Source organism: Nitrobacter vulgaris, from assembly GCF_031453995.1.
Classification (GTDB): Bacteria; Pseudomonadota; Alphaproteobacteria; order Rhizobiales; family Xanthobacteraceae; genus Nitrobacter; species Nitrobacter vulgaris.
On the sequence record NZ_JAVDPZ010000006.1, the window covers coordinates 1 to 113,771 of the forward strand.

A 113,771-nucleotide genomic window follows, 5' to 3' on the forward strand; every position below is an offset into this window, starting at 1 on the left:
TGCGGGATCCATCCAAAAATGAAGCTGACGGTGAAGGTGAACTGAGTTTGTTTGCTGGCCCGCCCGGGGTTACAAAACCGTCGTATTGAACAGCGTCGCGTGGCCGACGTAGTAGGCAAACAGCGTTGCGGCAAGTGCAGCGCAGAACCCGGCCGGAGCGGCGAGTGGAACACGCCGGTCGTTCTCTACTCGGCGGTCATCGGCAAGCACTGCGAACAGCACCGCAATGATGCCCGAATGCCCGATGGTGTCTATCTTTCCAAATTCCAGGCAAGCAGCGATGAACATACCCGCTAGAATTGCCGCTGCGCAGCGCCGGACCAGTGGCGTCCAGAGCAATGCAAATGCCAATACGAACTCAACGGCGCCAGCAGCACGCATATAGAACGCGGGATCAAACCCGAAAGTAATGCTCGGGTGCGTGATGAAGATCGGGTAACTCCACTGAGGATAGGCCCATTTTTCGACGGACGCCCACATCAGAGTCACCGCCGTCGCATAACGCATGATATCAATCGGCTCGATCCCGAAGAATTTCTTCTGAAGCCCCCTCAAAGCAAGATACGCTGCGATGCCCAGAAAGATTGGGTAGTCCGCCAAATGGAACATTCCGTAGTCGTGTATCGCCATGCCGAACAAGATGACGATGCCGAGCGCGGAGATCGGCAAAGTCCGCCTCCACAATAGGCAAATCGCGATTGTGAACTGCAGGGGAGGGAGGAGCAGCGATTTGCTGGTCAATTCTGGCGTTAACAGGATGCCACCCAGCGTCCAAACACCGATGAAGAAAAAGAAGCAGAACGCACGCACCATTTCCTCAGTATGGAGGCGTATTCCAATGGTGACGCGATCCATTGACCGTAACATCGCTTCACCGAGAGGCGTCTTCTCGAGAAAGCAACCGGCAAGAAGTCCGACCGCGGCAATGAAGATTAGGATTTCGAAGTCCTGGCACAGCACGTTGGAGAGTTCCAGTGGCTGGCCCGCGACATCGTAAGCGCAGAACCATTTCACATGGGCGCTGGCACTGGCAGTGCTCGTCACAGCGAACAGCAAGGCGAGGAGACACCGGGCGAGGACAAGAGATGAGTTTCTCAGGACGGGGATGCTCCGCTGAAGGTAGCCGTTCATCGCGCAATCCAGGCAATTAACCAGAACGTGTTGGGAATTTATTTACTATACTGCAAATTGAATAGTTTGGAAGGCATGCCATTTAGCATGGTTAAAATTGGACAAAACCCGCGCGGAACTCGGGTTAGGGACCTACTAATTTGTAGGAGTTTCGAGGAGTCTGCGATTGGGGAACTCTGATGGCCAATCTATTCGTGTGATGAGTATGCTGTCTGCGACGCAAACTGAGCGAAGGTCGGATGAGTACCACAAGGGCGCGGGCCACAAGTCTGATCGCCGACCGAAGATCGTCTCTATCGTCAACGACATGGGATCGACTCGGCCGTCTCAAAGATTGGCGCATCATCCGGGTTGCCATCCGCTACGACGCATTCCGCGCGCATCGTCTTCTCAGCAATCTGTACTGCAGCTACAGTCGCCTTTATTTCAATCAATGAGTCCCCATTCAGCGGCGCTTCTCTTTCAAATTTTAGGTATTGGAACCACGAGATATCAATTTTTTTGACCTATCGTTTATGTAAGCGAGAGGCGGAGATTGGGATGTTTGTCCTATTGAGTGTCGCGGCTATTTTGGCCGGGGTTGTACTGGCGTGGGCTGCGGATAGACACACCGTCCATTTGGAAACACTCGAGACCTGCGCGGGTATATCGCTTTTTGCCGGCTTCGGTCTATTAGGTGCTTTGCTATCGCATTTGGCCGCGTGATCGAACGAGGCAGATTTTTCGCGATGGATTTATTGAGTGGGTCCAGATAGCCGCGCACTAGGCGAGTCGGCGGTCAATGTTTGTAGAAATTCAATGAGCGCCTTCTTATCGGCTTCCGTCAGCGAGAGTGGTTCAATGGAAGGCGAGCGGCTAGGTCGATCGATGCCGCCTCTATTGTATAACTCGATCACGCCTTCCAAAGTCGGAATCGAGCCATCGTGCATGTAGGGTGCACGCTTCGCGACGTTGCGTAACGTCGGAGTCTTGAAGGCGTAGCGCAGCATCTCTGATTTCGGAAAAATTCGGCCCCTTCCAATATCGGCGCCGGTCGCAGTACCAATGTCCTGAAAGGATCCATCAGTGAACGATGGGCCGCTGTGGCAGTGCGAGCAATGGGCTTTGCCGTTGAACAGCGCAAACCCGCGCTTGGCTTCGGTAGAAATGGCCGTCTCGTCGCCCGCAATCCAGCGATCGAACGGTGCTTCACCGGCGACGATGGTGCGTTGGTAGATTCCCAACGCCTTCTCAATTCTGGTTCGTGTGATAGCGCCTTTCCCGAAGGCGGCGTTAAAGGCGGCAACATATCTCGGCGCGTGGCGCAGGCGTCGCACCAGTTCACGTTCTGTGATGTCCATGATCTGCGGACTCACCAATGGCTTGAAGGCCACCGACTCGAGATCCGGAAATTTTCCATCCCAGCCAAGAATATCAACGAACGCGATGTCAATTAATGTGGGCGTACGAATCTTAAGTCCCGCCGGGTCTTCGCCGACCGCCTGCGGCAAGCCGTCTGCCCATGATTTCGACGGGTCATGACATGACGCACAGGAGATCTTGCGCGATCCTGAAAGGATGGGATCGAAGAACAGCATCCTGCCAAGATCAGCCTTGGCGGGAGTGTAGGGATTGCTGTCCGGAAATGGGATCTTTGCCGGGCGTTGATAGTCGGACTTGACCTTATCAGAGATGAGGCCAGAACTATCCGTTTCTTCGGCCGCTGAAAAATTAAGCGGAACGCAGGCAAGCAACGCTGCGATAAGAAGCCCAGTCCGTCGTGTCATGTAGCACCAAGTTTGACGATAGCCTGATATACTTTCCTAATGCTTAAAGATTGATGGCAGGGTTCGGGGAAGCTAGGGCGCACGCAAGTCACATTTGAAAATCAGCTCCGCGATCCGCGAAATGTCGAGCAAGCGTCGCAGGATTTCCCCACGACTCGGCTTTGTCGCCCAGCTCGTTACCATGTTTCCCTGAGGACTTACGGCAACCGTTGCGTCATTCCCAACGTATCTGAACGTAGGAATGCGCAAGGTCCCGGCCAAACACGTTCGGAGAATTATCCTCTATCGCTCATCTCGCGATTGCTAAAAACGGGCTACTTGGTCCTAAGTTTCGACGAAACCGTATTTCTGGCGCGCTTCTTCGGGCGATATCACTCGCAAACGAGGTGGTCCTCCCCTGTGACGTTCGCTCTGAGGGTAATCGAGTTCCCAGAGCCTTCCATCATTGGGATCGCGATAGAGAGTGAGCCACCCGCTTGCATCGCGCCCGATCTCAACAAGATGCGATTTGGTAAGCGCCACGATCAGCATGTTGACATCATCAGCGACGAGGCGGCCATCCTTCAACACCCACTGACCAATCAGCATCGTTTCATCAGGTTCGATGTTCATCATGGCACCGCCATCGCTAGACCGACCGCCGATCCCCGACTACGACCATCTGCGCCGACTCCAATCAGGCGGGTCAACGCTCACTCTGCCGAGTCGCTATATCCGATATGATTAGTGCCCTGTCACAAGGCCGCTGCGGTCAGGGCGTGCAATGAGCCAGAAGAACAAGGCAGCCACTGCCCCGCAGATCATCACCAGCGGAATTTGGACCGCCGCAGTGTTCAAAAATTTCGTCGGTAATCCCCACGAACCATTTGATGAGTATTCGGGGAGCAGCACGTATACTACATAAATCACGAGTCCCAGAAGCGCTCCGGCGGCCACGTAAACCGGCAAACCATTCCAGCCGCGCGACCTAAGAAAGATGAATAAAGGCACCCCAAAAACAACGGTGACCGGATATCCAAGCACTGCGGAGAGGCCGATTATCCACGCCGCTTCAGACAATTCTCGTAGACCAAAGCCGATTGCTTCGATGCGAAACGGTGCCGCGAGAATCGCTGCCAGCAGACCTGGCGTTATCGGGGCAACGAGGAAGCCAAGAACCGCTCTGAGCCACATCGAATTGGTCATCGCAGATCGTTTCCTACTTGGAAGAAAAAACCTGGTCGGCCCAACTCTCGTTGATGTTTGTGCTCGTCATTGCACCATTCGAGCACTCTACTAGCACCCATATCGTACGCAGCGACGGTACATCACCACGATGGGCGATACGGCCAGTTCGAACTCATTGATTTTCTTTGATGAAATGGTGCCCAGGGGCGGGATGCTTCAAGTGAACGATTTCAGCTACTTAGAGCAAGGTGGGACACTTCGATCTTCCCGCATTTTATTGGGTTTTTCGCTCTGAGTGTCCCACCGGTTCGATTCCCGATAGCGGCATCGAACCGCAGCCGTGCCGGCTCTAGGCGGCCTGGTCGAGCGACCACTGAACGCGCTCGGCGATAAATGCCGCGAAGGGTTTGATGTCGTTCTCGGTGCTCGCGCTTTCGAGCGCCTTTAGATATTTCTCGCGGTCCTCAACACGGATGACCGTCCAGCGATAGCCGCCGGACGCGAGCATTGCGTTCATAAGGAAGCGCGCCATGCGCCCGTTACCGTCGGGATAGGGATGGATGTAGCCGAAGAGCCAGTGACCCAGGACAGCGCGCACAGAAGGCTCGGTCTCGGCCTCAAGCAGGTCGAAGAGCGTGCGCATCGCGTCCGGCACAGATTCCCAACGCACCGGAACGTGGCGTGAGCCGCGCAGATACACAGGATGCTGCCGATAGCCCGCCAGAGCACCGGCCCGTAACAAGCCGGCCGCGACGGACGGCTGGAACAGCTCGCGATACCAGTCCCGATGAGCGGTGCGCACAAGCGGTCCGGCAGGTGCCCCCTTGATGATTTCCGCGATAGACTCTTTGACCTTCTGAAAGGCCTGCCAATAGCCCCTCGCCGCCAGCGCATCGCGGTTCTTCCGGTCGGCTTCGTCTTCTTCGGGATTCCAGTTTCCCGCTTTCACCTTATCGATAAGCTCAGGCGTGACGCTGTACCCTTCAATGGATAGCGAATGGTAGGCATCGCTTTGATAGATGTCCTCGACAAACTTCAGAAAGGCTGCCGTATCCTGCGGCAAGCCGGGAGCCTGCGGAAAAGACGCAGCCACGGTCTCGCGGGCGGATTCCCAAAGGGCCCGCACACGCCCAACGATGGGCGGAGTTCCGGGAGATAGGTGGCCGAAGGGCTGCGCTGCGTTGAGGGGATCAGTCTCGCGCACATCGTAACCGGCGCCCTTCATGGTCTTGACGATTTCGTCGGCGGCATCGGTCCTGCCTATACGGCGGAATGCGCCCGCCAGCCGTCCAGCAACGACGGAATGCCCGCCATCCAGCAACCGGCTGAGAATTTCGGAAGTGTCTCTCACCGCCGAGAGGATGACCTGTGCTTCGATCGGGTATCGCGCATAGAATCCTTCCGGGACCCGGATCAGCGCGGCGGCCTGCGTGTAGAGCCGTAAGCCGTCCTTCTCCGTGAGGTCGCTATCGGCGGGCATGTCCTTCTGCTTGAGATCGTATAGCGACGTGCCAAATAGCAGGTTGATGGTGTTGTTTGTTCCCTTAGGAGTGTAGGTCACTACCTGGGTCGGGATAACGGTGTGCTCGGCATGCAGCAGCAGGGATTGTTCCGGCGAAAGATGCCAGTCTCTGCCGAAGCGTTCGTCGCAATAGCGCGCACAGAATTCCCAGAAGGAGGCGTACCAGGGGGTCGTATCGGCAGGCTTGGTGCCGGGGCTCGTCGACATGAGCCAGCCCTTGATCACCTCCCGCAGGAAGCCCTGCTCAAGCAGCCGCTCCCGATCGGCGCGTTTGAGCTCGCTCGACTGGAACACGCGGCGGCCATCCTTTTGCAGCTCCTTGAGGCTGCTCAGGGAAGCCGCAAGCTTCTCGTTCGGCGTCGCCATGGTCATTCTCCCGGGCGGGGCAATTCAAGTTTTTTCCGCCGCATTGATACAAGTATATTATGACGAACGATGACAAGTCAATTATGCTGTGTGAGCTCAAGCTTTTAATGCTAAAACTTCAAAAAATACAACCATGTCAATTGCTTGCATCGACAATCCTGCGGCTCCGCTTCCCCTCTTAGAGCCGTGCGGCTGACTCTCGCAGACGCGCAGGTTCCATTCAACCTTGCCGCTTATGTGTCCTTTCCGATAACTTCATTTTATCGCCCCTAACGCATAATCTCGGAATATGCGCCAAATCCGATATTGCTTTTTTATCGGAATTGGCGCATAATGAGGGCGGAGTGAAGAAATGGCCGACCTCGCCCGTACACCGAACCAGATCGGAAACCTGATCCGCCGCGCCCGGAAGAAGCGCGGCCTCAGCCAGTCGCAACTCGGCGAACTGGCGGGCCTGCGCCAGGAGACGATCTCGCTAATCGAGACCGGCAACCCGGCAGCGAAGCTGGAGACCATCCTCGCCGTCCTGACCGCTCTCGACCTTGAATTCCGGATCGTCCCGCGCAGCAAGGGCACTGCCGCCGAGCTTGAGGACATTTTCTGATGCCCCGGCGTCCCCGCCACGCACAAGAAGTTCCGCCACCTCCCGGATCGTCAGGATTTCGTCGGCCACGCGTTCGCCTCAGATCGACTCCGTCGAATTATAGGGAAGATCGGAGAGAATCCGAGAAAAAAGTTCCGTTGCGAGACTGATGACGTCAGCCTTGCGACCCCTTGTGCAACGGTCAAAGGATCGGGAGCGACCATGGGGGATCGCTAGATTTCCATAATCAATTCCGGCCGCGAGTTGCCACACCTGCCACAAGTGAATCGCGCTTGCCACAAGCTCGCCACAAGGCGAGACGGGCGGAAACGGACAATGGCGGATTTCCGCGGGTTTCCGAGGGCAGGCCATTTGTGGCAGAAACGGCCCTTGAAGGGCCGTTTCTTTCCGTAACTTTCAGCTAAGTCATTGATTTTAAAATGGTGGGCGGTACAAGGATTGAACTTGTGACCCCTTGCGTGTCGAGCAGATAAAAAGTCAATTGGATCAGTAGCTAAGGTTCTGTTGCCACAAATTTGCCACAAGAGGCGTCGGCTGATTGCCGTTTCATGCACGAGAGAACGCTCACGCGGTTCTCCTGTGCAGCCTCCGCGCGCTCGATAAGATGGCCGTAAACGTTCAGCGTGGTCTGGATGTTGCGGTGGCCCATCAGCGTCTGGATACGCTTCAGGTTCACCCGCTGATCGATCAGCATCGATGCATAGAAGTGCCGCAGATCATAGGGTTTGTATTTCGGCCTTGATCTTCTTCCGACCTTCAGTCCCTGTCACCATCAGCCCGGCTTCTTCGCAAACTGCCGCAAATCCGCGACTGCGCCAGTTTCTGACGCTTTGCCATTGCCCGGTGCTTGTCGGGAAGACGAGATCATGAGGATTGGCGATGGCGTGGTGCTCGGCGTAGTGACGGACCATCTCCAGCGTATCCTGGCTTAAATCAATGAACCGTCGGCCGGCACGCGTTTTAGTCACAGAAATCCGTGTGCCTCCGCCGTCAAGCGCGCGTTGCACTTCCACGCCGGTCGCTTTGATGCTGCTCTTTCCGAGCACGAGATATTCTTGGGGCCGCATACCGGAATCGACGGCGAGATAGAGCATAGGGCGATATTTCGTCCACGCCTTCTGAATGGTGAGGTTCGGGGAATTCGCAAGCCGATCGGCGGCGGCAAGCAGTTGCTGAATTTCGTGCTCGGTGGGGATAACGACCGGCTCGTCATAACGCGACGATGCCGTAACGGTGACGCCTTCCGCCATGTCGGAGGCCAGAACACCCCGCCCCATGAGTTCTTTGATCATGGAATGGAACGACGTTAGAACCTTATTCGCGACATCGCGGCTGTGATGCTCAAGCAGCCACGAGCGAAACTGGATGATGTCAGGCTTCGTGAGTTCGTGAAGCTCCTTGTTCCAGGCGTAGCTATTGATAATCGCGGCGCGATACTCGTAGTTCGAAAGCGTATACCTAGTGACGGGCTCGCGCCCGTTGCGTCCCTCGCGCTCACATACGTCCAGCCATTTCTGAACACCTTGCGATACGGTTCGTATCTCTGAGCTTAGCGGCGTTGCGATTGTGCGCGCGGCTGAATCATCTCTAAAAGCAAGCGCTTCCTTGCGCGTCGCGAAAGACTTATAGGCATAGCCTGTTTTTGACGATTTGCTTGGGTAACGTACTTGGTAAGTCGTGCCGTTCCTGCCTACCCGTTTTCTTATATCTGACATTAATCCTAGTGAGTCATATCCGACCCAACAAAAGCAAGAATAAAATCAATACCTGGCGTTGTTCTCCGCCTCCGCTTGCGCGTCCATGTAGATTTTAACAAGCGTGCCCCTCTCAATCCGCAGCTTGCCGTCAATCGGGTCTATGAAAAACGGAAGCTTCCTTGCGCCGGTAGCATCCTTGTCGGCTGCTCGCTTCATCTGACGCTCGTTCAACTCCACACCCATGTCGGCAAGAACCTGCCGGGCCTGATTGAGATCGATGTAGCAAGGCGGCTTCACAGCTCGTAGTCCTTGCAGGCTGGGCGGTAATGATGCGTATCCATGTAGTAGACGCAGCCGCCTCCGGGCCTGCGCACCCTGATCTTTTCGCCATACTCGTTGGTGACAAAGATTTTGAGGCGGGGCGCGTTTACGTACTGGACGTTGTAAATATCCTTGAGCGCCGCGAGGTCTGCCAGTATCGCCTGCTTGAGCTCGTCGAGACTGATGGTTCCGAGCTCCTTGTAACTGATAGTCAGCCCGTCGGGGTCAAACGGGCCACCCTTGTAGTTCTTCATCTAAAATCACGTTCTCAAATCAACTGCGTATATATTTTCATATTACAACTTTTGGTCGGCGCTTGGAAATTGCATACGCGCGTATTCGTCCAACCGGCCTCGCTTTCCATGAGCTGACCAGGGCCTGACCAACGCCGTCGATTTAAAGGGCCGCGCCGCAATCCAACATTTGGTGCAGGCCGCCTGACTCAATTGACGGCTGGTTGGCAGGCTCCCATGCCCGTGAAGCAGCAGCTCCTACCTCTCGCGCCGCGCGGCCTCTCCCGCGTCCAGGCGGCAATGTATGTCGGCATATCGCCCGCCCTGTTCGATGAGCTGGTGAAGGACGGTCGCATGCCCAAGCCCCTGCGGATCAATAGCCGCACGATCTGGGACCGGATCAGGCTTGACGAGGCCTTCGAGGCGATTCTTGATGAAGAGTCCCGCACAGCAAACCCATGGGATGAGGACTGAACGCAGCAACGATTGGTGACGCCAATGGCGAAAATTCGGATGCGCGACGGGCTTGGCGACATGCGCCTCAAGTTTCTGATCGAGGATACCGATCGCCATGGCAATGTGCGGCTCTACGTCCGCAAGCGCGGCACACCGAAAGTCCGGCTGCTGCAAGCGCCCGGCACCCGCGAATTCCTCGAAGAGTATTGGTCTGCGGTGAAGGGCAACGCGCCCGCCACCGAAGACCGGCCCGTTCTGACCGCGCCTGTCAAAGGCACGCTGCACTGGCTCTGCACGCAGTATTTTGCCTCCGCGGACTTCAAGGGCCTGACAGACCGGACGCGCTATGTGCGCCGCCGCATCCTCGATGCGATCTGTAAGCGCGACGGCGACAGCCGTTCGCGCAACTGGAGCCGCGCCATGTACGCAAGCGCCGCGACGAACGCTCCGACAAGCCCGAAGCTGCGAACGGATTGGTGAAGGCGCTGCGACAATTATTCAATTTCGCAGTCGAATACGAGCTGACACAGCGCAATCCGGCGAAAGATGTGCCCTATCTCAAGTCCGGCTCCGAAGGCTTCCATAGCTGGACGCTTGAAGAGGTCCGCAAGTTCGAGAAGCGGCACAAGCCGGGCAGCAAGGCGCGGCTGGCGCTTGCGCTGCTGCTTTACACCGGCCAGCGCCGCTCCGATGTTGTTGCGCTCGGCCCCCAGCATGTGAAGGACGGCTGGATCACCCTCACGCAGGTCAAGAACCGCAAGCGCAAGCCGGTGACGCTCTCGATCCCTCTGCTACCCGAGCTGGCCGCCGAGCTTGCGGCCGAGCAGGTCGGCAATCTTGCCTTCCTCGTCACCGAGTTCGGCAAGCCGTTCACATCCAACGGCTTCGGCAACTGGTTCCGCAAACGCTGCGACGAAGCGGGCCTGCCCCACTGCACGGCGCACGGTCTGCGCAAGGCCGGAGCCGCGATCGCTGCCGAGAACGGCGCGACCGAGCGCCAGCTCATGGCGATCTTCGGCTGGTCGACGATGAAGGAAGCGGCGCGCTACACGAAGGCGGCGCGGCAGAAGGTGCTGGCAGCGTCCGGCATGAAGCTGCTCACGCTGGATCAAACACCGAACAAAAGTGTCCCACTTTTTCCCGTGCCGGAAGACGGTGGGACACTTTCTGCAGCTAAGCCTTTGAAAGATCGAGCCTGAAACTCAAGGATGGTGCCCAGGGGCGGGATCGAACCACCGACACTGCGATTTTCAGTCGCATGCTCTACCAACTGAGCTACCTGGGCGTCGTCCGGCTACAGCCGGGCGCGCCGGTTTATAGTCAGGCCCGATGGCCGTGTCCACCCGTCCGCCGAATTAGCGTCGCCAGGCGTTCAAGGCTTTGACCCGAGCTCAACCCCGAAAGCCGCCGGACCCGGCGTTCACTCTCACAGAAGCGCACGGAAGCCGGCAAAACCAATCCGTCTCGCTGAGACCGGACACCTATTCCTCATCCTCGCCGTCCGACTTGTTGACCGGAATAACGTAAGAACCGGACAGCCAGCGGTTCAGATCCACGTCGCGGCAGCGTTCCGAGCAAAACGGACGCGAAGCCTCGACTGATGGCTTGCCGCAGATCGGGCACGGCTTCTCCGGCCGCGCGCCGGCCGGTTTCCTAACCGGCATTCAACCAGCCGGCGCGGATCGGAAATTCCTCGCCGCCGAGTAGCGCAATCGACTCGTTGAGTGGCAATCCGACCACATTGGTATAGGAGCCCACGAGCTTGACCACGAACGAACCGGCGATGCCCTGAACCGCGTAGCCGCCTGCCTTGCCTCGCCATTCGCCGGAGCCGATGTAGGCTCGAATGTCTTCCTCGGTCAGTCGTTTGAAGCGAACACGCGTTTCGACCAGCCGCTGACGAAAGTTTTCCTTCGGCGTCACGAGGCATACCGCGGTGTAGACGCGATGATTGCGACCCGAGAGCAGCCGCAGGCACTGGGAGGCCTCATCGACCAGGTCGGCCTTGGGCAGGATGCGGCGGCCGACTGCGACAACGGTATCGGCAGCCAGAATGAACGAGCCGCGCAGTTCGTCGTCGAGCTGCAACGCTCTCAAGGCTGCATCAGCCTTGGCGCGAGCAAGGCGATTGGCGCAGGCGCGCGGAAGCTCCCCTTTCGTCGGCGTCTCGTCAATATCGACAGGCCGCAGCGCGTCGGGTTCGATGCCTGCCTGGTTGAGGAGGCTAAGCCGTCGCGGCGAACCGGAGGCGAGTACGAGTTTGGGGCGGCCTGACATGCGGTTTCGTGTCTATAGCGTTTTCGAGCGAAGTGGAATCCTGTTCGCGTGAAGAAAACGCGTCAAATCCGGTTTTCGGACAAGATCATGTTCGGTTGAAGAAAATATAGCAGAGCTTGATTCAACGCAGTTGAATTCGGACTCTTAAGGGCAGGGATCGAGTGCGCGGAAGCTATCGGAACGCGCCCGGTTCCACAACCGTGACTGCAACGATGTTCCGCTCTCCAAGCCCTTAAGAGCGTTCCGGTGGCGGGGGATGACCGATTGGCGGCTGACATCTGTCGAGGGGTTGCTACACAGGAGCGATGCGGAGCCGAGTGATTCGCCGTTGTCACCAAATCGTCGTGGGCGCATTGCTGCTTGCGCCGCTCGTTGACGTTTCCGAGGGCGCGGCCGCTCCCGCGACGCCAGCCGACGCGATGGCGCAGGCTGCGGCCCCGGCCGCAATTGCGGATTACCGCCGCAAGCTGAACGCGTATCAGGAGGCCCGCGCTGCTTTCGAGCAGGAGGCGGGCGCCTATTGGAACGCGATTGCTGACAAGAGGCGTATTCGCAGTGCCAAGCGACGCAGCCACCAGTCGATCACGCTTGACGACTACGTGCTGGCCCGGCCTCCGCTCTACGAGGGACCGCACCGCCCGATCAACCCGGAGCCGGAAGAGGGGCCTGCGCCGCGGCAGCGCAAACACATTCCCGTTGTCGCCGATTTCCTGAAGGCTGCGGCGGAGCAGTTCCAGTTCGCGCCGCAGCGGCCTAGAACCGAAATCGATTTCAAGCGCGCCTATGCGCGGGTGGCGCAAGCCTACGGCCTGACGAAGGAGCAGGCGGTTCGGGTCTATTCGTTCGAGACCGGCGGCAACGGCAATCACGACATGCAATCGGGTCTCAGCACGTCCCGACCGGGATCCCGCGCGATCTCCACCGCGATTGGCTATAACCAGTTGCTCACCACCAACAGCGTCGAACTTCTCGCCGAGCAAGGCGATGACATCCTGCGCGCGCTTGGGGAGAAAGCGGCGCGATTGTCAGGACCGCAGCGCGCCGCGATGGAGCGCAAGATCGCGGCGATCAAGCGGATGGTCGCCTACGCACACTCGGTGCCCGATACCTGGAGCGCGCACGAGAGGCTTGCCGATACGCCGAAAGGCTGGGCGATCCATGCGCTGGTGCTGGATATCGATGTCGGTCCGCTGTTGCAGACCCACAAGCTCCTGACCTCGATCATCTTCGCACGCAACAAGGGCTACGCTCGTCCGCTGACCGCCGCCGAACTGGAGATGATGAATCTCACCGGTGACGGCACCGGCCTCGACATGGTGACGATGCCGCCGGCGATGCGAGAACGCGTCCCGACAGCGAATTTTTTCCAGCGTCAGGGCTACGAACGCAATCCGGTGGCGATCCGTCACGACACGGTGGCGAAGCTGCTCGCGGTCACCGACGCCCGGATGGACAGCAACAGCGCGAAGCCGGGTGCGCGGGATCTGGCGGCGGCGTTCTGACGGGAGTCTCCGAACGCAGAATGTCCCCGGGATTGATCTGAGGATGGATTCTAGTTCGCGTTGAAGAAAACGAGAGATCAAATGACCCAAATTTTGTCAGGAGGTCGCCGATGACCGAAGCCGTGATCGTCTCCACCGCCCGCACGCCGATCGGAAAGGCCTATAGGGGCGCTCTCAACGCCACTGAAGGCGCGACCCTGCTCGGCCATGCCATCGGAGAAGCCGTTATTCGCGCCAAAGTTGATCCCATGGAGATCGAGGACGTGGTGATGGGTGTCGCCATGCAGCAGGGTACCACAGGCGGCAACATCGCCCGCAAGGCGCTGCTTCGTGCCGGGCTCCCCGTAACCGTGGCCGGCACCACCATCGACCGTCAATGCGCCTCGGGCCTTCAGGCGATCGCTCTCGCCGCGCGCTCGGTCCTGTTCGACGGCGTCGGAATCGCGGTCGGCGGCGGCGGCGAATCAATCAGTCTGGTGCAGAACGAACACGCCAACACCTTCCACGCGAAAGATCCCGCGCTCCTCGAGATCAAAAGCGAAGTCTACATGCCCATGATCGACACCGCGGAAGTGGTGGCGAAGCGCTACGGCATCTCGCGCGAGGCGCAGGATGAATACGCGCTGGAAAGCCAGCGTCGCACCGCGGCCGCGCAGCAGGTCGGCAGATTCAAGGACGAGCTGGCGCCGATCTCCACAAGAATGGCGATCGTCGACAAGCAGACCAAAGAGGTCACGTTCAAGGACGTGACGCTGTCGCAGGACGAAGGTCCGCGTCCTGATACGACCGCTGAAGGTCTCGCCGGGCTTAAGCCGGTCCGTGGCGAAGGCTTCACGATCACAGCCGGCAACGCCAGCCAGTTATCGGATGGCGCCAGCGCTAGCGTGATCATGAGCGACAAGGAGGCGTCGAGGCGCGGCCTGAAGCCGCTCGGTATCTTCCGCGGCTTCGTCGCCGCGGGCTGTGAGCCCGATGAAATGGGCATCGGGCCGGTGTTCGCGGTGCCGCGCCTGCTCAAGCGTCACGGCCTCACGGTGGAAGACATTGATCTCTGGGAGTTGAACGAGGCATTCGCGGTGCAGGTGATCTATTGCCGCGACAAGCTCGGCATCGATCCGGAGAAACTCAACGTCGACGGCGGCGCCATCGCGGTCGGCCATCCCTATGGCATGTCGGGCGCGCGCCTCGCCGGCCATGCTCTGATCGAAGGACGCCGGCGCAAGGCCAGGTACGCCGTGGTTACCATGTGCGTTGGCGGCGGCATGGGCGCGGCAGGCCTGTTCGAGGTGCTCCCGTAAGCTTCCTTGGCGAACCTGAAGCGCGGAATCCACACAAGTGCATGGATTCCGCATCGCATTCTTTCGATCGAGCATGATCTTGTCCGAAAACCGGTTTCCATTTTTCGGGATCATGCTCCAAGGGCAATCGGCTCCCCGCTAATCCACCTCGATTTTGGTGATGGTCTTTTCGGTATTTTTGGGATCGCCGCCGTCCCTGACGGAAAACTTCACCTTGTCGCCGGCGTGAACCGACTCTGACAGCTTGTGGTCGATCTTGAACTGCGTGGCCGCGTCTTCGACGTCAGCCTTATCCTTCTCTTTTTCCTTAGCCTTATTCTCTTTCTCTTTATCTCCCTCCTTGCCCTTGTCGTCCTGCTCCTCCCGGATCGCAATCGTGCCGTTGAGCCGGTTGACGACCGTCACCAGACCCTTCCGGGTCTCCGCCGATGGCGTCTGCTGGGTCGGAGGCGTTGCTTGAGCGGAGGCCGTTGCGCCGACGATCGCGAACAAGGAGCCGGCCAGAATTATCTTTGCCAGTATCATCTAGGGTCTTTCGGTTGCTGAAGAGTCATGGACAAACGAATGTAATTTGCTTTCGGTCGGGCACTTCTGCCCGGCGAGACGGACGGTCGGATGGAAGCCGTGCCGGCATCTTATCCTTTCGTCGGGGGGAAGCGTGAATCAAAACGAAGGCACAAACTTGACCTTGGTCAGGCAATCCGCTTGCCTCGACCCTCCGCTTGCTTGGCGCAGCCGGGGAGCAAGCCCGCAAGTTTGAGAAGAAATTCATGGAAACTCACATTCTCGCCATCGATCAGGGCACCACATCGTCGCGCGCCATCGTGTTTCGCGCTGACATCTCCATCGCCGCGATCGCACAGCAGGAATTCCCGCAGCACTTTCCAGCGTCGGGCTGGGTCGAGCACGAGCCGGAAGACATCTGGACCTCGACCGTTGCGACCTGCCGGCAGGCGATGAAGAAAGCGGACGTCACGCCGAAGGACATCGCCGCCATCGGCATCACCAACCAGCGGGAAACCACTGTGGTTTGGGATCGCGCCACCGGAAAGGCGGTGCATCGCGCGATCGTGTGGCAGGACCGGCGCACGGCGGATATTTGCGCGCGGCTGAAGGCCGAGGGCCATGAGCCCGCGATATCGGCGAAAACCGGCCTGATCATCGATCCCTATTTTTCCGGCACCAAGGTCGCCTGGATCCTCGACTCGGTGCCCGGCGCGCGTGCGCGAGCGATGCGCGGAGAGCTGATGTTCGGTACCGTGGATTGTTATCTCTTGTGGCGGCTGACCGGCGGCAAGGTACACGCAACCGACGCCACCAATGCGTCACGCACGCTGCTGTTCAACATTCACACCGGGCAGTGGGACGACGAACTCCTGGATATGCTCCAGGTGCCGCGCGCGATGCTGCCGGAGGTGAAGGATTCGTCCGTGCATTTCGGCGACAGCGCCCCCGAACTGTTTGGCGCGCCGATCTCGATCCGGGGCATCGCCGGCGACCAGCAGGCCGCGGTGGTGGGTCAGGCGTGTTTCGCCCCCGGTATGATCAAGTCGACCTATGGCACCGGCTGCTTTGCGCTGCTCAACACCGGCACGACGCCGGTCGCATCGAACAACAAGCTGCTCACGACGATCGCCTATCAGCTGAACGGCCAACGCACCTACGCGCTGGAGGGCTCGATCTTTGTCGCAGGCTCCGCGGTGCAGTGGCTGCGGGATGGCCTTGGTCTCATCAAACAGGCTTCGGAGACCGGGCCGCTGGCCGAACAGTCCGATCCCACCCAATCCGTGTATCTTGTGCCGGCTTTCGTCGGCATGGGAGCGCCGTACTGGAAACCGAATGTGCGCGGCGCGCTGTTCGGACTGACCCGCAACACCGGGCCGGCGGAACTCGCTCATGCGGCGCTGGAAAGCGTCTGCTACCAGACGTTTGATCTTTGGGACGCAATGCGCGCCGATTGGCCGGGCGCCGACGCCGCGCACACCGTGCTCCGTGTCGACGGCGGCATGACGGCATCTAGCTGGACCATGCAGCGTCTTGCGGACCTGCTCGAGGCACCGGTCGATCGGCCGGTCATTCAGGAGACCACCGCGCTGGGCGCGGCCTACCTCGCGGGGCTCTCCGCAGGCGTTTATCCGGAGCCGTCGAGATTTGCCGACAACTGGCGGCTCGAGCGCCGCTTCAGGCCGGCGATGAGCGCCGCGACGCGGACGCGAAAGCTCAAGGGTTGGGCGGCCGCAGTGCGTGGCGTGCTGGCGAGCGACGAGCAATAGGCTTTTCGTATGTGGGGAATGCGGCATGCCGGCCGCGCACGCGCGGCAGGACCAGTCGCTCAGACTTTCGCCGCCGCTTTGTGGCGCAGTTGACGGATTTCCGCGAAACGGGCGGTGACATCGCGCAGCACCGACACCAGCCCGGTGATGCGGCCGGCGACGTCCGTCAGCGGCACGATGGTGAATTCGAGTGAGATGCGCCGGCCGTCCCTGTGAAGCGCGGGAACGGCAAGCACGTCGCCACCGCTGTAGCGGCTCTGCCCGGTCAGCATCACCTCGCGGTATCCGGCCCAGTGCCGGGCGCGCTGGTTTTCCGGAATGATGAGGTCGAGCGACTGGCCGATTGCCTCGCTGGTGCTATGGCCAAAAATCCTGACCGCGCCTGGGCTCCAGAACGTGATCGTGCCGTTGCGATCGGTGGCGATGATCGCGTCCGCGGATGAATCCAGCAGTGCGGCGGCGATCGCGGATGTGTCCACGGTCAGCCCGCCCGCGCAGCGGTCTTGCGCAATTTCAGATGCACCGCGCATTGGCAGCCTGGCGGATGACCGGCGACGTCGGCGGAGGCGTCGTTGGCGGGTGCGGGCACCGGCGTCGCGGTGGGCTTTCCGCCCTGGCCGGAAACATCCTGACCGGGAATGTAGTTGAGGATCGACGCCAGCCAGCGTTCGATCTCGGTGACCTCCATCCCCTTGCGGGTGGCATAGTCCTCGACCTGATCGCGCTCGATCTTGCCGACGCCGAAATATTGGCTTTCGGGATGGCTGTAATAGAGACCGGAGACCGAGGAGCCGGGCCACATCGCAAAGCTCTCCGTCAGCTCGACGCCGGTCGCGCGAGTCGCATCCAGCAGGCGGAACAGCGTGGCCTTCTCGGTATGGTCGGGCTGCGCCGGATAGCCGGGCGCGGGGCGGATGCCGACATATTCTTCCCGGATGAGCTGATCGTTGGTCAGCGCCTCATCCGGCGCGTAGCCCCAGAATTCCGTTCGCACGCGCTGATGCATCCGTTCGGCGAAGGCTTCCGCGAGGCGGTCGGCCAGCGCCTTCACCAGAATGGACGAGTAGTCGTCATTGGCGTTCTTGAAGCGAGCTGCGATTTCGTCCTCGCCTAGGCCTGCGGTGACGGCGAAGCCGCCGATATAGTCGGCGATGCCGGTCTCCTTCGGTGCGATGAAGTCCGCCAGCGCGGCGTTATGACGGCCCTCGCGTTTTTCGAGTTGCTGGCGCAGGGTGTGATAGGTCGCGATCTGCGTGGTGCGGCTCTCGTCGCTGTAAACTGCGATATCGTCGCCGACACGGTTGGCGGGCCAAAAGCCGATCACGCTGGAGGCCTTGAACCACTTTTCTTTAACGATGCGGTCCAGCATCTTGCGTGCGTCGTCATAAAGGGCGCGCGCGGTCTCGCCGACCACCTTGTCGTCTAGGATCGCTGGAAAGCGCCCGGCCAGTTCCCACACCTGGAAGAACGGCGTCCAGTCGATCACCTCCACCAGTTCTTCCAGCGGATAGTCGGTGAAGGCTTTGGTTCCGAGGAAGGTCGGCTTGACCGGGCGGTAGCTGCTCCAGTCAATCGGCACTGCGTTGGCGCGGGCGGCCGCGAGCGGCAGCCGTTTCTTGTCTTGCTGGGCGCGGAAATGCGCCGCGGAAATCTTGGCGTATTCGGCGCGCACTCCGGCCGCGTAGGCCTCCCGCCGCTCCGGCGACATCAGCGAGGCAACGACGCCGACGGCGCGGCTGGCGTCGTTGACGTGGATCACCGGGCCGTTGCGATAGTTGGGGTCGATCTTCACGGCGGTATGGACGCGGCTGGTGGTCGCACCGCCGATCAGGAGCGGCAGGTTGAGACCCTGACGCTCAAGCTCCGCCGCAAAATAGCCCATCTCGTCCAGCGATGGCGTGATGAGGCCGGAGAGGCCGACGATATCGGCCTTCTCGGCCTTTGCCGTCTCGATGATCTTGGCGGCCGGCACCATCACGCCGAGGTCGATCACCTCGTAGTTGTTGCACTGAAGCACGATGCCGACGATGTTCTTCCCGATATCGTGGACGTCGCCCTTGACGGTGGCGAGTAGGATCTTGCCGGCGGAGGTGCTGCCCGCGCCCTCGATGCCGGCGGCCTGATTGCGTGCCTTCTCCTCCTCCATGAACGGCATCAGATAGGCGACCGCCTGCTTCATCACCCGCGCCGACTTCACCACCTGCGGCAGGAACATCTTGCCGTCGCCGAACAGGTCGCCGACCACGTTCATACCGGCCATCAGCGGCCCTTCGATCACGTTGAGCGGGCGCTCGACCGTCAAGCGCGCGGCTTCGGTGTCTTCCTCGATATATTCGGTGATGCCGTTGACCAGCGCGTGGCTCAGCCGCTTCTCCACCGGCCATTCGCGCCAGGAGAGATCCTTCTCCTTCACTTCCTTGCCAGCGCCGCGGAATTTCTCCGCCAGTTGCAGCAGCCGTTCCGATGCTCCGGGATCGCGGTTCAGAATCACGTCTTCGCAGGTCTGTCGCAGCTCGGGGTCGATGTCGTCGTAGATGATCATCTGCCCGGCATTGACGATGCCCATATCCATGCCGGCCTTGATGGCGTGATACAGGAACACCGAGTGCATGGCCTCGCGCACCGGCTCGTTGCCGCGGAACGAGAACGACAGGTTGGAGACGCCGCCTGAGATATGCGCGTGCGGCAGGTTTTGGCGGATCCAGCGCGTCCCCTCAATGAAGTCGACGCCGTAGTTGTTGTGCTCCTCGAGGCCGGTGGCGATGGCGAAGATGTTCGGATCGAAGATGATGTCTTCCGGGGGAAAGCCGACCTCCTCGGTCAGGATGTCGTAAGCGCGCTTGCAGATTTCGGTTTTGCGTTGATAGGTGTCGGCCTGCCCGGTCTCGTCAAAGGCCATTACCACCACGGCCGCGCCGTGCCGGCGCGCGATCCTCGCCTCGTGCAAGAATTTCTCCTCGCCTTCCTTGAGCGAGATTGAGTTCACTACCGGCTTGCCCTGGATGCATTTCAGCCCAGCCTCGATCACCGAGAACTTGGAGGAATCGACCATCACCGGCACGCGGGCGATGTCGGGCTCGGACGCGATCAGGTTGAGGAAGGTGACCATCGCCGCTTCCGAGTCGAGCAGGCCTTCGTCCATGTTGACGTCGATGATCTGGGCGCCGTTCTCGACCTGGTTGCGCGCCACATCGAGCGCAGCGGTGTAATCGCCGGCCTTGATCAGGTTACGGAATTTGGCCGAGCCGGTGACGTTGGTGCGCTCGCCGACGTTGACGAAGGGGATGTCGGAGGTCAGCGAGAACGGCTCCAGCCCCGACAGCCGCAGCCGCGGCGCAACGACCGGCACCACGCGCGGCTTGTGTGGGGCGACCACGGCCGCGATGGCCGCGATATGATCCGGCGTGGTGCCGCAGCAGCCGCCGACGATGTTGACGAGGCCGGCTTGTGCGAACTCGCCGATCAGCCGCGCCATGTAGTCCGGGCTCTCGTCGTACTCGCCGAACTCGTTGGGCAGGCCCGCGTTCGGATAGGCGCAAACCAGCGTGTCGGCGACGCGTCCGATCTCGGCGACATGCGCGCGCAGGTCTTCCGCGCCGAGCGCGCAATTGAAACCGATGGTGAGCGGACTGGCGTGCCGTACCGAGTGCCAGAACGCTTCGGGCAATTGGCCCGACAGCAAGCGGCCGGACTTGTCGGTGATGGTGCCGGAGACCATCACCGGAATCTCGATGCCGCGCTCCTCGCCGATTTCGGCGACGGCGTAAAGCGCAGCCTTGGCGTTCAGCGTGTCGAAGATGGTTTCAACCAGCAGCAGATCCGCGCCGCCGTCGAGCAGGCCATTGATCTGTTCGCCATAGGCCTTGCGCAGGTCGTCGAAGGTGACCGCCCGGTAGCCAGGATTGGCGACGTCTGGTGAGATCGACGCGGTGCGATTGGTCGGGCCGATAGCGCCGACGACGAAGCGCGGCTTGCCGTCCTCGCCACTGACACGGGCGGCGGCGGCGCGCGCGAGCTTCGCGCCCTCGCGGTTGAGTTCGTAGACGAGATCCGACATGTCATAGTCGGCCTGCGCGATCGATGTCGATGAAAACGTGTTGGTGGCGACGAGGTCGGCGCCGGCGCGCAGATACTGCGCGTGAATGTCCTCGATCGCTTGCGGTTGGGTGAGGATAAGGAGATCGTTGTTGCCGCGCACGTCGCGGTGAAAATCCTTGAATCGCTTGCCACGAAACGCGGCTTCATCGAACCCTCGCGCCTGGATCATGGTGCCCATGGCGCCGTCGAGCACCAGAATGCGCTCGCGCGCGAGGTTCCGGAGTTTCTCGGCAGTGGGATTCGAACTTTTTGTCACGCTTGTTATCCTGTGATCGTTATGCCCGCGCTTATCGCGGACATCCACGTCTTTGGGCGGAAGATGGGATCACGCCGCCTTCTGGGCAGCATCGGGCCGGATGCCGAGCAGATGGCAAATCGCGAACACCAGGTCGGCGCGGTTCATGGTGTAGAAGTGGAACGTATCGACGCCGCGCTTGGCGAGCTTCTGGACCTGACCGGCCGCGACCGTCGCCGCGATCAGCTTGCGCGTTTCCGGATCCTCATCGAGCCCTTCGAATTTTTCGGCGAGCCAGGTTGGAACCGTGGTGCCCGCCTTGGTCACAAAGGCTCTGGCCTGCTTGAAGTTGTGCATCGGCATGATGCCCGGCACAATCGGAATATCAATGCCGCGCGCGCGGACGCGATCGAGATAGCGAAGGTAAAGGTCGTTGTCGAAAAAGACCTGGGTGATGGCGCGGGTCGCGCCGGCATCGACCTTTGCCTTAAGGACGTCGATGTCGGTCTCGATGTCGGGACTCTCGGGGTGCTTTTCGGGATAGGCCGACACAGAAATTTCGATGTCGCCATGCCGCCGCTTGATGCCGGCGACGAGGTCGGTCGAACTGCGATAACCTTCGGGATGGGTGCTGTAGGCCGTGCCGATGCCGCCCGGGGGGTCTCCGCGAAGGGCGACGATATGGCGGACGCCGATGTCGCGATAGCGGCTGACAATCTCATCGACCTCCCCGCGCGGAGCGCCGACACAGGTGAGATGCGCCGCCGGACGAAGCTGGGTCTCCGACAGGATGCGCGCGATGGTCGAATGGGTGCGCTCGCGAGTCGAGCCGCCGGCGCCGTATGTCACAGAGACAAAGCTCGGATCAAGGGGCGCGAGGCGGGTAATGGTGCCCCAAAGATTGTGCTCCATCTCCTCGGTTTTGGGCGGAAAGAACTCGAACGAGATCGTGGGTCGTTTTTGCGCGCCAAGGTCATTATGAACCGCGGCGGAAGCGTCTGTCATGACTCGTGAACTCCACTGCATCTGCCTCACCGTGCCTTCAGCGCCGATAGTTTCCGGAAAACGCCTAGGCCTCATGGCCGTGCCATCACAGATTGGCGTTCCCACTAGGATAGCCCATAATTAGACGTCCCCGTGATGGGAAGTAGCCCACCTCCCCCATATATGTAAGGCAAATAGATCAGTCATGCGATATAATGGGCAGACTGAAAAATTGTATTATATTGAATTCGTTGATGATATCAAATATCACCTGTTTGGGAACATGCACATATATCGACATAAACTGAAAATTGCCCAACTCAGGGGGCGGACAATGCACGAAACTTGGTCAATCCGCTCGTTCGCGGAAAGTCGCGCGGAACGGATGAGCCGGATAGACGCCCACGATGCGAAGCTCCTTTGAAAAGAACCTCAACTCCTCCAGCGCGAATGCGAGGCCGCGATCGTCCGGGTGGCCTTCGACATCCGCATAGAATTGTGTAGCGAAGAAGTTGCCATCGACCATGTAGCTTTCAAGCTTGGTCATGTTGACGCTGTTGGTGGCAAATCCCCCCATTGCTTTATAGAGCGCGGCCGGCAGGTTGCGCACTCGAAAGACGAAACTGGTGACCAGCGGCCCAGATCCTTGCTTGGCCCAGTTGGCCTCTCGTGCCAGCACCACGAAACGCGTGGTGTTGTGGTCCTCGTCCTCGACATCCTCGGCGAGAATGTCGAGATGATGGAGTTGCGCAGCGAGACGCGAAGCGATCGCCGCACAACTGGTATCGCGGCGTTCGGCGACAAGGCGGGCAGCGCCGGCGGTATCGCCCGAGACGATCGGCCGGATGCCAAGTTTGCGGATGATACGGCGGCATTGCCCGAGGGCGTGAACGTGACTTTCGACGGTCTTGATATCCGCGAGCGTTGCTCCGCGCGGCGCCACCAGTTGATGGCGGACCGGCAGGAAGTATTCGCCGACGATGAATAACCCCGACTGCGGAAGCAGGTGGTGAATGTCGGCGACGCGGCCGGCCACCGAATTCTCGATCGGGATCATGCCGAGGTCGGCTTCGCCGGACGCGATGGCGGCGAGCGCGTCCTCGAAGGTCGCGCAAGACAACGGTTCGGCATCGGGATAGGCGTCCGCGATGGCAATATGGGAATTCGCGCCGGGCTCGCCTTGGAATACGATTTTCATCATCTTGGTCATCAGTTGTTCTATCAGCGGGCCGGGTATTCGCCAGAGGCTGAATTGGCGAGGAGCCGGCGGGCGGTTTCGAGGTCGGCCGCGGTATCGACGCCCCGCGGCACGTCGTCCACAATCATGATGTCTATCCGCATTCCGCCTTCCAGCGCCCGCAACTGCTCGAGCCGTTCCTGTCGCTCGAGAGGCGAGGGCGGCAGTTCGACAAAGCGCTGCAAGGCCTCGCGGCGATACGCGTAAAGCCCGACATGATGGTAGCGCGGGCCCTCGCCATACGGGGCGGTAGCGCGGGTGAAATAAAGCGCGCGCAGTCGCCGCGAGTCGACCGGAGATCCGATGGCCTTGACCACATTCGGGTTGGTGGCCTCCTCATCGGAGTGAATTTCGGCGGCCAGCGTGGCGATATCGACCGAGGGGTCGGCCAGCGGCTTGAGCACGTCGCGAATCGTGCCCGGACGGATGGTCGGGAAGTCGCCCTGGAGGTTAACGATTGTATCGATGCTGCCTTCGGGATCCAGCCTGCCCAGCGCCTCGAAAACGCGGTCGGACCCAGACGGATGATCGGCGCGCGTCATGATCGCTTCGCCGCCATGGGCCGTCACCGCGGCCGCGATGTCGGGAGTGTCGGTGGCGACGGCGACGCGCCCGATGCCGGCGGCCTCAGCCCGCCGCAGGACATGGACGACCATCGGCAGACCGCCGATATCCAGCAATGGTTTGCCTGGAAGTCGGGTCGCGGCCATGCGGGCAGGTATCAGCACGAGGGTGCGGGTCTGGGTCATAGGTTGGGAGAGAGCGGAAAATTGGCGCAGCTTCTTAAGATCTGCGGCATTTATACGGGTTGTCAGAACGCCGGCAAACCGTTATCTCGTCCTGCCGCCTCCGCGAGGCCGGTCCGCGGCATCTCCGTCGTCGTTCAGCCGGCCGTGCGGCCGACTTTCGAGCGTGGAGCCTTGCCGCAGATGGACTTCCTCAATGATCAATAAATTTCTTGGCGCGGTTCTGGGCACCTGCCTCGTTCTGCTGGTCATGAATTTCGTTGCCAAGACGATTTTCGCGTCGCATGCGCCTGCGAAGCCTGGTTATAAAATTGAGGTCAAGGAAGCGCCAGAGGCAGCTCACAAGGAAGCAGTTCACAAGGACGACAAGCCGGCGGCTTCGAGCAAGGAAGCCGAGGTCGCGTCGGCGGTGTCGCTGGGGAAGAGGCTGCAAGCCGCGTCGGTCGAGAACGGCGCCATCGTGGCCAAGAAATGCGCCGCCTGCCATACCCTTGAGAAGGGCGGACCGAACCGCGTCGGTCCTAACCTTTATGGCATCGTCGGCGAGCCGCGCGGCAAGGGCCATGACTTCAATTTCTCGGCTGCCATGAAGGCCAAGGGCGGCACCTGGACGCTTGATGAACTGGACAAGTTCCTGGCCGGTCCGAAGGAATACATCCCCGGCACGGCGATGTCGTTCGCCGGCATTCCGAAGGACACCGACCGAGCCGACCTCATTGCCTATCTGCGCAAGAATTCCGACAAGCCCTAGCCGCTGACGGATGCCGCAAGGTTACGCTGTATAGCCTTGCCAACCGGCGGCAGGAGTTTTCAAAGTCGCTCACCGTGCCGGTCGCCCACACTTAACCGGCTGGTTTCACCGCACAAGTTCGAGAGGTGGGTGGCATCATCCCCGAAAACCGACATAATCGGCCGAGACAGTGCGCTTCGAGTTGCACCGCCAGGCATGATGCCGAAAAGTGGAAACCGGTTTTCAAACAAGATCATGCTCAATCGAAAAAATAGAACAGAGGTCGGTTCAACACAGTTGAATCGGACTCTGGAGCGCGACCAGCAATTCTGGGTCGATTGCGCTCCAGGAGTGAGAACGCGCATGATCATCGCCAGCCCGTCGCACTTTGGCGCATCATGCGCTAGCTCGCCCCGATAACTCGTAGGGATATTCGCATTGGCCTTCACACGACGACGTCTCCTTCACGGCGGTGCCCTGATCGCAGCCGCTCCCGCGATCAAAGTCCTGACCGGCGCTTCGACAATCGAAGCGGCGCATGCGCAGGCGGGGTCGGCCGGCCTCAAATGGCGGCACGCGCTTTCGCTGTTCGGCGAGGTGAAATATCCGGAAGGCTTCAAGCATTTCGACTATGTCAATCCGGACGCGCCCAAAGGCGGGATGGCGCGGCAGATCGCGCTCGGCACTTTCGATAATTTCAACCCTGCCGTGGCGGGCGTGAAGGGTTTGATCGCGTCAGGAGTCGCGCTGATCTATGAATCGCTGACGACTCAATCGCTGGACGAGGTTTCAACGGAGTATGGCGCGCTGGCCGAGTCGGTTGGTTATCCCGACGATTTCTCGTTCGTGACCCACCGGCTACGGGCCGAGGCGAAGTGGCACGACGGCAAGCCGGTCACGCCCGATGACGTGATTTTTTCGTTCAACGCGCTGAAGAAGCATCGTCCGTTCTATGCAGCTTATTACCGCCATGTTGTGAAAGCCGAAAAGACCGGGGAGCGCGAGGTGACCTTCACCTTCGATGCGCCGGGCAACCGCGAACTGCCGCAGATCGTCGGACAGTTGATGGTGTTACCGAAGCACTGGTGGGAAGGCACCAACGAGGCGGGCGTCAAACGGGACATTTCCGCGACCACGCTGGAGCCGCCGCTCGGCAGCGGGGCCTACAGGATCAAGAGTTTTGAAGCAGCGCGCTCGGTGACGCTGGAGCGGGTCAAGGATTACTGGGGTCGCGATCTCAATATCAACGTTGGCCAAAATAATTTCGACGAGCTGCGCTATGAATATTTCCGCGACGGCACGGTTGCGCTCGAAGCCTTTAAGGCCGATCAGGTCGACTGGCGCACCGAAAACAGCGCCAAGAACTGGGCCACGGCTTACAATTTTCCGGCGGTGAAGGACGGCCGCGTTGTTCTGGAAGAATTTCCCATTCGCAATGCGGGCGTGATGCAGGCGTTCGCCCTCAACATCCGCCGCGACAAGTTCAGGGATCCTCGCGTGCGGTGGGCGCTGAATTTCGCGTTCGATTTCGAGGAAATGAACAAGCAACTATTCTACGGCCAGTACAAGCGCATCAATAGCTATTTCTATGGCACAGAACTGGCATCAAGCGGCCTGCCCGAGGGCAGGGAGCTTGAAATCCTTGAAACCGTTCGCGCTGAAGTTCCGGCCGAAGTGTTCACCACGCCTTACAGCAATCCAGTCGGCGGCAATCCCGAAGCGGTTCGCAGCAACCTGCGCGAAGGCATGAAGCTCTTCAAGGAGGCGGGATATGAGGTGCGTGACCACAAGCTGGTGGACAGCAAGACCGGCGCGCCATTCGAACTGGAATTAATGTCGGAAGATCCGAGCGCTGAGCGGATCATGCTGTTCTTCAAGCCGTCGCTGGAGCGCATGGGCATCACTGCAACCGTTCGGACCGTCGATACGACGCAGTACGAGAACCGGATGCGCAGCTGGGACTTCGATGTGGTTGTCAATAACTGGATTGAATCGCTGTCGCCGGGCAATGAGCAGCGAGAGTTCTGGGGTTCGCACGCGGCGGATATGCCGGGCTCGCGCAATGTCCTCGGCATCAAGAATCCCGCCGTCGACAAGCTGATCGAGCGGGTGATCTTCGCTAAAGACCGCGCCGACCTTGTCGCAGCCACCAAGGCACTCGACCGCGTGCTGTTGTGGAACCACTATGTGGTGCCGCAATTCAGCTATCCTTTTCATCGCACCGCCCGTTGGGACCGCTTTGGGCGGCCTGCCGAGATGCCGAAGTACGGTGTCGACGCCTTTCCGGCGCTGTGGTGGTACGATGCCGACAAGGCGGCCAAGGTCGGCAAGCGATCTTGAGGAGGGTCGCGCGGATGAGGCAGCCCAGCCGCCGGCAGGTGATCGCTCTCGGGATCGGCGCGGTAGGGTCGGCATGGCTACGGCCGGCTGCCGCGAACGACGCGAAGACCGAATCCCATGGTGAATCCCACGGCATGTCGGCATTCGGCGACCTGAAATACCCTGCTGATTTTCACCACTTCGATTACGTCAATCCCGACGCGCCGAAAGGCGGCCTGTTCTCGACCATTCCGTCCAGCCGCGCCTTCAACCAGTCGTTCCAGACCTTCAATTCGCTCAACGCCTTCATTCTGAAAGGGGACGGCGCGCAGGGCATGGGGATGACGTTCACCTCGCTGATGGCGCGTGCCGGCGACGAACCCGATGCGATGTACGGTCTGGCGGCGAAGACCGTGCGTATCTCGGCCGACGGATTGACCTATCAATTCAAGATGCGACCGGAGGCCCGGTTTCATGACGGGCAAAAACTCACCGCGCGCGATGCCGCCTTTTCGCTGACGATTTTGAAGACCAAAGGCCACCCCCTGATCACGCAGCAGATGCGTGACATGGTGAAGGCCGAAGCGATCGACGATGCGACGCTCGTCGTCACCTTCGCTGCGAAGCGCGGCCGTGACGTGCCGCCGTTCGTAGCAAGCATGCCGATCTTCTCGCAAGCCTATTACACCGCGCATCCGTTCGCGGAATCGACGATGGATGTCCCGCTCGGCAGCGGGCCGTACAAGGTCGGCCGGTTCGAATCCAATCGCTTCATCGAGTTCGACCGGGTCAAGGACTGGTGGGGCGCCGATCTTCCGGTCTGCCGCGGCAGTTATAATTTCGATACGGTGCGGTTCGACTTCTATCGCGATCGCGACGTGGCTTTTGAAGGCTTCACCGGCCGCAGCTACCTGTACCGCGAGGAATTCACCTCGCGCATCTGGAATACGCGCTACGATTTCCCGGCGATGACCGAGGGCCGCGTCAAGCGCGAGCAGTTGCCCGACGAGACGCCGTCCGGCGCGCAAGGCTGGTTCATCAATACGCGCCGCGACAAGTTCAGGGACCTGCGCGTTCGCGAGGCGCTCGACTGCGCCTTCGATTTCGAGTGGACCAACAAGAGCATCATGTACGGCGCCTATGTGCGGACGGTGTCGCCGTTTCAGAACTCCGATCTGATGGCGAGCGGCTTGCCGTCGCCGGAGGAAGCGGCGTTGCTGGAGCCGTTCCGCGGCAAGGTTCCGGACGAGGTGTTCGGCATGCCGTTCGTGCCGCCGGTGTCCGACGGCTCGGGACAGGATCGTAAGCTGTTGCGCAGAGCCGCGCAACTGCTCAACGACGCGGGCTTTCACATCAAGGACGGCAAGCGGATGACGCCACAGGGCGAGGCATTCCGCGTTGAGTTCCTGCTCGACGAGCCGTCATTCCAGGCCCACCACATGCCCTACATCAAGAACCTCGGGACGCTCGGTATTGAGGCGACGCTGCGGCTGGTAGATTCCGTGCAGGCGAGGGCGCGGCGCGACGACTTCGATTTCGACATGGTGATCGAGCGCTTCAGCTTCTCGACCGTGCCGGGTGACTCGCTGCGGCCGTTCTTTTCGTCGCAGGCGGCAGCAACCAAGGGATCGAACAACCTCGCCGGCATCGCTGACCCCGCGGTCGATTCTCTGATGGAGCAGGTGATCGCCGCAGATACCCGCGCGAAACTGGTGTTCGCCGCGCGCGCGCTGGACCGCGTCATTCGCGCCGGCCGCTACTGGGTGCCGCAATGGTATTCGAACGCGCACCGGCTGGCCTATTGGGATGTGTTCGGACATCCGCCGAGCCTGCCGAAGTATCTCGGCGTGATGGCTCCTGACATCTGGTGGTCGACGCTGGCCAAACCGGCGTCGTCCGGTCAGGCGAAATAAGCATGGCCGCCTATATCGCCCGCCGCATTCTGTTGATGATCCCCACGCTGCTGGGCATCCTGTTCGTGTCGTTCGTCGTGGTGCAGTTCGCGCCCGGCGGTCCGGTCGAGCGGGTGATCGCGCAATTGAGCGGTTCGGACACCAGCGGGATGTCGCGCATTTCCGGCTCGTCCGGCGGCGACTTCGGCGCGCGCGCCCAGGTGGGAGCATCCTCCGACGCTGTCAGCTCGAAATACCGTGGCGCGCAGGGGCTCGACCCCGCTTTCATCAAGAGCCTTGAGAAGCAGTTCGGCTTCGACAAGCCCGCGCCCGAACGCTTTCTGCTAATGCTGTGGAATTTCTCCCGCTTCGATTTCGGAAAGAGCTATTTCCGCGACACCACCGTGATCCAGCTCATCAAGGAGAAGCTGCCGGTTTCGATGTCGCTCGGCATCTGGATGACGCTTTTGACCTATCTGATTTCGATCCCGCTCGGAATCCGCAAGGCGGTAAGAGACGGATCGCGCTTCGATACCTGGACTTCGGCGGTCATCATCGTCGGGTTTGCGATTCCGGGATTCCTGTTCGCGATTCTTCTCATCATTCTGTTCGCTGGCGGATCGTTCTTCAGCATCTTCCCTTTGCGCGGATTGACGTCGGACGGCTGGAGCCAGTTTCCCTGGTACTGGAAGATTCTCGATTATTTCTGGCATCTCACGCTGCCCATCATCTCGATGGCGCTCGGCGCCTTCGCCACCATGACATTGCTGACCAAGAATTCGTTCCTTGACGAAATCCGCAAGCAGTATGTGATGACGGCGCGCGCCAAGGGCTGCAGCGAGCGGCAGGTGCTCTACAATCACGTATTCCGCAACGCCATGCTGATCGTTATCGCCGGATTTCCCGGCGCGTTCGTTCACGCTTTCTTTTCAGGTTCGCTTTTGATCGAAACCATCTTTTCGCTCGACGGCCTCGGCCTTCTCGGTTTTGAGAGCGTGCTCAATCGCGATTATCCGGTGGTGTTTGGCACGTTGTTCATCTTTTCGCTGGTTGGGCTTGTGATCAACCTGATCTCCGATCTGACCTACATGTGGATCGACCCGCGGATCGACTTCGAGGCGCGGGAGGTCTGATGGCGGTGACGTTGCCAAAGCCCGTTGAAGCCGATTCCGTGGCGCCGCTCGGGGAGGCTGTGCCGCCGGCGCGCCATCCGCTGCGCCTGTCGCCGCTCAATCGCCGCCGCTGGCAGAACTTCAAATCCAACCGGCGCGGCTACTGGTCGCTCTGGATATTCCTGATCCTTTTCTTCATCTCGCTGTTCGCGGAATTAATCGCCAACGACCGGCCATTCCTGATCCGGTTTGATGGGCACCTTTATTTCCCGGCATTCGTGACCTATCCGGAAACCGCATTTGGAGGCGATTTCGAGACCGCCGCCGATTATCGCGATCCCTATTTGCAGAAGCTGATCGCGGCCAAGGGTGGCACCATCATCTGGCCGCCGATCCGCTATTCCTACGACACCCACAATCTCGATTTGCCGACGCCGGCGCCTTCAAAACCAACCTGGCTTTTGACCGAGGCCGAATGCAAGGAGGTGGTGCAGCGAAAGAACCTCACAAGCTGCCGCGACCTCGAATACAACTGGCTCGGCACCGACGATCAGGGCCGCGACGTCGTGGCGCGGCTGATCTACGGATTCCGGATTTCGGTCCTGTTCGGGCTTTGCCTGACCATTGTCTCGTCGGTCATCGGTATCGCGGCTGGCGGGGTGCAGGGTTATTTCGGCGGCTGGGTTGATCTCGGCTTTCAGCGCTTCATCGAAGTCTGGACCGCGATCCCCTCGCTCTATCTGCTCTTGATCCTGTCGTCGATCCTGGTGCCCGGATTCTTCGTCCTGCTCGGAATCCTGCTGCTGTTCTCGTGGGTCTCGCTGGTCGGTCTTGTGCGCGCCGAATTCCTGCGTGGCCGTAACTTCGAATACATCACGGCGGCGCGGGCGCTCGGCGTATCGAATGCGACCATCATGTTCCGCCATCTTCTGCCGAACGCCATGGTCGCGACCATGACGTTCCTGCCGTTCATCGTATCGTCGTCGGTCATGACTCTCACTGCATTGGATTTTCTCGGCTTCGGATTGCCGCCGGGCTCGCCTTCGCTCGGCGAAATGCTGGCGCAGGGCAAGGCTAACGTGCAGGCGCCGTGGCTCGGCTTCACAGGGTTCTTCGCGCTCGCGATCATGCTGTCGCTACTGATCTTCATCGGCGAAGCCGTGCGTGACGCCTTCGATCCGCGCAAGACGTTCAGGTAAGGCCCCGGATGGACACCATCGATCAGCCGCTGCTCGACGTTTGCGACCTGTCCGTTGCATTTCACCATGCCGGCGGACCGTCGATTGCCGTTGATCGCATTTCATTCGAGATCAAGCGCGGCGAGTGCGTGGCATTGGTCGGCGAGTCCGGTTCTGGAAAGTCTGTCAGCGCGCTCTCGGTCCTGAAGCTGTTGCCTTATCCGGCCGCATCGCATCCCTCCGGGAACATCCGCTTTAACGGACGCGAGCTGCTCAGCCTGTCCGAGCGCGAAATCAGGAGCGTTCGCGGCAACGACATCTCGATTATCTTTCAGGAGCCGATGACCTCGCTCAATCCGCTGCACACCATCGAGGAGCAGATCGGCGAGATATTGCTGCTGCACGGTGGAATTCGCGGCGCGGCGGCGCGGAAGCGGACGCTGGAACTGCTGAGCCAGGTCGGCATTCTTGATCCGGAAACCCGCCTTGCCAGCTATCCGCATCAGTTGTCCGGCGGCCAACGTCAGCGCGTGATGATCGCGATGGCGCTTGCCAACGAACCCGACCTTCTGATCGCGGACGAGCCGACCACCGCGCTCGATGTTACGGTGCAGGCGCAGATCCTGGCCCTGTTGGCGGATATCCGCGCCCGGCTCGGTATGAGCCTTCTCTTCATCACGCACGATCTCGGCATCGTCCGCCGCATCGCCGATCGCGTCTGCGTCATGAACGGCGGCAAGATCGTCGAGAAGGGACCGGTCGAGGAGGTTTTTGAGTCGCCGCGGCATCCCTACACGCGCGAACTGCTAGCCGCGGAGCCGAAGCCCGACCCGGCGCCGCCGCGGCCGGAATCGCCCGTCGTGATCGCGGCCGACGACCTCAAGGTCTGGTTTCCAGTCCGCCGCGGTCTGTTACGCAGGACGGTCGGCCACATCAAGGCGGTGGACGGTGTGACGCTGAAGGTGCGCAAGGGCGAAACGCTCGGCGTCGTCGGCGAATCCGGGTCCGGCAAGACCACACTCGGACTGGCGCTGTTGCGGCTGATCTCGTCGGATGGCCCGATCGTGTTCCTCGGCAAAAATATCCAGGGTTTGCGCTTCAAGGAGATGCGGCCGTTCCGTCGCGATATGCAGATCGTTTTTCAGGATCCGTTCGGAGCGTTAAGTCCGCGGATGTCGGTCGGCGATATCGTGGCCGAGGGCTTGAGCGTGCATCAGCGTGCACTGACGGACGCCGAGCGCGAGACACGGGTGGTCAAGGCTCTGAAAGATGTCGGGCTCGATCCTGCGACGCGCTTCCGCTATCCGCACGAATTTTCTGGCGGCCAGCGCCAGCGTATCAGTATCGCGCGCGCCGTGGTGCTGGAGCCGAATTTCGTCGTGCTCGACGAACCGACCAGCGCACTCGACATGCTGTTTCAGGCGCAGATGGTCGATCTCTTGCGAGAGCTTCAGCGCAAGCGCGACCTGACCTACATGTTCATCTCCCACGATCTGCGCGTGGTCGCTTCCCTTGCCAGTCATCTCATCGTGATGCGGCACGGCAAGGTCGTCGAGGAAGGGCCGGCGTCGGAGCTGTTCAAGAGTCCGAAATCAGATTACACGCGCGCGCTGTTTGCCGCCGCCTTCCGGCTGGAGACTGCGTCGGGGGAATCGAACGCAGACTAGAGCCTTCGCGCTTCTGATGGAATCAGAAGCGGGGCTTTGGATCCTCGTCGCTCGAAAACGCTATAATCAATCCAGCCGCTTGACACAGGTGACGGTGCTGCCTCCTGTCTGGATGCGGGCGAGCGCCACTTCGATTGTCTCGATCGCCGTTGCCATGTGATAGGCGTTGGCGTGGACGAGCGTGGTTGCGTCGCGGATGATGGCGACGTGTCCTTTCCAGAACATCAGATCACCGCGCCGCAGCTCTTGCGATTCCGCCGAAGACAACGTGCGACCCATGGCTTGCTCCTGCATATCGCTGTCGCGCGGACATGCGATGCCGGATGCGTTGAGTGCGACCTGCACGAGGCCAGAGCAGTCGATGCCGAGGCTGGTCTTGCCACCCCACAGATACGGCGTTCCGACGAACATTTCGGCGACCGCGACGAAATCCGCCACAATATGATCGAGCGGCGCGATATGGATGGCGGGTATGTAGAGATGACCATTGGCAACGGCAAAATCGCCGTCATGACGCTGGACGGTTAGTCTGGCGCCGATCGATAGCGTCTCAACCGGCGGCAGTTTGATCGACGATCCGGGAAACGCAAACGTCCGCAAGGCAACGACCTTGTGCGTCGGTGCTGCGCCGGGCCTTGCAAGCGCGCGGTCCGGGAGCCAGCCGACATAGCCGTCGCCTTCCAACTGGCCCCAGGCCCAGCCTTCGGCACTGTGGTCGTAGATCATGACGCGCTCGCCGCGCAGCGCCTGGGTCTCGAGCATTGCATCCGGCGCAGGCTCGCGCTGTAGGGGAGCTACCGCTTCGACGACTTCGTGTTCCTCGCCGTCGGTGAAGCGCGCCGCATTGATCTTGCCCTCGAGATAGCGGGCGGCGACCTCCGGCCGGGCCGGTGTGAGACGCGGATCATCCATAGCGTTCGCTCAGCAGTCTGTAGATCGCGCGCGCGGCCTGGCATTCGCCACCTTCCGGACGCGCCGGTTTGGCCGACGGCGTCCAGCCGTAGATGTCGACGTGAAGCCAGCTCGTCGCCGCCTCGACAAAGCGTTGCAGGAACAGCGCGCATACGATCGATCCGGCAAAGCCGCCCGACGGCGCATTATTGATGTCGGCGACCTTGGAATCGAGCCAGGCACCGTAGGCCGGCCACAGCGGCATCCGCCACAGCGGATCGTTCTCGGTCTGCGCGCAGCGCGCGATGTCGAGCGCCAATGGGTCGTCGTTTGTATAGAACGGCGGTACGTCCGGCCCCAGCGCCACGCGGGCCGCGCCGGTGAGCGTTCCGAGATCGATCAGTAGCTCAGGTGCTTCTTCGTCGGCCAGCGCCAGCGCGTCGGCAAGGACCAGTCGGCCTTCGGCATCGGTGTTGCCGATTTCCACCGTCGGTCCCTTACGCGACGGAAAGATGTCGAGCGGCCGGAATGCGTTCCCGGCCACGGCGTTCTCAACGGCCGGGATCAGCACGCGCAACCTGACTTTCAGCTTCGCATCCATCACCATCAGCGCCAAAGCGAGCACATTGGCGGCGCCGCCCATGTCCTTCTTCATGATCTGCATGCCGCTGGCGGGTTTGAGATCGACGCCACCGGTATCGAAGCAGACGCCCTTGCCGACCAGCGTGACCTTCGGGTGCGTGGGATCGCCCCAGGCAATATCGATCAGGCGCGGCGCGCGCGGCGAGGCCATGCCGACCGCATGGATCAGCGGAAAATTCCGCTGCTTCAGATCGTCGCCGACGATGCAACTGAATTCCCCGCCGAAACGCTGGGCGAGATGTTGAGCCGCTGCCGCAAGTTCTTCGGGTCCCATGTCGTTGGCGGGCGTATTGATCAGGTCGCGGGCAAGTGATGCCGCTTCCCCCATCCGCGAGATGGCCGCGATGTCGACGCCCTCGGGCGGCACCAGACGCGCTTTGGGTGCGTCGGCCTTGCGATAGCGGTCGAAGCGATAGTTGCCGAGCGCGAAGGCCAGTGTTGCGAGATGGATATCGCGCGGCGCATTGGCAAAGCGGTAGGTGCCGGGCGGCAACAGACCCGGCAGCTTGCCAGCGAGAAAGGGATCGCGCGTTTGGTCTGATTCCTCGCCAAGACCGAAGAGAATGTGTGAGATGTCGCCGTTCGCCGCGGGTAGCGCGAGGTACTGTCCCGACTTGGCCAGAAAGCCGCTCGCCTCGGCAAAACGGCGAGCAGGACCGTCGGGCGTTGCGTCAGCCGCTTGCCAAGCTGCCTTCGACACAAAAATGATCGGAATAGCCGCCTCGGCTGACGAAGTCGCAAACGCGGGATTCATGGTGGGTGATCTCATTCCGTTAGAAGAGGGAGAGTTAAACCGGAAGCGACGCTGGCGCCAGTCGGAGTAGTTAACCAGACGTTAGGGTTAACAGTCTATTGCTGAAGTGGCCCAACTTTCGATCAGCCGCAATTGCGAGTGAAAGTGCCATGCGTCAGCAGTCGTGCCTTGCTAGGCTTCTCGCATCCGCTACCGTAACGACAATGCTGGCGTCCGGTCTTGCCGGCTGTCAGACCGCGGGCATGCGTGATGTCACCGGCTCGCTAGGCACGAAATCCGCGACAAATTCCGAAACCGATCCTCATCAAGCGGCCGAACTTTATGGCGAGAAGTTTCGTGCCAACCCCAAGGATGTCGACGCGGCCTTGAAATATGGAGCGGCATTGCGCGCCATCGGGCAGCGCGCTCAGGCGGCCGCGGTGTTGGAACGCGCCGCGATCCTCAATCCTGGAAACAAGTTGGTGCTTGCCAGTTGGGGCCGGGCATTGGCGGACAACGGGCAGTCGCAGCAAGCCTTCGATGTTCTCGGCCGGGCGCACACGCCGGCGAATCCGGACTGGCGGATTCTTTCCGTCCAGGGGACGACGCTCGACAAGCTCGGTCGTCACGAGGATGCGCGCCGCTATTACGCGAGCGCGCTCAGAATCGTGCCCGACGAGCCCTCGGTGCTGTCCAATCTCGGAATGTCGTATGTCCTGACCAAGGAGTTGCCAAAAGCAGAGGAGACCTTGCGTCGTGCTTACGCCGGCGCTCCGGTCGATGGCCGGATCCGGCAGAACCTGGCGCTGGTCGTCGGCTTGCAGGGCCGGTTCGACGAAGCCGAGGGTATCGTGAAGGCCGATCTGCCCGTCGATGAAGCAGCGGCGAACGTGGCCTATCTGAAGCAGATGCTCGGGCGCGGCGCCAACGCGCGGGTCGGTGCGGCTGATGCGGTCAGGCAAGACTCCCGCAGATCACGGGCGGAAAGTTATCCACGGTCGGACGGGCCGGTCTCTTAAACCGCCGTTTTGCAAAGCCTCAGTGCATTTGCGCTGCGATCTTGATGCCGCTCGGTCCGAGAATGACCACGAACAGAACGGGCAGGAAGAACACGATCATCGGGACCGTCAGCTTGGGCGGCAGAGCGGCGGCCTTCTTCTCGGCCTCGGTCATGCGCATATCACGATTTTCCTGCGCCATTACGCGAAGGCTTTGCGCGAGCGGGGTGCCGTATCGTTCTGACTGCTGGAGCGCGAGACACACCGATTTAACTCCTTCGACACCGGTGCGGTTCGCCAGATTTTCGTAGGCGATCTTGCGATCCTGAAGGTACGACAGTTCTGCTGTGGTCAGAGTAAATTCTTCCGCCAGCGCGACCGACTGGTTGCCGATCTCCGTGCTGACCTTGCGGAACGCGACTTCGATGGACATGCCGGATTCAATGCAGATCAGCAGCAGATCGAGCGAGTCCGGGAAAGCTCGCTTGATCGAGAGCTGACGCTTGGTAATGGCGTTTTTCAGAAACAACATTGGCGCCTGCAAGCCCAAAAACGCGGCGCCGATGCAGATGCCGATCTTGATAGGGGTGGATTGCTGCGTGTGCGATATCAGAAAAACGTAGGTGATCGCTCCGATCAGCATCACGATCGGGGTGACCATGCGGAAGAATAGAAAGGTGACGTAAGGAGCCTGACCGCGATATCCCGCCATGACGAGTTTTTCGCGTGCGGCCTCCTGAGCCACCCACTTCCCAAGATTGAGATCGTCCACGATCTTCGAGACGAACTGCTTCGGTGCTTGACGAAGAGAGACCTTTTCGGATTTCGCGAGCCGCTCGCGCTCCCGCTGCCGAATGCGCTCGCGCTCGCTGGCGACGGCCTTCATCCGCTTGGTAAAGCCATCCGTCACAAGAAAAGGCGTGACCAGCGTGTAGACGGTCGCGCTGGCGGCGATGGCGGCGAGGACCATCGTCATGAACCGCGGGTCGTGGAATTTCTCGATCAGGAACTCGAGCATGTTGCACCGTCAGAAATCGAAATTGATCATTTTTTTCATCACGTAGATGCCGGCCGACATCCACAGCACGGAGCCGGCCAGCATCAGCCGCCCGGTGGGATGGGTCCACAGCATCGCGATGTAGTCAGGCGTGGATAGATAGACCAGCAGCATGACGATCGGAGGCAGCGAGCCGATGATCGCGGCGGACGCCTTGGCCTCCATCGACATGGCCTGGATTTTCTCGGCCATCTTCTTGCGGTCGCGCAGCACCTTGGACAGGTTGCCGAGTGCTTCCGACAGATTGCCGCCGGATTTCTGCTGGATCGAGATCACGATCCCGAAAAAGTTCGCTTCCGGCACCGGCATGCGTTCGAACAATCGCGAACAGGCCTCGCCGAGTGGCATGCCGATCGCCTGTGTTTCGATGATGGCCCGGAATTCGCTTTTTAACGGCTCCGGCGAGTCGGCGGCGACGACCTTGAGCGATTCAAACAGCGGCAAGCCGGCCTTGATGCCGCGGACGATCACGTCCACCGCATCGGGAAGAGCCCGCAGAAACGCAGTCTCCCGACGTTTCTTGAGAAATCCGAGGAGCCAGCGCGGCACACCAAAGCCTGCCGCGAATGCCAGACCGACCGCCGCGATCGGTCCGGCTCCCCAAATCATTGGAACGGCGAAACAGATCAGGGCGAAAATGCCGGAAGCGATCAGAAACTTCTCCTTCGACCATGACAGGCCTGCCTGTGTGATGCGATGGTTGAGGGTGACTTTTCTGTCGCGTTTCTGGCGTTGCTCGATTTCCCGTAGCGATCCCTCGATCTGCTCGCGGCGCGAGCGCTGGGTTCTATCGACTTGTCGGATATCCGGACTGGTTCGCGCGAACGCGGCCCGGCGCTTTTCCGCCTTCACCTCGCCCGACAACGTCGGATACAGGAAAACCCATGCGACGCCGCCCACTGCGGTTGCAGCCATGAATGCCAAGGCCAGTATTTGCAAGTTCATGAGCGCGCGTCCTCAGATCTCGACCTTGACTTCCGACGCATCGAGCGCGGCTGCGAGCCGCTTCTCCTCGTTATAGTACCGCGCGCGTTCCCAAAATCGCGGCCGGCCGATTCCCGTCGAACGGTGCCGGCCGATCACGTTGCCGTTGGCATCCTCGCCAAGCAGGTCGTAGACGAAGATATCCTGGGTGATGATGGTTTCGCCCTCCATCCCCATCAACTCGGTAATGTGAGTGATGCGCCGCGAGCCGTCGCGCAGCCGTGCGGCCTGGATGATGATATCGATCGAGGCGCAGATCATCTCGCGGATTGTACGCGAAGGCAGCGCAAAGCCGCCCATTGTGATCATCGACTCGCAGCGAGATAGCGCTTCGCGCGGATTGTTCGCGTGCAGCGTGCCCATCGAGCCGTCATGGCCTGTGTTCATTGCCTGTAGCAGGTCAAACGCTTCCGGTCCGCGAACCTCGCCGACGATGATGCGTTCGGGGCGCATGCGCAGGCAGTTGCGGACCAGGTCGCGCATCATGACCTGACCCTCGCCCTCAATGTTCGGCGGACGGGTTTCGAGCCGAACGACGTGCGGTTGCTGCAACTGAAGCTCGGCCGCGTCCTCGCAGGTGATGATGCGTTCGTCGTGGTCGATATAGTTGGTGAGGCAGTTTAGCAGCGTGGTCTTGCCGGAGCCGGTGCCGCCCGAGATCAGCACATTGGCACGGCACCGACCGATGATTTGAAGGATCGTGCTGCCTTCCTGGGTGATGGCGCCGAACTTCACCAAATGGTCGAGGGTCAGCTTGTCCTTCTTGAACTTGCGGATCGTCAGCGCGGGTCCGTCAATCGCGAGTGGCGGAACGATGGCGTTGACGCGGGATCCGTCGGCAAGACGCGCATCGCATATCGGCGAGGATTCGTCGACCCGCCGGCCAACCTGGCTGACGATGCGCTGACAGATGTTCAATAGTTGCTGGTTGTCGCGAAACCGGATTCCGGTTCGCTGGATTTTTCCTGCGACTTCGATGAAGACCGTGCCGGCGCCATTGACCATGATGTCTGCGATATCGTCGCGGGACAGGAGCGGTTCGAGCGGGCCATAACCGAGAACGTCGTTGCAGATGTCGTCAAGCAGTTCTTCCTGCTCGGCAATAGACATCACGATATTCTTGATCGCGATGATCTCGTTGACGATGTCGCGAATTTCCTCGCGCGCGGATTCGCCGTCGAGCTTGGCGAGCTGAGCGAGATCGATGGCCTCGATCAGCGCGCCGAAAATGGTGGCCTTGACCTGGTAATAGGTGTCTGACCGGCGGGTATCGATGGTCGGCGTTTGGGTCGCCGGGCGTGTTGGCGCGAGCTGCGGTGAGGAGACTTTGGGCGGAGCGATTTCCGTGGACGTTTGCGCAAGCGGGGCGGGCGGTGTGATCTCCGTCAGGCCCGCCAGCTTCCGGGCGTTATCCTCTGGTCCGCTACGCTTGCCAAACACGACGGTACTCCACGCAATGACTTATTTTGCCCGCAACTTCTCGATGAATGGCGGCAGGAACGATTTTCTCGGCTTTTTCGCTTCGCCGCGGCCGGTCAGGCGTTGGGCGATCTGCAGGAACATTTCGGTAGTGCGATGGCTCGGCGCGATTTCCGCGATCATCTGGCCGTTGTTCGCGGCCGACCCGAACATCTGTGGGTCGAACGGGATGCTGACGATCGGCTGGCTTTCAATGGCCTTGGCGAATTCACTGGCGTTGATTTCCGGCCGCTTTGGAACCCCGACCTGGTTGAGGCAATACAGCGGAGGTCGATCATTCGGCCGCGCGGCCTTCAGCAGGTCGAACAGGTTTTTTGTGTTGCGAAGGCTGGCGAGATCGGGTGTCGCGACGATGAGGATATCGTCTGCTCCGATCAGGGCTCGCTTGGTCCAGCCCGACCATTGATGCGGAATATCGAGCACGATGCAGGGCATCGTCGCCCGCAGCGTATCAAGGGTCGAATCGAATGCTTCCGTCCCGAAGTCATAGACGCGGTCCAGCGTCGCCGGCGCGGCGAGCAGACTCAGATGATCGGTGCATTTCGACAACAGGCGATCGACGAAAGCGGTGTCGATACGGTCCGGCGAAAAGACGGCATCGGCGATTCCTTGAGATGGGTCCTGATTAAAGTCCAGCCCAGCGGTACCGAAAGCGAGGTCGAGGTCGGCGACGACGGAATCGAGCGCCAGATCGCGTGCAATGGCCCAGGCGACATTGTGGGCGATCGCCGAGGCGCCGACGCCGCCCTTGGCACCGGCAATTGCGATGACCCGGCCGACCGCCTTCGCTTCCGGGGCTGAAAACAAGCCGCAAACGGAGCGTACGATGTCGATGGGAGCGGTGGGCGCGATGACATAATCGCTGACGCCGCGCTTGACCAACTCGCGATACAGCGTCACGTCGTTGACGCGGCCGATCACGATAACGCGCGTGCCTGCGTCGCACACGGTCGCAAGGTGGTCGAGTGCTGCCAGAATGTCGCCGCGCTCTTCGGTCTCGAGAATGATGACGTTCGGTGTCGGCGCCGACCGATAGGCTTCCACCGCAGCGGCCATGCCGCCCATCTGGATCTTGAGGTGAGCCTTGGCCAGCCGGCGATCCTCGCCGGCGGCTTGAACGGCCGTCGCTGTTTCCATCGTCTCGCAAAAGACCTGCACCGATACACGCGGCGCCGGTGCAATATGATCCTCCGCGCCCGGCGAAGGGGATGCGGTCGAGTCTGCGTCCTGGCGAGCGTAACTGATCATTTGCCTGTGTCGCTGAGTTTGGCTTTTTCGGCTTCGGGATAGTCCGTCGCGGTGGTCATGCCCTTGCGATACTTTTCGAAACCTTCGGTGCGGCGAGCCGTGTAGGGCGGGGTTTCGGGCCGCGGCTGGACGAGGTCCGATGGATTGTCGATCATCGATGCAAGGTTACGCTGAGTGGCGCACCCAAAATTCCAGTAAGGCTTGTTGTCGAGATAGCCCCTGTTCTTGATCGAAGGGCCGAGATCGTCAGGCCAGACACCGCACGGGCCTGCCACGGCGCCGATTCGCGGATAGGTCAGGCGAATGGTTGCGAACAGGCGCGGATCGGAGGGGTGGTATTGCCGGACGATGATTCCGCGCGGCGGCACCCCGGCTGCGTTCAATAGCGAACGCACCTCCTTGAATGAATCTGCCGCCGCCCGGGCATTGCTGGTGCCCGTGGGTACCTCAGCGATAATGGCGCCGGTTCCCTCGCGGAGCCAGACGCTCGCAAGCCCGATGACATCGGCGCGCTGCTGAGCCGTCAGGCCGCCTCGTGTGTTGCCGACGAAGATATTGACGGTTTGGTCGGTTTCCTGGATCGCGATAGGATGCCGCAAGCGATAATCGTTCGGAATGCTCGCGGTGGTTTCCACCGGACCCGTATGAGTGCAGGCGCCAAGCGCGGCGGTAAGGCCGGCGACGAGGACGGCCATGCGAAGGTTGCGGCGTTCGGCGGAATCTGCGGATGTCATCGTTTCGTTCCTTGCCAGCCTCAGTCGGTGATGAAGCCGTAGGTGCCGCGATAGTTACGCGCGGGTTCGGCACGACCCGGAGCGCCGTAGATGCGGTTGATGCTTCCCAGGAGGTCGGACTGCGGGTCGGATGCGTCGGCGAAACCGTCATCGGGCCGTGACAGATCCTTTTGTGCGACGGCGCGCACCACATAGGGAGTTACGAGGACCACCAGTTCGGTCTGTCCGTTGACATAGTCGCGACTGCGGAACAGCGATCCGAGGACCGGCAGCTGGGTGAGTCCGGGCAAGCCGTTGATGGCCTGCTTGGTCTGCTCCTGGATCAGGCCGGCCATGGCCATCGAGCCGCCGGACGGAATCTCCAGTGTCGTTTCCGCGCGCCGGGTTCTTATCGATGGGACGGTGAGTGAGTTGCCGATTGTCTGGGTTATCGTCATCGAATTCTCGCTCGACAGTTCCGAAACCTCGGTCATCACCCGCAGGCTGATCCGGCCTTCGGTCAGTACCACCGGCGTGAAATTCAGCGAGATGCCGAACTTCTTGAATCTGATCTGCGTCAGGCAGACCCGGGTTGCGGGATCGCATGAATAGCCCGCTGGAATGGGAAACTCGCCTCCCGAGACGAACGTTGCCGACTCACCGGATATCGCGGTGAGGTTCGGCTCGGCGAGCGTCCGGATCACACCTGCGCTTTCCATCGCCCGAAGCGTAGCTTGTACGCTCGGGACCACCCCCGGATAGCCGGCCTGCCCAGGCAGGAGATTTGTCAGGCCGGAGGATCCGCTAAGACCATTTCCAGTTACAAGCGGCCTACCGAGAGCGGTGAACGGATTCGAATTGCTGAAGTTCACGACCGCGGTGCCGTAGTTCATGTTGGCGGTGAGGTCGATGCCCATCTGCTTGATGATGGTGCGAGCGACTTCGGCGACCGTGACCTTGAGCATGACCTGGTCGCGACCCCGTACGGCGATATTGTTGACGACTTTTTGTGCGCCGTCGGCGAGGCGTGCGGCGAGATCGCCAGCCTGTTGCGCCTCGATCGGGCTCGACACCCATCCTGAGAGCATGACTCCGTCACCCAAGCCATCGACCTTGATAGCGGCATTCGGCAAAAGCTGCTTGAGCGCGGTGCGCAAGCCGTTTAGGTCGCGCGTGACCGCGATATCGTAAGCCGAAATCTGCTGGCCGCTGCTGTCAAAGAATATGATGTTGGTTTGACCGACTGCCGCGCCGATGATGTAGGCGCGTTGCGCTGACCTCACCACGGCATTTGCGATCTTCGGGTCGGCGACCAGAACGTCCTTCACGTCGCGGGGCAAATCCACGACCACCGACTTACCGATACCGAGCGAGAGAGATTGCGCGGACATCTTTGCGCCGGCCGTTGCGGCGGACACGCGGTAATCGCTCGCGAACACTGGCGTCAACGCCGGGTTCAGCGTGAAAGCGCCAATGGCCGCGAAGGCGAATGACCGTGACACAAAGGCCCGTACTGATGTGGGTTTTGTCGTCCATTCCATGACGGGCGTCCTCATTACCTCTGCACGGTGGTTTGAGACGGAACGCCGTAACGGACGACATTGATGCTGTCGCGCCTCCGATCATCGGTGTCGCTTTCCGGGGCATTGGCGTCGGCGAGGCTGCGCAGCGCGAGCGACAGCGTTCCCATCTGGCGCGACCGCGCCAGCGTCTCCGCCTGCTCCGGTTTCAATTCGAGCGTCGCGGTCCTGCCGACCACGACCTTTTGCCCGTTCTTCTCCTCGATGGTCTGATCGACCGCGAGAACGCGTACGTTGCCGAGAATAGTCTCCGAGTTGACGGAATCCCCGCTCGGATGATCGGCGTCTTTCTCCCGCCTCGAGAGGATCACGTCGACGCGGTCATTGGGAAGAATGAAGCCGCCAGCGCCTGTCTCCGGCGAAATTTCGGTCGAAATCGCGCGCATCCCCGTTGGCAGGATCGCCGCCATAAACCCGGATCCCTTTGCGCTGACGAGCTTGGGTTCGCGAATGGGCTCTCCGGCGATGAAGGGCGAGCGGGCGATCGACCCCTCGAGTTGCGTGGTGGCGTCCGGACGTCGGTCGCGGCGAATGAAGCTGCTGCTGGCGCTGTCCGCTGGCCAGGTCTGCCATGCCACGTCGCTTGCGGTGACCGCCTGGCCGAGCGGGATATCCGACTTCGCAACCAGGACGTCGACGGTCGGCAGCTTTACCGTCTGAGCGGGTTCGGGTTTCTTGTCGGATCCGCTCGCGAGGTAGGCGGCGAGGCCGCCAGCGCCGACTGCGATGGTCAGAACGACAATGCGGGCGGTATTCATGCGCTTGATTTTCCACGTTACGGCGCGGCGCTTGCGTCGCCGTCACGGGAGTTGAACATTTATTCGTCAAAGCATGGTTAATGAGGCGTATCTAAATCGCGTTAATGAGATGTTGCTTGTGCGCGATCACTGGAAACCAAAGCGCGTCAGATCGACTGCACGTATCCAGTCGGTTTCCGGATAAATCAGCAGAGCGGCAAAGGCGAGCGCGATGCCATACGGAATTCCTGTATTCTTGCCATGCAGTCGCAGTAGCCAGTCTTGACTGCAAAGTAATGCCGGCAAGGGCCATTGCCGGAACTGGAGCAGCGATAGCGTCAGAACCCCGCCGAGTAGGGAAGCATAGACGAGGTACTCCAGCGTATGTCCGAAGCCGAACCAGAGCGCGGCCGCGGCGGCCACCTTGGCGTCGCCGCCGCCGATCCAACCCATCGCAAAACAGGAGAAGGCCACAACGAGAACCGCCAGCCCCGCTCCCGCATGGGATAGTATCTCGTGAAGTCCCATGCCGCTCAGGAGAGCCATCACGAGAAAGCCGGCTACCAAAAGCAGCGAGACTCGATTCGAGATCGTCATGGTCAGCAGATCGCTCGCGGCCGCGAACGCCATCAAGGCGGGGAATAACAGCAATCGTGCGACATCGAGTGCCATGGAGATACCAGTCCCGATTTCCTCTACGGCGTAATCCGTTATGGAGTCCGATCGTAGCCGTCCGATGTGAACATTCTGGAAATGAGAAAGGTCATGGCCATACAGCGATAATTCTGGCTGCAATGGCAATGACGGCGATGGTGAGTGCCATGCAAATGGTTTGGATCGCCCGTTTCGTTGGCTCATCATAGGGCGAAGAATGCGTCTTGGGCACGGAAGGTCTGGACATGATCGTGGCTGCGCGAAAAAGAAGGACAGCAGAGGCAGAAAAGCCCCGGCAAGCCGGGGCTTTTCGTATGGCAGCGCGATAAACGGACTTACTGAAGTCCGGCATTGACCGCGGTGAACTTGGTAAACAGGCTTGTGCCAATGGTTTGAACAACGGTTATGATCGCGACGGAAATACCGGCGGCGATCAGTCCATACTCGATAGCGGTCGCGCCGGACTCATCCTTCAGAAAACGGGAAAAAAGGGTCTTCATAGCTAGCTCCATGTGTTCACGTGGCTGTCGAACTACCTGGTCCTAACGGCGTTCTCAGCACCGTGACCATGTCGTCACCGTAAGCGGGGAGAATTGCAGCGCAGTTAATTCGATTGAATAAAACAGAGTCATAACCGGCTGTGTGTGTCTCAGAGTGAATTTATATTTAAAGGAGATTTATAAAAATGCGTTCGACATGAGACTGCGCTGGAGCATGTTCGCGGCGGCGACTTTTGCAGATCGCCCTTCGTCCGAAAGCGAGGCGCCGGCACGTTCCCCTGGTGCGCGTTTGCAGTTCATTCATCAATTAACGGCAAATTTGATGTCGTGGCCGGCAGTATTGGCATTGTCCTTTTCGGCCCCTGTGCGTTCCGGAGTAGAGTATGTGGTTTAAGTCCCTGCGCGGCCCTTCGCCTGCTTCGGTCATCGGCATGTCGCTCGCAGCGGCAATTTTGCTTGGTCCAGCGGCGGCTCCCGCCGAAGTGACCAGTGAGCCGATTTCGGTCAATGTCGACCAAGCGAAGCTGGTCAGGCTGCCCGGGCATATCGCGACGATTGTGGTCGGTAACCCGCTAATTGCCGACGTTACCCTGCAGCCTGGCGGCCTCGTTGTCGTGACCGGTAAGGGTTATGGCGCAACCAACGTGATTGCGATGGACCGCGCCGGAAGCATTCTGGTGGATCGCATCATTCAGGTCGAAGGGCCAAGCGATCAGATGGTGACGGTCTATCGCGGCCTGGAACGTGAATCGTATAGCTGCATGCCGATTTGCCAGAAACGGGTCACCCTCGGGGACAGCACCGCTTACTTCAAGGCGACAATGGACCAAGCCAGCAATCTGAGTTCGCAGGCCGGCGGCACCTCCACAAAATAAGAACGCCGATTGATGACCGGGCTTCCAGCTCTGCTGGCAGCAGCGCTGCTTCACCGATTCAGAATCGGTTAATATCTGGTATACGGCGAGGGGCATTCTGCTTCTATCGGGCGAAACACTTCAACAATCAGTTTCGGCTAGTCCTTGACAGTAGATAAATCCCGCCGTGTGCAAGGATTTCACGATGTCGCCGTTTCTCCGCCTCAGGTCCACAATCGTAAGCGCGGCTCGTTTTCGCGGCAACCAGCGCGGGTCCGCGGCGGTGGAATTTGCTCTCGTCGCACCGCTGTTCTTCGCGCTCCTGTTCGCGATCATCGAGACAGGAATGGTGTTTTTTGCGAGCCAGAGCCTTGAGACCGCCTTGCAGGACTCCGCGCGGACGATCATGACCGGCCAGGCGCAGATCAACAATCTCACGAAACAGAGTTTCAAGGCCAACATCGTCTGCAAGTACGCCAGTGTTCTGTTCGACTGTGAGAACGGCATCTTTGTCGATGTCCAGAGCTACCCGTCCGGATTCGGGAGCGTGGCGATCTCCAATCCGGTCTCGAGCGGAGATTTCAATAACACGAAATACAACCCCGGCGGTCCGGGAGACATCGTCGTCGTGCGGCTGTTCTATCAGTGGCCGCTGTATGTCACGGGGCTCGGTTACAACATCGCCAACCTAGGCGACAACAAGCGGCTGCTGTCGGCGACGGCCGCCTTCAAGAACGAGCCCTATCCGACCCCGACACCATCATCCTGATGATCGATGCGGGAAACGGCAGTGTATGCGAATTGAGAATGTGAAGCCGATGTTGAGAGTGTTTTCGAGCGAAGTGGATGCCGGTTGGCGTGAAGACAACGCGTCAAAACAAGAATCTGGAGCCTCGTTCCGATTTGATCGGAACGGAAATGGCTCGAACTTCCGGTCTTGCCTCAGACGTACGGCCGCAGCGCTGCGGCGGGATTCGCGCGGCATGGCAGCAACCGAGTTTGCGATGATCGTGCCGATGATGCTGGTGATGCTGTTCGGGACCATCGATGTGTCATCAGGCGTGGCTGTCAAGCGCAAGGTCACGCTGGTCGCGCGGACTCTGTCCGATCTCACCTCGCAGTCCAGGGGGGTTAACGATGCCGACGTGACGAATTTTTTGGCTGCCGGCTACGGCATCATGTGGCCCTATCCCTCGGCACCGGTTCAGGCCACGATTTCGGAGTTGTATATCGATCCTGCGTCTTCGGTGGCGCGGGTGCAATGGAGCAAGGGCAAAGCGCCGCGAGGTACAGGGTCAACGGTCGGCATTCCCTCGGGGCTCATCGGGCGGGATTCGTCTGGCAAGGTGCTCCCAAATCAGTACCTGATCTTCAGCGAGGTCAGCTATCTCTATCAGCCGATCGTCGGCTACGTCATCTCGAAGGCCGGCATCAAGCTGAGCGACACTACCTATACCCGCCCGCGTAAGTTCAGCTGCGTCACCTATCCCACGCCGGCCTCTGGCATTTATCCTCCTTGCCCGACCAGTTGAAGTTACGCGAAAACTCCAAGGTATCGTCACAAACCAAAAAAGGCCGCGCTGAGGGCGCGGCCTTTCTTCTGATGTGATCTTTTGGTTATCAACAGGAGCAGGTCGCTGCCTAACCAGCCGCGCGGAGATTGTCGGCTGAAGACTTTCCAGAACGGCGATCAGCGACGATTTCGTAGCTGATCTTCTGTCCTTCACGCAGCGTTCCGAGTCCGGCACGCTCAACTGCGCTGATGTGAACGAACACGTCGTTGCCGCCATCGTCAGGTTGAATGAAGCCGTAGCCCTTGGTTGCGTTAAACCACTTCACGGTTCCCATGCTCACGGGTAGTCCCTTTATCAAGTACGTATGTCGAAGCCCGCTTTTGGCGGGCTGGTGAGATTGGATTTTTGGAAGGGTCGTCAGCGTCTAAACCGGCTATACCGGTGGTAGCTAATGTCGTCCGGCCGAAAATCGCTAACCCTATATTATTCGAAGGTAAGCTCCGAAACAATCCTGACGTGCAGGATTTTTTAAAAGATGCGTCGCCGGGCCTTTGGCCCCCTATCGGCGAGCGGTCTTCCCCCCCACGCCGAGAAGGTTATCTGCGGCGAAACTGGCCACCGCGCGGTGGTCCGCTGCGCGGCGGGCCACCGGGACGCTCGTCCTTGTGGCGGAAGATCAGACGTCCCTTCTCCAGATCGTAGGGGGACATCTCGATGGTGACGCGGTCGCCGGCCAGCGTCTTGATCCGATTTTTTTTCATCTTGCCGGCGGTATAGGCAACAATTTCGTGTCCGGCATCGAGCTGCACCCGATAGCGGGCGTCGGGCAGAATTTCGGTAACCAGTCCTTCGAACTGGATCAGTTCTTCTTTCGCCATGAGTTTCTCCGGATCGAGTGGCGGTTCACTAGATCACGATGATAGTGGATCGAGGCGATCCAAAACCATGACCGTGATCGATTCCGATATTCTGATAAGCGGGAAGGGTCGGAAAACCGCTACTTGCTCGCCCGCTCTGGTCTTGCGATTCTAGCATTTGCATCCGTCGGGCAGGAGTCCTGCACAGGAGTCCTGCAAATGATCTCTGGATCGGCATTCTCTTATCGACTTGCCGCGAGTGGATAGCAAACGTCACATTCACCCGCTAGCGCTGAGGCGGCTGGTTGGATTTAAGGCGCGCAGGCCGACTTTTGCGATGCAGGAACGCAACCCCCTGCATCCCGTCGGCCTTGCTCCCCTGTGATGAACGGGAGGGCTCTTGCCGGGCGGTTTCCGATCGGCGGTTCGTTTGCGGCGTCCCCTTGCCATTACGGCGGCGACGGCGCGGGCTTTTTGCGCCGGGAGCGGCGGCGTCCGCTCTGGTCGCATGACCGTGGGGTGCGGGGCGTCCGCTGCGAGGCTGTTGCTGAGCCGGCGCGGTCTCACGCTGCCCCGGTGTCCGGCGGTCTTCTCTTGGCAGTACCACGCGGATCAGTTTCTCGATATCGCGGAGATAGGCCATTTCTTCCGCTCCGGCGACCAGGGAGATCGCCGCGCCTTCGGTGCCTGCGCGCGCGGTGCGGCCAATGCGATGGACGTAAGTCTCCGGGACATTCGGGAGGTCGAAATTGACGACGTGGCTGATCCCGTCAACGTCGATGCCCCGCGCCGCGATGTCGGTCGCAACCAGCGTCCGGATCTCGCCAGTTCGGAACGCCGCCAGCACGCGCTCGCGGTGGTTCTGCGATTTGTTGCCGTGGATCGCATCCGACCTGATGCCGGACTTGGCAAGGCTTTTCACGACCTTGTCGGCGCCGTGCTTGGTTCGCGTGAAGATCAACGCCCGGTTGACCGGCTCCTGCTTCAGAAGCTGGGCCAGGAACGCGGACTTGTTGGCATGATCGACCTGGATGATGCGTTGGGCGATGCGGTCCACGGTCGAGGCGACCGGTGTTACCGCGACGCGAGCCGGATCACGTAACATCTGGTTGGCGAGTTCTGCGATGTCCTTTGGCATGGTGGCCGAGAAAAGCAGCGTTTGCCGCTTCACCGGCAGCTTGGCGATGACTTTGCGAATGTCATGGATGAAGCCCATGTCGAGCATACGGTCGGCTTCGTCCAGCACGAGAAATTCGACTTGGCCGAGCTTCAGGCCGTTGCTTTGAACGAGATCGAGCAAGCGTCCTGGCGTAGCGACCATGACGTCGACGCCGTGCATAACAGAGCGGACCTGCCGTCCCATCGGGACGCCGCCGATCGCGAGAGCTGAAGTCAGGCGCATGTGACGGCCGTAGGCGTTGAAGTTTTCGAGGATCTGGCCCGAAAGCTCGCGCGTTGGGCTGAGCACCAGAACCCGGCAGTTCTTGGATTGCGGCTTGATACGATTCTGCAGCAGCCGATGCAAGATCGGCAGCGCGAAGGCCGCCGTCTTGCCGGTGCCAGTCTGGGCAATCCCGACAATGTCGCGTCCCGTAAGGGCAAGAGGAATGGTTTGAGCTTGGATGGGCGTGGGCGTCAGATAGTTTTCTTCCGCGAGCGCACGCAAAATCGGATCGGCAAGGCCGAAATCCTGAAAGGTAGACAAAAGGCTGTTTCTTTCCATTATGCGACCAGGCGCCCGGGCCACATCGGCCGGAGCGTACCAGGGCGTCTGTGACACCCGCGTGTTTGGGGCGTCGATGAGGTTAGCTAGAGAAAGGGCAAGCCAGAAACCGTCGGACGGGCTCAGAACACGCGGCTCGCAGTGACCTGATATCTTTCAAGGCCGTGCTATCATATGAAGCAGGACCGCGACGGATTCAAGGTGAATTGTCGTGGTTTCGCCCCGCGACGAGTTCCCGTGGAGCTATAGCCAGCCTGCCGTCATCGACGCTGGAGGTCCCACCCGGCCAGGAATGTACAGAACTTGGCCGTTGACCGGCAGCCCACTGCCAGCCGGCCTTTACTTTTACTGCCCGCTCCAACCGCAGACCTTGAGCAACGCGTGCAAATGCGCCGGCACCGGCGCGGTGACCACGACAGGCGGCTTGTTCTTCGAAAGGGGAATCGCGATCTCGCGCGCATGCAGGTGAAGGCTAGGTTCGCCGAAGCGCGGGATGTATTGTTCGTTTCGTAGGCGGCGTAAACTGGCCTCGGTTCCGTAAATGGTGTCGCCGACGATCGGCCAGTCCATCGCCGCACAATGGACGCGCAGTTGATGGGTGCGGCCGGTAACCGGCTCCAGCGACAGCCAGGTGAACTGAACTCCATTTCCCTTTGTGGGGGAGGATTCGGGAAAGGGGTGAACTGCAGCCTCACAGCCGCTTGAGTTTACTTCGCTCCTGCACGCTTCGCGTTCGACCCCTTCCTCAGAAGGGGAGATATTAAGAGGAGATCGCCCCAGCACTTTCCATTTCGTGACCGACGGCAACCCGTTCGGATCTGGCTTCTGCCACCAGCCGCGTTCTTCGTTCAGCCGCCCGAGCGGAATGTCGACGGTGCCTTCGTCCTCGGCAGGGCCGCCCTCGACCACGGCCCAGTAGGTTTTTGAGATCTTGCCGTGCTTGAATAGCAAGCCGAGCGAAGCCGTCGCCTTGCGATGGCGTCCGAGTACCAGACAGCCCGAGGTGTCGCGGTCAAGCCGATGGGCAAGCACCGGCGGTCGCGGCAGGCCGAACCGCAGCGCCTCGAACGACGCTTCGAGATTGGCGCCGCCCTTGGGACCGCGATGCACGGGGATGCCGGCCGGCTTGTCGATCACCAGCATCAACCCGTCGCGGTGGAGCACGCGGGCCTGGATTTCCTCCGGCGTCGGCTGTGCTGTATCCATGGCTCACATTAATTCCGATGTCGGCATAGCCTCATCCGAAAATCGCAGCTTTTTGGCATCGGGCCGCTCAACCCTTTCGCTCGCAGGTCGAAACGGCTAACACACCTCCATAATGAGCGACAGCACCGAGGACAAACCGAAACAAAGCTGGTGGCGTAGGCTGTCCGGCGGCCTCAAGCGGACTTCGACTTCGCTTGGGACCGCAGTGGCTGATCTTGTCACCAAGCGCAAGCTCGACCGCGCGATGCTCGACGACATTGAGGACGTGCTGTTGCGCGCCGATCTTGGAACCGCGGTTGCGGAACGCATCGCGGAGGCGGTGGGCGAGGGACGCTACGACAAGGCGATTTCCGCCGATGAGGTGAAGGCGGTTGTCGCGACCGAAGTGGAAAAAGTTCTTGCTCCGGTGGCACGGCCGCTGGTCATCGACGACACGTTAAAGCCCTTCGTTATTCTGGTGGTGGGTGTCAACGGCTCCGGCAAGACGACGACCATCGGCAAGCTTGCGGCGAAATTTTCCGCCGAGGGCCGCAAGGTGATGATGGCGGCCGGCGACACGTTTCGGGCTGCGGCGATCGAGCAATTGAAGGTTTGGGGTGAGCGGACCGGATCGCCGGTCATCGCAGGCGCGCAGGGGTCGGATTCGGCCAGTCTGGCGTTCAACGCGCTGACGGAGGCGCGGAACGAGAAACGCGATGTGCTGCTGATCGATACGGCGGGCCGCCTGCAGAACAAGGCGGAACTGATGAACGAACTTGAAAAAATGGTTCGCGTCATCCGGAGGGTCGATGCATTGGCCCCGCATGCGGTGCTGCTGGTGCTCGATGCCACTGTCGGACAGAACGCGCTGTCGCAAGTCGAGGCATTTCATCGCACTGCCGGGGTCACCGGTCTCGTGATGACCAAGCTGGATGGCACCGCCCGCGGCGGTATTCTGGTGGCGCTGGCGGAGAAGCATAAACTGCCGGTACATTTCATCGGCGTCGGCGAGAGCATCGACGATCTCGCGCCGTTCACCGCGCGCGATTTCGCACGGGCGGTCGCGGGGATCGAGACCTAGTTTTTTTGTCATGCCCGCGTCGACGGGATATCGAAACCGTTCGGAATATCGGATCATCCGCTTTCGCGGACGGTCACAACAGGCAGGATGGATGGACAAGAAGCAACCGCACCCGCTGTTCAAGCTTGCGACCGAACTCGGGCCGCTGCTGGTGTTCTTCGCCGCCAATGCGAAGTTTAACCTGTTCGTCGCAACGGCTGCGTTCATGGTGGCGATCACAGTGGCGATGATCGCCTCCTATGCGGTGACCCGACATATTCCGTTGATGGCCCTGGTTACGGGGGGTATCGTCATCGTGTTCGGTACGCTGACGCTGGTGCTGCACGACGAAACCTTCATCAAGGTGAAGCCGACCATCATATACGGGCTATTCGCAAGTGTGCTCGGCGGCGGGTTGCTGTTCGGCCGCTCCTTCATCGCGATCATGTTCGATCAGGTGTTCAATCTGACGCCGCGCGGTTGGCGGCTGTTGACGCTGCGCTGGGCGCTGTTCTTTTTCGCGATGGCAATCCTCAACGAATTCATCTGGCGTACCCAAAGCACGGATGTCTGGGTCAACTTCAAGGTTTTCGGCGCGGTCCCGCTCACCATGATCTTCGCGATGATGCAGATGCCGTTGACTAAACGCTATCAGCTGGAGCCCGCCACGCTCGAGGCCAGCGACGCGAGGGAAGGCGATATCGGGAAAGGCTAATCGCTTCCATCCTTTCGCGGCTTGCGAGAGCAATTTGCAACGAAGGCGTGATTTACTTTGGTTGCGAGGCGATGATCTGGCCGGAGATCTTCTCGTAGGTCGCTTCAGGAAGAATCTTCTTGGAGACGAGTTGGTCCTTCTTGGCGTAGGGACGGCCGGCGATGATCTTGTCGGAATACTTGTCGCCGATGCCCTTGAAGGCCATCAGTTCTTCCTTGGTCGCGGTGTTGATGTCGAGCTTTTCCGCGTCGGATTTCGCGGGCGCCGTCTTGCTGGCAGGCGCCGTTTTCCCCGCCGGCGCCATCCTGTCGGAGTGGGGAGCGGGTTGAAACGACTGGGCCATCGATGGTGAGGAAACAAGCAGGCCGAGCGCAAGAACGGCGGTGGTGATCGAGGCGAGCGTGTAACGGCGCATGAAAACCTCCCTGAGCGGGTGTTTGCTGGCGACGCCAAGTTAGCTGGGAATTTGCGGCGGCGGCATGGCCGTCAAATGAACGGCGGATAAATGCCCTGAATATTCTCGCGGTGTCTTCGTCGCGACGACAAAGCGATGTTACGAGCCCGCCTTCAGGGCCTTTTCGATTTCCGGCTTCAGCACCGCTTCGATATTTTGGGACGTGATCTCCCCGACCAGCTTGTAGGCGATCGTGCCGTCGCGCGCGACCACGAAGGTCTCGGGCACGCCGTAGACGCCCCATTCGATGGAGGCCCTGCCATGGCTGTCGACGCCGACGACGTCGAACGGGTTGCCGTAGCGGCCGAGGAAACGGCGGGCGTTGTCGGGGGCGTCCTTGTAGTTGATGCCGACGAATTGCACGCGCCGATCCTTGGCGAACTCGGTCAGCAGCGGCGCCTCGCTATGGCAGGGGACGCACCAGGAAGCCCAGACATTCACAATGCTGACCTTGCCCACGAAGGTTGCGGGGTCGATCCCCGGCACCGGCTTGCCATCCGCCATGAGGTCGGACAGTGGCGGTAGCGTGGTTGTAGGCGCGGCACGGCCGATCAGCGCGGAGGGGATTCGCGAAATATCGCTGTCGCCGAGTCGGAACCAGAACAAGAGTGCCAGTGCGGCAAAGACGACGAGCGGCAGCGCCATCAACCAACGTCGTTTGGGGGTGGCCGACGGAATTGCGGGGTCGGTCATTGAACCTCCGCAGCGCTGCGCCCCGATCGCCTGATGGCGCCCGCGGCTTCAAGGCCGCGCAGGCGCGCCTTCTGACGGCGGTAATCCACGATCACCCAGACAATGAGCGCCACAACCACGGTTGCGACCGATACATAGGACGTCACGATGAAAGAGGCATAAGGACCGAGCGTCATGGTCGTCACGCCGCCGACTTGCTGGCTTGCAGCATCTGCAAGGTGCGCACGCGTCGGCGCAGGATCTCATTCCGCATCGCCGCGATATGCAGCGTCAGAAACAGCAGCGTAAATCCAATCGCCATCACCAGCAGGGGGATCAGAAACGAGCGGTCGAGTGTCGAGCCACCCATGCGGATAACCGAGGCCGGCTGATGCAGCGTATTCCACCAGTCGACCGAGAACTTGATGATAGGGATGTTGACCGAGCCGACCAGCGTCAGCACCGCGGCGGCGCGCGCGGCGCGCGAGGGATCCTCAACCGCGCGCCACAGCGCCATCAGGCCGAGATACATCAGGAACAGGATCAGCACCGAGGTCAGCCGCGCATCCCATTCCCAATAGGTGCCCCACATCGGCCGGCCCCACAGTGATCCGGTCAAAAGGGCAAGGAATGTGAAGGCTGCGCCGATCGGAGCGGCGGTCTTGGCAGCGACGTCCGCAAGCGGATGCCGCCACACCAGCGTGCCCAGCGCGGCGATGCTCATCACGCCCCACACGAACATCGACAGCCACGCATTCGGAACGTGGATGAACATGATTTTCACGGTCGCGCCCTGCTGGTAGTCGTCGGGCGCGATGGCGGACTGGTACAGGCCGATCGCGAGCACCAGCGCGGTAACGGCCACGAGCCACGGCAGAATCCGGCCGGCAAGCGTGAGAAACCGGGAGGGGTTGGCGAGATCAATCAGGGTCATGGCACCACTGATAGTCGCCGTAGCTACGTCAGGCAATGCGGATTTGCGTCCGGTTTCTTTCCTGAGCAAAAATTGATTAGCCGCATGCTGCGCCTCAATCCAGCCCGTGCCGCAGGCTGGCGGCCGCCGCAAAAGGGCCGATCACAAGGCTCGCCAGCGACAGCGCGCACAGAATCGAGAACGGCGTGCCGAACGGCGATGGTCCGGACACCGCAGCGTTAGAAGCGGCGACGCCGAAGATCAGTACCGGGATCGACAACGGAAGGACCAGCACCGAGAGCAGCAGCCCGCCGCGACGCAGGACGACGGCGAGGGCGGCGCCGATCATTCCGGTGAAAGTGAGCGCGGGCGTTCCTGCAAGGAGCGTCAGCGCCACGGCGCCGGTCGCGACGGCGTCGAGGTTGAGCAGGAGTCCCAGGATCGGCGTTGCGGCGACCAGCGGCAATCCTACCGCCAGCCAGTGCGCCAACGCCTTCGCGGCGCAAGCCAGTTCTAGTGGCGTGCGGCTCATGACGATCAGGTCGAGCGAACCATCGTCGTGATCGGCGGTGAACAGGCGATCAAGCGTCAGCAGGCTTGCAAGCAGCGCGCCGAGCCAGAGAATCGCGGGGCCGAGCTTTTTCAGGAGCGCGAGATCGGGGCCGACCGCGAACGGCATCAGCACCACGACGATAAGAAAAAACAGCACGCCGATCAGCGCGCCGCCGCCGACGCGCAGCGCGACGCGGATATCCCGGCGGACCAGGGCGGAGAGGGCGGTCATGCTGTCCTCCCGATCCGCAGTTCCTGCACGGCAATGCCGAGCGGCGTATGGGTTGCGGCCAGAACGATGCCGCCGCCCGCGAGATGGCCGGTCATGATGGCGGCGAAAGCGGCTTGGCCGGTGACGTCGAGGGCCGAGGTGGGCTCGTCCAGCAGCCAGACCGGGCGCTTGACCGCCAGCAGCCGGGCGATCGAGAGCCGTCGCCGCTGTCCCGCCGAGAGATAGGCCGCCGGCAGATGCGCGACATGATCGAGCCCGACCGCTGCAAGCGCATCCGATTCGCCAGATTTTCCGCCGCCGAGGAAGTCCCGCCAGAATGACAGGTTTTCGTTGACCGTGAGCGCAGGTTTCAAAGCATCGCGATGGCCGAGATAGTGCGCCTGTTCGGGCAGCGTCAGCTCCGGATCGCCACCCTCAAGGCCGATCGATCCACCCGCCATGGCCAACAGCCCGGCCAGCAGCCGTAGCAAGGACGTTTTCCCCGCGCCGTTGGGGCCGGTGATCGCCACCGCGCGGCCCGACTCCGCCGTCACATCAAGGCCCACAAAAACCTCCCGCCCTCCCCTTACGCACCGCAAGCCGCTGCCTGAAAGTCTCATGATGGTCCTGTTCGCGGAACTGATTGTTTCCGTGGAGAGCTGAAAGGCGGGGGCACAGGCATTGTGGACGTGGCGGATGGTCTGGAAAGACTCTATAAAACTGGAACTTGATGCAGCACAAAACGCGCCGTAACGAAACCCCGGGGAATCGGCGTATCAGCGGTGTTTTAATACCTTAAAAGTTTGCCGGACCGGCGCCCCAGACTTTTTGGATCGGGATTTCACATGGCTTCGCTCGACAGCTTCAAATGTCTGAAAACCCTCAAGGTCGGTGGCAAGACCTATGCTTACTACAGTCTGCCGGCTGCGGAAAAAAACGGTCTCAAGGGCATCTCTCGGCTGCCCTATTCCATGAAGGTTCTTCTGGAAAATCTGCTGCGCAACGAGGATGGCCGCTCGGTGACGAAGGAGAACATTACCGCATTCGCCAAATGGCTGAAGAAGCGTAGGCTCGATCACGAAATTGCGTTCCGCCCTGCCCGCGTGTTGATGCAGGATTTTACCGGTGTGCCCGCGGTGGTCGACCTCGCGGCGATGCGCAATGCGATGCAAAGTCTTGGCGGCAAGCCCGAGAAGATCAATCCGCTGGTGCCGGTTGATCTCGTCATCGACCACAGCGTGATCGTGAACTTCTTCGGTGACAACAAGGCGTTCGCCAAGAACGTGGTGGAGGAATACAGGCAGAACCAGGAGCGCTACGAGTTCCTGAAATGGGGCCAGAAGGCATTTTCAAATTTCTCCGTAGTTCCGCCCGGCACCGGCATCTGCCATCAGGTCAATCTGGAATATCTGGCGCAGACGGTGTGGACGAGGAAGGAAAAGCTGACGATCGGCCGAAAGACCGCCAGCACCGAGGTTGCATATCCGGATACGCTGCTCGGCACAGATTCCCACACCACAATGGTCAACGGTCTTGCCGTGCTGGGCTGGGGCGTTGGCGGCATCGAGGCGGAAGCCGCCATGCTTGGCCAGCCGCTATCGATGCTGCTGCCCGACGTGGTCGGCTTCAAGCTCAAGGGCGTGCTCAAGGAAGGCGTCACCGCCACCGATCTCGTGCTCACCGTCACCCAGATGCTGCGCAAGCAGGGCGTCGTCGGCAAGTTCGTCGAGTTCTACGGACCTGGCCTCGATCATCTGTCGGTCGCGGACAAGGCGACCATCGCCAACATGGCGCCGGAATACGGCGCGACCTGTGGCTTCTTTCCGATCGATGCGGCGACCATCGATTATCTCAAGACTTCCGGCCGCACGGCGGCCCGTGTTGCACTGGTGACGAAATACGCCAAGGCGCAAGGTTTGTTTCGCAGCGTCGCTTCGACCGATCCGGTATTCACCGAAAAGCTGACGCTCGATCTCGGAACTGTGGTGCCATCCCTCGCGGGACCGAAGCGGCCGGAGGGCCGCCAGCCGCTATCGGCAGTCGCGGACGGCTTCGCCAGTGCGCTCGCAGACGAATACAGGAAGACCGACGCCACGGCGCGTTTCCCGGTTGAAGGCCGCAACTTTGATCTCGGACATGGCGACGTGGTGATCGCTGCGATCACCTCATGCACCAACACATCCAATCCGAGCGTGCTGATGGCTGCCGGGTTGCTGGCGCGCAAGGCAGCGGCGAGGGGACTGACCGCGAAGCCCTGGGTGAAAACGTCGCTGGCTCCGGGCAGCCAGGTGGTTGCCGAATATCTCGCGGCGTCAGGGCTTCAACTCGACCTCGACAAGGTTGGTTTTAATCTGATCGGATTCGGCTGCACAACCTGCATCGGCAACTCCGGGCCGCTGCCGGAAGAGATATCGAAGTCGATCAACGACAACGGCATTGTCGCCGCCGCCGTGCTGTCGGGTAACCGCAACTTCGAGGGCCGCGTGTCGCCGGACGTGCAGGCGAATTATCTCGCCTCGCCACCGCTGGTCGTCGCCTATGCGCTGGCGGGGTCGGTGACCAAAGATTTAAGCCGCGAGCCGCTGGGGACGGACAAGGATGGCAAGCCGGTGTACTTGAAGGAGATCTGGCCGACTTCGAAGGAGATCAACGCCTTCATCAAGAAGTACGTGACCTCAAAAATCTTCAAGAAGAAGTACGCCGACGTGTTCAAGGGCGACGATAACTGGCGCAAGATCCAGACGGTTGCGAGCGAGACCTATCGCTGGAACATGAATTCGACCTATGTGCAGAACCCGCCTTACTTCGAAGGGATGAAAAAGGAGCCGGAGCCGATTGCGGATATTGTCGATGCGCACATTCTGGCGATGCTCGGTGATAAGATCACCACCGATCACATCTCACCAGCGGGCGCGATCAAGCTGACGTCGCCGGCCGGAAAATATCTCAGCGAACATCAGGTGCGTCCGGCTGATTTCAATCAGTACGGCACGCGGCGCGGCAATCATGAGGTGATGATGCGGGGCACCTTCGCCAATATCCGCATCAAGAACTTCATGCTCAGGGGCGCTGATGGCACCGTCCCGGAGGGCGGGTTGACCAGGCACTGGCCGGACGGCGAGCAGATGTCGATTTACGACGCCGCGATGAAGTACCAGCAGGAGAATGTCCCGCTTGTCGTGTTCGCCGGAGCCGAATACGGCAACGGCTCGTCGCGCGACTGGGCAGCCAAGGGAACGCTGCTGCTCGGCGTGCGTGCGGTGATCTGCGAGAGCTTCGAGCGCATTCACCGCTCCAACCTCGTCGGCATGGGCGTCCTGCCGCTGACTTTCGAGGATGGCGCGTCCTGGCAATCCCTCGGGCTCAAGGGCGACGAGACGGTGACGATTCGCGGCTTGCAGGGCAATCTGAAACCGCGCCAGAAGCTTACGGCGGACATCGTTTCTCGCGATGGTTCGCTTCGCCGTGTCTTGCTGCTCTGCCGCATCGATACGCTCGACGAGCTCGACTACTACCGCAACGGGGGTATCCTGCACTATGTGTTGCGCAAACTCGCAGCTTGACCTGCCGATCCTATTCCGACATTTGCATCGCGTTCAAGCGATGCGTTGGAATCAAGAGGATCTGCAGCGATGTGAACTGGAATGGAAACAATTTACATTTGACCTTCGCATCCGGAAATCGTGATCGCCGGGGCGACGATGTCAAATCGGTGCACTCATGCATGATGCCTTCACCGCGAATTGAGTGGCGGGCAAGCCAGGGGCAGCCTATCAAAATGCCGGCTTCTCGCATGTGGAGGCGTGCTTTTCCTTCATGCCGCCGGCACATTTCGTGCCGCTGTCTCGGTGGTTGATGATGTCTCGTGGTGTTTTGTCGCGACTGTCCGGAGCGCTCGGCGTTTGTGCGCTTGTCGCGATCAGTCGTCCCGCTTTGGCGGAGCCGCGCGCCGTGGTCGAACTGTTCACGTCGCAGGGCTGCTCCTCATGCCCGGCCGCCGACGAGATTCTTGGCGATCTTTCCAAGGATCCTTCGATCGTAGCACTGAGTATGCCGATCGATTACTGGGATTATCTCGGCTGGAAGGATACGCTGGCAGACAATCGCTTCACGGCGCGCCAGAAGGCCTATTCGCAGATGCGCGGCGACCGCGATGTCTACACGCCGCAGGTGATTGTCAATGGATCGGCCCATGTGATCGGCAGCGATCGCGAAGCCATCGAAAGGTCGGTCCGCGATACGCGGAAAAACCAGGATGTAATGTCGGTGCCGGTTTCAATGTCGGTGTCGGGTAGTCAGCTCAATGTGTCGGTCGCATCCGCCAACGGCAACCATCCCTCCGATCACGGCGAAATCTGGATATGCGCGATTTCGAAGGCGGTTCCGATTGCGATCGGGCGCGGAGAAAATAGCGGCCGCGAAGTGATCTACCACAACGTCGTTCGGAGCTGGCTCAAGGTCGGTGACTGGACGGGCGAGGCCGGTACCTGGGCGGTGCCGATGGAGAATATCGCCCATAATGGCGTCGATGCCGCGGTCGTCTATGTTCAGGACGGCAATCGCGAAAAGCCTGGTGCGATGCTAGGTGCGGCTTACACCTTGCTGCATTGATTTTCCGAGTCCCGGCTCCGCGTGATAAACGCGTCACGCCTCCTAGTCGGGGATGCTCTGAAAAGAAAAAGGACCGGCTTTGGCCAGTCCGCAATCGTCGGAACTCAAGTTCTGCGATTAGGCCCGATCCTGATGATCCCGGGGGGCTGGGGGCTGAGGATCCGGTCCCAAAAGAATCGGGCCATCGCAGAGCATGTTTTTTCGCAGCTCAGCGGGGCGGTTGCTTGACGGAATTTGGGCTGTATTATGATTTTGGCTAACGTTCTTGTTTAGCGGCCGTCATAGCGGGTGTTCTGATTCGCTTGCGTCAGGAACCAGCTATCCTGCGCCACTTGCGAGACAAGAGGTGAGACCTCTTGCGGCAAGTCGCATCCGGGACGAGGATGTCATCAACCTTGACAGGAGGTGCCGATGAGTTCGCTGCCGGACGATTTCGATCCAGGGGAAAGCCGCCCGACGGAACGCGCCCCCGCCGTTGTTCCCGTTCCAATCAGAGTGACGTTCAACCGTCTCGAACTCAATCGAATCCTCAATCTATATGGACGGATGGTCGCCGACGGCGATTGGTGCGATTATGCCATTGACTTCTTCAAGGACCGCGCAGTGTTCTCGGTCTTCCGCCGTGCCTCTGAGGTTCCGATTTATCGTATCGAGAAAGATCCGCGGCTGGCGCGCAAACAAGGCGCCTATAGTGTGATCTCAGCAAGTGGTCTTGTTCTGCGGCGCGGTCACGAACTTGACCGGGTTCTGCTTGTCATCGACCGCAAACTGGCGCTGGTCTGATTCGGCGGCGTCGGTCGGACACTCGCCTGCGTGTATTTTGCGGCATGAGGGAGCCTCCTTTAGCCTAGAAGCGGAAAGCCGTCGACCCTTGGAACTGTCGCTTTCCCACGGCCACCGAAAATCAAAAGCGGGATAAACCTCAATCCGGGCTGACAAGACAGCGATTTTTCCCGAGAATCGTTCGATCGGGAAAGCGATGGATGAGGTTGTTGGCGGTGGCTGGCGCGAGAAGACTTTTGGCCGGTTTTGCAATTGTCTCCGCCATGGCGCTGGTCTCCGTCGATGCCCATGCGGGGTGGTGGTCGCGCGCGCCGGTTGACTTCGAGGATTGCGCGGCGGGCGCCGAAAAGAATGCGACCTCGTCCGAGGAAAAGGGCAGACGGCTCACGGCATGCGAGGCCCGATTCGCCGGCCGGCGGAAGCCCGGCGGAGGCTACACTTATTACGACTTCATGCAGAACCGGCATTTCGACATTGCGGGGCCGAACCCGACGACGGAAGAGCAAAGGCACATCGATGAGCAATATGCTGCTTTTCTCAAGGATCAGCGGCGCAGCATCATCGCGGCGGCGTTTTTCCAGAAGCGGCAACAGGCCGAGCAGGCCAATGCCACGCCCGTGGCTAGCGACAAAGCAGACCCGGTCAATATCAGGCTGGCGCCGGCGCCGAAAACGCCTGTAAAGCGCCTCGCCGTGCTTCCGCGCCCGCGCCCGAAGGCGGCTCCTCATTGTGGGGACGATATTTTGTCGGCCTGCAACTGGTCGAGAATTTCAACCGGCGTGCAGGACCTCAAAAACGCTCTCTTCGGTTCTCTCGCGAAGATGAGCACGAACGATGCTCAGGCCGTTCGTGCTCATCTGCCTGCTAAACCGCCGGTTCAGACCGCCAAATGAATCCTGAGCGATGGCGCGGTGATCGCTATGTACCGCCATGCCATCAGTCACGTCGCAAGGGTCTCAATTAGCGTTGCTGACCAGCTTGATCCTCGGCGTCGTAGCCTCGATCAGGCTGCGATAGGCGTCCAGATAATCCAGCGCCATACGCCGCGCCGTAAAGCGTGCCTCGAACTCCGCCCGGATGGCCGCGCGATCGAGCGTTGCCAGGCCGTGGACGGCGGCAACCGCGCTGATCTCGTCCTCGACAATAAAGCCCGTTCGCCCGTCCGAAATGATTTCGGCGACGGAGCCGCGATTGTAGGCAATAACGGGCGTACCGCACGCCATCGCCTCGATCATAACCAGACCGAAAGGTTCAGGCCAGGCAATCGGCACCAGCAGCCCGATGGCGCCGCTGAGGAAGTCCGGCTTTTCATGGTCGCTGATCTCGCCAATAAATTCCACCAGCGGATGATCCATCATCGGTCGGATGCATTCATCGTAATAATCCTGGTCCGCGCGATCGACCTTTGCGGCGATCTTGAGCGGGATGCCGCATCGAATCGCGATCCTGATTGCACGGTCTACGCCTTTCTCCGGAGCGATGCGGCCGAGCACGGCAAGATAGCTCGGTTGGCCGGGGCGGGGTGTCAGCAGTTTCTCCGGAAGACCGTGGTAAACAGTACGGAGCCAGCGGGCCTGGGGCGCCGGGCGGCGTTGTGCGTTGGAGATTGAAATCAAAGGAATTGATGAAAACTCGTTGAATACAGGCTGGAGCTCTGGAAGATCGAGGCGGCCATGCAGCGTCGTGAGAAAGGGCGTCGGTTGCCTCGAAAACAGGGAGAAGGGATAGTAGTCGAGGTGAAAGTGGAGAAAGTCGAACTCTCCATCGTCGCATTTCCGGCGGACCCGTTCGAGCATCACCATATGCAGGGCGTTCGGATCGCGCACGGCACCATCCAGCCGCAAGGCTCTCGGCCAGGTCGCATCCAGACGAGCCGAGGTGAGAGAATCGCCGCTGGCGAAAAGAGTTACGTCGTGGCCCAACGCGACAAGTTCCTCCGTCAACCAGTGCACCACACGTTCGGTGCCGCCATATAATTTCGGGGGAACGGCTTCCGTTAGCGGGGCAACCTGCGCGATGCGCATCTAGCAGTCTCCTGTGATTTGTTCATGTCACTTCCGGTCAGCGGGCGGAGGCATCGGGGTTTATCGGGATTCAGGAACGTTCTCGGATTTGAGAGGTTCCTATCTTCTGCGCAACTTCTTCCACATTGTCGTCTTGGTGATGCCATCACTGCCTTGCAAACAGCCTATGCAGGCTTTGCAACGAAGTTTCTGCGCATTGACGGCTTTTCTGAGGGTCTTGTGCGGCATTGTCGAACAGGATCCCGAGCAGACGACCTCTGGTGAACTTTCAACGCAGCTCGGTAGGAATGCATGGACGATTTCTCGGGATACGCCAGTCGGCCCTTTGCATTCGTGATGGGTTATTGCCGCCGGCGGTCAGCGTCGCACATTGGGATCCTTTTGTGCGTCGTGGCTGCGGTGGTGTGTTCAGTGGGGACGCAATACGGCGTCAAATCGCTGGTCGATGCGCTGGCGCACGGGCCAGCGCATAGCGGGGCGGTATGGCTGGCGTTTATCTTTCTTGTGTCGCTGATCGCCGCCGACAATTTTCTCTGGCGCGTGGCGAGTTGGGTCGCGAGTTTCACTTTTGTTGGCGTCACCGGCGACTTGCGCCGCGATATCTTCAAGCACCTGACGGGTCATGCGCCGAGTTACTTCGCCAATCGGATGCCAGGGATGCTAACAAGCCGGATCACAGCGACCTCGAACGCCGTGTTTACCGTCGAAAATATGCTCGCCTGGAATGTGTTGCCGCCCTGCATCGCGACCATCGCCGCGATTGCGCTGATTGGAACCGTCAGTCTGCCGATGGCCGGCGGGCTGATGATCATGGCGGGCATCATGGTCGTCGCGATGTTCAAAATGGCGGCGGCGGGCAAACCCTTGCATGACGATTTCGCCAACAAGGCCGCGGCGGTTGATGGCGAGATGGTCGATGTCGTCAACAACATGCCGCTGGTCAGGGCTTTTTGCGGGATTGATCACGAGCATGATCGTTTCGATGCGACCGTTGGCCGCGAGCTGAGCGCGCGCGGACGAAGTCTTCGCTATCTCGAGAAACTCAGGGTCACCCACGCCGCCATCACCGTTGTGCTGACCATTTCGCTGCTGGCCTGGGCCATCACGCTGTGGCAGCGCGGCGGTGCCACCACCGGCGATGTCGTTCTTGTCTGCACGCTCGGCCTGTCGATTCTGCATGCGACCCGCGATTTGGCGGTCGCCCTCGTGGATATCACCCAGCATATCGCGCGCCTGTCTGAAGCGGTCGCGACGCTGCTGATCCCGCACGAATTGACCGATCACCCGGAAGCGGAGCCGTTGCAGAAAAGCGGCGCAGCTATCGGGTTCAACAACGTTTCGTTTCGTTACCCCGGTAGTCCATCCGTTTTCAGGCGGTTCAATCTTAGGATTCAGCCAGGGCAACGCGTCGGATTGGTTGGAGAATCCGGCGGCGGCAAGTCGACGCTGTTCGTCCTGTTGCAGCGGTTCTACGATCCGGAGCGCGGAAGCGTAACGATCGACGATCAGGATATCTCGCGAGTTACGCAGCAGAGCCTGCGCGCAGCCATATCTGTGGTGCCGCAGGATATTTCGCTGTTTCACAGATCCATTCTGGAGAACATCCGCTACGGCCGTCCGACCGCAACCGACGACGAAGTGCTGCGCGCGGCCATCGCGGCGCGTTGCGATTTCGTCGAAACCCTACCCGAAGGGCTGGCGACTATGGTCGGCGATCGCGGCGTAAAACTGTCTGGCGGCCAGCGTCAGCGCATCGCCATCGCGCGCGCGTTCCTCAAGGATGCGCCGATCTTGCTGCTTGACGAGGCGACCTCGGCGTTGGACAGTGAATCCGAAGAGGCGATCCGCGAGGCGCTCGGCCATTTGATGCGAGGCCGCACAGTGATCGCGATCGCGCACCGGCTTTCGACCTTGCGCAATTTCGATCGCGTGGTCGTGCTCAAGAACGGCAAGATCATCGAAGACGGCCAACCTGCTTGTCTGATGCGCAAAGACGGACACTATCGGAATCTCGTCGCCAAGGAGATGAGCCGCCTCTCTGTTCACGCGGCTTAAAGTCCTGATCGTTGTCAAGCGCCGGGCGCTGGCCGGCGCCGCACGATCAGGAATTCGGCAAGGGGCAGGTGATGGCAACAAAACGCGCGGCTCAGATCACGATCACGCCGTTGTCCGATATTCTAGCGGTGGAATCGCCGTTCTATATTCCGATGACCGGGCCCTCCGCCCGTCCGCGCCGCACGTTGAAGCACGATGATACGTTCGTTGTGCTGGATAGCCACGGCGATATCGGAGCTTCCGCGGGGGGGCCCGACGGGCTTTTCAATACCGACACGCGCTATCTTGCCCGGCTGGAGCTGGTTCTCAACGACATGCAGCCGCTGCTGCTTGGCTCCAATCTGCGCAACGATAATTCCGGCCTGACGGTCGATCTGACCAATCCGGATATCTACGACGGCGACCGGCTCGTATTCCGCAAGGATACGATACATATCGTGCGCACGATCTTTCTCTGGCGCGGGATCGCGTATCAGAGGATCGGCATTCAGAACCATGGCGAGCAGACCGCGAGCTTCGATCTCTCCCTGCTGTTCGACAACGATTTCGCTGATCTGTTCGAGGTGCGCGGCGAACGACGTGCGCGCCGCGGCGTCGGCAGTGGCGAACTGTCCGGTCCCGCCACCGTCGTTCTGTCCTACGTCGGTCTCGATGATATCGTTCGGACCTCGCGCCTGCACTTCGACCCGCGGCCGACGCGCCTTGCCGTCAATAGTGCGATCTATCACCTCGATCTGCCGCCGCAGCAGTCCACCGCCATATTCCTTACCGTGTCCTGCAACACGCCGGCGACGGAGGTGCCCGGTCCGTTCTTTCGGGGATTGCTGGCGCATCGCCGTGAAATGCGACGCGCATGGTCGGGTGCGACAAATATCGAAACCTCGAACAACATCTTCAACGAGGTGCTGTGCCAGTCGATGGCCGATCTGAATATCCTGATGACGCAGACGCCGCACGGCCGCTATCCCTATGCCGGGATCCCCTGGTACTCGACGACGTTTGGGCGGGACGGACTGATAACGGCGTTGCAGATGTTGTGGATTGACCCCGGCATCGCACGCGGCGTTCTCAGAAGGCTCGCGGCGTTTCAGGCACAGGCCGTCGATCCCCTCGCGGACGCGGAGCCGGGAAAGATTCTTCACGAAATGCGCGGCGGAGAAATGGCCGCGTTGCGTGAGGTACCGTTCGAGCGATACTACGGCAGTGTCGATTCGACGCCGCTGTTCGTGCTGTTGGCGGGGCTTTACGTCGAACGCACGGGCGACGAATCCATCCTGGATGAGTTGTGGCCGGCGATCGAGGCTGCGCTGGGCTGGATTGACGGCCCCGGCGATCCGGATGGCGACGGATTCGTTGAGTACCGGTGCGCGTCCGAACAGGGGCTCGCCAATCAGGGCTGGAAGGATTCATTCGACGCGATCTTTCATGCCGACGGCACGCTTGCTGAGGGCAATATCGCACTGGCGGAGGTGCAGGGTTATGTCTTCGCCGCCAAGCGATCGGCGGCGCGATGCGCGCGTGCTCTCGGTCTCACCGACCGCGCCCGTGAACTGGAGCGCGCGGCCGATCGTTTGGCGGCCCGGTTCGAGGAGGCATTCTGGTTGCCGGATTTGCGCACCTACGCGCTGGCGCTCGATGGGAAGAAACGCCCCTGCAAAGTGCGGACGTCGAACGCCGGACAATTGCTGTTCACCGGTATCGTCCAGGAAGACCGGGCGCGGATGGTCGCCGCCGATCTGATGCGGCCGGCGTTTTTCACCGGATGGGGAATTCGTACCGTTTCTATCGGGGAAGCGCGTTACAATCCGATGTCCTATCACAATGGCTCGATCTGGCCGCACGACAACGCGCTGATAGCGCTCGGGCTCGCGCGTTATGGTCTCAAGCACTCGGTTGAGCACGTTTTCAAGGGCCTGTTTGATGCGGCTTCCTATATGGATTTGCGGCGGCTGCCGGAACTGTTTTGCGGCTTCCGGCGTGAGCCGCGGCGTGGGCCTACGCTCTATCCCGTCGCCTGTTTGCCGCAGGCATGGGCGAGCGCCACGCCTTTCACGCTGCTGGAAGCCGCGCTGGGTCTGGAGTTCGATGCTGCAAGGAACGAGATAAGGCTGCGCAACCCGCGGCTTCCCGCATTCCTAAACGAGGTGATCCTGCGTGGGCTGCATCTCGGCGAATCCAGTGTCGATCTGCGTCTGCGCCGTCATGATGAGGACGTGTCGCTCGAAGTATTGCGGACGCGAGGCCACATTCAGGTGTCGATCGTGATGACGCGCTAGGACGGGCGGTCGCAAGGAATTGACCGCGTACGCAAGCATCGCGGGTTTTGACAGCGAGGATTCATGTCTCGAAATGTCTCGACGAGCGTCGTTGTTTTGATGGCCGCCGCCCTGATCTGCGCTGTCCCAAATGCGATGGCCGACGACACCGGTTCGCCGCCGGCGAATCCCGCCCCCGCCAACCCGCCGGCCGCTGCAAAACCCTCGGGCGAGACAACAGCGCCGCCATCGATCACCGTGATCAGTCCCGCCGATGCCCATGGCGTGCTGGGACGCGACGTGCGGAGCACGGGCGGTCAGAACATGGGGCGGATCGTCGAGGTGATCGTGGATCGGGCAGGCGTGGTTCGCGCCGCCGTAATCGATTTTGGCGGCTTCCTCGGGGTCGGCAGCCGGAAGATCGTGGTCGACTGGAACGCGCTCCACTTTGGCGGGGTTAAGGGCAAGAGCGACAGCATTAGCCTCGAACTGACGCAGGATCAGGTGAGGGCGGCGCCGGAATACAAGGAAGGCGCCTCGGTTGTGGTGCTGGGCGCGTCGGGAACGCTGCAGCCCCTCAATATCGGTCCTTGATCAGGAGGATATCCGATCTGTTTTGCGCGACGGGCCCGTCGATCGGCCGATCCGGATAGTGCGCGCCCGCAGCGGGCGGGCGCAGAGGACGTGAGTCCGTCGCCGGTGGCAAGCGCGCGGGGCCATCATCCCTCGTCGCAAAGCCAGCGCGGCCTCGACTGGTTCATCTTCTTCCTTGCAGACGTGCAGACCGGATTCGGTCCCTTCGTCGCGGTCTATCTCACCACGCAGAAGTGGACGCAATCCGAGATCGGACTGATCCTGTCGATCGGCGGGATCATCGGGCTGATCGGTCAGATGCCGGGTGGTGCCGTCATCGATGCGGCCCGCTCGGAGCGTCTGGTCGCAGGGCTTGCTGTCGCCACGATCGGTCTCAGCGCGCTCGCCTACGCGGCGTGGCCGATCTTTCCGGTGATCGCGCTAGCGGCGATCCTGCATGCCGCGGCGAGTTGCGTGCTTGGACCTGCGATAGCCGCCATCAGCCTCGGACTTGTGGGACCGGAAGCGATCGGCGAGAGACTCGGACGCAACGCGCGCTACGCATCGCTTGGCAATGGCGTGGCTGCGGGGGTGATGGGTGTCGTCGGATACCTGCTATCGAGCCGCGCCGTGTTCGTGGTGAGTTTCGTGTTTGTGATCGCGACGCTGCTTTCGCTGGCGCGAATCCGCGATCGGGAGATCGATCCGGAACAGGCCCATGGTGCCATTGCGCGCGCGAAGCCGGATCCCGATGCGACCAGCATCGTGCATCTTCTGCATCAGCGGCCGCTGGTCGTTTTTGCCTGCGTGGTTTTCCTGCTTCAGTTTGCCAATGCGGCCATGCTGCCCCTGACGGCGGGTATCGTGACCGCACGCTCGAGTCAGGGTGCGCCGATGCTGATTGCGCTCTGCATCATCGTTCCGCAAGCGATCGTCGCTCTGATATCACCTTCCGTCGGCCGCAAGGCGCAGGTATGGGGACGCCGCCCGCTACTCATGATTGCCTTCGCCGCGCTGGCCGCTCGCGGAACGTTGTTTGCGACGATCCACGATCCGTCGCTGCTGGTCGCTGTGCAGGTGCTGGATGGCATCACGGCTGCGGTTTTCGGCGTCATGATTCCCCTCATTGTCGCCGATGTTGCCTTCGGTTCAGGTCACTTCAACCTTGCGCAGGGCATCATCGGCACGGCCACCGGAATAGGCGCGTCGCTCAGCAACATGGTTGGCGGCTACGTGAGCGATCATTTCGGACATGGCATCGCGTTTCTGCAATTGGCCGCTGTCGCGTTATTGGGCTTGCTTGTGGTCTGGGCCCTCATGCCGGAAACCCGCCTCGCGGAGGGAGCGAAGCAAGGGTCGTAAGGTGAAAAACCCGATAGCTCCCGAAAGAAACTATTTTCAAAACTCGCCGTGCAGCCGCCCGGAGAATACATGCACGGGGCCGCGGTCGGCGTTGTAGGCGGGGTTCGTAACAAGCTGATAGTCGGCGGTCAGCGTGAACCATTTGTTCAGCGCATAGGCATAGTACGTTTCCAATATGCGCTCGCGGCTGTAATTGAGCTGGCCGTCGCCGATGAGAATGCCAAGGCCGCCGGCTGCGAGGAAGTCGCGATGATCCCGTGACAGACCGTTGATCGCGCCGCCGATGCCGATCACGTCGTCCGGCCGGCCCCATCGTGTGCCCTTGATCGAGGTTCCCAGCGAGAGGCTGGCGTCGATGTCGGTGAACGCCATGATCTCGGTCTTGCCGTCATTCCAGCTCCAGCGTCCGAATAGCCCGACGTCGTCAGTGACGACCTGCTCGACGCTGAAGACGTACCCGTACTTGATACGCCCGGTACGAGTCAGCGCGATATTGAGATTGAACGCGGGGTTGTTCAGCGTGTCACGATAGCTGCCCATATAGGCGCTGTTGAGCCAGCCGATGGCGCGGAGCTTGCCCGGCTGGCCCAGCAGCGAATAGCGCGTCTCCAGTTCCAGCAGATACTCGCCGCGCTGAAACAGGTTTGAATCGAAGCTGTTGGAGTTCGATTCAGAAACCATCAGAAAATAGCCGCCGCGGAGCGCCCATTGTTTCTGATTGAGTTCGGCGGTGGCGCCGTAGCTCAGGCCAACCTTGTCTGCGGAGTAGTCGAAGGCGCCCGGCGCCCACAGCGCCCAGTTCATGAAGTCCTTGCGGGTGTCCTTGGCGAAGTCGTTGCCGTCGAACACGTCGAGAACAGCGAACTTGCCGGCTTGCAGCGTCAGCCGCGAGATATCGGCCTTGTCCGACAATTGGGTTGGTCCGTTGTCCAGCTCTTCCTGCTCGCCACCGAGGCCGAAGGTCTGGCGTGCGAACAGCCGAGTGGTGTTGTAGTGCGGATAAGGAAAGTTGGACCTTTGCGCCTCGCCGTTTGTAAAACCCGCTATGCCAACAGTGTCGTTGAAGCCAAAACCCTGAAGCAGCTCGGGGTTATAATAGACTTCGCCGCCGTCCCATAGCCGCGCGTTCAGAAACAGGCTGTTGCTCCAGGTCGCCTTATATTGGGAGGCAGGCGTCAGGCTGTTGCTGCCGCTGTAGGGCGCGGCGAAAGATGGATAACCTTGGCCGAGGTAGGTGGTCTGGCCGTGAATTTCCCAGCGATCCGATTCGGGATCGGTGAGTGAGGCCGCCGAAAGGTTGGCGCTGGCCGGGTTTAGATCGAGCTTGCGGTTTAGGCCGACGCGGATCGACTGAAAATCCATGGTCGCGGTGTATTGCGCAGCCGACGGAAACTGAACGCTTGTTCCGTCGAATCGGTAGTAAAGATATTCAAGCCTTGCGCTCCAGTGCGGCGCGAAAGCGTATTCAAGCCCCGCGCCAGCGGTCCAGCCATAGCGGGCGCCCAGGGTTTTCTCCCGATCGCCCGACGGCAGATCGTTCAGATAACGCTCACCGGCAAAGGCAAAGCCGCCGGTGGTATAGGCAAGCCACGGACCCGTGGCGTAGCCGATCCGGCCGCGTGCCGATCCGATGAAGTCCCACTGGTGCGTGACGTCGGAGCGCGCTGTCGCGAGCTTTGAGACAATCGAATTTGATTCGATGTAGCTCGGAAATGAGATGTCGGCTTCGGTGCCGAGCAGTAGTCCCGAGGGGAGCCAGAGATTGTAGCCGCCCTGAACGCCGCCGATCAGCCCTCCGAAATCGTTGCGGCCAGTGACCCGTGCGGGGTCCGAGATTGTCGCGGCCGATCGGCCGCCGCCGAAACCGGCATGGGCGCCAAAATAGAGACCGGTCCAGTCGACAAGCGGCTGGGCCATGGCCTTGGCCGGTTGGCGGGATACACCGACATCGGCGGCACCGGCCGTGCCGGTCAGCGTGCCCAGCACCACGCCGGCCAGCATAAGCCGTAGCAGGACCGGCCGGACTGCATTCATTGGACCGTTTGCTCAGACCGGTAAGGCACCGTGGTGGTCATTGTCGCCCCATTCGACCGCGCCCCATTTCGACCGTAATGCGCCACAGGTCTCCTCGGGTGGCAAGGCGATGGCCGATCCGCGACCAATTTGATACCGCCATTCTGCCTTCGATCCGTCTGCGGACCAGGTCCAGTTAAAATTATTCCTGGTCATTATTGCAACTAATTTGCAATAGCAAACATCAACAAAGCATGGCGATACATCCCATCTCCTGATGACACCGGTGCGACCCAGCCCTCTAGGAGGCACTGCGATGACGTGAAGGCCGAGGTTATTATAGGCGTGAGCAAGTCACGTCGGATCGCGCGGGCCAGCTTTGAGCTGTGCCGGATCGAACCTCGCCATGTCGGCCAGCAATTCGCAGAAAGCGCGTGCGCCATGTTCGAGCAGCCGCTCGCCTTTCTTCGCGGAGGCCTGCGTCGCATCACCCACCGCGCCACTCGGGTGAAGGTCCTGCGTCTGCCAGGCAAACGGCGCGGGCCGCTGCGTGCCGAGCCAGCGATAGGTCTTCTCAATCGCGATGCTCGCGGGGCGGAAGTCGGCGATGCTGTCGCGACGGACCTCGGCGGGATAGCGCGCCAGCATGATCGAGGTTTCGACCGCGCCACCGTGAATGCCGTGGCGCAACTCCTCCGCATCAAACAGGCCATCCGGTACGCCGAAGCGTGACCATGCGGTGGTGACCGCGAGCATACGATGTCGCGCGCGCAAGTCCTGCGCCACCATCGTCATCGCGGCGCTGTTGCCGCCATGACTGGACACCATCACGATCTTTCTGATTCCGCGCCGCGCCGCCTCCTCGCCGAGCGTGGTCCAGGCCCTGAGCGCTGCCTCGCCGGTCAGCGTCTGGGTGCCCGGAAAATCCATGTGCTCAGTGGAAATGCCGACGGGCTGCACTGGCAGAAAGGTCGCGGGTGTATCCTGTGGCAGCAATTCGCGGACCTTTGCAATATAGGCGTCTGCGATCAGCACGTCGGTCGTAAGCGGCAGATGTGGCCCGTGCTGCTCGGTTGCGGCCAGGGGCAGCACCGCGATCCAGTTTGCGGCGTTCTCGGGTGCAACGCCGGGCCAATGGATGGTCAACCAGTCGAAGGGGGGCGTCCGGATCATCTCGCGCAGCGTTTCATTGAACGGGAACGCAGATTATAGCGTTTCGAGCAACGTGGACACCGTTTCGCGTGAAAACACGCGTTCAAATCCAAACCATAAAGCCTGCTTCTGTTTCTTCAGAAACCGAAAGGCTCTAAGTTGATGTGTCCGATCAAGACCGTGGGCCGACCAGCGGGCGCGCCGGTGCCGGTCGATTTCTGTCATGGGCCATAAAGATCGAGGAGCCGAAGGATGAGCCTTGCCGTTTCGCTGCGAACGCTAACCGCCGCAATCGTGCTTGCGCTTGGCATCATGCCATCGGCCAAGGCTGAACCGGCGCTGGACAAAGTTTCCTTTGGCACGAACTGGGTCGCCGAGGGCGAGCACGGCGGTTTCTTTCAAGCCCTGGCCGATGGCACCTACAAAAAATTCGGTCTGGACGTGACCATCGTTCCGGGTGGCCCTAATGTGAACAACCGGGTTCTCCTGATTGCCGGCAAGCTCGACTTCTTCATGACCGCGAACACCATGCAGTCGTTCGATGCGGTTGCCAATAACGTGCCCGTCGTGGCGGTCGCTGCGATGTTCCAGAAAGATCCGCAGGTCTTTCTCGCGCACCCGGAATCGAAGGTGACAAAAATCGACGATCTGAAGCCACTCACCTTGTTTGTGTCAAAGGAAGGCATCGCCAGCTATTTTCAGTGGCTCAAATCAGAACATGGATTCAGTGCGGAGAAGGTCAAACCTTATACCTTCAACGCTCAGCCCTTTCTCGCCGATAAACGAAGCGCGATGCAGGGCTACGTCACCTCAGAGCCATTTGCGGTGGAAAAGCGGGCTGGCTTCAAGCCGACCGTGATTCTGCTCGCCGACGCCGGGTTCAACCCATATTCGACGTTGATCGAAACCCGCCGCGATCTGGTCGAGAACAAACAGGATCTGGTGCAGCGCTTCGTCGACGCCTCGATCGTCGGCTGGTATACCTACCTCTACGGCGACAACGCCGCAGGCAATGCCACGATCAAGAAGCTCAATCCAGAAATGACCGACGACCTCTTGGCGTATTCCGTGGCGAGAATGAAGGAGTATGGAATCGTCGATTCGGGCGACTCCCAGCGCGATGGCATCGGCGCCATGAACGACGCGCGCTATGCGAGCTTCTTCGACATGATGGTGCGGGCCGGCGTGGTGCGCCGGGACATCGATTTCCGCAAGGCCTACACGCTGCAGTTCGTCAACAAAGGCGTCGGCCTCGATCTGCGGCCTAAAAACTTGCAGCCCGAGAAATAGCACCCGCCGCCGATGATCGAGCACGCAACAGCGTTGTCCGCAGCCGGCACAGGCCCGCGCGCGGGAGACGCGGTAAGCCTGAAGGGCGTCACGAAACGTTATGACCGCGGCGTCGCGGCGCTGGGGCCTGTCGATTTCAATGTGCGCAGAGGCGATTTCGTATCGCTGCTTGGGCCGTCCGGCTGTGGGAAATCGACCGCGCTGCGGATCATCGCCGGATTGAGCGATCCGACCTCCGGGACGGTTTGCGTTGCCGGCGGCAGGCGCTCCATCGGCTTCGTATTTCAGGAGCCGACGCTCATGCCATGGGCCAGCGTTCGCGACAACGTGGCGCTGCCGCTGAAACTGACGCATCGTCCGCGTGCCGACATCGGCAGCTGCGTCGAGGCTGCTCTGGCGCGGGTGGGCCTTGCAGAGTTCGCCGCCGCCTATCCGCGCGAACTGTCCGGCGGCATGAGGATGCGGGCATCACTCGCCCGCGCCCTCGTCACTGACCCGGACGTTCTGTTGATGGACGAACCGTTCGCGGCGCTCGACGAGATCACCCGCTTCCGCCTCAACAACGATCTGCTCGCGCTGTGGCGTGATTTGCGCAAGACCGTCATCTTCGTCACGCATTCGGTGTTTGAGTCGGTCTATCTCGCGCGCCGCGTCGTGGTGATGACGCCGCGTCCCGGCCGCATCAGCGCCGAGTACTGCATCGACACGCCCGAGCCGAGGGACGAGAACTTCAGAACTTCGGCGGAATACGGAGCGTATTGCCGTGAGGTGTCGGCTGCGTTGTCACTGGCCATGGGCAAGGGAGCGCGTCGCCGATGACGGCATCCAACCCATCGGCGCCGGCCGACAATGAGCCATCACAGAGCGCTCGGGGGACGCCGGTGGCACGCGTGCTGTTGCCGGTGATCGTGTTGGGGGCTGGCGTCCTGGTATGGCATTGGATCGTGGATACCTATGAGATTCCGCCCTATGTGCTGCCTGGCCCAGTGCTGGTGGCGGCGACGCTGGTGGAAGACTGGCCGGTCCTGTGGCACTCGCTGCTGACAACCTTACTGACCACGGTGGAGGGCTTTGCCGCCGCCGCCGCAGGCGGGATCGTGCTGGCGCTGCTGTTCAACCAATCGAAATGGCTGGAACAGGCCTTCCTGCCCTATGCGATCGTTCTGCAGGTCACGCCGGTGATCGCGATTGCGCCGCTCCTTTTGATCTACCTGCCGCAGCAGACCGCAGTCGTCGTTTGTGCCTGGATTGTCGCGTTCTTTCCGGTGCTGTCAAACACCACGCTCGGCCTGAACTCGGTCGACCGCAGTCTCGTCGGCCTGTTTCAACTCTACGGGGCATCGCGGCTGCAGACGCTGCGTTATCTCAAACTGCCGGCGGCCCTGCCGTACATTCTCGGCGGTTTACGCATTGCCGGCGGTTTGTCGTTGATCGGCGCGGTGGTTGCGGAAATCGCGGCGGGGTCGGCCGGTGCCGGGTCGGGTCTGGCCTACAGAATTGCGGAGTCCGGCTACCGGCTTAACATTCCGCGCATGTTCGCGGCGTTATTGTTGCTCTCTGTGGCTGGCATTGTCATTTATATGTTCCTTGCGACAGTGTCGCATCTGATGTTGCGGCGCTGGCACGAAAGCGCGCTCGGGAGGGAAAACTGATGGCCGCGCCTGTCTCCCTGGACAAGATCGATGGCGGCAGAACGCCAGTGTGGCGGAAGTGGAGACCTGTTCTTGTCGTTGTGGCGATGTTGATGGCCTACGGACCGGCCGCATCGGCGCAGGATGCATCCGCCTTGAAAAAAAACATGATCGGGCAGTGGGAGTTGTCCACGACCGAACGCAGCAAAACCTGCGTGGTGACGCTCAGGGGCGAGACGTCGCCGCAGGGTTTCAAGGTCGATCTTGAGCCGGGCTGTGCGGCGTCGCTACCGTTTACGAAGGACATTGCAGCCTGGACTGTCGCGGGCCTCGATATCGTGCGCTTGCAGACCGCGAGCGGAGAGCCGGTGGTCGATTTCACCGAAGTCGAGAGCGGAATTCTCGAAGGCCGGCGGGAGAATGAGGGCATTTACATCCTGCAAAATCTCGCCGAGGCCCGTTCGCTCGCCAGATCGATGGACCAGATGATTGGCGACTGGACGTTCGTCCGCGGCAACGGTAAGCCGATCTGCGGCATCACGCTGACGAACACCGAAGTCCCACCGGATAATTTCCAGGCATTCCTTAAACCCAAATGCGATGAGGCGATCGCGAACCTCAAGCCAGAGGTCTGGCGTCTCGAGCGCGGTGAAATCCTTCTGATGTCGGCGAGCGGCGAGACCTGGCACTTCCAGGCCGACGACAACGCACAGTGGCGGCTGGTTCCCGATAGCACCGATCCGCTGATTCTCATGCGGCAGTAGCCCAGCTACCGTTCGGATGGGTGGTCCGTCCGGTCGCTGTGATGCACCCCACGGTGCACGCACGGCTTGGCGTGGCGTTCTTCGCTAGATCAGCCGCAATCCTTTCAGACTGGCGTGGCCGTTCTTGCCGACAATGATGTGGTCATGCACGGAGATCCCGAGCGGTGACGAAATGTCGATAATCGATTTGGTCATTTGGATGTCGGCCTGCGATGGCGTCGGATCCCCGGAGGGATGGTTATGCACCATGATGATCGAGGTTGCGGATAGCTCGAGCGCACGCTTGACGACTTCGCGAGGATAAACCGGAGTATGATCGACGGTGCCGACCTGTTGCAACTCGTCTGCGATAAGCTGGTTGCGCTTGTCGAGGAACAGGATGCGGAACTGTTCCTTGTCGGCGAATGCCATCGACGTTCGGCAATAGTCGATCACCGCGGCCCACGACGACAGCACTGTCCGCTGCTTCAGCTGTCCTTTGGCCACACGGCTGGCACTTGCCGCGATCAGCTTGAGCTCGATGATCGCCGACTCACCAAGACCGTTGATCTCACGAAGCCGAGCGTCGGGCGCATGAACCACCTCGGCGAATGATCCGAATCTGCCAATCAGGGACTTGGCCAGTGGTTTGACGTCGCGGCGGGGCAACGCGCGAAACAACACCATTTCCAGCAGTTCGTAATCGCTGAGCGCGTCCGGCCCGGCGTCGCGGAAGCGCTCGCGCAATCGTTCGCGATGGCCGTGATAGTGCGGCGCTTCGGCAAATCCTGCGGGGTTGTCGGCGTTTGCGGGCATGGATGGAGCGAACCAGTCCTAGTGGTCCGATTCTAGCATTCGCGTCCCGTTTCAGTGAGCTTTCTTGCGAATGTTAGAATCGAAGGACCACTAGCAATATAAGTTGCTAGTGAAGTTTTGAATGCGACATTCGCGTTCGGGGTACGCCGCCAGGGGGCGCGAATGTCAAATTCACTCCACGGGTTTCCGCAACCTTGCCGTGGCTCGCGATATTTGCAACCCCAATTCGGGAATGCGAGCTGCGAAAGCGTGCGCGATCCAACGCGATCTGATTCCGGACCCGAGGTTCAGCCCCCGCAGGCCGGCTTGTCGAGTTTACCTGGCGACAGCGTGAAGATCTCAACTCCAGTCTGGGTCACGCCGACCGAATGCTCGAACTGCGCCGACAGCGAGCGATCGCGGGTTACGGCGGTCCAGCCGTCCGACAGGATTTTCACGTGCGGTTTGCCCAGGTTAATCATCGGCTCGATGGTAAAAAACATTCCGGGCCTGAGCCGTACGCCCTCGCCGGGCCGGCCGACATGGATGATGTTCGGTTCGTCGTGGAATATGCGGCCGAGTCCGTGGCCGCAGAAATCGCGGACAACGCTCATGCCTTGGGGTTCGACGAAGCTCTGGATGGCGTGACCGATGTCGCCGGTCGTCGCGCCGGGCTTGACCGCCGCGATGCCGCGCATCATCGCTTCATAGGTTATCTCGATCAGCCGTTCGGCCTTGCGTGCAATCGGACCAACCGAGTACATGCGACTGGAATCGCCGTACCAGCTATCAACGATAAAAGTTACGTCCACGTTGACGATATCGCCCTCTCTCAGGATGCGATCGCCGGGCATCCCGTGACAGACCACGTGATTGACCGACGTGCAAGTCGAGTAGCGATAGCCGCGATACATCAGCGTTGCCGGGTAGGCGCCGTGGCTGAAGGCGAATTCACGGACAAAATCATCAATTTGCGAGGTGGGGATGCCAGGCTTCACGAGATCGGCGAGTTCGTCGAGACAGCGTGCCGTCAGAGCACCGGCCTTGCGCATCCCGGCGAATCCGCTCGGGCCGTGCAGTTTAATCTGTCCGGTCTTTCGCAGGGGGGTTTCGGAGGCTTCGACGTAGCTCATCAGGTGATCTGAGTCCGGATGAAAGGAGTTGTTGCCTCCTAATCTAATGGATGGCGCTGCCAGCGCAAGCTGAAGCCTCTAATGCGGCGCTATCAGGGGTTCACTTCGGTTCGCCGCGGCCGGGCTCTTGGCCGGTCGTGGTGACGCCGTCAGGGTTCGGTGACCGAAACCGAGCAGATCAGCTCGATCATGCGGTGCTGGCGCATTGCGCGCGCTTAAGCACAAACGACGCCGATCGGCAGAAATCGATTGGCGCGCCGCGGCGGCGGCGATAAGGATGAAAATGCTAGTGTTTACCGCTGCGGACGTCTGATGGCATCTCTGGATTCGGTCAGTCTGGCCATCCTGCTCGGCGCGATTCTGGTCATGGCCGGAATTCTGTCGAGCCTGTTGGCGTTGCGGTTTGGCGCCCCCTTGCTGCTCGTCTTTCTGTTCATCGGCATGTTGGCAGGTGATTCCGGGCCTGGGGGCCTGACGTTCAGCGATGTCCAAAACACCTACCTTGTCGGGTCGGCCGCACTGGCGCTGATTCTGTTCGACGGCGGTCTGAAGACGCGGTTCCAGAGCATCCGCACGGTCCTGGCGCCCTCGATGGTGCTCGCGACTCTCGGCGTGCTGTTGACCGCGCTGGTCACGGCGCCAGTCGCCAAATATGCGCTCGATCTCAACTGGACCGAGGCGCTGCTGATCGGCGCGGTCGTCGCCTCCACTGACGCGGCCGCGGTATTCTTGTTGGTCCACGCGCAAGGGCTACGGCTGCGTCCGCGCGTCGGTGCGACGCTGGAAGCGGAGTCTGGCACCAACGATCCCTTCGCGGTGTTTCTTACGTTGATGTTGGTCGAGTTGATCTCGGTCGGCGACAGTTCGGTCTGGCATGTGGTGCTTGAGTTCCTCCGGGAGTCCATGCTTGGCGGCATTGTCGGTGTGATCGGTGGGCGGCTCGTGGTGGTGGCGCTTAACCGGGTGGCGCTTCCACAGGGGCTGCATGCGCCGTTCGTCACGACCGCAGCGCTCGTGATCTTCGGAGTGGCGCAGATATCCCATGCGTCCGGGTTTCTCGCGGTTTATCTCGCGGGAATTATCATCGGCAACCGTCCGACCCGCGCCCACAACTCCGTGGTGACGTTCCTCGACGCCGCGACCTGGCTGGCGCAGATCGTGATGTTCGTGCTGCTCGGCTTGCTGGTCTCGCCGTACCGCTTGCTGGACAGCGTCGTGCCGGCGGTGGTGGTTGCGCTCGTGCTGATGCTGGTGGCGCGGCCGCTCGCGGTGTTCCTCTGCCTCGCCCCATTTCCTTTCAATTGGCGGGAAAAGCTGTTCATCGCCTGGACCGGGCTGCGGGGCGCGGTCGCAATCTTTCTTGCCTCGATTCCGATGCTGGTCGGGCTGTCGAAGGCATATCTGTACTTCGACGTCGCATTCGTCGTGGTGATCATCTCGCTTTTGCTGCAGGGCTGGACGCTTGCTCCGGCTGCCCGGCTGCTGCATGTGGCGCTGCCGCGTGCCGACCGCGGGCCACGTCGGGTCGAACTTGATTTGCCAGGACAGCTCGAACAGCAGTTGGTCGGCTATGCAGTGCGACCAATGAGCCTGTTCCTTCGGCGCGGTCTGATTCCGTCATGGTCGAAGCCGACGCTCGTGATCCGCAATGAAAAAATTCTAACACCCGCCGAGGCCGATCCGATCACAGCGGGAGACTACCTCTATCTGCTGGCGCCGCCGGAAAAGGCCGAGGCACTCGACCGCTTTTTTGTGGACATGCAGCCGATGGCGTCACCAGACCCGCATCTGCTTGGCGATTTCCTGGTCTCGGGCGAAATCACCCTTGGCGATATCGCGCAGATCTATGGCATTTCCGTCGATCCGACCGCCGGGCAGTTAACGCTGGCGGATTACTTCGATGTTCATCTCGACCACGCACCGAAAGAGGGTGCGGTCCTGCCGCTTGACACCATCGTTCTCGTCGCACGCAATATCAGCGAAGGTCGTGTCAACGTAGTCGGACTTCGTTTACCCGAAGACGAGGAGAAGCTGCCGCCGCTGACCAGAATGGGCGCGTTCAGGCAGAAGGCGGCAAAGGCCTGGTCGTCGGTTGCAGGGACTTGACCGAAAATGCTCTCAATCAATAACTAGCGTGCATTCACATCGCAGAACCGGTACCGCAATTTTGCGGAATACGCGCTAGGCGGGCAGGACCTCGGGGCCGCCGAAGGCGGCGACGCGTCCGCGCTTCAGAATCACGACTTGCGAAGCGAGCTGGCGCAATTCATCCGGATCGTGGGTGACGTAGACCATCGGCACGCCGGTTTCGTCGCGCAGCCGGATCAGGTAGGGCAGGATCTCCGCCTTGCGATCCTCATCCAGTGCTCCCATCGGTTCGTCCATCAGCAGGAGGCGGGGCCGTGTCAGCAGCGCCCGGCCGAGCGCCACTCGCTGGCGCTCGCCGCCGGAGAGCTGGCCGGGCCGGCGATCCAGCAAATGACCGATATTGAGCATTTCGTTCAGCCGGGCTTCTTGCGCGGTGTCGCGGGTGAGGTGGTTCATCCGGCGCCCGTAGTCGAGGTTCCTGCGCACATCGAGATGCGGAAAAAGCCGCGCATCCTGGAAGACATAGCCGATGCGCCGGCGATGCACGGCGAGATGAAGCTGTTGGTCGGTATCGTCAAGCACGTCGCCGTCGACGGAGATCACGCCGCGATCCGGTGTCTGCAACCCCGCGATCATGTTGATCAGCGATGTCTTGCCTGAGCCTGATGCCCCGAAAAGGCCGGTGACGCGGCCTTCGCTCGCAAATGCGACATCGACCGAGAAACTGCCAAGCCGTTTCGACACCTCGACACCCAGCATGATCAGTTTCCGTGCAGCCGACGTGTCGCGCGCCGTGCGAACAGCTCAGAGGCGACCAGCGCCGCCATCGACAGGGCAATCGACACGACGACCAGCCGTAGCGCTGCCGTATCCCCATCCGGCGTCTGGATCAGCGAATAGATCGCCGCGGAAATGGTCTGGGTTTCACCGGGAATATTGGAGACGAATGTGATGGTCGCGCCGAATTCGCCGATCGCTTTCGCAAAGCCGAGCACCATGCCGGCCAGAATGCCCGGCAACGCCAGCGGCAGCGTCACGGTGGCGAAGACCTGCCATGTCGAAGCCCCGAGTGTGCTCGCGGCCTGTTCCAGCCGCCGGTCGACAGCTTCGATCGACAGCCGGATCGGCCGTACCAGCAGCGGGAACGACATCACGCCGCAGGCAAGCGCTGCGCCGGTCCAACGAAATGCGAAAACGATCCCGAGGTGATCGGCAAGCCATTCGCCGACCAGCCCGCGTCTGCCGAAGGTCAGAAGCAGCAGATAGCCGGTCACGACAGGAGGCAGCACCAGTGGCAAATGAATGGCGGCGTCGATAATCGATTTGCCCCAGAACTCATACCGCGCCAGCGCCCACGCCAATCCGATGCCGATCGGTGTCGCGAACAGCGTCGCGACTACCGAGACCTTGAGCGAAAGCAGGATCGCTATCCATTCGGTTGGCGAGATATCAAACATGAGGTCTCGGTAATGTGTTTGTCATAACGAGGTCGAACTAAAATTGGTTTCCAATTTTGCTTTTGGCTCAAGGACGATGCCTGGAGCGCGATCAGCAAAGTGGATTCCGGTTTTGCATACGATCGCGCTTCAAAAAATATCAGTCTGACTGCGACGAAGCATTCCTCCACCCTAACCCTCCCCCGCAAGCGGGGGAGGGAGGGCGATGGCGACATTATTCAGTTTTAGGTTGTATTCAGTTTTAGGTTGTCGGGCTGACCAGGAACGAGAAGCCGTATTTCTCGAAGATCGCCTTGGCTTCCGAACTGCGCAGGAAGGCAAGATAATCCGCTGCGTCCTTATGAGCGGTGGAGGTCGCCGCGACCGGATAGACGATCGGCGGATGCGAGTTCGTCGGGAATGTGGCGACGATCTTCACGCCGGGTTCGACCTTGGCGTCGGTTGAATAGACGATGCCGAGCACGGCTTCGTTTCGCGCCACTAGCGCCAGCGCTGCGCGAACGTTCTCCGCCATCGCCATTTTCGGTTCTACCGCGGCCCATGCGCCGAGTTTTTCCAGTGCCGCCTTGGCATATTTGCCGACGGGTACGGATTTGACATCGCCGGTCGTGATCTTGCCGTCGCCTGCGAGCTTGGCAAGATCAAAGCCCTGGTCGATGGTGACTTTGTCGATCTTCGAATCCTTCGGCGCGATCAGCACGATGCTGTTGCCGAGCAGGTCGACGCGTGTCGGCTCGTTGATGGACTTCTTGTCCTTCACGTAGTCCATCCACGTTGTATCGGCTGACATGAAAACATCGGCCGGCGCACCCTGTTCGATCTGCTTGGCAAGCGCCGAACTCGCCGCATAGCTCGCAACGATCTTTACGCCGGACTTTGCGGTGTAGGCATTGTCGACCTCGTCAAGCGCGTTCTTCATCGAGGCGGCTGCGAACACGGTCAGCGTCTTGTCCTGTGCGGCGGCGGGCGCCATGGCCGAGGGTTTGGCATCCTTGGCAGTGGCCGGCACGGCGAGGAGGGCACCGACCAGCAATGCCGAGAACAATGAATGGGTGAATATCTTCATAAGGCGCTCCAAATCGGTCCGACGCGAGTGACCGCGCAGACGATGCAAGGGATTGACATGACGATCAGTGGAAGCGCCGTTCCATGGTTTCCAGGAGGCTTACGGCCAGCCGGAAAGATCGCTTTGACGACAGTATCAGCCGCACGATGCGTACGTAAAGAGCGGTGGCCACTGGTTTTTTTTGAAAGGCGAGGTGGCTGTAGACTCTGGCTGAGCCGCTAACCTTTAGCGTTTCCAGGCACAAGAAGGCGAGCCGACTCTTTTCCGCCAACGGTCCGTGGGCGGTCATGAATTCCCCGGACCCATCCTTCGTGGCGACTGTTAGTGGCTGGCATCCGGCGCAGCGAGAACCTGACGGCAGTTCGCGGGTAGTTGTGACAACGTGATCGGGGGTTTTGGCTTCGGCGGCACCTTCGGCGGTTTCGGGTGCAGCACGGCGTCGCTGAACCAATAGGCCAGATCGTGCGCGCCGCATCCGTCTGTCGGCTCAGGCGGAGTTTGGGATTCGCACTGAGGGTTGCCCGGCGGACACTTGATGCGAATATGGAAGTGATAGTCGTGGCCGTACATGGGGCGAACCTTCGAGAGCCAACTGCGGTCGCCTTTGGCCTCGCGGCACAGCGCCTTTTTGATCGCGGCATTGACGAAAATGCGCTCGACCGCCGGCTCCCTGGCAGCGGCACGGATGACGCTGAGGTGACTCGGCGTCCAGGCGTGGGGATCGATATCCAGGCGGTCGTGGCGCACCATCATGACCGCGGACATCTCCTCGCGCTCGTTGCGCGACAAAAGCCGGTCCGGCATTGGCGTGAGCCAGACGTCGGCATCGAGTCCGATTTGGTGGCTGGCATGACCGGATAGCATCGGACCGCCGCGCGGTTGGGCCATGTCGCCGACCAGAAGCCCCGGCCAGCCGGCGTCTTTGCGCGCCTTCCCCGATAGTCGTTCAAGCAACGCCACCATAGCCGGATGCGCCCAGTTGCGGTTGCGCGACAGTCGCATCACCTGCCAGGTCGGCCCGGTGATCGGCAGCGCCTCGGCCCCGGCCATGCAGCCCCGCGCATAATAGCCGATGACGTAAGGCGCGCCGGCAGCCGGAAGCGTCTTGCGGCCGAACAGTTGTTTGGCGGCCAATGCGGGGTCTTCGGGATTGGCCAGTGGCGGCAGCGGTTTCGGGTGCAGCGTGCCTTTGTCTTGCGCGATCGCTCTGGACACCAGCGCGCCACCGCCGGAGGCGGCGAACGTGGACAGTAGAAACAGGAATAGAATCGCGCGGCCATTCATGAGAGGCGATTCTATAGCGCTTTCGAGCGATGTGGATACCCCGTTCGTGTATCGAAAACGCGTCGAACGCTGCCGAACGGCTTTGGTTGAATCCACCGGACTTCAGCTCCGCGACCGCCAAGATTCAGGTCAGTCATAGCCCCGCGCCGTAGGTGCCCCGGTTGCCATCACGGGCTGTCGATCCGGGCTCGTGGCAACGGCCGTTATCGCTTGCCAGCGGCTTTCCTGGCCGGAGAGCGCTTTGCGGCATTGCGCTTGCGGGTCGCCGCGGCCTTTTTCGCCGAGCGCGACCGATCGGCTGCGGAACGGGTGGCCGAAGCCTTGCCGCCGCGTTTGCCACCGCGCTTCGATGAGACGTTCGTGGTCTTGCGGCCGCGGCCCGAGCCGCTCTTCTTGCCGCCGCCGCTCTCCTTGTTGACGGTCGCCCACGCCCGGCGCTCGGCTTCCTCTTTCTTCACCCCGCGCTTCTCGTAGCCTTCCTCGATATGCTCGGCCTTGCGCTTCTGTTTGCCTGTATAGGCTGACTTGTCGCCGCGCGGCATGACGCCTCTCCCGGTTGCGTTTCGGTGGAATCGAAACGTCCGGCGGTTGCGAGGGTTCCTGGCAGTCGCGCTGCGGCCGTCAGAGCCTTCCGCTTCTGATGAAATCAGAAGCGGAGCTCTCAGATTCTAATCTGACGCGTTTTCTTCACGCGAACCGGTATCCACTTCGCTCGAAAACGCTATAGCCCCACCATCTTTTGGGGCTGATGTGAAGCATCAGCTATCGACCTTCAGTGCGGCGATGAAGGCTTCCTGCGGAATATCGACCTTGCCGAACTGCCGCATCTTCTTCTTGCCTTCCTTCTGCTTCTCGAGAAGTTTTCTCTTACGGCTGACATCGCCGCCGTAGCATTTCGCGGTGACGTCCTTACGCAATGCACGCACCGTCTCGCGCGCGATCACCTTGCCTCCGATTGCCGCCTGGATCGGTATCTGGAACATGTGCGGCGGGATCAGCTCTTTCATCTTCTCGACCATGGCGCGGCCGCGGCCTTCGGCGCGGGTACGATGCACCAGCATGGACAGCGCATCGACCGGCTCGGCGTTGACGAGAATCTGCATCTTCACGAGATCGGCTGGCTTGTAGTCGGTGAGGTGATAATCGAACGAGGCGTAGCCCTTGGAGACGGACTTGAGCCGGTCGTAAAAGTCGAACACGACTTCGTTGAGCGGCAGATCGTATTTCACCATCGCGCGCGCGCCGACATAGGTGAGTTCCTTCTGCACGCCACGGCGATCCTGGCAAAGCTTCAGCACGCTGCCGAGATACTCGTCGGGCGTGAGGATGGTGGCTTCGATCCACGGCTCCTCGATCTCGGCGATCTTCACCACGTCCGGCATGTCGATCGGATTGTGGATCTCGATCTCGCCGCCGTCGGTCAGTTTCATCTTGTAGATGACGCTCGGCGCGGTGGCGATCAGGTTGAGATCGAACTCCCGGGAGAGCCGTTCCTGGATGATCTCAAGATGCAACAGGCCGAGGAAGCCGCAGCGAAAGCCGAAGCCGAGCGCGGCGGAGGTTTCCATTTCAAACGAGAAGCTGGCGTCGTTGAGACGCAGCTTGCCCATCGCGGCACGCAGCGTCTCGAAATCGTCGGCGTCCACCGGGAACAGGCCGCAGAATACCACGGGAATCGCCGGCTTGAAGCCGGGCAGCATCTCCGCCACCGGTCGACGGTCGTCGGTGATGGTGTCGCCGACGCGGGTGTCTGCGACTTCCTTGATGGCGGCTGTGATAAAGCCGATCTCGCCGGGGCCGAGTTCGTCGACCTGTTGCATTTTCGGCGTGAAGAAGCCCACGCGCTCGACATCGTAAGCCGCGTTAGTGCCCATCATGCGGATGCGGCTGCCCTTCTTGAGCACGCCGTCCATGATGCGGACCAGCACGACGACGCCGAGATAGACGTCGTACCAGCTATCGACCAGGAGCGCCTTCAGCGTGGCGTCGCGGTCGCCTTTCGGCGGCGGCAGCCGGGTGACGATGGCCTCCAGGACATCGGGCACGCCAAGGCCGGTTTTGGCCGAGATCATCACCGCGTCCGAGGCGTCGATTCCAATCACGTCCTCGATCTGTTGCTTCACCTTGTCCGGCTCGGCCGCAGGCAGATCAACCTTGTTGAGGACGGGCACGATCTCGTGGTTGTTGTCGAGCGCCTGATAGACGTTGGCGAGCGTTTGCGCCTCCACACCCTGGCTCGCATCCACCACCAGTAGCGAACCTTCACAAGCAGCGAGTGAACGCGAAACCTCGTAAGCGAAGTCGACGTGTCCGGGCGTATCCATCAGGTTGAAGACATAATCCTTGCCGTCTTTGGCGCGGTATTTCAGGCGCACCGTTTGCGCCTTGATGGTAATGCCGCGCTCGCGTTCGATGTCCATCGAATCGAGCACCTGCTCCTTGCCCGCCATCTCTCGATCGGTCAGGCCGCCGGTTATCTGGATCAGGCGGTCAGCCAGCGTCGACTTGCCATGATCGATATGGGCGACGATGGAAAAGTTGCGGATGTTTGCAGTGGGGGGCGTGCCCTGCTTTTGAAGCTCGTCAGACATTACGGCAACCTCTAGAGCCTTTCCGGTTCTGATGGAATCAGAAGCGGGGCTCCTTGATTGTGATTTGATGCGTTTTCGAACCGCCGCAAACTTCGCTCGAAAAACGCTGCAATTGCTGCAGGAACTGCAAACCGGCGGCACTGGTCGTCATGGGGCGCGGGATAGCACCCGCCCGAACGGCGGGCAAGCAAGCGTCAACCTCGGGAAACGCTTTCTGACGACTGTTTTAGGGGCAAGAGCGAGAAGACGATCACTCGTCCTCGTTGAACTTATTGCCGACGAGCTCTGTGATCGCGTCGACCGCCGCTTTCGCCTCCGGACCAGTTGCCGAAACGATGATCGTCGTTCCGATTCCCGCGGACAGCATCATCAATCCCATGATCGAATTGCCTCCGACCGTCTCGCCATTGCGCGTTACGCTAATGTCGGCGTCGAAGCGTTCGACCAGATGTACGAATTTCGCGGACGCCCTCGCATGAAGGCCGCGCTTGTTGATGATCGAAATTTCGCAGGAGACCGTTCCGGCAGGAGATGCCTCGCTCACCGTCGGTGGGGGACCCGAGGAGGCTGCGTCGTCAGGCTGTCCGGTCATTTCCCGGCGAGTACCCGGCTGGCGATCGTCACGTATTTGCGTCCGGCTTCCTGCGCCGCCGCGATGGCTTCCGGCAGCGGGAGATCGTTGCGCACCTTGGCAAGTTTGACGAGCATGGGAAGGTTGATGCCTGCGAGCACCTCGACCTTGGGCCGGCTCATGCAAGAGATCGCGAGGTTTGAAGGCGTACCGCCGAACATGTCGGTGAGAATGGCAACCCCGTTGCCGCTGTCGACGCGATTGACGGCTTCGATGATATCGCCCCGGCACAGATCGGCATCGTCCTCGGCGCCGATGGTGATGGCTTCGATTTGCTTTTGCGGGCCCATCACATGTTCGAGTGCCGCCTTGAACTCATCGGCAAGGCGCCCGTGGGTCACAAGTACCAGACCAATCATTGAAAACTCCTCGCGGGTGCTTTTGGTGCACCGCACGAACAGGCCACTTTGACCATCCAGAGCTCTCACGCAAGGGGGAGTGCTAGGTTTTTCCCTGAAAAGCGGGTCCGCTCTGAAAGCCGGGATGGTTTACTCCATGGCTGTAGTAGGACTTATATGGTTACCGGATTCCCCCGGACAATCGGTGGTGGAGCGAGTGTCGCTGCAACCCGGAATAGTCGTCAGCGCAGCGATGGCTATCGGAAGTGGCGAAAAAGTAGCTGCAACCGGAATTCGGGCCAGATCGACCCCTAATATGGTGGTTCGCAGCGCTTTTGGCGGCGGCAAGCGCTCCGCGTCGGGCGCCTCGAGATCGATCACGAGGCCGACCTGCGCCTCCGCGATGAAAGCGCACCGGCGAATCCCGAACCCACGGATTTCTATCATTCCCTCAAGCTCAGGCGCGGGCCTGACGAGCAGCCCATCATGAAGCGGCGTCACGAAGAGGCGGTCATCGCCGACCAGCGTCGTTACGGGGAGCTGGCGGCTGCGGCCGGCGAGGATGAGGTCGAAGGCGAGACGAGACTTGCCGGCGCCGGAGGGGCCGCGGATCAGAACGGCGCGATCTCCTACCAGAACCGCGGAGCCATGGATCGTCGGTCCGGACGACGCGATCATGACGCGGGAAGCCGGACGATGAAACGCGCGCCGGCGATCCGGATGTCGCCGTGGGCATCAGTCGGTCCGGGGCGGTTTTCAGCCCAGATCCGTCCGCGATGCGCTTCGATGATCTGTTTCGAAATCGAAAGGCCAAGCCCGGAGTTCTGACCGAAACCCTGGTCGGGTCGGTCGGTGTAGAAGCGCTCGAACACGCGCTCCAGCGCGTCGGGGCGAATGCCGGGACCGTCGTCGTCCACGACGATCTCGATTTCGGATTTCAAGCGGCGACACACGATGCGCACACGGCCGCCGGGTTTCGAAAACGATTGAGCATTGGTCAGGAGGTTGGATATCACCTGTCCTAGTCGCAAGTCATGCCCCGGCACCGAGAAGGTGCGACTGCCTTCGAAGCGCACGTCGACACTGATGTCGCGGCCGAGCTTGGTTTCGTTCGCGACCGATATAAGCATGGTCAAAAGACGCTGGATATCGACGGGCGCCTCATCCTGCCGTTGTAGCTCGGCGTCGAGTCGGCTTGCGTCGGATATGTCGGAGATCAGTCGATCAAGCCGGCGGACATCGTGCTCGATGACTTCCAGTAGTCGGCTGCGGCTGGTGTCGGTCTTCGCGAGCGGCAGGGTCTCCACCGCGGAGCGCAGCGAGGTGAGGGGATTTTTCAGTTCATGGGAAACGTCGGCCGCGAAGGTCTCGATCGCCTCGATACGGTTGTAGAGCGCGTCGGTCATGTCGCGCAGCGCGCCGGATAGGTGACCGATTTCGTCGCGGCGGCGAGTGAAGTCGGGAATCTCGATGCGCGTCTTGATACGGCGCCGCACACGCTCCGCACTGTCTGCGAGCCGCCGTACCGGTCCGGCGATGGTGCTTGCGAGCAGCAGCGACAGCACGATCATGACGATCATGGCAACGCCGAATACTTTCAGGATTGCCAGCCGTTCCGCCATGACCATCTGGTCGATATCGTCGCCTTGCGTGGATAGCATCAGCGAGCCGAAAATGGTGGAGCGGGGGCGTTCGACCGGAACGGCGACCGAAACGATGATTTCGCCCCGATCGTTAATGCGCACCATGCTGGATTTCTCACCCTTTAACGACTGCGCAACCTCCTGATAGCCGTTGCCGTTTTCGGGACCGAGCTCACGATAGAGCGGAAGATCGCCGCGATTGAGCCAGGTGCGGATCGCGATCGTGGTGCGTTCAATGAACCCCGGCTTGACGTCGGTCGGGGGCGGCAGTTCGAAACGTATGACGTCGCCGCGGCGAAAGAGGCTGCGGCTGTCGAGAATCAATACTCCGTCGCGATCGTAGATGCGCGCCCGGGTCTTGGTCGGAGAGATCAGCCGCCGCAGCACGGGAGCGACCCGCTCAGGATTGATTGGAAAGTCCAGCCCTGAAATTTCGTCCGGTGCGCCATAGCTCTCGCCGGGCTTGAGATCGAGCAGGCGATCCGTATCGATTGTTATCGTATTGGTCTCGACCGTGGCCGAGGCGGCAATGGCGCTGGCTATGATCTCGCCCTGTACCAGCAGACTTTGCGCGCGCGCATCGATCAGGCCGGCGCGGAATTGCGAGAGATAGAGAATGCTGGCGACCAGCGCGATCAGGCCGGCGAGATTAAGCGATACGATGCGGCGGGTCAGGCTCGAAAAGCTGAGCGTGAAGAGAAACTGGCCTGCGCGCCTGAGCCAGCCAAGCGGCCGTTGCCAGGGCGGCGTCCGTTGGGCCTGATCGGCAAGACCTTCCGCCGCCAGGACTTGTGAGGTGTCCTCGGTCTCGGGATTCAAATCAGGCTGCGTTCGATCAAGCAAGGACTGAAACTGCCCGGTTGCACCAAATTCACTATTGCTGTCATTCCCGCGTAAACGCTTCGCGTTTGTCGCTGAAGATGCGGCTGGACGACGAACGTTCGCATTCACACCGAAAGCAAACCGGACATGTCATCGAACATCCGGTTCACGGGCCGCGCCCATAACGATGTTATCAGGTTTCCCTGAAGCGGTAACCCACGCCGTACAGGGTTTCGATCATTTCAAAGTCGTCGTCGACGACCTTGAACTTCTTACGCAGCCGCTTGATGTGGCTGTCGATGGTGCGGTCATCGACGTAGACCTGATCATCGTAGGCGGCGTCCATCAGCGCGTTGCGACTTTTGACGACGCCGGGGCGTGTCGCCAGCGCTTGCAAAATAAGGAACTCCGTGACGGTCAGGGTGACGGGCTCGTTCTTCCAGGTGCAGGTGTGACGCTCCGGGTCCATGCGCAGCAGGCCACGGTCGAGCGCCTTTGCGTCGCTCTCCTTGGGTACGGCGGCAGGATCTTTCGGGCAGGCTCGGCGCAAAACCGCTTTGACGCGCTCGACCAGCAACCGTTGCGAGAACGGCTTGCGGATGAAATCGTCGGCACCCATCTTGAGGCCGAACAGTTCATCAATCTCTTCGTCTTTGGAGGTGAGGAAAATAACGGGCAGGTCGGATTTCTGACGCAGTCGTCGCAGTGTCTCCATTCCGTCCATGCGCGGCATCTTGATGTCGAGGATCGCAAGGTCCGGCTGGCTGGTGCGGAAGCCGTCGAGTGCCGACGCTCCATCGGTATAAGTCATGATGCGATAGCCTTCGGCTTCGAGCGCAATCGACACCGATGTGAGAATGTTGCGGTCGTCATCGACCAAAGCAATTGTGGGCATATGCCTGCTTTCCGAAGCGGGTGGCGAGAGGCGAACAATTCGACCGTCTGCCATTGGTGTGACCTTAAGAACGCAGTCAACGAGCAATGCAAGCGAGGCTGAAGTGTGACCGAGGCTCTTTAAACGTGCGAAAGGCCCTACCGTTCCCACTCTGTTCGGTTATCAGTTTAGCCCTGAAAAGGTGGTTTTTCAAATTTGAGGATTTAAGCCATGCAGCCGACCGCCAATTTCACAGCCACAAACCTGACCCGATCCCTGCTACGCCGCAGCCGGCAAGGCGCACTTGCAACCTTAATGGCAGGTAGCGGCGACCCCTATTGCTCCCTTGTGAATGTCGCAAGCCATTACGATGGTTCACCAATTCTTTTGATTTCACGCCTTGCAGTGCATACGAAAAATCTGCTCGCCGATCCCAGGGTGTCGCTGATGCTGGACGAGCGCGCAGCCGGCGACCCTCTGGAAGGCTCGCGGATCATGGTCGCGGGAACAGCCAAGGAGGCGGATGGGGAACTCAAGGCAATCCTGCGAAGGCGTTATCTGAACGTTCACCCCTCGGCGGAATCTTTCGCGGATTTCAATGATTTTTCGTTCTTCCGGATTCGGCTAACCGGAGTTCATTTGGTGGCCGGTTTCGGACGGATTGTTGATCTCAGGCCGGAAAAGATTCTGACCAGCCTTGAGGGCGCGGACGCGTTGGTCGCGGCCGAACAAACTGCGATCGAACATATGAATGGCGATCATCGCGACGCCTTGAATCTTTATGCAACGCGGTTGCTCGGCGCGGAGACGGCCGACTGGCGCTGCACCGGCTGCGATCCCGACGGCTTGGACATGAGTGCCGACAAGCGTGATGCGTTGCGCCTTGATTTTCCGCGGCGGATCGTCACGCCCGAGGAACTTCGCGGTGTCTTGAAGGAATTGGCGGAAAAGGCCCGCGCGTCAGCATAGGCTTGATCCGAATCCTCTGGAGTAAGCCGGGATTGGCCAGATGAGTTTGGCCTTGATCGATGCCGGCTCTGGACGGCTATAATTTAGACATCGCTGCGGAAGCGCGATTGGTTATGATCGCGCCCTGCGATGCGGATTCGACGAGGAGGAATTTTCCGTGCCTGAGACAGGCGTGCGTAACGGCGCCTTCGGCGCCGAAAAGTTCGGCCTAAAAAATCTCAAGGCCGTGTACTGGAATTTTGGCGCGCCGCAGCTTTACGAGCATGCCCTACGTACAGGCGAAGCGATGCTGAATGCGGATGGCGCGTTATGCGCGGAGACCGGTATCTTCACCGGCCGAAGCCCCAAGGATAAGTTCGTGGTCCGTGATGTGACCACCGATAAAAATATATGGTGGGCAGGCAACCAGTCGATGACGTCGGGGCAATTCGGCGCGTTGTATTCCGACTTTCTTGAGCACGCCGGGAACAAGACGCTGTTCGCACAGGACCTCTATGGTGGTGCCGATCCAAATTTTCGTATCAAGACACGCGTTTTCACCGAGTTGGCCTGGCATTCGCTTTTTATTCGCACCCTATTGCGCCGGCCGGAGATATCGGAACTTACCAACTTCGTACCTGAACTGACCGTCATCGACCTGCCGAGCTTTCGCGCCGATCCCAAACGGCATGGCGTTCGCTCGGAGAATGTTGTGGCCATCGATTTCATCCGCAAGATCATTCTCATCGGCGGATCTCATTATGCCGGGGAGATGAAGAAAAGCATCTTCACCACGCTGAACTACCATCTGCCCGACAAAGGCGTGTTGCCGATGCACTGCTCGGCCAATGTCGGCCCCGGCGGTGACAGCGCGATCTTCTTCGGCCTCTCGGGAACGGGAAAGACCACGCTGTCCGCCGATCCCAAACGCACGCTGATCGGCGACGATGAGCACGGCTGGAGCAAGGACGGCATCTTCAATTTCGAGGGCGGCTGCTACGCCAAATGCATCAGGCTGTCGCAGGAGGCCGAACCCGAGATTTACGCCGCTTCGAAACGCTTCGGCGCAGTGCTTGAGAATGTCGTACACGACGAAGCCACGCGGGTACCCGATTTCAATGACGACTCGAAGACCGAGAACACCCGTTCGGCCTATCCGCTCGAATTCATTCCGAACGCGTCTTTAACAGGCTGTGCCGGCCAGCCAAAAAATCTGATCATGCTGGCCGCTGACGCCTTTGGCGTACTGCCGCCCATCGCCAGGCTGACGCCGGCGCAGGCAATGTATCATTTTCTTTCGGGTTACACCGCGAAAGTAGCGGGAACTGAGCGCGACCTCGGCAACGAGCCGCAGCCAGAATTCTCCACCTGCTTCGGCTCGCCGTTCTTGCCGCGCGATCCCAGCGTCTACGGCAACATGCTGCGCGCCTTGATCGCGAAGCACAAGGTCGATTGCTGGCTGGTGAACACCGGTTGGACCGGGGGCAAATACGGGACCGGCCGTCGCATGCCAATCAGGGTCACGCGCGCTCTGCTCGGCGCAGCGCTCGACGGCTCCTTGCGCGACGTCCAGTTTCACAATGACAAATATTTCGGGTTCGCAGTCCCAACCTCGGTACCAGGCGTCGAGCCGCATATCCTCGATCCGATCAAGACCTGGGCCGATAAGGTCGAGTTCGACAGGACCGCGCGCGCCCTGGTCGACATGTTCCGGAAGAATTTTGGTAGATTCGAGAATGACGTCGATGCTGAGGTCAAGGCCGCGGCTCCGGCTGCTAAGGAGGCGGCAGAGTAAGCCTGCACATCGATGTCTTGAAGAGCGGTTCGATGCTCGCCCATCCATTCTTCGATAGTTACGCCGCGCTACGGCATATCTAACTATCTCGGCACAGCCAAATATGAGGACGATTAAAAAATGATCGGCAGACGACGATTGCTGTGTGCGACGGGTGCGGGCCTGGCGGGGCTGGTCGTCATGGGCCGGGCTGGCCGAGTCCGGGCGGCCTCGGCATTGCATGAGAAGTTTGTCGACGAATTGAAAAGGCTGGAAAATGAAAGCGGCGGCGGGCGGCTGGGTGTCACGCTGCTCGATACCAGCACCGGCCAGCGCGTCGGCCAGCGGATGGACGAGCGGTTTCCAATGTGCAGCACCTTCAAGGTGCTAGCGGCGGGCGCCGTTCTTCAAGGGGTCGATGCCGGCAAGGAAAATCTCTCGCGGCGGATTTATTTCAGTGAGACCGATCTCGTGACCCATTCGCCGGAGACGCAGAAGCACGTCGGCCCGCACGGCATGACCGTCGCAGAACTATGCAAGGCCGCAATTACGCTCAGCGACAACACGGCGGGAAATCTGCTGCTCGCGAGCATTGGCGGCCCGCAGGGCCTGACCGCTTTTGTGCGGGGGCTGGGCGACGACATGACGCGTCTCGACCGCGCCGAGACGGCACTCAATGAAGCGCTGCCAGGCGATCCGCGCGATACCACGACGCCGAACGCGATGGCCTCCGATTTGCGGGCGTTGGTGTTGGACGGCATGCTGTCGGCGGAGTCGCGCGCTCAACTCGCGGGCTGGCTCGCCGCCAATACAACTGGCGGCAAGCGCCTGCGCGCCGGATTGCCGGCCGCGTGGCGCGTCGGCGACAAAACCGGGTCCGGCGAGCGGGGAACAGCGAATGATGTCGCTGTGATCTGGCCGCCGGATCGGGCGCCGTTTATTGTGACGGCCTATCTCACGGGCGCCACCGCCTCGGCGGATCGGCAAAACGCTGTCATCGCGGCCGTCGGACGCGCGGTCACGACCGCATTTGCATGATGTCCGCAAGACTGCCGCGCGTGTTCAGATTCTATCCGGCTCCAGCGCATTGCTCGGAGTCGGGCGGTCGGTGATCTGCTGCCCGAACAGGCTCGCGATCAATTCCACCGCGACCCGCGCGGTTCGCCCGCGTTCGTCGAGAAACGGATTGAGTTCGACGATGTCGACCGAACGGACCAGTCCGGAATCGTATAGCAGTTCCATGACGAGATGTGCCTCGCGATAGGTCGCTCCTCCCGGAACGGTCGTGCCGACGCCGGGCGCGATGCCGGGGTCCAGGACGTCGAGATCGAAGCTGACATGCAGGACGCCATTGCGCGCCCTCACTCGCTCGATGACGCGATGAATCAATACGGATACGCCGAACTCATCGATCGCGCGCATGTCAGCGACCGCGATGCGACGGTCTTGCACCAGCTTCTTCTCGAGCGGGTCAATCGAATGGATGCCGAACAGGTCCAGATGCGCTGGCGAGATGGCTGAGCGCGGCTCGTCGCCGAGCAGCCCATCAAGCCCGGGCTCGCCGCACACAAAAGCGGCGGACATGCCGTGCATGTTCGCGGTCATGGTCGTCAGTGGCGTATTGTAATCGGCGTGAGCGTCGAGCCAAAGTACGAACAGTTCGCGTCCTCTTTCATGCCAATAGCGCGCGACACCGTTAATCGAACCCATCGAGAGGCTGTGGTCGCCGCCAAGAAAGATAGGGATCGCGCCGGACTTCGTCAGATCATAAGCGCGCGGGCTGAGTGCGCGGATCCATGCCTGGATATCGCGGTAGTTGTTGGTCTTCGCGGGAATTGGGTCGGTTGCCGGCACGACCTGAGCAATGGAGATGTCGCCATGATCCAGGACATCGATGCCCAGGTTTTCCAGCACCGGCTTGATTCCCGCGGTCCGCAGTGCTGCTGGCCCCATCAAGGTGCCGCGTTGCGATGCGCCCATGTCGATGGGAATGCCGAGCAGCGCGATCCTTCGGCTACTACCTGTCATGTTCGTCATCGTACGAGCCTGCTGATTGCGGTGGTTAGCGGACGCGCGGCCTTGTCATAGTCCGCCCACGCCTTACTCTTTTTCAAGAGATATGGCGCGGTGCGGAGTGTGAAACGTTTAGGATCAAGACCGGCTTTCACCTGAGACCAGTTCAGCGGCATGGATACAGTGGCGCCGGGCCGCGCGCGCGGCGACAGCGGCGCGACAGCCGTCGATTTGGTATCGTTGCGAAGATAATCGAGGAAGATTTTTCCCTCGCGCTGCTTCTTCGACATGTTGATGAGATATTTATCGGGTGCGTCAGCGGCCATTTGTTCGCAGACGGCTTGGGCGAACATCTTAGCTTGCTTCCAGTTCAATCCGTCTTTTTGCTTGATTGCAAGCGGTGTGACGACGTGCAGCCCCTTGCCGCCGGTGGTCTTGCAGAACGTTTCGAGCCCGAGCGCCTCGAGCCGCTGCTTCATGTCCTTGGCCGCAGCGATCACGTCGGGGAATGCGATGCCCGGCGCGGGATCGAGGTCGAATACCAGCCGTCCTGGCACCGTGTATTCGTTGGGCACGCAATTCCACGGATGCAATTCGATACCGCCGATCTGCGCCACCGCCGCCAGCGCCTCGACGCGGTCGATCTGCAGATAAGGCTTTCGGTCGCCTGCCACCTTCGCTTGCGTGACCAGATCCGAGAGACCCGGCATGGCGTGGCGCTGAAAGAACGTTTCGCCATCAATGCCATCTGGTGCGCGAACAATCGAACACGGCCGTCCGCGGATGTGGCCGATCATCCAGCCGCCCACGGCTTCGATGTAGGTGGCAAGATCGAGCTTGGTGACCGGCTGCCTGTCCCCCGCATCCGGCCATAGCGCTTTATCTGGATGCGAGATCACAACGCCCATCACCGTCGAGCGATCGCGCGCCGCAGACGTGCGAGGTTGCCGCGATCTGGTCGTGTCGGTGTTCGCTGCTGGTGTGGCTCGCGCGTTGGGCTGTGTTGCGTTGAGCTTTGTCTTGTCGGGCCGTATCTTGTTGAACCGTGGGGCGGCCGCACGGGCCGGCATTTCCGCCCTGACCTCGCGCGCCGGCTTGTCCGCGCGCAGCCCTTTGAAGGCTGCTTGCCGGACCATGCCGTCATCAGTCCAACCGGCGAATTCAATTTCGGCGACTAGTTCAGGTTTCAGCCAATGAATGTTGCGACCGCCGGCCGGCGCATTCTTGCCGGTGAAAGGACTTTTCGATGCGGCCGCGGCTTTCAATGCCGGCATGATGCGTTTCACGGTATCGCGGTCGTAGCCGGTGCCGACGATGCCGGTATAGACGAGGTGGTCGCCGTTATAGACGCCCGCCATTAGCGAGCGGAACTTGCCGCCTGTTGTCTTCCACCCGCCGATTACGACCTCATGGCCGGGACGGCTCTTGGTTTTGACCCAGTTACCGCCGCGGCCGGCGCGATAGGGCGCGTCGATGCGTTTGGAGATGATGCCTTCGAGGCCGGATTCGCGCGCCGTTGCGAGCATCTGTTCGCCGTTCACGTCAAAATGCTCTACGTAGCGGATCGGTGCGCGGTCGGATCTTGCAGAGCGCCCGAGCAGCTTGCGAAGCCGGTCCTTGCGCGTCAGCAGCGGCAGCGGGCGCAGATCCTCGCCCTCGGCAAACGGAAGGTCGAAAGCAAAGTACACCAGCGCATCCGTCTTGCCTTCGGACAGCGCGGCCTGCATCGCCGAGAAATCCGGATCGCCCTTTGCGTTGAGCGCGACGATCTCGCCGTCGAGGATGGCGTCTGGCAGTTTCGCGGCCGCCTTTGCGATGACTGAAAACTTGTCGGTCCAGTCGAGGCCTTTGCGGGTTTTGAGCGTCACGGCACCGTTCTCGATCCGTATCTGGATGCGATAGCCGTCGAACTTGATTTCATGCACCCAGCCCTCCGCCGATGGCGGGCGCGTTGCCGTTTTACAAAGCTGAAGTTCGGCAAAGTTCGGTATCCCGCCCTTGATCGCGCGAGCCTTGGCAATTTGTACTCGGGCTTTCTTCAGCGCCTTCTTGCCGGTCGACGCGGGCTTTGCGCTCGGCTTTGCCGACCGTTTCGATTCCCTGGCGCGCGCCTCCGCGGCAGCGCCCTTGTTCGAATCCCAAACCGCGTCAGAGCCGGCGATCCGCCTGGTCATCATGAAAGGCTCCGGCGCCTTGCCCTGGCCTTTGGCGATCTGTTCGAGGGTCCGACCCGATGCGACCGACCGATCCTTTTCCAGCACATCCTCGCCGCCGCCCGGCTTTGCGTAGTCGTCGCGGTGCTTGATCAGCAGCCAGTTGGTGCGCTTTCCGCCGCTACGGTCATGCTTCATGCGCACCAGCACCCATTCGCCTTGGAGCTTCTCGCCCATCAGCGCGAATTTAAGGTCGCCCTTCGCGAGGCCCTTCGCCGGGTCTTCGGCGTACCAGTAGCCGCGATCCCAGATTTCCACCGTGCCGCCGCCATATTGACCTTTCGGGATGGTACCTTCGAAGTCGCCGTAGTCGAGCGGGTGATCCTCCACCTCGACTGCCAGCCGCTTCTCGCCGGGGTCGAGCGAGGGACCTCGCGTCACAGCCCAGGATTTGAACACCCCCTCGTACTCAAGGCGGAGATCGTAATGTAGCCGGGTGGCATCGTGCTTCTGGATCACGAACCGCAGTTGCCTAGCGGGCACGACGCGCGCCTTGCCGCTCGGCTCGGCGGTTTTCGAAAAGTCGCGTTTCTTGCGGTAGGTGCTGAGCTTTCGGGATGGCACGGCGACGGCTCCGATCAAGGATCAAACGTCGGCAACGCCCGGTAAGCGCAAGAGTGCTGCCGGCGTCACGCCTTTTTCTTTCCGACGCCCGCACTCTTCCGCAGGGCATCCTTGAGATCAATCGGCACGCCGTGCTTCTTCAAAAGGTCGGCGAACGCCTCGTCTGCCAGATCCTGAAGGGTCGCCATGCGATCGCGGCCGAGCTGCGCCAGCGCGGTCATGGTCTCGTCGTCGAAGGCGATCAGCTTGCGCATGTCCGCGCCCGGCTATCCGGCCTTGCGCTTTGCCGCGGGTACCTTTTTTGCGGCGCGCGTCCTGGCTGGCCGTTTCGCAGTCTCGCGCTTGGGTTCCTTCGCGGCTTTCTTGCCTTCGATCGGAAACAACATTTCGCGCTGACCTTCGACCCGCTTCTTTGACCTCTTGCCCTTCGCGGGAGCGGCGGTGATTTCTGTCCGCTCAGACCTGCCGCCCTTCAGGCTCCGCCGCAAGGCGTCCATCAGGTTGATGACATTGCTTTCGGTCTTGACCTTGGCTTTTGCGATCGGGTGGCCTGCCTTCTTCTGCTCGATCAGGTCCAGCAGCGCCGCTTCATAATGATCCTTAAAGGCGGTCGGCTCGAAGCGGCCGGACTTCTGCTCGACGATATGTTTGGCGAGATCGAGCATGTCCTTGGTGATCTTCACCTCCTTGATGTCGTCGAAATAGTCCGATGCCTCGCGTACCTCGTAAGCGTAGCGCAGCAGCAGGCCGACCAACCCGTTGTCGCGCGCTTCAAGGGCAATGACGTGCTCGCGATTGGTCAGCACCACCCGAGCCAGCGCGACCTTGCCCGTCGCCTTGATGGTGTCGCGGATCACGGCATAGGCATCGTGTCCGACCTTGCCGTCCGGCACCAGATAATACGGCCTGACGATATAAAGATCGTCGATCTCTGCGCGCGGCACAAACCGGTCGATATCGATGGTGTGGGTGGACTCCAGCGCGATGTTGTCGAGCTCGTCCTTCGTCACTTCGAGATAGGTATCGGTATCGATCTTGTACCCCTTGACGATATCGTCGTTGTCGACCTCGTCGCCGGTTTCGGCATCGACCTTCTGATACTTGATGCGGTGCCCGGTCTTGCGATTGATCTGGTTGAAGCTGACCTTCTCGGACTCCGAGGTCGCCGGAAACAGGGCTACCGGGCAGGTCACGAGCGAAAGGCGTAGAAAGCCCTTCCAGTTAGCACGCGGGGCCATCGAAAACTCCATACGCAACGGGCTGAAAACTGCAGAAAGGGATTCAATATCACGAGCGGCGAAACGTTCCGAGTCGAAGGCGGCGCGTGCAGGCGTCAGCGTCGTCGTGCAGTTCTTGTTGTGTTCTTGTCAGGTCGCCGTTGGGATGATCCTAATGTGCTTCGTCCCAGTTATCAGCGGCGCGGGCGTCGACCTGCAGCGGCACCGACAGCAACACCGCCGGGAATGGCGCATCCTGCATCACATGCTGTACGACCGGCAGCGTTGCCGCGACCTCCTCGTTCGGCACTTCAAAAATCAGCTCGTCATGGACCTGCAGCAGCATCCGTGCGGACAGCCTCTTCGCCGCAAGCGCATCGTCCATCCGCGCCATGGCGCGGCGGATGATGTCGGCAGCCGACCCCTGCAGGCGCGCGTTGATCGCGGCGCGCTCGTTGAAGGCGCGATGCGACGGGTTCGGCGACTTGATGTCGGGGTAATGGCATTTGCGGCCGAACAGGGTCGTGACATAGCCGTGCTCGCGGCAGAAATCGCGGGTCGCATCCATGTAGGCGCGAATGCCGGGAAAGCGCTCGAAATACTTCTTGATATAGGCGGCTGCTTCTTCGCGGGGGATGCCGAGTTGATTGGCGAGGCCGAAAGCCGAGATGCCGTAGATGATGCCGAAGTTGATGGCCTTGGCCCGGCGGCGGATTTCGCCTGGCATTCCCCTTACGGGCACGCCGAACATTTCCGATGCGGTCATGGCGTGGATGTCGAGGCCGTCGCGGAACGCCTGCTTCAGCACCGGGATATCGGCGATTTCCGCAAGAAGCCGCAGTTCGATTTGAGAGTAATCGGCTGACACCAGCCTGTGTCCGGGGGCCGCGATGAAGGCACGGCGAATCTTTCGTCCCTCCTCGTTGCGCACCGGGATGTTCTGCAGGTTCGGCTCGTTCGACGACAGCCGCCCGGTGGTGGTGGCGGCGAGCGCATAGGTCGTGTGCACGCGCTTGGTCTGGGGATGAACGTATTCGGGCAGCGCGTCGGTATAGGTCGATTTCAGTTTGGATACCTGTCGCCAGTCAAGGATCTTGCGCGGGAAGTCGTGGCCCTGCTCGGCGAGCTCATCGAGGATTTGCGCCGAGGTCGACCACGCGCCGGTCTTGGTCTTGCTGCCCCCGGCCAGGCCCATCTTGCCGAACATGATGTCGCCGATCTGCTTCGGACTGCCGACGTTGATCGGCTCGCCGGCAAGTTGCTGGATCTCGGCTTCCAGCCGGGCCGCGGTCTGCGCGAATTCACCCGAGAGACGCGACAGCACCTGCCGGTCGATGGTGATGCCGCGCCGCTCCATCCGCGCCAGCGTCGCGACCATCGGCCGCTCGAGCGTCTCGTACACCGCATTCATGCGCTCAGCGACCAGCCGTGGCTTTAAGACCTGCCACAGCCGCATGGTGAGGTCGGCATGTTCCGCTGCGTAGGCCGTGGCGCGCTCGATCGCCACCTGATCGAAGGCAAGCTTGTTCTTGCCGCTGCCGGTCAGTTCGCCATAACTCAAAGCGGTATGCCCGAGCCAGCGTTGTGCCAGCGATTGAAGATCGTGGGAGCCCCGCCCGGCATCGAGCACGTAGGAGATAAGCTCGACGTCGTCCTGATTCTGCATGACGATGCCATGCTGCGCGAGCAGCACGGCACTGAACTTGATGTTGAGCCCGATCTTCAAGTGACCGCTGGATTCAAGGATCGGCTTCAGGATCTCCAGCGCATCGCGGACCGCGATCTGACCGGGCGCAAGACCGGCGGCAAACAGGCCGGCTCCGTCGCCGGCCTGTTTGTGGCTGAGCGGGATGTAGCATGCATCGTTAGGCGCGAGAGCCAGAGTGAAGCCCGACAATTCGGCCTGCATGGGATCAATCGTCGGTGCCAGGGCTTCGAAGGCAAAGCTGCCATTGTTATCGATGCGGGCAACCCAGTCTTTCAGCCGCTCTAGCGTGCGGATGGTTTCGTAGGTGTCGCGCTGGACCGGCAGCTTGCGCACCGCTTCAAGGCGGGCGGCGGCAAGGGCCGCAGGCGTTTTGATCTCCGCGTCGCCCTTTGCCCTGATGATCGGCGTGCTTTTCACGACGCCATCGCTGCTACCGAACAGGTCTCCGGTGACGGCGGCTACGGACGCCTTGGGCGCTGTCGAAGAGGCCCCGCTGGCGTTTTTTCTGTCCGGCTCGATCTCGGTCGCGTTAAGCTCGGAATAGTCCGCGACGCGTTTTGTCAGCGTGGTAAATTCCATCGCCTTCAGGAAGGCGATCAGCTTGCGGGCGTCGGGCTCCTGCACCGCGAGGTCGTCCAGCGGCACATCGAGCGCGACCTTGTCGTCGAGCAATACGAGTTGCCGCGAGATGCGGGCCTTTTCGGCATTCTCGATCAACGTCTCGCGCCGCTTCGGCTGCTTGATTTCGCCGGCGCGCTGTAGCAGCGTTTCGAGGTCGCCGTATTCCGTGATGAGTTGCGCGGCGGTCTTGACGCCGATGCCCGGCACGCCCGGTACATTGTCGACGCTGTCACCGGCTAAAGCCTGTACCTCGACCACCTTCTCCGGCGGCACGCCGAACTTTTCGATCACTTCAGGTATGCCGAGGCGGCGGTCCTTCATGGTGTCGTACATGGTGACGCAGTCGGTAACGAGCTGCATCAAGTCCTTGTCAGAAGATACGATGGTCGCGGTCGCGCCCCGCTCGCACGCCTGCCTCACATAGGTCGCGATCAGGTCGTCGGCTTCGAAGCCGATCTGTTCGAGGCAGGGCAGGTCGAACGCTTTCACCGCTTCGCGGATCAGCGCGAATTGCGGGATCAGGTCGTCGGGTGCAGGCGGCCGATGCGCCTTGTAGTCGGGATAGAGCTTGTTGCGGAACGTGACCTCGGACTTGTCGAAGATGATCGCGAGGTGTGTCGGCTTGTCGTCCTTCGGCATGTCGCGCAACAGCTTCCACAGCATATTGCAGAAGCCGAGCACCGCGTTGACCTGCAGCCCATCGGATTTGCGGTTCAACGGCGGCAGAGCGTGATAAGCGCGGAAGATGTAGGATGAGCCGTCGACCAGAAAGACGTGCTGTCCCTGCATATTGGTCCCAGCTTCAGCTTTCGCCGCAGGAATCGTCGCGGGGATGGCGGCTGGGATCTCGGCTGCGTCGATCGCGGCAGCGGGCTTGGCGGCGGGCTTCTTCGGCATGGCCGCAACTTAAGGAGTTTTCCCGCTGATGGCACCCCCGCGGCGTTCTCATGACCGACAAAAAGCGCAGGGGTTTCGGGCCTTGACCGGGCGACCGAGCCGGATTATTCGGCCGCCGCCTGAATCGCGGAGGCTCGTTTCTTCGGCGCGATCCAGAAGGCGTCAGGACGCTCGAACAGGAAGTTCGCCCGCGTGTTGCGGCAGGCCCACCAGATCAGCACCGCGCCGATCACGCCGGCGATGGTGACGATCAGAGAGATCAGGCCGACATCCTGGATCAGACCTGTTTTCAGCAGGATCGTGCGCGAGGCGGCCATCGGCAGGAAGAACGCGAGATAGATGACGATCGAGTGCTCGCCACAATAGCGCACGACGTTCAGCCAGCGCATTTTCGCAAGCAACGTGCCAACGGCGATGATGGCGCTGGCGCCGGCGAGACCGAGCGCGAGCGAAACGATTGGCCATTCGCTGATGCCAGTATGGACCAGGCCGCCGTTGACAACAGCCCACAGCGCAAGCGCCGCCAGCGTCAATCCCGGATAAGCGCGGGCGCGGGCCGACCATGCGAATACGTAGTTTGCGAACAGGTATCCGGAATAGATGTAGACGAAGCGAGCGGCGAATTCGTCGATAAGCGTCCAGCCGGTCGAGATGTGCGTCATCTCGAGCGCCGCCGCAGCGCCCCAGATCGCCCAAGGCGCGATCCGGCGCGTGGCCTTGATGACCACGAAGAACACCGGCAGCAGATAGATGAACCACAGCGTGCCGAACGGATCGATGAACGACATCAGATAGAGATGGACGACGCCCGGCCAGCCCACCTCGGCGGCAAAGTGGGGGGCCTTGAAGCCGAACTGGATCGCGGTCCACAGAACGTAGAAGTAGAAGAAGTGCACGACCTTGCGGTCGAGGTAGGTGCGCCAGTCGCGGTTAATGACGAGCGGCAGGAACAGGCCGGAAATCAGGAAGAAATCCGGCATCCGGAACGGTTTTGCGAATTCGACCACGAGGTGCATGAAGCCGGTCTGTCCGGCTGCGGCCTCAACGCCCAGCACCGAGTGCATCATCACCACCATGATGATGCAGATGCCCTTGGCATAGTCGACCCAGTCGACCCGTTCGGTTTTCTGCGCAGCTGTGCCGTTTCCGGTCATGGTTGTCTCTTTTCGGCGCGATGGGGCCTGTTTACAGGCGGATCGGTTGCGTTCTCCTTTCACCAATCAAATAATGTGCCGGTTTCCCGGGAAAGTGATCGGACAGAGGTATCGCCTGGCCGTTTGGCAAGTGGTGCGCTAGAGCCTTTCCGCTTCTGATGGAATCAGAAGCGGGGCTCTATCATTCTGATCTGACGCGTTTTCTCCACGCGAACCGGTTATCCACTTCGCTCGAAAACGCTATAGGACGACCTTCCCGTTACCCTACCGTACGCGCGGACCTATTCCTTGACGGAAACATTCGCCAACCCGCTTCCGATCGACGCCGTGCTCGGCGAACTTGGACGCACGCTTGCTGCGCACAACGCCGCGGTGCTGGTGGCGCCGCCGGGAGCTGGCAAGACGACGCGGGTGCCGTTGGCACTGCTCGACACGCCCTGGGTCGCCGGCAGGAAGATCGTCGTGCTGGAGCCACGCCGGATCGCGGCGCGCGCCAGCGCGGAACGAATGGCGCAGACGTTGGGCGAGCGCGTTGGCGAGACCGTGGGCTATCGCGTGCGCTTCGGCTCCAAGATCTCGCGCAGAACGCGTATCGAGGTCGTCACCGAAGGGATCTTCTCGCGGCAGATCCTCGACGATCCCGAATTGAACGGTGTTGCCGCGATCCTGTTCGACGAGTTTCATGAGCGTTCGCTCGATGCAGACCTTGGGCTCGCCCTGGCGCGTGACGTCCAGACCGGACTGCGGGAGGATTTGCGGATTCTTGTGATGTCCGCGACCATCGACGGCGCGCGGATAGCAAAACGTCTTGGCTGCGCGCCCGTGATCGAAAGCGAGGGCCGCGCCTTTCCGATTGAAACGCGATATCTTGGCCGCAAGCCCGATTCACCACTAGAGCGGCAGATGGCTGACGCGATCGCGACAGCGCTGCGCACCGATGCAGGCTCCGTGCTGGCGTTCCTGCCGGGCGCGGCCGAAATCCGGCGCACGCAAAATATGCTCGCTGAACGGGTGCACGATGCATCCATTGAGATCGTGCCGCTGTTCGGCGCGCTCGACGCCGCGGTGCAGGATCGCGCCATCGCGCCCGCGCCGAGGGGGCGTCGCAAGGTGGTGCTGGCCACATCGATCGCAGAAACCTCGCTGACCATCGAGGGCGTCCGCATCGTGGTGGATTCCGGCATGGCGAGGGTGCCGCGCTTTGAGCCTGACATCGGCCTGACGCGGCTGGAAACCATGCGTGCCTCGCGCGCCGCGGTGGACCAGCGCCGGGGCCGCGCCGGCCGCACGGAGCCTGGTGTATGTTATCGGCTATGGGACGAGCCGCAGACCGCCTCGCTGTCCGCCTATACCCAGCCCGAGATCCTCTCAGCCGATCTGTCGTCGTTGGTGCTCGATCTCGCGCAATGGGGTGTGCGCGATCCCGCCACACTGACGTTTCTCGATCCGCCGCCTGCTCCCGCGTTGAACGAGGCGCGAAGCCTGCTGCGCGAGCTTGGCGCGCTGGATGCCGATGGCCGCATCACCGACGAAGGAAAAAGTTTGCGGGCGTTGGCGCTGCCCCCTCGGCTCGCGCGCATGATCGTGGGCGCGCATCGTCTCGGCGCAGGCCGGGAGGCTGCGGACATTGCGGCGGTGCTGACCGAGCGGGGTCTGGGCGGCGACAGCGTCGATCTCGATGCGAGGCTCGATAGCTTTCGCCGCGACCGCTCGCCACGCGCCACCGGCGCGAGGCAGCTTGCGGAACGTTGGGCGTCTCAGGTAGCGGTGCCTGTTACCCCTACCGCCTCTGGTGGGGAGGGAGAAACCTTTCCTTCCAGCGGTGTGATGCTCGCTCTCGCGTTTCCCGATCGCGTGGCGCGCAATCGCGGCAACGGGTCGTTCGTGCTCGCCAACGGTCGCGGCGCGTCGGCCGATCAGGCCTCGGCGCTGGCGCGGTCGCCTTTTATCGCGGTTGCTGAACTGACCGGTACCGCCGCGAACGGCCGTATCTTGCTGGCTGCACCGATCGCGCAGGCGGAGATCGAATCGCGCTTCGCCGACCAGATCGAGACCGACGAGGAGATCTCATTCGATCGCGCGGCGATGAGTTTGCGGGCACGGCGGCGCAAGCGGCTGCATGCGATCACGCTTGCCGAAGCTCCGGTGGCGGTCGCGCCGTCGGTTACGACAGCGCGCATCCTCGCCGAAGGATTGATAGGAGCGGGTCTGGATCGCTTGCCGTGGTCGAAGCCGCTCAAGCAATGGCGCGACCGGGTCATGTTCCTGCGCGCGGCGGAAGGCGAGGAGTGGCCGGACCTGTCCGATGCCGGGCTTGTGGCCACAACCGACATGTGGCTGGCGCCCGCGCTGTTCGACAAGACCGCTTTGAAGGAATTTTCAGCCGGCGATCTGTCGGAAGCGCTGATGGCGTTGTTGCCTTGGAGTTTGCGCGCGCGGCTGGAGCGCGAGGCGCCGACCCATTTTGAGGCGCCGACTGGTACGATGCTCGCGATCGACTACGAAGCCGAGCAGGGGCCGACCATCGCCGTCAGATTGCAGGAATTGTTCGGCCTGACGACGCATCCGTCGATCGCGCAAAGCAAGGTGCCGCTGGTTCTGGAATTGCTGTCTCCGGCGCATCGCCCGGTGCAGGTGACGCGCGACCTGCCGGGCTTCTGGCGCGGCAGCTATGCCGCCGTTCGTTCTGATCTGCGCGGGCGCTATCCCCGGCATCCCTGGCCGGATGATCCGGCGAATGCGCCGCCGACACGGCGGGTTAAGCCACGCGGGACCTGAAGGGGCCGATTGACCGGGGAACTCGCACCATTGATGAGGCGTTGACGTGACGTCTCTCGCCGTGACCCACCTTGAGGCCCTTCATGGACATGATGGACATGCTTCTGCAGCCGACCTGGTCGGATATCGCGATCCGTCTCGCTCTGACAATGGTTGCGGGGGGTATCGTGGGATTTGACCGGGGCGTGCAAGGGCATGCGGCCGGATTTCGCACCACCATTCTGGTCGGTCTTGCTGCTTCGATCGCCATGATCCAGGCGAACATCCTGCTATCGACCAGCGGCAAAACGGTCGAGTCCTTTGTCCAGATTGACGTCATGCGTTTGCCGCTCGGCATTTTGACCGGCGTGGGGTTCATCGGCGCCGGCACCATCTTCAAGAAGGGTGACCTCATCGCCGGCGTCACCACCGCGGCGACGCTGTGGCTGATGACCGTGATCGGGCTCTCGCTGGGTGGAGGCCAGCTCGTGCTCGGCATGGCTGCCACCGTACTGGCCGTCATGACTCTAGGGGCGCTCAGGTGGGTCGACTATTTCATTCCCCGTGAACGCAGGGCCCGGTTGATCGTCGCGGACGATACGCAAATGCGGGCGGTCATCGAACTGCCTGTGATGACCCAAGAAGTGGGCTACCAGGCTAGTTTTGCGGAAGCCAAGCGCCGCGATGATGGATGGATCGATTGCTCATTCGACATCTCGTGGCGGCGCGCTGGGCGGTCCTCGTCGCCGACCGAACTATTGATGCTGATCCACAGGCGCTATGCGGTTGTGGCATTTGCCTTGACGACGGAAGATGGCCGCTAGCGTCTTTCAACGCTCACGTGAAAGACTCTAGCTTTTTGACCTGACGCGTTTTCGTCACGCAAACCGGTACCCACTTCGCTCGAAAACGCTATAGGTACTTCCCCGATCGGCCGCGCAGCTCCGCGCGCGTGTTAACGCTTCGCTCATCCTTTTGGCACAAATAGCAGCTTCGTCATTGCTCGTAGCCGGCTGGTGGCGGTTGCGAGATCGCCGCGTCGTCATTTGTCAGTGAGTATGCGCCATGCGTAATCTGATAATTCTTGCCGCGCTTCTGATCGGCGCCGGCGCCTATATGGCGCAACTGGCTGACGAGATGACCACGACCGCAGCCGCGCGGCCCACCACGTCGACGCAGCCGACGGCGTTCGCCGCGCTTCAGGATAATGCCCAGGCCGGCATCCGCAGCATTAGCATTGCACGCGACGGCAGGGGCCACTTCCAGACAGAAGGCCGAATCGACGGCCAGCGCATCGGCTTCATGGTCGACACCGGTGCCTCCGTCGTCGCGCTCAACGAAAGCTCGGCCGCGCGGCTCGGCGTGCGGCCCTCGCAGAACGACTACACGACGACGGTGACCACGGCCAATGGCAAGCTCAAGGCGGCGCGCACCCGGCTCGCCATGGTCGACATTGGCGGTCTCATCGTGCGCGATGTCGATGCCATGGTGCTGCCCGACGAAGCGCTGTCTGAAAATCTGCTTGGTTTATCTTTTTTGTCTAAACTCAAGCGCTTCGAATTCGCGAACGGGCGGATGATGCTGGAACAGTAATTCGGCATCGGCGTCGGGGTTGACGCGTGTCGTTTTGCCGTCGCGAATTATGCCGCAATTGCCGTTCACAGACCTGTAGCGTTTTCAAGCGAAGTGGGTACCGGTTCGCGTCAAAGAAAACGCGTTAAAATAAAAAGCTTGAGCCCGGCTTTGATGTCATCAAAGCAGGAATAGTTCTAGCTCCCGCATTCCAGCAGCAGTGGTATCGCCAGCGCTGCATTTCCTTATGTCATGTCCTTTCCTTGAGAGGCCCATCCGCATGTTTCCGAAGCCGAAACCCGTTCTGGCACCGAACACCTATGCCTATGAATCCGAGCCGATGGTGAAGGCGACCGGCTTTCGCGAATATGACGCGCGCTGGCTGTTCGGCAAGGAAATCAACTTGATGGGCATCCAGGCATTGGGCATGGGCCTTGGCACGCTGATCGGTGAACTCGGCCAGAAGAAGGAGATCGTCACCGGTCACGATTTCCGCAGCTATTCGTCCTCCATCAAGTACGCGCTGATCTCCGGCTTGTTGGCGTCGGGCTGCAAGGTTCACGATATCGGACTTTGCATGACGCCGATGGCATACTTCGCGCAGTTTGAGCTCGACGTCCCCTGCGTCGCCATGGTGACGGCCTCGCATAACGACAATGGCTGGACCGGCGTCAAGATGGGCGCCAACCGGCCACTGACGTTTGGGCCAGACGAGATGACGCGGCTCAAGGAAATCGTGCTCGGCGCGGCCTTCGCCACCAGGGCGGGCGGCTCCTATGAGTTTCACGACAGTTTCCCGGCGCGCTACATCGCTGATCTGACGAAACGGCCGAAACTGAAGCGCAAGCTGAAGGTCGTGGTGGCCTGTGGCAACGGTACCGCCGGCGCCTTCGCGCCGCAGGTGATGGAGGCGATCGGCTGCGAGGTGATCCCGCTGGATACCGAGCTTGATCACACCTTTCCGAAGTACAATCCCAATCCCGAAGACATGAAGATGCTGCACGCGATCCGCGACGCGGTGCTCGAACACAAGGCCGACGCCGGTCTCGGTTTCGACGGTGACGGAGATCGCTGCGGCGTGGTCGACAACACCGGCGAGGAGATCTTCGCCGACAAGGTCGGCGTGATGCTGGCGCGCGACATGTCGGCGATCCACAAGGATGCGCATTTCGTGGTCGATGTGAAGTCCACAGGATTGTTTGTCACTGATCCGGTATTGCAGCAGCAGGGCGCGCGGACGACCTACTGGAAAACCGGCCACTCCTACATGAAGCGGCGCACCAATGAGCTCGGCGCGCTCGCTGGTTTCGAAAAATCCGGGCACTTCTTTTTCAACGCGCCGATGGGCCGCGGTTACGACGACGGACTGATCTCGGCGATCGCTGTGTGCGAGATGCTCGATCGCGCAGCTGGCAAATCGCTGGCAGATCTGAAGGACGCCTTGCCCAAAACCTGGTCCTCGCCGACCATGTCGCCGCATTGCGCCGACGAGGCCAAGTACGGCATCGTTGACAGCGTGGTGAAGCATTTCGAGGCGGCCAAGGCCAACGGCGACAAGATCGCCGGCCAGCCGATCCGCGATCTTGTCACCGTCAACGGCATCAGGGTGACGGCGCAGGATGGAAGCTGGGGGTTGGTGCGGGCGTCATCGAACAAACCCGAGCTTGTTGTGGTGGTCGAAAGCCCGGTCTCCGAGCAGCGGATGCGCGATATGTTCGAGGTGATGGACAGCGTGCTGCGTACCCATCCCGAGGTCGGCGAATACAATCAGAAGATTTGAGGTCGTCCGTCATTGCGAGCGAAGCGAAGCAATCCAGGCGGCAAAAAAGAACTGGATTGTTTCGTCGCCAACGCTCCTCGCAATGACGTGGCAGAGCATTTCCGACGAAGGCCGTGCCGACTACACTGCGCTTGCCGCCGGCACCGGCAGTGCCGTCACCGATTTGATCTTCTCCATCGCGAATCGGGAGGTGACGTTCTTCAGCGCGACCGAACTAATCAGCTTCTTGTAAAAGAGGTCGTAGCTCGCCATGTCGGCGACCACGACGCGCAGCATGTAATCGACGTCGCCCGCCATGCGGTAGAGCTCCATCACCTCGGGCATCGCGCGGACCGCATTGGCGAAGGTTGTTAGCCACGTATCCGAGTGGTCGCCGCTTTCAACCGATACGAACACTGTTATGCCGAGCCCGATCTTGTTCTGATCGACCAGCGCCACGCGGCGCAGAATGATGTCGTCGGCTTCGAGCCGCTGGATACGCTTCCAGCAGGGCGTCGAGGACAAACCGACCCGGTCGCCGATCTCGGCTACCGACAGGGATGCGTCCTCCTGGAGCACGGTGAGAATCTTGCGGTCGATGGCGTCGAGGCGGCGACCGGATTCAATGGTCTGAAGGGCAAGATCGCTCATGGCTAGAACATTATTCCAATATTGAGGTTATTCAAGCTCATATATAGAAAAATATTCCAATGCAAGTGTCGTCAGCGGGGCTCGGCTCAGTTCGAACCGCCGTGCTCTAAAAAGGCTTCCACTTCAGCACGTTGCGGGCAGGCGAAGGCGCCGCCGAAGCGGGTGCATTTGATGGCGGCTGCGGCGGAAGCGAACCTGAGTGCGTCTTCAAGATCCTGATTCTCGGTCATGGCGAGAGTGAAAGCGCCATGGAAGACGTCTCCGGCGCCCAATGTGTCCACGGTGTGGACGGGGAAGGCGGCGGTCTGGCGGAGGCCGCCGCCATTCGGATCGAGCCACACTGTTCCTTGGGAGCCGCGCGTTCCGGCTAGGAAGGCTGGAGTGACCTTGGCGAGCTTCTGCAATGCTGCCGCGTCGTCGGCGATGTCGGCAGTGGCCTGAAGGGCTTCACTCGAGAAAATCAGATGTGAGGATGCAGTGAGCAGACCCTCGCGCATTGACATGGCGGAATCGACATCGATCACGACCGGGATGCCGCGGCGCCGCGCTTCAGCGCAAAGACCGGTGCAGAACGCCGCGCATCGACTTTCAGCAAGGATGGCGTCGCAATCGCTGAGCATTCTGTCAGCCTCGGGTAAACGCACTTTCCACAATTCGGGATCGCGGAAGGTGATGATGGTTCGCTCGCCGCCCGGATCGATTATGACGGTGGAGATCGGCGTCACCAGACCGGGCATGTGAACGATGTCCTGCATCGCGATGCCGAGCTCTGCCGCCTTGTCGAAGATGTAGCGGCTGGATGTTTCGCTGGCGTCCCCCATGGGGCCGCAAAACGCCACTCCGCCATCGAGCCGGGAAATGGCGACCGCCGCATTGAATGCGTTGCCGCCGGCGATTTCCTCGAAGCGCTTGGCGCCGATCTTCAAGCCGCGTTTCGGGAGGCCTTGCACGTGAAAGGTCAGGTCGCGCACTGGCATGCCGATACACAGGATGCGTGGCTTTTTCATCATGCGGAAATCCTTGCCAATGAGGAAGATCGGGACAAGCGGTTAAACCGGCAGGTTTTGCTCAGGTTCCGTCGGCCGGAATTCTAACAATGGTCTCGCCGAGCCCTGTCCTGCGCCTGAGAGCACCCAAGAATGCTTCGAGTTCTGCTGCCTTGTATGCGAGCGCGGGCGCCACGCCCCAGACCGGGCGGGGCCATGCAAAGTCTCCTTTGCGACGCGCGATGATATGGACGTGAAGCTGGGGCACCTGATTGCCGAGCGCGGCCACGTTGAGTTTGTCGCAACCTGTGATGTCCTTGAGTGCTTCTGACGCCTGACCGATTTCCGTCATCAAGAGTGCGCGATCGTCGCGATCAAGGTCGATGATCTCGATCGCACCAGCTCGTCTTGGCACCAGAATAAGCCAGGGATAGCTGGCATCCTTGCTGAGCAGCAGACGGCTGAGCGGCAGGTCGCTGATGGAGACCGTGTCCTCCTCCAGCTGCGGGTGAAGCGACCAGGCTTCGGACATCGTTCGCGGACACTTTTTGAGGACGGCCGATGCAAACTGGCGCGGCGATCCGCCGAGGTCAATGGTTCAGACGGCTCGTTCCGGGGTCGTCCTCGCTGCTTGCTTTCCTGGGCTTTTGGCCCCAAATAGGAATTGGGAGATTGGCGGTGGACGAGCCACTCGCCAACCGGGTCAGATCCGGAAGGAAGCAGCCCTAACGAGGTCCGGATCGGGTCGCTCGTCAGTCTCCTACCTCTTTTGGGCGAACCATGTTTTTCGGAAATTGCCAGCGCCGGATAGGCGCGGTCCGAAGGTTCGCTTCGTTGTTCCGCAAGCCGGCTTCGAGAGAGAAAATTGCGGATCGCTCAATGACCGATGCTGGCCATCCCTCAACGCTCCCCGATGACGCCGCCGGTCAAACCGGCCTCGACCTCGGCGTGATGCCATCGGAAACGAGCGCGCAGTACCGGGTGCTGGCGCGCAAGTACCGCCCCTCCAGCTTTGACGACCTCATCGGACAGGAGGCGCTGGTGCGCACGGTGTCCAATGCGTTCGAAACGGGGCGGATTCCGCAGGCCTGGATCCTGACCGGCGTGCGCGGCGTGGGAAAAACCACCACCGCGCGTATTCTTGCCCGCGCGCTGAACTACGAGCTTGCGGACGGCTCGGTGCAAGGACCGACGATTCGGATGCCGCAACTCGGCGTTCATTGTCGGGCCATTATGGAAAGCCGGCATATCGATGTGCTGGAGATGGACGCGGCCTCTCATACCGGCGTCGATGACGTCAGGCAGATCAACGACAGCGTGCGCTATGCGCCGTCGAGCGCTCGCTACAAGGTCTACATCATCGACGAAGTTCACATGCTTTCGACGGCGGCCTTCAATGCGTTCCTGAAGACGCTGGAGGAGCCGCCGGAGCACGCGAAATTCGTGTTCGCGACCACCGAGATCCGGAAGGTTCCGGTGACGGTGCTGTCGCGCTGCCAACGGTTTGATCTTCGACGTGTCGAAGCCGAGGTGCTGATGGCGCACCTCACCAATATTGCGGCGAAAGAGAACGTCGAGGTGGAGCCGGAGGCGCTCGGCATCGTGGCGAGGGCGGCCGAAGGCTCGGTGCGCGATTCCCTGTCGCTGTTCGATCAGGCCATCGCCCATGCGGCTGGCGTGGTTCGGGCCGATGCTGTACGGCAAATGCTGGGACTTGCTGACCGTACGCGGGTCATCGATCTGTTCGAGGCACTAGCGCGAGGCGACATCGCGAGCGCATTCGGCGAGTTTCGCGACCAGTACGATACCGGCGCCGATCCGGTCGTGGTGCTCAGTGATCTGGCCGAGTTCGTCAACTTCGTAACCCGCGTCAAGATTGTTCCGGCGATCGCCGACAATGTCTCATTCGGGGAAACGGAGCGTCTGCGCGCTCGCGATTTTGCCGTGAAACTGTCGATGCGCGTGTTGTCGCGGATGTGGCAGATG

At 60.8% G+C, this 113,771-nt stretch carries 103 protein-coding genes, 1 tRNA gene and 1 other RNA gene (1 of these 105 running past the window's edge); 41 read left to right on the forward strand and 64 right to left on the reverse strand.

The genetic code is table 11. The features are described 5' to 3' along the window. Positions 1-69: 69 nt before the first annotated feature. The 5 genes from GGQ85_RS05100 to GGQ85_RS05120 form a co-directional block, all read right to left on the reverse strand. Complete coding sequence (locus GGQ85_RS05100; RefSeq protein ID WP_309773653.1) at positions 70-1,131, reverse strand: hypothetical protein; 1,062 nt, start codon at positions 1,129-1,131, stop codon at positions 70-72. A 734-nt stretch (positions 1,132-1,865) separates the two neighbouring features. Beyond that, positions 1,866-2,897 carry a cytochrome-c peroxidase gene (locus GGQ85_RS05105; RefSeq protein ID WP_079445323.1) on the reverse strand — a complete coding sequence of 344 codons (1,032 nt, stop codon included), beginning with the start codon at positions 2,895-2,897 and terminating at the stop codon, positions 1,866-1,868. A gap of 324 nt (positions 2,898-3,221) precedes the next feature. Beyond that, a complete protein-coding gene (locus tag GGQ85_RS05110) occupies positions 3,222-3,512 on the reverse strand; it encodes an Imm27 family immunity protein (RefSeq protein ID WP_309773656.1) in 291 nt (96 codons plus the stop codon). A gap of 108 nt (positions 3,513-3,620) precedes the next feature. Further along, positions 3,621-4,082, reverse strand: coding sequence for a hypothetical protein (locus GGQ85_RS05115; RefSeq protein WP_309773657.1), 462 nt, complete (start codon positions 4,080-4,082; stop codon positions 3,621-3,623). A 331-nt stretch (positions 4,083-4,413) separates the two neighbouring features. Continuing rightward, positions 4,414-5,952 carry a Fic family protein gene (locus GGQ85_RS05120; RefSeq protein ID WP_309773658.1) on the reverse strand — a complete coding sequence of 513 codons (1,539 nt, stop codon included), beginning with the start codon at positions 5,950-5,952 and terminating at the stop codon, positions 4,414-4,416. A gap of 352 nt (positions 5,953-6,304) precedes the next feature. Here GGQ85_RS05120 and GGQ85_RS05125 point away from each other — a divergent pair, with 352 nt between their 5' ends. After that, on the forward strand, positions 6,305-6,556 hold the full coding sequence (locus GGQ85_RS05125; protein WP_309773659.1) for a helix-turn-helix transcriptional regulator: 252 nt from the start codon (positions 6,305-6,307) through the stop codon (positions 6,554-6,556). A 493-nt stretch (positions 6,557-7,049) separates the two neighbouring features. Here the strand turns inward: GGQ85_RS05125 and GGQ85_RS05130 are convergent, their stop codons facing one another. The 4 genes from GGQ85_RS05130 to GGQ85_RS05145 are packed head-to-tail and all read right to left on the reverse strand — an operon-like array spanning position 7,050 to position 8,828. Beyond that, positions 7,050-7,250 (reverse strand): site-specific integrase, encoded by a 201-nt coding sequence (locus GGQ85_RS05130; RefSeq protein ID WP_309773660.1) that lies wholly within the window; start codon positions 7,248-7,250, stop codon positions 7,050-7,052. A gap of 22 nt (positions 7,251-7,272) precedes the next feature. Continuing rightward, positions 7,273-8,271, reverse strand: a complete 999-nt coding sequence (locus tag GGQ85_RS05135) for a tyrosine-type recombinase/integrase (protein WP_309773662.1) — start codon at positions 8,269-8,271, stop codon at positions 7,273-7,275. A 45-nt stretch (positions 8,272-8,316) separates the two neighbouring features. Then, positions 8,317-8,550 (reverse strand): hypothetical protein, encoded by a 234-nt coding sequence (locus GGQ85_RS05140; protein ID WP_309773663.1) that lies wholly within the window; start codon positions 8,548-8,550, stop codon positions 8,317-8,319. Further along, positions 8,547-8,828, reverse strand: a complete 282-nt coding sequence (locus GGQ85_RS05145) for a hypothetical protein (RefSeq protein WP_309773664.1) — start codon at positions 8,826-8,828, stop codon at positions 8,547-8,549. The genes GGQ85_RS05140 and GGQ85_RS05145 overlap by 4 nt, the downstream gene beginning before the upstream one ends. 216 nt (positions 8,829-9,044) lie before the next feature. Here GGQ85_RS05145 and GGQ85_RS05150 point away from each other — a divergent pair, with 216 nt between their 5' ends. The 3 genes from GGQ85_RS05150 to GGQ85_RS05160 are packed head-to-tail and all read left to right on the forward strand — an operon-like array spanning position 9,045 to position 10,462. Continuing rightward, positions 9,045-9,281, forward strand: coding sequence for a helix-turn-helix transcriptional regulator (locus tag GGQ85_RS05150; RefSeq protein ID WP_309773666.1), 237 nt, complete (start codon positions 9,045-9,047; stop codon positions 9,279-9,281). A 24-nt stretch (positions 9,282-9,305) separates the two neighbouring features. Continuing rightward, a complete protein-coding gene (locus tag GGQ85_RS05155) occupies positions 9,306-9,743 on the forward strand; it encodes a hypothetical protein (protein ID WP_309773667.1) in 438 nt (145 codons plus the stop codon). Beyond that, positions 9,740-10,462 (forward strand): tyrosine-type recombinase/integrase, encoded by a 723-nt coding sequence (locus tag GGQ85_RS05160; RefSeq protein WP_309773762.1) that lies wholly within the window; start codon positions 9,740-9,742, stop codon positions 10,460-10,462. The genes GGQ85_RS05155 and GGQ85_RS05160 overlap by 4 nt, the downstream gene beginning before the upstream one ends. 10 nt (positions 10,463-10,472) lie before the next feature. Here GGQ85_RS05160 and GGQ85_RS05165 read toward each other — a convergent pair. The 3 genes from GGQ85_RS05165 to GGQ85_RS05175 all read right to left on the reverse strand — a co-directional run bounded on the left by GGQ85_RS05165 (position 10,473) and on the right by GGQ85_RS05175 (position 11,540). Continuing rightward, positions 10,473-10,548: transfer RNA gene (locus tag GGQ85_RS05165), tRNA-Phe, on the reverse strand. 196 nt (positions 10,549-10,744) lie between these two features. Next, positions 10,745-10,927: a DNA gyrase inhibitor YacG gene (gene yacG, locus GGQ85_RS05170; protein WP_309773668.1), complete on the reverse strand. Its 183-nt coding sequence runs from the start codon at positions 10,925-10,927 to the stop codon at positions 10,745-10,747. Then, entirely contained in the window at positions 10,917-11,540 is a 624-nt protein-coding gene (locus GGQ85_RS05175) for a Maf-like protein (RefSeq protein WP_079445339.1), read from the reverse strand. Before GGQ85_RS05175 ends, yacG begins: the two co-directional genes overlap by 11 nt. A 305-nt stretch (positions 11,541-11,845) precedes the next feature. Here GGQ85_RS05175 and GGQ85_RS05180 point away from each other — a divergent pair, with 305 nt between their 5' ends. Together GGQ85_RS05180 and GGQ85_RS05185 are read left to right on the forward strand one after the other, a co-directional pair. After that, the gene (locus tag GGQ85_RS05180; RefSeq protein WP_309773669.1) at positions 11,846-13,042 is read left to right on the forward strand and encodes a hypothetical protein; all 1,197 of its coding nucleotides are present in this window, start codon (positions 11,846-11,848) and stop codon (positions 13,040-13,042) included. Positions 13,043-13,152: 110 nt separating this feature from the next. Then, the gene (locus GGQ85_RS05185; protein WP_309773670.1) at positions 13,153-14,340 is read left to right on the forward strand and encodes an acetyl-CoA C-acyltransferase; all 1,188 of its coding nucleotides are present in this window, start codon (positions 13,153-13,155) and stop codon (positions 14,338-14,340) included. 138 nt (positions 14,341-14,478) lie between these two features. On the opposite strand, the gene GGQ85_RS05190 is transcribed toward GGQ85_RS05185, so the two are convergent. Continuing rightward, entirely contained in the window at positions 14,479-14,865 is a 387-nt protein-coding gene (locus GGQ85_RS05190) for a hypothetical protein (RefSeq protein ID WP_309773671.1), read from the reverse strand. Positions 14,866-15,110: 245 nt separating this feature from the next. Between GGQ85_RS05190 and glpK the strand changes: the two genes are divergently transcribed. Then, entirely contained in the window at positions 15,111-16,613 is a 1,503-nt protein-coding gene (gene glpK / locus GGQ85_RS05195; RefSeq protein ID WP_309773672.1) for a glycerol kinase GlpK, read from the forward strand. 59 nt (positions 16,614-16,672) lie between these two features. Here the strand turns inward: glpK and GGQ85_RS05200 are convergent, their stop codons facing one another. The 5 genes from GGQ85_RS05200 to GGQ85_RS05220 form a co-directional block, all read right to left on the reverse strand. After that, positions 16,673-17,092 carry a PAS domain-containing protein gene (locus GGQ85_RS05200; protein ID WP_309773673.1) on the reverse strand — a complete coding sequence of 140 codons (420 nt, stop codon included), beginning with the start codon at positions 17,090-17,092 and terminating at the stop codon, positions 16,673-16,675. A 2-nt stretch (positions 17,093-17,094) separates the two neighbouring features. Beyond that, on the reverse strand, positions 17,095-20,967 hold the full coding sequence (gene metH / locus GGQ85_RS05205) for a methionine synthase (RefSeq protein ID WP_309773674.1): 3,873 nt from the start codon (positions 20,965-20,967) through the stop codon (positions 17,095-17,097). Positions 20,968-21,036: 69 nt separating this feature from the next. Next, positions 21,037-21,951 carry a methylenetetrahydrofolate reductase [NAD(P)H] gene (metF, locus tag GGQ85_RS05210; RefSeq protein WP_309773675.1) on the reverse strand — a complete coding sequence of 305 codons (915 nt, stop codon included), beginning with the start codon at positions 21,949-21,951 and terminating at the stop codon, positions 21,037-21,039. A 328-nt stretch (positions 21,952-22,279) separates the two neighbouring features. Then, entirely contained in the window at positions 22,280-23,140 is an 861-nt protein-coding gene (locus GGQ85_RS05215) for a prephenate dehydratase (RefSeq protein ID WP_309773676.1), read from the reverse strand. Between the two features lie 11 nt (positions 23,141-23,151). After that, a complete protein-coding gene (locus GGQ85_RS05220) occupies positions 23,152-23,916 on the reverse strand; it encodes a 3-deoxy-manno-octulosonate cytidylyltransferase (protein ID WP_309773677.1) in 765 nt (254 codons plus the stop codon). 193 nt (positions 23,917-24,109) lie between these two features. Between GGQ85_RS05220 and GGQ85_RS05225 the strand changes: the two genes are divergently transcribed. The 6 genes from GGQ85_RS05225 to GGQ85_RS05250 all read left to right on the forward strand — a co-directional run bounded on the left by GGQ85_RS05225 (position 24,110) and on the right by GGQ85_RS05250 (position 32,811). Next, the gene (locus GGQ85_RS05225; protein WP_079445347.1) at positions 24,110-24,664 is read left to right on the forward strand and encodes a c-type cytochrome; all 555 of its coding nucleotides are present in this window, start codon (positions 24,110-24,112) and stop codon (positions 24,662-24,664) included. Between the two features lie 417 nt (positions 24,665-25,081). Next, entirely contained in the window at positions 25,082-26,983 is a 1,902-nt protein-coding gene (locus GGQ85_RS05230) for an extracellular solute-binding protein (protein ID WP_309773678.1), read from the forward strand. A gap of 14 nt (positions 26,984-26,997) precedes the next feature. After that, positions 26,998-28,875 (forward strand): extracellular solute-binding protein, encoded by a 1,878-nt coding sequence (locus GGQ85_RS05235; protein WP_309773679.1) that lies wholly within the window; start codon positions 26,998-27,000, stop codon positions 28,873-28,875. A 2-nt stretch (positions 28,876-28,877) separates the two neighbouring features. Continuing rightward, on the forward strand, positions 28,878-29,987 hold the full coding sequence (locus GGQ85_RS05240) for a microcin C ABC transporter permease YejB (RefSeq protein ID WP_309773680.1): 1,110 nt from the start codon (positions 28,878-28,880) through the stop codon (positions 29,985-29,987). Further along, a complete protein-coding gene (locus GGQ85_RS05245) occupies positions 29,987-31,165 on the forward strand; it encodes an ABC transporter permease (RefSeq protein ID WP_079445350.1) in 1,179 nt (392 codons plus the stop codon). Before GGQ85_RS05240 ends, GGQ85_RS05245 begins: the two co-directional genes overlap by 1 nt. Positions 31,166-31,173: 8 nt before the next feature. Further along, complete coding sequence (locus GGQ85_RS05250; RefSeq protein WP_309773681.1) at positions 31,174-32,811, forward strand: ABC transporter ATP-binding protein; 1,638 nt, start codon at positions 31,174-31,176, stop codon at positions 32,809-32,811. 66 nt (positions 32,812-32,877) lie between these two features. Here GGQ85_RS05250 and GGQ85_RS05255 read toward each other — a convergent pair whose 3' ends face one another. Together GGQ85_RS05255 and GGQ85_RS05260 are read right to left on the reverse strand one after the other, a co-directional pair. Continuing rightward, on the reverse strand, positions 32,878-33,723 hold the full coding sequence (locus GGQ85_RS05255; protein ID WP_309773682.1) for a C40 family peptidase: 846 nt from the start codon (positions 33,721-33,723) through the stop codon (positions 32,878-32,880). Beyond that, positions 33,716-35,098, reverse strand: a complete 1,383-nt coding sequence (locus GGQ85_RS05260) for a leucyl aminopeptidase family protein (protein WP_309773683.1) — start codon at positions 35,096-35,098, stop codon at positions 33,716-33,718. Before GGQ85_RS05260 ends, GGQ85_RS05255 begins: the two co-directional genes overlap by 8 nt. 149 nt (positions 35,099-35,247) lie before the next feature. Between GGQ85_RS05260 and GGQ85_RS05265 the strand changes: the two genes are divergently transcribed. Further along, positions 35,248-36,096 (forward strand): tetratricopeptide repeat protein, encoded by an 849-nt coding sequence (locus tag GGQ85_RS05265; RefSeq protein WP_079445354.1) that lies wholly within the window; start codon positions 35,248-35,250, stop codon positions 36,094-36,096. 19 nt (positions 36,097-36,115) lie between these two features. Here GGQ85_RS05265 and GGQ85_RS05270 read toward each other — a convergent pair whose 3' ends face one another. The 9 genes from GGQ85_RS05270 to GGQ85_RS05310 form a co-directional block, all read right to left on the reverse strand. Next, positions 36,116-37,093: a type II secretion system F family protein gene (locus GGQ85_RS05270; protein ID WP_309773684.1), complete on the reverse strand. Its 978-nt coding sequence runs from the start codon at positions 37,091-37,093 to the stop codon at positions 36,116-36,118. A gap of 9 nt (positions 37,094-37,102) precedes the next feature. Further along, positions 37,103-38,077, reverse strand: coding sequence for a type II secretion system F family protein (locus tag GGQ85_RS05275; RefSeq protein WP_079445356.1), 975 nt, complete (start codon positions 38,075-38,077; stop codon positions 37,103-37,105). Between the two features lie 12 nt (positions 38,078-38,089). Beyond that, positions 38,090-39,496 carry a TadA family conjugal transfer-associated ATPase gene (locus GGQ85_RS05280; RefSeq protein ID WP_374708850.1) on the reverse strand — a complete coding sequence of 469 codons (1,407 nt, stop codon included), beginning with the start codon at positions 39,494-39,496 and terminating at the stop codon, positions 38,090-38,092. A gap of 81 nt (positions 39,497-39,577) precedes the next feature. Then, positions 39,578-40,843: a CpaE/TadZ family protein gene (locus GGQ85_RS05285; RefSeq protein ID WP_309773685.1), complete on the reverse strand. Its 1,266-nt coding sequence runs from the start codon at positions 40,841-40,843 to the stop codon at positions 39,578-39,580. After that, positions 40,840-41,577, reverse strand: coding sequence for a CpaD family pilus assembly protein (locus GGQ85_RS05290; RefSeq protein ID WP_309773686.1), 738 nt, complete (start codon positions 41,575-41,577; stop codon positions 40,840-40,842). The genes GGQ85_RS05285 and GGQ85_RS05290 overlap by 4 nt, the downstream gene beginning before the upstream one ends. A gap of 20 nt (positions 41,578-41,597) precedes the next feature. After that, complete coding sequence (locus GGQ85_RS05295; RefSeq protein ID WP_309773687.1) at positions 41,598-43,097, reverse strand: type II and III secretion system protein family protein; 1,500 nt, start codon at positions 43,095-43,097, stop codon at positions 41,598-41,600. A 14-nt stretch (positions 43,098-43,111) separates the two neighbouring features. Continuing rightward, positions 43,112-43,894 (reverse strand): Flp pilus assembly protein CpaB, encoded by a 783-nt coding sequence (cpaB, locus tag GGQ85_RS05300; protein ID WP_309773688.1) that lies wholly within the window; start codon positions 43,892-43,894, stop codon positions 43,112-43,114. Between the two features lie 126 nt (positions 43,895-44,020). Then, complete coding sequence (locus GGQ85_RS05305; protein WP_309773689.1) at positions 44,021-44,545, reverse strand: A24 family peptidase; 525 nt, start codon at positions 44,543-44,545, stop codon at positions 44,021-44,023. A gap of 317 nt (positions 44,546-44,862) precedes the next feature. After that, on the reverse strand, positions 44,863-45,027 hold the full coding sequence (locus GGQ85_RS05310; RefSeq protein ID WP_309773690.1) for a Flp family type IVb pilin: 165 nt from the start codon (positions 45,025-45,027) through the stop codon (positions 44,863-44,865). Positions 45,028-45,410: 383 nt separating this feature from the next. On the opposite strand from GGQ85_RS05310, the gene GGQ85_RS05315 reads away from it, so the two are divergent. From GGQ85_RS05315 to GGQ85_RS05325, 3 genes are all read left to right on the forward strand, one after another. Continuing rightward, positions 45,411-45,902, forward strand: coding sequence for a pilus assembly protein N-terminal domain-containing protein (locus GGQ85_RS05315; RefSeq protein ID WP_309773691.1), 492 nt, complete (start codon positions 45,411-45,413; stop codon positions 45,900-45,902). A gap of 184 nt (positions 45,903-46,086) precedes the next feature. Further along, entirely contained in the window at positions 46,087-46,650 is a 564-nt protein-coding gene (locus GGQ85_RS05320; RefSeq protein WP_309773692.1) for a TadE/TadG family type IV pilus assembly protein, read from the forward strand. A 214-nt stretch (positions 46,651-46,864) separates the two neighbouring features. Further along, entirely contained in the window at positions 46,865-47,413 is a 549-nt protein-coding gene (locus GGQ85_RS05325) for a TadE family protein (RefSeq protein WP_309773693.1), read from the forward strand. Positions 47,414-47,522: 109 nt separating this feature from the next. On the opposite strand, the gene GGQ85_RS05330 is transcribed toward GGQ85_RS05325, so the two are convergent. The 4 genes from GGQ85_RS05330 to GGQ85_RS05345 form a co-directional block, all read right to left on the reverse strand. Continuing rightward, positions 47,523-47,735: a cold-shock protein gene (locus GGQ85_RS05330; protein WP_002714433.1), complete on the reverse strand. Its 213-nt coding sequence runs from the start codon at positions 47,733-47,735 to the stop codon at positions 47,523-47,525. A gap of 256 nt (positions 47,736-47,991) precedes the next feature. Further along, on the reverse strand, positions 47,992-48,273 hold the full coding sequence (infA, locus tag GGQ85_RS05335; protein WP_011313644.1) for a translation initiation factor IF-1: 282 nt from the start codon (positions 48,271-48,273) through the stop codon (positions 47,992-47,994). 265 nt (positions 48,274-48,538) lie between these two features. Further along, positions 48,539-49,975, reverse strand: a complete 1,437-nt coding sequence (locus GGQ85_RS05340; protein ID WP_079445366.1) for a DEAD/DEAH box helicase — start codon at positions 49,973-49,975, stop codon at positions 48,539-48,541. Between the two features lie 345 nt (positions 49,976-50,320). Beyond that, positions 50,321-51,181 carry an RluA family pseudouridine synthase gene (locus GGQ85_RS05345; protein WP_309773696.1) on the reverse strand — a complete coding sequence of 287 codons (861 nt, stop codon included), beginning with the start codon at positions 51,179-51,181 and terminating at the stop codon, positions 50,321-50,323. A 112-nt stretch (positions 51,182-51,293) separates the two neighbouring features. Here GGQ85_RS05345 and ftsY point away from each other — a divergent pair, with 112 nt between their 5' ends. Both ftsY and GGQ85_RS05355 read left to right on the forward strand, forming a co-directional pair. Continuing rightward, on the forward strand, positions 51,294-52,241 hold the full coding sequence (ftsY, locus tag GGQ85_RS05350) for a signal recognition particle-docking protein FtsY (RefSeq protein ID WP_309773697.1): 948 nt from the start codon (positions 51,294-51,296) through the stop codon (positions 52,239-52,241). 91 nt (positions 52,242-52,332) lie between these two features. Continuing rightward, entirely contained in the window at positions 52,333-52,935 is a 603-nt protein-coding gene (locus GGQ85_RS05355; protein ID WP_079445369.1) for a septation protein A, read from the forward strand. 52 nt (positions 52,936-52,987) lie between these two features. Here GGQ85_RS05355 and GGQ85_RS05360 read toward each other — a convergent pair whose 3' ends face one another. The 6 genes from GGQ85_RS05360 to ccmA form a co-directional block, all read right to left on the reverse strand. After that, positions 52,988-53,350, reverse strand: a complete 363-nt coding sequence (locus GGQ85_RS05360) for a ComEA family DNA-binding protein (RefSeq protein WP_309773698.1) — start codon at positions 53,348-53,350, stop codon at positions 52,988-52,990. 138 nt (positions 53,351-53,488) lie between these two features. Then, positions 53,489-54,082: a DsbE family thiol:disulfide interchange protein gene (locus GGQ85_RS05365; protein WP_309773699.1), complete on the reverse strand. Its 594-nt coding sequence runs from the start codon at positions 54,080-54,082 to the stop codon at positions 53,489-53,491. After that, positions 54,079-54,258, reverse strand: coding sequence for a heme exporter protein CcmD (gene ccmD / locus GGQ85_RS05370; RefSeq protein ID WP_079445404.1), 180 nt, complete (start codon positions 54,256-54,258; stop codon positions 54,079-54,081). The genes GGQ85_RS05365 and ccmD overlap by 4 nt, the downstream gene beginning before the upstream one ends. Positions 54,259-54,263: 5 nt before the next feature. Then, positions 54,264-54,995 (reverse strand): heme ABC transporter permease, encoded by a 732-nt coding sequence (locus GGQ85_RS05375; RefSeq protein ID WP_079445372.1) that lies wholly within the window; start codon positions 54,993-54,995, stop codon positions 54,264-54,266. A gap of 94 nt (positions 54,996-55,089) precedes the next feature. Then, complete coding sequence (gene ccmB / locus GGQ85_RS05380) at positions 55,090-55,758, reverse strand: heme exporter protein CcmB (protein ID WP_079445373.1); 669 nt, start codon at positions 55,756-55,758, stop codon at positions 55,090-55,092. Then, a complete protein-coding gene (gene ccmA / locus GGQ85_RS05385; RefSeq protein WP_309773700.1) occupies positions 55,755-56,357 on the reverse strand; it encodes a heme ABC exporter ATP-binding protein CcmA in 603 nt (200 codons plus the stop codon). The genes ccmB and ccmA overlap by 4 nt, the downstream gene beginning before the upstream one ends. 225 nt (positions 56,358-56,582) lie before the next feature. Here ccmA and acnA point away from each other — a divergent pair, with 225 nt between their 5' ends. The 4 genes from acnA (at position 56,583) to GGQ85_RS05405 (ending at position 62,024) form a co-directional block, all read left to right on the forward strand. After that, positions 56,583-59,300: an aconitate hydratase AcnA gene (gene acnA / locus GGQ85_RS05390; protein ID WP_309773701.1), complete on the forward strand. Its 2,718-nt coding sequence runs from the start codon at positions 56,583-56,585 to the stop codon at positions 59,298-59,300. Between the two features lie 292 nt (positions 59,301-59,592). Then, a complete protein-coding gene (locus GGQ85_RS05395; RefSeq protein WP_309773763.1) occupies positions 59,593-60,348 on the forward strand; it encodes a DUF1223 domain-containing protein in 756 nt (251 codons plus the stop codon). 411 nt (positions 60,349-60,759) lie between these two features. Further along, positions 60,760-61,131, forward strand: coding sequence for a DUF2794 domain-containing protein (locus GGQ85_RS05400; RefSeq protein WP_079445377.1), 372 nt, complete (start codon positions 60,760-60,762; stop codon positions 61,129-61,131). Positions 61,132-61,331: 200 nt separating this feature from the next. Beyond that, entirely contained in the window at positions 61,332-62,024 is a 693-nt protein-coding gene (locus GGQ85_RS05405; protein WP_309773702.1) for a hypothetical protein, read from the forward strand. A gap of 63 nt (positions 62,025-62,087) precedes the next feature. Here the strand turns inward: GGQ85_RS05405 and GGQ85_RS05410 are convergent, their stop codons facing one another. Then, entirely contained in the window at positions 62,088-63,155 is a 1,068-nt protein-coding gene (locus tag GGQ85_RS05410; protein WP_079445378.1) for a glycosyltransferase family 4 protein, read from the reverse strand. 291 nt (positions 63,156-63,446) lie between these two features. On the opposite strand from GGQ85_RS05410, the gene GGQ85_RS05415 reads away from it, so the two are divergent. From GGQ85_RS05415 to GGQ85_RS05430, 4 genes are all read left to right on the forward strand, one after another. After that, positions 63,447-65,210: an ABC transporter ATP-binding protein gene (locus tag GGQ85_RS05415; protein ID WP_079445379.1), complete on the forward strand. Its 1,764-nt coding sequence runs from the start codon at positions 63,447-63,449 to the stop codon at positions 65,208-65,210. 71 nt (positions 65,211-65,281) lie between these two features. Continuing rightward, on the forward strand, positions 65,282-67,486 hold the full coding sequence (locus GGQ85_RS05420; protein WP_079445407.1) for an amylo-alpha-1,6-glucosidase: 2,205 nt from the start codon (positions 65,282-65,284) through the stop codon (positions 67,484-67,486). A 63-nt stretch (positions 67,487-67,549) separates the two neighbouring features. Then, positions 67,550-68,059 carry a PRC-barrel domain-containing protein gene (locus GGQ85_RS05425; protein WP_309773703.1) on the forward strand — a complete coding sequence of 170 codons (510 nt, stop codon included), beginning with the start codon at positions 67,550-67,552 and terminating at the stop codon, positions 68,057-68,059. 90 nt (positions 68,060-68,149) lie between these two features. Continuing rightward, entirely contained in the window at positions 68,150-69,400 is a 1,251-nt protein-coding gene (locus GGQ85_RS05430) for an MFS transporter (RefSeq protein WP_309773704.1), read from the forward strand. A gap of 36 nt (positions 69,401-69,436) precedes the next feature. Here GGQ85_RS05430 and GGQ85_RS05435 read toward each other — a convergent pair whose 3' ends face one another. Together GGQ85_RS05435 and GGQ85_RS05440 are read right to left on the reverse strand one after the other, a co-directional pair. Then, positions 69,437-71,434, reverse strand: a complete 1,998-nt coding sequence (locus GGQ85_RS05435) for a carbohydrate porin (protein WP_309773705.1) — start codon at positions 71,432-71,434, stop codon at positions 69,437-69,439. Positions 71,435-71,767: 333 nt separating this feature from the next. Further along, a complete protein-coding gene (locus tag GGQ85_RS05440; RefSeq protein ID WP_079445383.1) occupies positions 71,768-72,586 on the reverse strand; it encodes a creatininase family protein in 819 nt (272 codons plus the stop codon). A gap of 231 nt (positions 72,587-72,817) precedes the next feature. Between GGQ85_RS05440 and GGQ85_RS05445 the strand changes: the two genes are divergently transcribed. The 4 genes from GGQ85_RS05445 to GGQ85_RS05460 are packed head-to-tail and all read left to right on the forward strand — an operon-like array spanning position 72,818 to position 76,250. After that, positions 72,818-73,855 carry an ABC transporter substrate-binding protein gene (locus GGQ85_RS05445; protein ID WP_309773706.1) on the forward strand — a complete coding sequence of 346 codons (1,038 nt, stop codon included), beginning with the start codon at positions 72,818-72,820 and terminating at the stop codon, positions 73,853-73,855. Positions 73,856-73,867: 12 nt separating this feature from the next. Continuing rightward, positions 73,868-74,674, forward strand: coding sequence for an ABC transporter ATP-binding protein (locus tag GGQ85_RS05450; protein ID WP_309773707.1), 807 nt, complete (start codon positions 73,868-73,870; stop codon positions 74,672-74,674). Next, positions 74,671-75,507, forward strand: coding sequence for an ABC transporter permease (locus GGQ85_RS05455; protein WP_079445386.1), 837 nt, complete (start codon positions 74,671-74,673; stop codon positions 75,505-75,507). The genes GGQ85_RS05450 and GGQ85_RS05455 overlap by 4 nt, the downstream gene beginning before the upstream one ends. Further along, positions 75,507-76,250 (forward strand): AprI/Inh family metalloprotease inhibitor, encoded by a 744-nt coding sequence (locus GGQ85_RS05460; protein ID WP_374708847.1) that lies wholly within the window; start codon positions 75,507-75,509, stop codon positions 76,248-76,250. The genes GGQ85_RS05455 and GGQ85_RS05460 overlap by 1 nt, the downstream gene beginning before the upstream one ends. Positions 76,251-76,334: 84 nt before the next feature. On the opposite strand, the gene radC is transcribed toward GGQ85_RS05460, so the two are convergent. Both radC and map read right to left on the reverse strand, forming a co-directional pair. Next, the gene (gene radC, locus GGQ85_RS05465; RefSeq protein WP_309773708.1) at positions 76,335-77,045 is read right to left on the reverse strand and encodes a RadC family protein; all 711 of its coding nucleotides are present in this window, start codon (positions 77,043-77,045) and stop codon (positions 76,335-76,337) included. Between the two features lie 287 nt (positions 77,046-77,332). Beyond that, on the reverse strand, positions 77,333-78,157 hold the full coding sequence (map, locus tag GGQ85_RS05470) for a type I methionyl aminopeptidase (protein ID WP_079445412.1): 825 nt from the start codon (positions 78,155-78,157) through the stop codon (positions 77,333-77,335). Positions 78,158-78,469: 312 nt separating this feature from the next. Here map and GGQ85_RS05475 point away from each other — a divergent pair, with 312 nt between their 5' ends. Continuing rightward, positions 78,470-80,263, forward strand: coding sequence for a potassium/proton antiporter (locus tag GGQ85_RS05475; RefSeq protein ID WP_309773709.1), 1,794 nt, complete (start codon positions 78,470-78,472; stop codon positions 80,261-80,263). A 75-nt stretch (positions 80,264-80,338) separates the two neighbouring features. Here GGQ85_RS05475 and modC read toward each other — a convergent pair whose 3' ends face one another. From modC to GGQ85_RS05530, 11 genes are all read right to left on the reverse strand, one after another. Further along, complete coding sequence (modC, locus tag GGQ85_RS05480; protein WP_309773710.1) at positions 80,339-81,004, reverse strand: molybdenum ABC transporter ATP-binding protein; 666 nt, start codon at positions 81,002-81,004, stop codon at positions 80,339-80,341. Positions 81,005-81,006: 2 nt separating this feature from the next. Then, complete coding sequence (gene modB / locus GGQ85_RS05485) at positions 81,007-81,702, reverse strand: molybdate ABC transporter permease subunit (protein ID WP_079445415.1); 696 nt, start codon at positions 81,700-81,702, stop codon at positions 81,007-81,009. A gap of 241 nt (positions 81,703-81,943) precedes the next feature. Further along, the gene (modA, locus tag GGQ85_RS05490; protein ID WP_309773711.1) at positions 81,944-82,768 is read right to left on the reverse strand and encodes a molybdate ABC transporter substrate-binding protein; all 825 of its coding nucleotides are present in this window, start codon (positions 82,766-82,768) and stop codon (positions 81,944-81,946) included. Between the two features lie 321 nt (positions 82,769-83,089). Continuing rightward, positions 83,090-84,052, reverse strand: coding sequence for a penicillin-insensitive murein endopeptidase (gene mepA / locus GGQ85_RS05495; protein WP_079445417.1), 963 nt, complete (start codon positions 84,050-84,052; stop codon positions 83,090-83,092). A gap of 203 nt (positions 84,053-84,255) precedes the next feature. Further along, positions 84,256-84,594 (reverse strand): plasmid stabilization protein, encoded by a 339-nt coding sequence (locus GGQ85_RS05500; RefSeq protein ID WP_079445418.1) that lies wholly within the window; start codon positions 84,592-84,594, stop codon positions 84,256-84,258. A gap of 216 nt (positions 84,595-84,810) precedes the next feature. Then, entirely contained in the window at positions 84,811-86,643 is a 1,833-nt protein-coding gene (gene lepA / locus GGQ85_RS05505; RefSeq protein WP_309773712.1) for a translation elongation factor 4, read from the reverse strand. 250 nt (positions 86,644-86,893) lie between these two features. After that, the gene (locus GGQ85_RS05510) at positions 86,894-87,235 is read right to left on the reverse strand and encodes an HPr family phosphocarrier protein (protein ID WP_079445420.1); all 342 of its coding nucleotides are present in this window, start codon (positions 87,233-87,235) and stop codon (positions 86,894-86,896) included. Beyond that, complete coding sequence (locus GGQ85_RS05515) at positions 87,232-87,633, reverse strand: PTS sugar transporter subunit IIA (protein ID WP_079445421.1); 402 nt, start codon at positions 87,631-87,633, stop codon at positions 87,232-87,234. The genes GGQ85_RS05510 and GGQ85_RS05515 overlap by 4 nt, the downstream gene beginning before the upstream one ends. A gap of 129 nt (positions 87,634-87,762) precedes the next feature. After that, complete coding sequence (locus tag GGQ85_RS05520; protein ID WP_079445422.1) at positions 87,763-88,290, reverse strand: HPr kinase/phosphorylase; 528 nt, start codon at positions 88,288-88,290, stop codon at positions 87,763-87,765. Then, a complete protein-coding gene (locus GGQ85_RS05525) occupies positions 88,287-90,098 on the reverse strand; it encodes a sensor histidine kinase (protein WP_173815889.1) in 1,812 nt (603 codons plus the stop codon). Before GGQ85_RS05525 ends, GGQ85_RS05520 begins: the two co-directional genes overlap by 4 nt. A 172-nt stretch (positions 90,099-90,270) precedes the next feature. Next, on the reverse strand, positions 90,271-90,972 hold the full coding sequence (locus GGQ85_RS05530) for a response regulator transcription factor (protein WP_079445423.1): 702 nt from the start codon (positions 90,970-90,972) through the stop codon (positions 90,271-90,273). A 210-nt stretch (positions 90,973-91,182) separates the two neighbouring features. Here GGQ85_RS05530 and GGQ85_RS05535 point away from each other — a divergent pair, with 210 nt between their 5' ends. The 3 genes from GGQ85_RS05535 (at position 91,183) to bla (ending at position 94,711) form a co-directional block, all read left to right on the forward strand. Beyond that, positions 91,183-91,920: a HugZ family pyridoxamine 5'-phosphate oxidase gene (locus GGQ85_RS05535; RefSeq protein WP_309773713.1), complete on the forward strand. Its 738-nt coding sequence runs from the start codon at positions 91,183-91,185 to the stop codon at positions 91,918-91,920. A 157-nt stretch (positions 91,921-92,077) separates the two neighbouring features. Further along, positions 92,078-93,694 (forward strand): phosphoenolpyruvate carboxykinase, encoded by a 1,617-nt coding sequence (locus tag GGQ85_RS05540; protein WP_079445425.1) that lies wholly within the window; start codon positions 92,078-92,080, stop codon positions 93,692-93,694. 120 nt (positions 93,695-93,814) lie between these two features. Beyond that, complete coding sequence (bla, locus tag GGQ85_RS05545) at positions 93,815-94,711, forward strand: class A beta-lactamase (protein ID WP_309773714.1); 897 nt, start codon at positions 93,815-93,817, stop codon at positions 94,709-94,711. A 24-nt stretch (positions 94,712-94,735) separates the two neighbouring features. On the opposite strand, the gene rocF is transcribed toward bla, so the two are convergent. The 6 genes from rocF to GGQ85_RS05575 all read right to left on the reverse strand — a co-directional run bounded on the left by rocF (position 94,736) and on the right by GGQ85_RS05575 (position 104,060). Then, positions 94,736-95,710, reverse strand: a complete 975-nt coding sequence (rocF, locus tag GGQ85_RS05550; RefSeq protein WP_309773715.1) for an arginase — start codon at positions 95,708-95,710, stop codon at positions 94,736-94,738. Continuing rightward, complete coding sequence (ligD, locus tag GGQ85_RS05555) at positions 95,707-98,463, reverse strand: DNA ligase D (RefSeq protein WP_309773716.1); 2,757 nt, start codon at positions 98,461-98,463, stop codon at positions 95,707-95,709. Before ligD ends, rocF begins: the two co-directional genes overlap by 4 nt. Positions 98,464-98,528: 65 nt before the next feature. Beyond that, positions 98,529-98,717, reverse strand: a complete 189-nt coding sequence (locus GGQ85_RS05560; protein WP_309773717.1) for a hypothetical protein — start codon at positions 98,715-98,717, stop codon at positions 98,529-98,531. 12 nt (positions 98,718-98,729) lie between these two features. Then, the gene (gene ku / locus GGQ85_RS05565; RefSeq protein ID WP_309773718.1) at positions 98,730-99,701 is read right to left on the reverse strand and encodes a non-homologous end joining protein Ku; all 972 of its coding nucleotides are present in this window, start codon (positions 99,699-99,701) and stop codon (positions 98,730-98,732) included. A gap of 151 nt (positions 99,702-99,852) precedes the next feature. Next, positions 99,853-102,906 carry a DNA polymerase I gene (gene polA / locus GGQ85_RS05570; RefSeq protein WP_309773719.1) on the reverse strand — a complete coding sequence of 1,018 codons (3,054 nt, stop codon included), beginning with the start codon at positions 102,904-102,906 and terminating at the stop codon, positions 99,853-99,855. A gap of 104 nt (positions 102,907-103,010) precedes the next feature. After that, a complete protein-coding gene (locus GGQ85_RS05575) occupies positions 103,011-104,060 on the reverse strand; it encodes an acyltransferase family protein (protein ID WP_309773720.1) in 1,050 nt (349 codons plus the stop codon). A 288-nt stretch (positions 104,061-104,348) separates the two neighbouring features. On the opposite strand from GGQ85_RS05575, the gene hrpB reads away from it, so the two are divergent. From hrpB to GGQ85_RS05595, 4 genes are all read left to right on the forward strand, one after another. Next, on the forward strand, positions 104,349-106,838 hold the full coding sequence (gene hrpB, locus GGQ85_RS05580) for an ATP-dependent helicase HrpB (RefSeq protein ID WP_309773721.1): 2,490 nt from the start codon (positions 104,349-104,351) through the stop codon (positions 106,836-106,838). Positions 106,839-106,921: 83 nt separating this feature from the next. Further along, complete coding sequence (locus tag GGQ85_RS05585; protein ID WP_244553381.1) at positions 106,922-107,641, forward strand: MgtC/SapB family protein; 720 nt, start codon at positions 106,922-106,924, stop codon at positions 107,639-107,641. Positions 107,642-107,882: 241 nt separating this feature from the next. Continuing rightward, positions 107,883-108,410, forward strand: coding sequence for a TIGR02281 family clan AA aspartic protease (locus GGQ85_RS05590; RefSeq protein ID WP_309773722.1), 528 nt, complete (start codon positions 107,883-107,885; stop codon positions 108,408-108,410). Positions 108,411-108,669: 259 nt separating this feature from the next. Further along, positions 108,670-110,169: a phosphomannomutase/phosphoglucomutase gene (locus tag GGQ85_RS05595; protein ID WP_079445433.1), complete on the forward strand. Its 1,500-nt coding sequence runs from the start codon at positions 108,670-108,672 to the stop codon at positions 110,167-110,169. Between the two features lie 120 nt (positions 110,170-110,289). Here GGQ85_RS05595 and GGQ85_RS05600 read toward each other — a convergent pair whose 3' ends face one another. From GGQ85_RS05600 to GGQ85_RS05610, 3 genes are all read right to left on the reverse strand, one after another. Further along, positions 110,290-110,799 (reverse strand): Lrp/AsnC family transcriptional regulator, encoded by a 510-nt coding sequence (locus tag GGQ85_RS05600; protein ID WP_079445434.1) that lies wholly within the window; start codon positions 110,797-110,799, stop codon positions 110,290-110,292. 86 nt (positions 110,800-110,885) lie between these two features. Next, a complete protein-coding gene (locus GGQ85_RS05605) occupies positions 110,886-111,809 on the reverse strand; it encodes a sugar kinase (RefSeq protein ID WP_309773723.1) in 924 nt (307 codons plus the stop codon). Positions 111,810-111,867: 58 nt separating this feature from the next. Beyond that, positions 111,868-112,317, reverse strand: a complete 450-nt coding sequence (locus GGQ85_RS05610) for an HIT domain-containing protein (protein WP_309773724.1) — start codon at positions 112,315-112,317, stop codon at positions 111,868-111,870. A gap of 135 nt (positions 112,318-112,452) precedes the next feature. On the opposite strand from GGQ85_RS05610, the gene ffs reads away from it, so the two are divergent. Next, an RNA gene (gene ffs, locus GGQ85_RS05615) (signal recognition particle sRNA small type) lies at positions 112,453-112,549 on the forward strand. 115 nt (positions 112,550-112,664) lie between these two features. Beyond that, positions 112,665-113,771: the 5' portion of a DNA polymerase III subunit gamma/tau gene (locus tag GGQ85_RS05620; protein ID WP_309773725.1), read on the forward strand. It continues 732 nt past the right edge of the window; the window shows 1,107 of its 1,839 coding nt (coding positions 1-1,107); its start codon is at positions 112,665-112,667; its stop codon lies beyond the right edge, outside the window.

What these genes read in the sequence shown, in the direction of transcription:
- GGQ85_RS05100 (WP_309773653.1), bottom strand. Translation starts at nt 1,131, where the DNA reads ATGAACGGCTACCTTCAGCGGAGCATCCCCGTCCTGAGAAACTCATCT.
- GGQ85_RS05105 (WP_079445323.1), bottom strand. Translation starts at nt 2,897, where the DNA reads ATGACACGACGGACTGGGCTTCTTATCGCAGCGTTGCTTGCCTGCGTT.
- GGQ85_RS05110 (WP_309773656.1), bottom strand. Translation starts at nt 3,512, where the DNA reads ATGATGAACATCGAACCTGATGAAACGATGCTGATTGGTCAGTGGGTG.
- GGQ85_RS05115 (WP_309773657.1), bottom strand. Translation starts at nt 4,082, where the DNA reads ATGACCAATTCGATGTGGCTCAGAGCGGTTCTTGGCTTCCTCGTTGCC.
- GGQ85_RS05120 (WP_309773658.1), bottom strand. Translation starts at nt 5,952, where the DNA reads ATGGCGACGCCGAACGAGAAGCTTGCGGCTTCCCTGAGCAGCCTCAAG.
- GGQ85_RS05125 (WP_309773659.1), top strand. Translation starts at nt 6,305, where the DNA reads ATGGCCGACCTCGCCCGTACACCGAACCAGATCGGAAACCTGATCCGC.
- GGQ85_RS05130 (WP_309773660.1), bottom strand. Translation starts at nt 7,250, where the DNA reads ATGCTGATCGATCAGCGGGTGAACCTGAAGCGTATCCAGACGCTGATG.
- GGQ85_RS05135 (WP_309773662.1), bottom strand. Translation starts at nt 8,271, where the DNA reads ATGTCAGATATAAGAAAACGGGTAGGCAGGAACGGCACGACTTACCAA.
- GGQ85_RS05145 (WP_309773664.1), bottom strand. Translation starts at nt 8,828, where the DNA reads ATGAAGAACTACAAGGGTGGCCCGTTTGACCCCGACGGGCTGACTATC.
- GGQ85_RS05150 (WP_309773666.1), top strand. Translation starts at nt 9,045, where the DNA reads ATGCCCGTGAAGCAGCAGCTCCTACCTCTCGCGCCGCGCGGCCTCTCC.
- GGQ85_RS05155 (WP_309773667.1), top strand. Translation starts at nt 9,306, where the DNA reads ATGGCGAAAATTCGGATGCGCGACGGGCTTGGCGACATGCGCCTCAAG.
- yacG (WP_309773668.1), bottom strand. Translation starts at nt 10,927, where the DNA reads ATGCCGGTTAGGAAACCGGCCGGCGCGCGGCCGGAGAAGCCGTGCCCG.
- GGQ85_RS05175 (WP_079445339.1), bottom strand. Translation starts at nt 11,540, where the DNA reads ATGTCAGGCCGCCCCAAACTCGTACTCGCCTCCGGTTCGCCGCGACGG.
- GGQ85_RS05180 (WP_309773669.1), top strand. Translation starts at nt 11,846, where the DNA reads ATGCGGAGCCGAGTGATTCGCCGTTGTCACCAAATCGTCGTGGGCGCA.
- GGQ85_RS05185 (WP_309773670.1), top strand. Translation starts at nt 13,153, where the DNA reads ATGACCGAAGCCGTGATCGTCTCCACCGCCCGCACGCCGATCGGAAAG.
- GGQ85_RS05190 (WP_309773671.1), bottom strand. Translation starts at nt 14,865, where the DNA reads ATGATACTGGCAAAGATAATTCTGGCCGGCTCCTTGTTCGCGATCGTC.
- glpK (WP_309773672.1), top strand. Translation starts at nt 15,111, where the DNA reads ATGGAAACTCACATTCTCGCCATCGATCAGGGCACCACATCGTCGCGC.
- metF (WP_309773675.1), bottom strand. Translation starts at nt 21,951, where the DNA reads ATGACAGACGCTTCCGCCGCGGTTCATAATGACCTTGGCGCGCAAAAA.
- GGQ85_RS05215 (WP_309773676.1), bottom strand. Translation starts at nt 23,140, where the DNA reads ATGACCAAGATGATGAAAATCGTATTCCAAGGCGAGCCCGGCGCGAAT.
- GGQ85_RS05220 (WP_309773677.1), bottom strand. Translation starts at nt 23,916, where the DNA reads ATGACCCAGACCCGCACCCTCGTGCTGATACCTGCCCGCATGGCCGCG.
- GGQ85_RS05225 (WP_079445347.1), top strand. Translation starts at nt 24,110, where the DNA reads ATGATCAATAAATTTCTTGGCGCGGTTCTGGGCACCTGCCTCGTTCTG.
- GGQ85_RS05235 (WP_309773679.1), top strand. Translation starts at nt 26,998, where the DNA reads ATGAGGCAGCCCAGCCGCCGGCAGGTGATCGCTCTCGGGATCGGCGCG.
- GGQ85_RS05240 (WP_309773680.1), top strand. Translation starts at nt 28,878, where the DNA reads ATGGCCGCCTATATCGCCCGCCGCATTCTGTTGATGATCCCCACGCTG.
- GGQ85_RS05245 (WP_079445350.1), top strand. Translation starts at nt 29,987, where the DNA reads ATGGCGGTGACGTTGCCAAAGCCCGTTGAAGCCGATTCCGTGGCGCCG.
- GGQ85_RS05250 (WP_309773681.1), top strand. Translation starts at nt 31,174, where the DNA reads ATGGACACCATCGATCAGCCGCTGCTCGACGTTTGCGACCTGTCCGTT.
- GGQ85_RS05255 (WP_309773682.1), bottom strand. Translation starts at nt 33,723, where the DNA reads ATGGATGATCCGCGTCTCACACCGGCCCGGCCGGAGGTCGCCGCCCGC.
- GGQ85_RS05260 (WP_309773683.1), bottom strand. Translation starts at nt 35,098, where the DNA reads ATGAATCCCGCGTTTGCGACTTCGTCAGCCGAGGCGGCTATTCCGATC.
- GGQ85_RS05265 (WP_079445354.1), top strand. Translation starts at nt 35,248, where the DNA reads ATGCGTCAGCAGTCGTGCCTTGCTAGGCTTCTCGCATCCGCTACCGTA.
- GGQ85_RS05270 (WP_309773684.1), bottom strand. Translation starts at nt 37,093, where the DNA reads ATGCTCGAGTTCCTGATCGAGAAATTCCACGACCCGCGGTTCATGACG.
- GGQ85_RS05275 (WP_079445356.1), bottom strand. Translation starts at nt 38,077, where the DNA reads ATGAACTTGCAAATACTGGCCTTGGCATTCATGGCTGCAACCGCAGTG.
- GGQ85_RS05285 (WP_309773685.1), bottom strand. Translation starts at nt 40,843, where the DNA reads ATGATCAGTTACGCTCGCCAGGACGCAGACTCGACCGCATCCCCTTCG.
- GGQ85_RS05290 (WP_309773686.1), bottom strand. Translation starts at nt 41,577, where the DNA reads ATGACATCCGCAGATTCCGCCGAACGCCGCAACCTTCGCATGGCCGTC.
- GGQ85_RS05295 (WP_309773687.1), bottom strand. Translation starts at nt 43,097, where the DNA reads ATGGAATGGACGACAAAACCCACATCAGTACGGGCCTTTGTGTCACGG.
- cpaB (WP_309773688.1), bottom strand. Translation starts at nt 43,894, where the DNA reads ATGAATACCGCCCGCATTGTCGTTCTGACCATCGCAGTCGGCGCTGGC.
- GGQ85_RS05305 (WP_309773689.1), bottom strand. Translation starts at nt 44,545, where the DNA reads ATGGCACTCGATGTCGCACGATTGCTGTTATTCCCCGCCTTGATGGCG.
- GGQ85_RS05310 (WP_309773690.1), bottom strand. Translation starts at nt 45,027, where the DNA reads ATGAAGACCCTTTTTTCCCGTTTTCTGAAGGATGAGTCCGGCGCGACC.
- GGQ85_RS05315 (WP_309773691.1), top strand. Translation starts at nt 45,411, where the DNA reads ATGTGGTTTAAGTCCCTGCGCGGCCCTTCGCCTGCTTCGGTCATCGGC.
- GGQ85_RS05320 (WP_309773692.1), top strand. Translation starts at nt 46,087, where the DNA reads ATGTCGCCGTTTCTCCGCCTCAGGTCCACAATCGTAAGCGCGGCTCGT.
- GGQ85_RS05325 (WP_309773693.1), top strand. Translation starts at nt 46,865, where the DNA reads ATGGCAGCAACCGAGTTTGCGATGATCGTGCCGATGATGCTGGTGATG.
- infA (WP_011313644.1), bottom strand. Translation starts at nt 48,273, where the DNA reads ATGGCGAAAGAAGAACTGATCCAGTTCGAAGGACTGGTTACCGAAATT.
- GGQ85_RS05340 (WP_079445366.1), bottom strand. Translation starts at nt 49,975, where the DNA reads ATGGAAAGAAACAGCCTTTTGTCTACCTTTCAGGATTTCGGCCTTGCC.
- GGQ85_RS05345 (WP_309773696.1), bottom strand. Translation starts at nt 51,181, where the DNA reads ATGGATACAGCACAGCCGACGCCGGAGGAAATCCAGGCCCGCGTGCTC.
- ftsY (WP_309773697.1), top strand. Translation starts at nt 51,294, where the DNA reads ATGAGCGACAGCACCGAGGACAAACCGAAACAAAGCTGGTGGCGTAGG.
- GGQ85_RS05355 (WP_079445369.1), top strand. Translation starts at nt 52,333, where the DNA reads ATGGACAAGAAGCAACCGCACCCGCTGTTCAAGCTTGCGACCGAACTC.
- GGQ85_RS05360 (WP_309773698.1), bottom strand. Translation starts at nt 53,350, where the DNA reads ATGCGCCGTTACACGCTCGCCTCGATCACCACCGCCGTTCTTGCGCTC.
- GGQ85_RS05365 (WP_309773699.1), bottom strand. Translation starts at nt 54,082, where the DNA reads ATGACCGACCCCGCAATTCCGTCGGCCACCCCCAAACGACGTTGGTTG.
- ccmD (WP_079445404.1), bottom strand. Translation starts at nt 54,258, where the DNA reads ATGACGCTCGGTCCTTATGCCTCTTTCATCGTGACGTCCTATGTATCG.
- GGQ85_RS05375 (WP_079445372.1), bottom strand. Translation starts at nt 54,995, where the DNA reads ATGACCCTGATTGATCTCGCCAACCCCTCCCGGTTTCTCACGCTTGCC.
- ccmB (WP_079445373.1), bottom strand. Translation starts at nt 55,758, where the DNA reads ATGACCGCCCTCTCCGCCCTGGTCCGCCGGGATATCCGCGTCGCGCTG.
- ccmA (WP_309773700.1), bottom strand. Translation starts at nt 56,357, where the DNA reads ATGAGACTTTCAGGCAGCGGCTTGCGGTGCGTAAGGGGAGGGCGGGAG.
- acnA (WP_309773701.1), top strand. Translation starts at nt 56,583, where the DNA reads ATGGCTTCGCTCGACAGCTTCAAATGTCTGAAAACCCTCAAGGTCGGT.
- GGQ85_RS05395 (WP_309773763.1), top strand. Translation starts at nt 59,593, where the DNA reads ATGATGTCTCGTGGTGTTTTGTCGCGACTGTCCGGAGCGCTCGGCGTT.
- GGQ85_RS05400 (WP_079445377.1), top strand. Translation starts at nt 60,760, where the DNA reads ATGAGTTCGCTGCCGGACGATTTCGATCCAGGGGAAAGCCGCCCGACG.
- GGQ85_RS05405 (WP_309773702.1), top strand. Translation starts at nt 61,332, where the DNA reads ATGAGGTTGTTGGCGGTGGCTGGCGCGAGAAGACTTTTGGCCGGTTTT.
- GGQ85_RS05410 (WP_079445378.1), bottom strand. Translation starts at nt 63,155, where the DNA reads ATGCGCATCGCGCAGGTTGCCCCGCTAACGGAAGCCGTTCCCCCGAAA.
- GGQ85_RS05415 (WP_079445379.1), top strand. Translation starts at nt 63,447, where the DNA reads ATGGACGATTTCTCGGGATACGCCAGTCGGCCCTTTGCATTCGTGATG.
- GGQ85_RS05420 (WP_079445407.1), top strand. Translation starts at nt 65,282, where the DNA reads ATGGCAACAAAACGCGCGGCTCAGATCACGATCACGCCGTTGTCCGAT.
- GGQ85_RS05425 (WP_309773703.1), top strand. Translation starts at nt 67,550, where the DNA reads ATGTCTCGAAATGTCTCGACGAGCGTCGTTGTTTTGATGGCCGCCGCC.
- GGQ85_RS05435 (WP_309773705.1), bottom strand. Translation starts at nt 71,434, where the DNA reads ATGAATGCAGTCCGGCCGGTCCTGCTACGGCTTATGCTGGCCGGCGTG.
- GGQ85_RS05440 (WP_079445383.1), bottom strand. Translation starts at nt 72,586, where the DNA reads ATGATCCGGACGCCCCCCTTCGACTGGTTGACCATCCATTGGCCCGGC.
- GGQ85_RS05445 (WP_309773706.1), top strand. Translation starts at nt 72,818, where the DNA reads ATGAGCCTTGCCGTTTCGCTGCGAACGCTAACCGCCGCAATCGTGCTT.
- GGQ85_RS05450 (WP_309773707.1), top strand. Translation starts at nt 73,868, where the DNA reads ATGATCGAGCACGCAACAGCGTTGTCCGCAGCCGGCACAGGCCCGCGC.
- GGQ85_RS05455 (WP_079445386.1), top strand. Translation starts at nt 74,671, where the DNA reads ATGACGGCATCCAACCCATCGGCGCCGGCCGACAATGAGCCATCACAG.
- GGQ85_RS05460 (WP_374708847.1), top strand. Translation starts at nt 75,507, where the DNA reads ATGGCCGCGCCTGTCTCCCTGGACAAGATCGATGGCGGCAGAACGCCA.
- radC (WP_309773708.1), bottom strand. Translation starts at nt 77,045, where the DNA reads ATGCCCGCAAACGCCGACAACCCCGCAGGATTTGCCGAAGCGCCGCAC.
- map (WP_079445412.1), bottom strand. Translation starts at nt 78,157, where the DNA reads ATGAGCTACGTCGAAGCCTCCGAAACCCCCCTGCGAAAGACCGGACAG.
- GGQ85_RS05475 (WP_309773709.1), top strand. Translation starts at nt 78,470, where the DNA reads ATGGCATCTCTGGATTCGGTCAGTCTGGCCATCCTGCTCGGCGCGATT.
- modC (WP_309773710.1), bottom strand. Translation starts at nt 81,004, where the DNA reads ATGCTGGGTGTCGAGGTGTCGAAACGGCTTGGCAGTTTCTCGGTCGAT.
- modB (WP_079445415.1), bottom strand. Translation starts at nt 81,702, where the DNA reads ATGTTTGATATCTCGCCAACCGAATGGATAGCGATCCTGCTTTCGCTC.
- modA (WP_309773711.1), bottom strand. Translation starts at nt 82,768, where the DNA reads ATGAAGATATTCACCCATTCATTGTTCTCGGCATTGCTGGTCGGTGCC.
- mepA (WP_079445417.1), bottom strand. Translation starts at nt 84,052, where the DNA reads ATGAATGGCCGCGCGATTCTATTCCTGTTTCTACTGTCCACGTTCGCC.
- GGQ85_RS05500 (WP_079445418.1), bottom strand. Translation starts at nt 84,594, where the DNA reads ATGCCGCGCGGCGACAAGTCAGCCTATACAGGCAAACAGAAGCGCAAG.
- lepA (WP_309773712.1), bottom strand. Translation starts at nt 86,643, where the DNA reads ATGTCTGACGAGCTTCAAAAGCAGGGCACGCCCCCCACTGCAAACATC.
- GGQ85_RS05510 (WP_079445420.1), bottom strand. Translation starts at nt 87,235, where the DNA reads ATGACCGGACAGCCTGACGACGCAGCCTCCTCGGGTCCCCCACCGACG.
- GGQ85_RS05515 (WP_079445421.1), bottom strand. Translation starts at nt 87,633, where the DNA reads ATGATTGGTCTGGTACTTGTGACCCACGGGCGCCTTGCCGATGAGTTC.
- GGQ85_RS05520 (WP_079445422.1), bottom strand. Translation starts at nt 88,290, where the DNA reads ATGATCGCGTCGTCCGGACCGACGATCCATGGCTCCGCGGTTCTGGTA.
- GGQ85_RS05530 (WP_079445423.1), bottom strand. Translation starts at nt 90,972, where the DNA reads ATGCCCACAATTGCTTTGGTCGATGACGACCGCAACATTCTCACATCG.
- GGQ85_RS05535 (WP_309773713.1), top strand. Translation starts at nt 91,183, where the DNA reads ATGCAGCCGACCGCCAATTTCACAGCCACAAACCTGACCCGATCCCTG.
- bla (WP_309773714.1), top strand. Translation starts at nt 93,815, where the DNA reads ATGATCGGCAGACGACGATTGCTGTGTGCGACGGGTGCGGGCCTGGCG.
- rocF (WP_309773715.1), bottom strand. Translation starts at nt 95,710, where the DNA reads ATGACGAACATGACAGGTAGTAGCCGAAGGATCGCGCTGCTCGGCATT.
- GGQ85_RS05560 (WP_309773717.1), bottom strand. Translation starts at nt 98,717, where the DNA reads ATGCGCAAGCTGATCGCCTTCGACGACGAGACCATGACCGCGCTGGCG.
- ku (WP_309773718.1), bottom strand. Translation starts at nt 99,701, where the DNA reads ATGGCCCCGCGTGCTAACTGGAAGGGCTTTCTACGCCTTTCGCTCGTG.
- polA (WP_309773719.1), bottom strand. Translation starts at nt 102,906, where the DNA reads ATGCCGAAGAAGCCCGCCGCCAAGCCCGCTGCCGCGATCGACGCAGCC.
- GGQ85_RS05575 (WP_309773720.1), bottom strand. Translation starts at nt 104,060, where the DNA reads ATGACCGGAAACGGCACAGCTGCGCAGAAAACCGAACGGGTCGACTGG.
- GGQ85_RS05585 (WP_244553381.1), top strand. Translation starts at nt 106,922, where the DNA reads ATGGACATGATGGACATGCTTCTGCAGCCGACCTGGTCGGATATCGCG.
- GGQ85_RS05590 (WP_309773722.1), top strand. Translation starts at nt 107,883, where the DNA reads ATGCGTAATCTGATAATTCTTGCCGCGCTTCTGATCGGCGCCGGCGCC.
- GGQ85_RS05595 (WP_079445433.1), top strand. Translation starts at nt 108,670, where the DNA reads ATGTTTCCGAAGCCGAAACCCGTTCTGGCACCGAACACCTATGCCTAT.
- GGQ85_RS05600 (WP_079445434.1), bottom strand. Translation starts at nt 110,799, where the DNA reads ATGAGCGATCTTGCCCTTCAGACCATTGAATCCGGTCGCCGCCTCGAC.
- GGQ85_RS05605 (WP_309773723.1), bottom strand. Translation starts at nt 111,809, where the DNA reads ATGATGAAAAAGCCACGCATCCTGTGTATCGGCATGCCAGTGCGCGAC.
- GGQ85_RS05610 (WP_309773724.1), bottom strand. Translation starts at nt 112,317, where the DNA reads ATGTCCGAAGCCTGGTCGCTTCACCCGCAGCTGGAGGAGGACACGGTC.